Source organism: Mucilaginibacter sp. P1_D10 (assembly GCF_056406215.1).
Genome location: NZ_JBFUAP010000007.1, coordinates 230686 through 346028, shown reverse-complemented (window position 1 = coordinate 346028; position 115343 = coordinate 230686). Strand labels below are relative to the sequence as shown.

The 115343-nt window shown below is 46.6% G+C and carries 102 protein-coding genes and 1 tRNA gene (2 of these 103 only partly in view); 62 read left to right on the top strand and 41 right to left on the bottom strand.

Annotation, left to right across the window (positions count from 1 at the left end):
* Positions 1–728, bottom strand: partial view of a glycogen/starch synthase gene (locus AC1DYT_RS13965; protein ID WP_477457995.1) — the 5' portion only. The gene continues 97 nt to the left of window position 1, outside the view; 728 of the gene's 825 nt are visible here — the first part of the coding sequence; the start codon lies at positions 726–728; its stop codon lies beyond the left edge, outside the window.
* Between the two features lie 154 nt (positions 729–882).
* Here AC1DYT_RS13965 and panC point away from each other — a divergent pair, with 154 nt between their 5' ends.
* From panC to AC1DYT_RS13945, 4 genes are all read left to right on the top strand, one after another.
* The gene (gene panC, locus AC1DYT_RS13960; RefSeq protein ID WP_477470197.1) at positions 883–1713 is read left to right on the top strand and encodes a pantoate--beta-alanine ligase; all 831 of its coding nucleotides are present in this window, start codon (positions 883–885) and stop codon (positions 1711–1713) included.
* 243 nt (positions 1714–1956) lie between these two features.
* Positions 1957–2307: an aspartate 1-decarboxylase gene (gene panD / locus AC1DYT_RS13955; RefSeq protein ID WP_477457993.1), complete on the top strand. Its 351-nt coding sequence runs from the start codon at positions 1957–1959 to the stop codon at positions 2305–2307.
* A gap of 30 nt (positions 2308–2337) precedes the next feature.
* Complete coding sequence (locus AC1DYT_RS13950; RefSeq protein ID WP_477470196.1) at positions 2338–3303, top strand: TonB family protein; 966 nt, start codon at positions 2338–2340, stop codon at positions 3301–3303.
* A gap of 59 nt (positions 3304–3362) precedes the next feature.
* Entirely contained in the window at positions 3363–4337 is a 975-nt protein-coding gene (locus AC1DYT_RS13945) for a TonB family protein (protein WP_477470195.1), read from the top strand.
* A gap of 4 nt (positions 4338–4341) precedes the next feature.
* Here AC1DYT_RS13945 and AC1DYT_RS13940 read toward each other — a convergent pair whose 3' ends face one another.
* On the bottom strand, positions 4342–4866 hold the full coding sequence (locus AC1DYT_RS13940; protein WP_477470194.1) for a hypothetical protein: 525 nt from the start codon (positions 4864–4866) through the stop codon (positions 4342–4344).
* A 255-nt stretch (positions 4867–5121) separates the two neighbouring features.
* On the opposite strand from AC1DYT_RS13940, the gene carB reads away from it, so the two are divergent.
* A complete protein-coding gene (gene carB / locus AC1DYT_RS13935) occupies positions 5122–7938 on the top strand; it encodes a carbamoyl-phosphate synthase large subunit (protein WP_477470193.1) in 2817 nt (938 codons plus the stop codon).
* Between the two features lie 89 nt (positions 7939–8027).
* On the top strand, positions 8028–8726 hold the full coding sequence (locus tag AC1DYT_RS13930; protein ID WP_477470192.1) for a hypothetical protein: 699 nt from the start codon (positions 8028–8030) through the stop codon (positions 8724–8726).
* 116 nt (positions 8727–8842) lie between these two features.
* On the opposite strand, the gene AC1DYT_RS13925 is transcribed toward AC1DYT_RS13930, so the two are convergent.
* Entirely contained in the window at positions 8843–9193 is a 351-nt protein-coding gene (locus AC1DYT_RS13925; protein ID WP_477470191.1) for a DUF4920 domain-containing protein, read from the bottom strand.
* A gap of 207 nt (positions 9194–9400) precedes the next feature.
* Here AC1DYT_RS13925 and AC1DYT_RS13920 point away from each other — a divergent pair, with 207 nt between their 5' ends.
* From AC1DYT_RS13920 to AC1DYT_RS13905, 4 genes are all read left to right on the top strand, one after another.
* Positions 9401–9997 carry a ribonuclease HII gene (locus AC1DYT_RS13920; protein WP_477470190.1) on the top strand — a complete coding sequence of 199 codons (597 nt, stop codon included), beginning with the start codon at positions 9401–9403 and terminating at the stop codon, positions 9995–9997.
* Between the two features lie 62 nt (positions 9998–10059).
* A complete protein-coding gene (locus AC1DYT_RS13915; protein ID WP_477470189.1) occupies positions 10060–11256 on the top strand; it encodes a glycosyltransferase family 4 protein in 1197 nt (398 codons plus the stop codon).
* A gap of 53 nt (positions 11257–11309) precedes the next feature.
* Entirely contained in the window at positions 11310–12389 is a 1080-nt protein-coding gene (gene gcvT / locus AC1DYT_RS13910; protein ID WP_477470188.1) for a glycine cleavage system aminomethyltransferase GcvT, read from the top strand.
* A 125-nt stretch (positions 12390–12514) separates the two neighbouring features.
* Positions 12515–13231: a 2-phosphosulfolactate phosphatase gene (locus AC1DYT_RS13905; protein WP_477470187.1), complete on the top strand. Its 717-nt coding sequence runs from the start codon at positions 12515–12517 to the stop codon at positions 13229–13231.
* On the opposite strand, the gene AC1DYT_RS13900 is transcribed toward AC1DYT_RS13905, so the two are convergent.
* From AC1DYT_RS13900 to rsgA, 5 genes are all read right to left on the bottom strand, one after another.
* Entirely contained in the window at positions 13228–14178 is a 951-nt protein-coding gene (locus tag AC1DYT_RS13900) for a DUF4349 domain-containing protein (protein WP_477470186.1), read from the bottom strand. The two genes, AC1DYT_RS13905 and AC1DYT_RS13900, sit on opposite strands and share 4 nt — an antisense overlap.
* A gap of 121 nt (positions 14179–14299) precedes the next feature.
* A complete protein-coding gene (locus AC1DYT_RS13895; RefSeq protein ID WP_477470185.1) occupies positions 14300–14626 on the bottom strand; it encodes a nucleotide pyrophosphohydrolase in 327 nt (108 codons plus the stop codon).
* A gap of 168 nt (positions 14627–14794) precedes the next feature.
* Entirely contained in the window at positions 14795–15169 is a 375-nt protein-coding gene (locus AC1DYT_RS13890; protein ID WP_477470184.1) for a GxxExxY protein, read from the bottom strand.
* Positions 15170–15303: 134 nt separating this feature from the next.
* Positions 15304–15762 carry a D-aminoacyl-tRNA deacylase gene (gene dtd, locus AC1DYT_RS13885; protein WP_477470183.1) on the bottom strand — a complete coding sequence of 153 codons (459 nt, stop codon included), beginning with the start codon at positions 15760–15762 and terminating at the stop codon, positions 15304–15306.
* Positions 15763–15818: 56 nt separating this feature from the next.
* Positions 15819–16736 carry a ribosome small subunit-dependent GTPase A gene (rsgA, locus tag AC1DYT_RS13880; protein WP_477470182.1) on the bottom strand — a complete coding sequence of 306 codons (918 nt, stop codon included), beginning with the start codon at positions 16734–16736 and terminating at the stop codon, positions 15819–15821.
* 337 nt (positions 16737–17073) lie between these two features.
* Here rsgA and thrA point away from each other — a divergent pair, with 337 nt between their 5' ends.
* From thrA to AC1DYT_RS13860, 4 genes are all read left to right on the top strand, one after another.
* A complete protein-coding gene (gene thrA / locus AC1DYT_RS13875) occupies positions 17074–19524 on the top strand; it encodes a bifunctional aspartate kinase/homoserine dehydrogenase I (RefSeq protein WP_477470181.1) in 2451 nt (816 codons plus the stop codon).
* A gap of 51 nt (positions 19525–19575) precedes the next feature.
* Positions 19576–20562 carry a homoserine kinase gene (locus AC1DYT_RS13870; RefSeq protein WP_477458015.1) on the top strand — a complete coding sequence of 329 codons (987 nt, stop codon included), beginning with the start codon at positions 19576–19578 and terminating at the stop codon, positions 20560–20562.
* A 125-nt stretch (positions 20563–20687) separates the two neighbouring features.
* Positions 20688–21998 carry a threonine synthase gene (thrC, locus tag AC1DYT_RS13865; RefSeq protein WP_477470180.1) on the top strand — a complete coding sequence of 437 codons (1311 nt, stop codon included), beginning with the start codon at positions 20688–20690 and terminating at the stop codon, positions 21996–21998.
* Positions 21999–22000: 2 nt separating this feature from the next.
* The gene (locus AC1DYT_RS13860) at positions 22001–22387 is read left to right on the top strand and encodes a hypothetical protein (protein WP_477470179.1); all 387 of its coding nucleotides are present in this window, start codon (positions 22001–22003) and stop codon (positions 22385–22387) included.
* 1 nt (position 22388) lies between these two features.
* On the opposite strand, the gene AC1DYT_RS13855 is transcribed toward AC1DYT_RS13860, so the two are convergent.
* A complete protein-coding gene (locus AC1DYT_RS13855) occupies positions 22389–22691 on the bottom strand; it encodes a type II toxin-antitoxin system RelE/ParE family toxin (RefSeq protein ID WP_477470178.1) in 303 nt (100 codons plus the stop codon).
* Positions 22679–22861: a hypothetical protein gene (locus AC1DYT_RS13850; protein WP_477470177.1), complete on the bottom strand. Its 183-nt coding sequence runs from the start codon at positions 22859–22861 to the stop codon at positions 22679–22681. Before AC1DYT_RS13850 ends, AC1DYT_RS13855 begins: the two co-directional genes overlap by 13 nt.
* A gap of 70 nt (positions 22862–22931) precedes the next feature.
* Here AC1DYT_RS13850 and AC1DYT_RS13845 point away from each other — a divergent pair, with 70 nt between their 5' ends.
* Entirely contained in the window at positions 22932–23537 is a 606-nt protein-coding gene (locus AC1DYT_RS13845; protein ID WP_477470176.1) for an HAD family hydrolase, read from the top strand.
* Positions 23538–23731: 194 nt separating this feature from the next.
* On the opposite strand, the gene AC1DYT_RS13840 is transcribed toward AC1DYT_RS13845, so the two are convergent.
* The gene (locus tag AC1DYT_RS13840; protein ID WP_477470175.1) at positions 23732–26026 is read right to left on the bottom strand and encodes a TonB-dependent receptor; all 2295 of its coding nucleotides are present in this window, start codon (positions 26024–26026) and stop codon (positions 23732–23734) included.
* Between the two features lie 62 nt (positions 26027–26088).
* Complete coding sequence (locus AC1DYT_RS13835) at positions 26089–26421, bottom strand: hypothetical protein (protein WP_477470174.1); 333 nt, start codon at positions 26419–26421, stop codon at positions 26089–26091.
* A 138-nt stretch (positions 26422–26559) separates the two neighbouring features.
* Between AC1DYT_RS13835 and AC1DYT_RS13830 the strand changes: the two genes are divergently transcribed.
* The 4 genes from AC1DYT_RS13830 (at position 26560) to AC1DYT_RS13815 (ending at position 30450) form a co-directional block, all read left to right on the top strand.
* Positions 26560–26904 carry a hypothetical protein gene (locus AC1DYT_RS13830; RefSeq protein WP_477457969.1) on the top strand — a complete coding sequence of 115 codons (345 nt, stop codon included), beginning with the start codon at positions 26560–26562 and terminating at the stop codon, positions 26902–26904.
* 2 nt (positions 26905–26906) lie between these two features.
* Positions 26907–27614 carry a peptidylprolyl isomerase gene (locus AC1DYT_RS13825; RefSeq protein WP_477470173.1) on the top strand — a complete coding sequence of 236 codons (708 nt, stop codon included), beginning with the start codon at positions 26907–26909 and terminating at the stop codon, positions 27612–27614.
* A gap of 445 nt (positions 27615–28059) precedes the next feature.
* The gene (locus AC1DYT_RS13820; protein WP_477457967.1) at positions 28060–28827 is read left to right on the top strand and encodes an exodeoxyribonuclease III; all 768 of its coding nucleotides are present in this window, start codon (positions 28060–28062) and stop codon (positions 28825–28827) included.
* Between the two features lie 54 nt (positions 28828–28881).
* Positions 28882–30450: a M1 family metallopeptidase gene (locus AC1DYT_RS13815; protein WP_477470172.1), complete on the top strand. Its 1569-nt coding sequence runs from the start codon at positions 28882–28884 to the stop codon at positions 30448–30450.
* Positions 30451–30453: 3 nt separating this feature from the next.
* Here AC1DYT_RS13815 and AC1DYT_RS13810 read toward each other — a convergent pair whose 3' ends face one another.
* Positions 30454–31461: a PD-(D/E)XK nuclease family protein gene (locus AC1DYT_RS13810; protein WP_477470171.1), complete on the bottom strand. Its 1008-nt coding sequence runs from the start codon at positions 31459–31461 to the stop codon at positions 30454–30456.
* Between the two features lie 39 nt (positions 31462–31500).
* A complete protein-coding gene (locus AC1DYT_RS13805) occupies positions 31501–31785 on the bottom strand; it encodes a nucleotidyltransferase family protein (RefSeq protein WP_477470170.1) in 285 nt (94 codons plus the stop codon).
* A 113-nt stretch (positions 31786–31898) separates the two neighbouring features.
* On the opposite strand from AC1DYT_RS13805, the gene AC1DYT_RS13800 reads away from it, so the two are divergent.
* Positions 31899–32807, top strand: coding sequence for an alpha/beta fold hydrolase (locus AC1DYT_RS13800; RefSeq protein ID WP_477470169.1), 909 nt, complete (start codon positions 31899–31901; stop codon positions 32805–32807).
* 57 nt (positions 32808–32864) lie between these two features.
* Here the strand turns inward: AC1DYT_RS13800 and efp are convergent, their stop codons facing one another.
* Positions 32865–33428: an elongation factor P gene (efp, locus tag AC1DYT_RS13795; RefSeq protein WP_477470168.1), complete on the bottom strand. Its 564-nt coding sequence runs from the start codon at positions 33426–33428 to the stop codon at positions 32865–32867.
* Positions 33429–33830: 402 nt separating this feature from the next.
* Between efp and AC1DYT_RS13790 the strand changes: the two genes are divergently transcribed.
* From AC1DYT_RS13790 to pgl, 8 genes are all read left to right on the top strand, one after another.
* Positions 33831–34586, top strand: coding sequence for an ROK family protein (locus tag AC1DYT_RS13790; RefSeq protein ID WP_477470167.1), 756 nt, complete (start codon positions 33831–33833; stop codon positions 34584–34586).
* 24 nt (positions 34587–34610) lie between these two features.
* Positions 34611–36617, top strand: coding sequence for a transketolase (tkt, locus tag AC1DYT_RS13785; protein WP_477470166.1), 2007 nt, complete (start codon positions 34611–34613; stop codon positions 36615–36617).
* An 81-nt stretch (positions 36618–36698) separates the two neighbouring features.
* Positions 36699–37394, top strand: a complete 696-nt coding sequence (gene rpiA / locus AC1DYT_RS13780; RefSeq protein WP_477470165.1) for a ribose 5-phosphate isomerase A — start codon at positions 36699–36701, stop codon at positions 37392–37394.
* A gap of 139 nt (positions 37395–37533) precedes the next feature.
* Positions 37534–38628 (top strand): transaldolase, encoded by a 1095-nt coding sequence (tal, locus tag AC1DYT_RS13775; protein WP_477470164.1) that lies wholly within the window; start codon positions 37534–37536, stop codon positions 38626–38628.
* 163 nt (positions 38629–38791) lie between these two features.
* Positions 38792–39415 carry an HAD family hydrolase gene (locus AC1DYT_RS13770; RefSeq protein ID WP_477470163.1) on the top strand — a complete coding sequence of 208 codons (624 nt, stop codon included), beginning with the start codon at positions 38792–38794 and terminating at the stop codon, positions 39413–39415.
* A gap of 1 nt (position 39416) precedes the next feature.
* On the top strand, positions 39417–40844 hold the full coding sequence (gndA, locus tag AC1DYT_RS13765) for an NADP-dependent phosphogluconate dehydrogenase (protein ID WP_477470162.1): 1428 nt from the start codon (positions 39417–39419) through the stop codon (positions 40842–40844).
* A 121-nt stretch (positions 40845–40965) separates the two neighbouring features.
* Positions 40966–42477, top strand: coding sequence for a glucose-6-phosphate dehydrogenase (zwf, locus tag AC1DYT_RS13760; protein WP_477470161.1), 1512 nt, complete (start codon positions 40966–40968; stop codon positions 42475–42477).
* Positions 42478–42481: 4 nt separating this feature from the next.
* Complete coding sequence (pgl, locus tag AC1DYT_RS13755) at positions 42482–43210, top strand: 6-phosphogluconolactonase (RefSeq protein ID WP_477470160.1); 729 nt, start codon at positions 42482–42484, stop codon at positions 43208–43210.
* Between the two features lie 62 nt (positions 43211–43272).
* Here the strand turns inward: pgl and AC1DYT_RS13750 are convergent, their stop codons facing one another.
* Together AC1DYT_RS13750 and AC1DYT_RS13745 are read right to left on the bottom strand one after the other, a co-directional pair.
* On the bottom strand, positions 43273–43842 hold the full coding sequence (locus AC1DYT_RS13750; protein ID WP_477470159.1) for a DUF4276 family protein: 570 nt from the start codon (positions 43840–43842) through the stop codon (positions 43273–43275).
* Complete coding sequence (locus AC1DYT_RS13745; protein WP_477470158.1) at positions 43836–45035, bottom strand: AAA family ATPase; 1200 nt, start codon at positions 45033–45035, stop codon at positions 43836–43838. The genes AC1DYT_RS13750 and AC1DYT_RS13745 overlap by 7 nt, the downstream gene beginning before the upstream one ends.
* Positions 45036–45193: 158 nt before the next feature.
* Between AC1DYT_RS13745 and parS the strand changes: the two genes are divergently transcribed.
* The 3 genes from parS (at position 45194) to AC1DYT_RS13730 (ending at position 47871) form a co-directional block, all read left to right on the top strand.
* Positions 45194–45655 carry a type II RES/Xre toxin-antitoxin system antitoxin gene (parS, locus tag AC1DYT_RS13740; RefSeq protein ID WP_477470157.1) on the top strand — a complete coding sequence of 154 codons (462 nt, stop codon included), beginning with the start codon at positions 45194–45196 and terminating at the stop codon, positions 45653–45655.
* A gap of 8 nt (positions 45656–45663) precedes the next feature.
* On the top strand, positions 45664–46128 hold the full coding sequence (locus AC1DYT_RS13735; RefSeq protein WP_477470156.1) for an RES family NAD+ phosphorylase: 465 nt from the start codon (positions 45664–45666) through the stop codon (positions 46126–46128).
* A 114-nt stretch (positions 46129–46242) separates the two neighbouring features.
* Positions 46243–47871, top strand: a complete 1629-nt coding sequence (locus AC1DYT_RS13730) for an NADP-dependent glyceraldehyde-3-phosphate dehydrogenase (RefSeq protein WP_477470155.1) — start codon at positions 46243–46245, stop codon at positions 47869–47871.
* A gap of 144 nt (positions 47872–48015) precedes the next feature.
* Here AC1DYT_RS13730 and AC1DYT_RS13725 read toward each other — a convergent pair whose 3' ends face one another.
* Both AC1DYT_RS13725 and AC1DYT_RS13720 read right to left on the bottom strand, forming a co-directional pair.
* The gene (locus AC1DYT_RS13725) at positions 48016–48660 is read right to left on the bottom strand and encodes a DUF2306 domain-containing protein (protein ID WP_477470154.1); all 645 of its coding nucleotides are present in this window, start codon (positions 48658–48660) and stop codon (positions 48016–48018) included.
* Entirely contained in the window at positions 48657–50579 is a 1923-nt protein-coding gene (locus tag AC1DYT_RS13720; protein WP_477470153.1) for a WG repeat-containing protein, read from the bottom strand. Before AC1DYT_RS13720 ends, AC1DYT_RS13725 begins: the two co-directional genes overlap by 4 nt.
* A 183-nt stretch (positions 50580–50762) precedes the next feature.
* Here AC1DYT_RS13720 and AC1DYT_RS13715 point away from each other — a divergent pair, with 183 nt between their 5' ends.
* Both AC1DYT_RS13715 and AC1DYT_RS13710 read left to right on the top strand, forming a co-directional pair.
* Positions 50763–51308, top strand: coding sequence for a peroxiredoxin (locus tag AC1DYT_RS13715; protein WP_133226211.1), 546 nt, complete (start codon positions 50763–50765; stop codon positions 51306–51308).
* 72 nt (positions 51309–51380) lie between these two features.
* Positions 51381–51965 carry a carboxymuconolactone decarboxylase family protein gene (locus tag AC1DYT_RS13710; RefSeq protein ID WP_477470152.1) on the top strand — a complete coding sequence of 195 codons (585 nt, stop codon included), beginning with the start codon at positions 51381–51383 and terminating at the stop codon, positions 51963–51965.
* A gap of 254 nt (positions 51966–52219) precedes the next feature.
* Here the strand turns inward: AC1DYT_RS13710 and AC1DYT_RS13705 are convergent, their stop codons facing one another.
* The 4 genes from AC1DYT_RS13705 to AC1DYT_RS13690 are packed head-to-tail and all read right to left on the bottom strand — an operon-like array spanning position 52220 to position 56846.
* On the bottom strand, positions 52220–53761 hold the full coding sequence (locus tag AC1DYT_RS13705; RefSeq protein ID WP_477470151.1) for a DHA2 family efflux MFS transporter permease subunit: 1542 nt from the start codon (positions 53759–53761) through the stop codon (positions 52220–52222).
* A gap of 4 nt (positions 53762–53765) precedes the next feature.
* Entirely contained in the window at positions 53766–54818 is a 1053-nt protein-coding gene (locus tag AC1DYT_RS13700; protein ID WP_477470150.1) for an HlyD family secretion protein, read from the bottom strand.
* A 17-nt stretch (positions 54819–54835) separates the two neighbouring features.
* Positions 54836–56200 (bottom strand): TolC family protein, encoded by a 1365-nt coding sequence (locus AC1DYT_RS13695; protein ID WP_477470149.1) that lies wholly within the window; start codon positions 56198–56200, stop codon positions 54836–54838.
* Positions 56184–56846 carry a TetR/AcrR family transcriptional regulator gene (locus tag AC1DYT_RS13690; protein WP_477470148.1) on the bottom strand — a complete coding sequence of 221 codons (663 nt, stop codon included), beginning with the start codon at positions 56844–56846 and terminating at the stop codon, positions 56184–56186. Before AC1DYT_RS13690 ends, AC1DYT_RS13695 begins: the two co-directional genes overlap by 17 nt.
* A gap of 284 nt (positions 56847–57130) precedes the next feature.
* On the opposite strand from AC1DYT_RS13690, the gene AC1DYT_RS13685 reads away from it, so the two are divergent.
* Entirely contained in the window at positions 57131–59674 is a 2544-nt protein-coding gene (locus AC1DYT_RS13685) for a PIG-L family deacetylase (RefSeq protein WP_477470147.1), read from the top strand.
* A gap of 49 nt (positions 59675–59723) precedes the next feature.
* Here AC1DYT_RS13685 and pepT read toward each other — a convergent pair whose 3' ends face one another.
* Positions 59724–60986 (bottom strand): peptidase T, encoded by a 1263-nt coding sequence (gene pepT / locus AC1DYT_RS13680; protein ID WP_477470146.1) that lies wholly within the window; start codon positions 60984–60986, stop codon positions 59724–59726.
* A 77-nt stretch (positions 60987–61063) separates the two neighbouring features.
* On the opposite strand from pepT, the gene AC1DYT_RS13675 reads away from it, so the two are divergent.
* Genes AC1DYT_RS13675 through AC1DYT_RS13660 form a run of 4 tightly spaced genes read left to right on the top strand, consistent with a single transcriptional unit; the run spans position 61064 to position 64528 of the window.
* The gene (locus AC1DYT_RS13675; protein WP_477470145.1) at positions 61064–61789 is read left to right on the top strand and encodes a hypothetical protein; all 726 of its coding nucleotides are present in this window, start codon (positions 61064–61066) and stop codon (positions 61787–61789) included.
* Entirely contained in the window at positions 61746–62147 is a 402-nt protein-coding gene (locus AC1DYT_RS13670) for an MmcQ/YjbR family DNA-binding protein (protein ID WP_477470144.1), read from the top strand. The genes AC1DYT_RS13675 and AC1DYT_RS13670 overlap by 44 nt, the downstream gene beginning before the upstream one ends.
* Positions 62148–62180: 33 nt before the next feature.
* Complete coding sequence (locus AC1DYT_RS13665; protein WP_477470143.1) at positions 62181–63926, top strand: M14 family zinc carboxypeptidase; 1746 nt, start codon at positions 62181–62183, stop codon at positions 63924–63926.
* Complete coding sequence (locus AC1DYT_RS13660; RefSeq protein ID WP_477470142.1) at positions 63923–64528, top strand: rhomboid family intramembrane serine protease; 606 nt, start codon at positions 63923–63925, stop codon at positions 64526–64528. The genes AC1DYT_RS13665 and AC1DYT_RS13660 overlap by 4 nt, the downstream gene beginning before the upstream one ends.
* 339 nt (positions 64529–64867) lie before the next feature.
* Here AC1DYT_RS13660 and AC1DYT_RS13655 read toward each other — a convergent pair whose 3' ends face one another.
* Positions 64868–65857, bottom strand: a complete 990-nt coding sequence (locus AC1DYT_RS13655) for a hypothetical protein (protein WP_477470141.1) — start codon at positions 65855–65857, stop codon at positions 64868–64870.
* Positions 65858–65918: 61 nt separating this feature from the next.
* On the opposite strand from AC1DYT_RS13655, the gene AC1DYT_RS13650 reads away from it, so the two are divergent.
* The 5 genes from AC1DYT_RS13650 to AC1DYT_RS13630 all read left to right on the top strand — a co-directional run bounded on the left by AC1DYT_RS13650 (position 65919) and on the right by AC1DYT_RS13630 (position 71260).
* On the top strand, positions 65919–66464 hold the full coding sequence (locus tag AC1DYT_RS13650) for a hypothetical protein (protein ID WP_477470140.1): 546 nt from the start codon (positions 65919–65921) through the stop codon (positions 66462–66464).
* A 5-nt stretch (positions 66465–66469) separates the two neighbouring features.
* Positions 66470–67480, top strand: a complete 1011-nt coding sequence (locus tag AC1DYT_RS13645; protein WP_477470139.1) for a dipeptide epimerase — start codon at positions 66470–66472, stop codon at positions 67478–67480.
* A gap of 235 nt (positions 67481–67715) precedes the next feature.
* Positions 67716–69695 carry a glycoside hydrolase family 97 protein gene (locus tag AC1DYT_RS13640; RefSeq protein WP_477470138.1) on the top strand — a complete coding sequence of 660 codons (1980 nt, stop codon included), beginning with the start codon at positions 67716–67718 and terminating at the stop codon, positions 69693–69695.
* 466 nt (positions 69696–70161) lie between these two features.
* Positions 70162–70731, top strand: a complete 570-nt coding sequence (locus tag AC1DYT_RS13635; RefSeq protein ID WP_477470137.1) for a thiamine diphosphokinase — start codon at positions 70162–70164, stop codon at positions 70729–70731.
* A 70-nt stretch (positions 70732–70801) separates the two neighbouring features.
* Positions 70802–71260, top strand: coding sequence for a hypothetical protein (locus AC1DYT_RS13630; RefSeq protein ID WP_477470136.1), 459 nt, complete (start codon positions 70802–70804; stop codon positions 71258–71260).
* Positions 71261–71304: 44 nt separating this feature from the next.
* Here AC1DYT_RS13630 and AC1DYT_RS13625 read toward each other — a convergent pair whose 3' ends face one another.
* On the bottom strand, positions 71305–71928 hold the full coding sequence (locus AC1DYT_RS13625; protein ID WP_477470135.1) for a hypothetical protein: 624 nt from the start codon (positions 71926–71928) through the stop codon (positions 71305–71307).
* 204 nt (positions 71929–72132) lie between these two features.
* Between AC1DYT_RS13625 and AC1DYT_RS13620 the strand changes: the two genes are divergently transcribed.
* The 6 genes from AC1DYT_RS13620 (at position 72133) to AC1DYT_RS13595 (ending at position 79142) form a co-directional block, all read left to right on the top strand.
* Positions 72133–73287 (top strand): DUF6515 family protein, encoded by a 1155-nt coding sequence (locus AC1DYT_RS13620; RefSeq protein WP_477470134.1) that lies wholly within the window; start codon positions 72133–72135, stop codon positions 73285–73287.
* Positions 73288–73485: 198 nt separating this feature from the next.
* The gene (locus tag AC1DYT_RS13615; protein WP_477470133.1) at positions 73486–74226 is read left to right on the top strand and encodes a hypothetical protein; all 741 of its coding nucleotides are present in this window, start codon (positions 73486–73488) and stop codon (positions 74224–74226) included.
* Positions 74227–75390 carry a hypothetical protein gene (locus tag AC1DYT_RS13610; protein WP_477470132.1) on the top strand — a complete coding sequence of 388 codons (1164 nt, stop codon included), beginning with the start codon at positions 74227–74229 and terminating at the stop codon, positions 75388–75390.
* Complete coding sequence (locus tag AC1DYT_RS13605) at positions 75387–76481, top strand: S1 family peptidase (protein WP_477470131.1); 1095 nt, start codon at positions 75387–75389, stop codon at positions 76479–76481. Before AC1DYT_RS13610 ends, AC1DYT_RS13605 begins: the two co-directional genes overlap by 4 nt.
* A gap of 5 nt (positions 76482–76486) precedes the next feature.
* Entirely contained in the window at positions 76487–77866 is a 1380-nt protein-coding gene (locus AC1DYT_RS13600; RefSeq protein WP_477470130.1) for a hypothetical protein, read from the top strand.
* 88 nt (positions 77867–77954) lie between these two features.
* A complete protein-coding gene (locus tag AC1DYT_RS13595) occupies positions 77955–79142 on the top strand; it encodes a class I SAM-dependent rRNA methyltransferase (protein WP_477470129.1) in 1188 nt (395 codons plus the stop codon).
* A 217-nt stretch (positions 79143–79359) separates the two neighbouring features.
* Here AC1DYT_RS13595 and AC1DYT_RS13590 read toward each other — a convergent pair whose 3' ends face one another.
* A complete protein-coding gene (locus tag AC1DYT_RS13590) occupies positions 79360–79836 on the bottom strand; it encodes an Lrp/AsnC ligand binding domain-containing protein (protein ID WP_067188338.1) in 477 nt (158 codons plus the stop codon).
* A gap of 151 nt (positions 79837–79987) precedes the next feature.
* On the opposite strand from AC1DYT_RS13590, the gene AC1DYT_RS13585 reads away from it, so the two are divergent.
* Positions 79988–80099 (top strand) — tRNA-Asp (locus tag AC1DYT_RS13585).
* A gap of 470 nt (positions 80100–80569) precedes the next feature.
* Here AC1DYT_RS13585 and def read toward each other — a convergent pair.
* Together def and AC1DYT_RS13575 are read right to left on the bottom strand one after the other, a co-directional pair.
* Complete coding sequence (gene def, locus AC1DYT_RS13580) at positions 80570–81142, bottom strand: peptide deformylase (protein WP_477470128.1); 573 nt, start codon at positions 81140–81142, stop codon at positions 80570–80572.
* Positions 81143–81163: 21 nt separating this feature from the next.
* Positions 81164–82393: a M16 family metallopeptidase gene (locus AC1DYT_RS13575; RefSeq protein WP_477470127.1), complete on the bottom strand. Its 1230-nt coding sequence runs from the start codon at positions 82391–82393 to the stop codon at positions 81164–81166.
* Positions 82394–82528: 135 nt separating this feature from the next.
* On the opposite strand from AC1DYT_RS13575, the gene hpt reads away from it, so the two are divergent.
* The 4 genes from hpt to AC1DYT_RS13555 all read left to right on the top strand — a co-directional run bounded on the left by hpt (position 82529) and on the right by AC1DYT_RS13555 (position 85387).
* Positions 82529–83071: a hypoxanthine phosphoribosyltransferase gene (gene hpt / locus AC1DYT_RS13570; protein ID WP_477457926.1), complete on the top strand. Its 543-nt coding sequence runs from the start codon at positions 82529–82531 to the stop codon at positions 83069–83071.
* A gap of 102 nt (positions 83072–83173) precedes the next feature.
* Positions 83174–84112 (top strand): 2-hydroxyacid dehydrogenase, encoded by a 939-nt coding sequence (locus tag AC1DYT_RS13565; RefSeq protein WP_477470126.1) that lies wholly within the window; start codon positions 83174–83176, stop codon positions 84110–84112.
* A gap of 275 nt (positions 84113–84387) precedes the next feature.
* On the top strand, positions 84388–84861 hold the full coding sequence (gene greA, locus AC1DYT_RS13560) for a transcription elongation factor GreA (RefSeq protein WP_477457924.1): 474 nt from the start codon (positions 84388–84390) through the stop codon (positions 84859–84861).
* A gap of 115 nt (positions 84862–84976) precedes the next feature.
* Positions 84977–85387, top strand: coding sequence for an HIT family protein (locus AC1DYT_RS13555; RefSeq protein WP_477470125.1), 411 nt, complete (start codon positions 84977–84979; stop codon positions 85385–85387).
* Positions 85388–85445: 58 nt separating this feature from the next.
* On the opposite strand, the gene AC1DYT_RS13550 is transcribed toward AC1DYT_RS13555, so the two are convergent.
* A complete protein-coding gene (locus tag AC1DYT_RS13550) occupies positions 85446–85598 on the bottom strand; it encodes a hypothetical protein (protein WP_477470124.1) in 153 nt (50 codons plus the stop codon).
* Positions 85599–85619: 21 nt separating this feature from the next.
* On the bottom strand, positions 85620–86186 hold the full coding sequence (locus AC1DYT_RS13545; protein ID WP_477470123.1) for a hypothetical protein: 567 nt from the start codon (positions 86184–86186) through the stop codon (positions 85620–85622).
* A gap of 123 nt (positions 86187–86309) precedes the next feature.
* Here AC1DYT_RS13545 and AC1DYT_RS13540 point away from each other — a divergent pair, with 123 nt between their 5' ends.
* Positions 86310–89477 (top strand): ATP-dependent helicase, encoded by a 3168-nt coding sequence (locus tag AC1DYT_RS13540; protein WP_477470122.1) that lies wholly within the window; start codon positions 86310–86312, stop codon positions 89475–89477.
* A gap of 247 nt (positions 89478–89724) precedes the next feature.
* On the opposite strand, the gene AC1DYT_RS13535 is transcribed toward AC1DYT_RS13540, so the two are convergent.
* The 3 genes from AC1DYT_RS13535 to AC1DYT_RS13525 are packed head-to-tail and all read right to left on the bottom strand — an operon-like array spanning position 89725 to position 93881.
* Positions 89725–91257 carry a carboxylesterase/lipase family protein gene (locus AC1DYT_RS13535; RefSeq protein ID WP_477470121.1) on the bottom strand — a complete coding sequence of 511 codons (1533 nt, stop codon included), beginning with the start codon at positions 91255–91257 and terminating at the stop codon, positions 89725–89727.
* Positions 91258–91273: 16 nt separating this feature from the next.
* Positions 91274–91498 carry a hypothetical protein gene (locus AC1DYT_RS13530; RefSeq protein WP_477470120.1) on the bottom strand — a complete coding sequence of 75 codons (225 nt, stop codon included), beginning with the start codon at positions 91496–91498 and terminating at the stop codon, positions 91274–91276.
* A 52-nt stretch (positions 91499–91550) separates the two neighbouring features.
* Complete coding sequence (locus tag AC1DYT_RS13525; protein ID WP_477470119.1) at positions 91551–93881, bottom strand: glycoside hydrolase family 3 protein; 2331 nt, start codon at positions 93879–93881, stop codon at positions 91551–91553.
* A gap of 450 nt (positions 93882–94331) precedes the next feature.
* On the opposite strand from AC1DYT_RS13525, the gene AC1DYT_RS13520 reads away from it, so the two are divergent.
* Positions 94332–96887, top strand: coding sequence for a DUF3857 domain-containing protein (locus tag AC1DYT_RS13520; protein WP_477470118.1), 2556 nt, complete (start codon positions 94332–94334; stop codon positions 96885–96887).
* Here AC1DYT_RS13520 and AC1DYT_RS13515 read toward each other — a convergent pair.
* A complete protein-coding gene (locus AC1DYT_RS13515; protein WP_477470117.1) occupies positions 96877–97725 on the bottom strand; it encodes a 3-keto-disaccharide hydrolase in 849 nt (282 codons plus the stop codon). The genes AC1DYT_RS13520 and AC1DYT_RS13515 overlap by 11 nt on opposite strands.
* 443 nt (positions 97726–98168) lie before the next feature.
* Here AC1DYT_RS13515 and AC1DYT_RS13510 point away from each other — a divergent pair, with 443 nt between their 5' ends.
* Positions 98169–101456: a PAS domain S-box protein gene (locus AC1DYT_RS13510; RefSeq protein WP_477470116.1), complete on the top strand. Its 3288-nt coding sequence runs from the start codon at positions 98169–98171 to the stop codon at positions 101454–101456.
* 202 nt (positions 101457–101658) lie between these two features.
* Here the strand turns inward: AC1DYT_RS13510 and AC1DYT_RS13505 are convergent, their stop codons facing one another.
* The 3 genes from AC1DYT_RS13505 to porX all read right to left on the bottom strand — a co-directional run bounded on the left by AC1DYT_RS13505 (position 101659) and on the right by porX (position 105038).
* Positions 101659–102885 (bottom strand): alanine dehydrogenase, encoded by a 1227-nt coding sequence (locus tag AC1DYT_RS13505; RefSeq protein WP_477470115.1) that lies wholly within the window; start codon positions 102883–102885, stop codon positions 101659–101661.
* A gap of 51 nt (positions 102886–102936) precedes the next feature.
* Positions 102937–103353: a tRNA (adenosine(37)-N6)-threonylcarbamoyltransferase complex ATPase subunit type 1 TsaE gene (gene tsaE, locus AC1DYT_RS13500; protein ID WP_477470114.1), complete on the bottom strand. Its 417-nt coding sequence runs from the start codon at positions 103351–103353 to the stop codon at positions 102937–102939.
* Between the two features lie 131 nt (positions 103354–103484).
* On the bottom strand, positions 103485–105038 hold the full coding sequence (gene porX / locus AC1DYT_RS13495; RefSeq protein ID WP_477470113.1) for a T9SS response regulator signal transducer PorX: 1554 nt from the start codon (positions 105036–105038) through the stop codon (positions 103485–103487).
* A 139-nt stretch (positions 105039–105177) separates the two neighbouring features.
* On the opposite strand from porX, the gene AC1DYT_RS13490 reads away from it, so the two are divergent.
* The 5 genes from AC1DYT_RS13490 to AC1DYT_RS13470 all read left to right on the top strand — a co-directional run bounded on the left by AC1DYT_RS13490 (position 105178) and on the right by AC1DYT_RS13470 (position 110694).
* Entirely contained in the window at positions 105178–106404 is a 1227-nt protein-coding gene (locus AC1DYT_RS13490) for an HD domain-containing protein (RefSeq protein WP_477470112.1), read from the top strand.
* 157 nt (positions 106405–106561) lie between these two features.
* A complete protein-coding gene (gene lpxD / locus AC1DYT_RS13485) occupies positions 106562–107605 on the top strand; it encodes a UDP-3-O-(3-hydroxymyristoyl)glucosamine N-acyltransferase (protein ID WP_477470111.1) in 1044 nt (347 codons plus the stop codon).
* 117 nt (positions 107606–107722) lie between these two features.
* Complete coding sequence (locus tag AC1DYT_RS13480; protein ID WP_477457907.1) at positions 107723–109120, top strand: bifunctional UDP-3-O-[3-hydroxymyristoyl] N-acetylglucosamine deacetylase/3-hydroxyacyl-ACP dehydratase; 1398 nt, start codon at positions 107723–107725, stop codon at positions 109118–109120.
* Positions 109121–109124: 4 nt separating this feature from the next.
* On the top strand, positions 109125–109910 hold the full coding sequence (lpxA, locus tag AC1DYT_RS13475; protein ID WP_133226287.1) for an acyl-ACP--UDP-N-acetylglucosamine O-acyltransferase: 786 nt from the start codon (positions 109125–109127) through the stop codon (positions 109908–109910).
* A gap of 163 nt (positions 109911–110073) precedes the next feature.
* Positions 110074–110694 (top strand): ABC transporter ATP-binding protein, encoded by a 621-nt coding sequence (locus AC1DYT_RS13470; protein ID WP_477470110.1) that lies wholly within the window; start codon positions 110074–110076, stop codon positions 110692–110694.
* Positions 110695–110857: 163 nt separating this feature from the next.
* Here AC1DYT_RS13470 and AC1DYT_RS13465 read toward each other — a convergent pair whose 3' ends face one another.
* The 3 genes from AC1DYT_RS13465 to AC1DYT_RS13455 all read right to left on the bottom strand — a co-directional run.
* A complete protein-coding gene (locus tag AC1DYT_RS13465; RefSeq protein WP_477470109.1) occupies positions 110858–112168 on the bottom strand; it encodes an ammonium transporter in 1311 nt (436 codons plus the stop codon).
* Positions 112169–112897: 729 nt separating this feature from the next.
* Positions 112898–113995, bottom strand: coding sequence for a DNA polymerase IV (gene dinB, locus AC1DYT_RS13460; protein ID WP_477470108.1), 1098 nt, complete (start codon positions 113993–113995; stop codon positions 112898–112900).
* Between the two features lie 86 nt (positions 113996–114081).
* Positions 114082–115343, bottom strand: the 3' portion of a protein-coding gene (locus AC1DYT_RS13455; RefSeq protein ID WP_477470107.1) for an alpha-L-rhamnosidase-related protein. It continues 1111 nt past the right edge of the window; the window shows 1262 of its 2373 coding nt (coding positions 1112–2373); the start codon falls outside the window, past its right edge; it ends in the stop codon at positions 114082–114084.

Below are 115343 nucleotides of genomic sequence, written 5' to 3'. Positions count from 1 at the left end.
TTGCTGTTTTTAACATTATTTAACACATCCCCGTCTATGTTCTCGCTGGCTAGTACAATGCCATCGCTGTATTGTATAGCACCTGTGTACATGGCGGTGTTAGTGCCTTCTTTGTAAACTTCTGTATGTTCTTCGGTCATATCGCCCATTACCGCTTTGCGCGCAAAATCGGCACTCATTTTCTCGGTAAACTCGTTTTCGTAAATAGAGTAAACTATTTTAGAGTGCTTGAACGTTGGGTCGTCTTTATACGTGGTTTTGAGGTAAGCAGGCACCAGGGCGCTCATCCAGCCATGGCAGTGGATAACATCAGGTGCCCAGCCTAGTTTCTTTACGGTTTCTAATGCACCCTTGCAAAAGAAAATCATGCGCTCGTCGTTATCGGCGTAAAATTTGCCGTCTTTATCGGCGAACACATGCTTGCGCTGAAAGTACTCCTCGTTATCTAAAAAATACACCTGCATGCGTGCCGCAGGGATAGATGCTACTTTGATAATAAGCGGGTTGTCATTATCGTCGATAATGATATTCATGCCTGATAGCCTGATAACTTCATGCAAACGGTTCCTGCGCTCATTGATATTCCCGAAACGCGGCATCAGGATACGAATTTCGTAACCTTTCTCCTGCATAGCTTGTGGCAGCTGGCGTGTTATTTCGGCAATTTTTGTGAGTTCGAGGAAGGGAGACATTTCATGAGTTATGAACAAAAGCTTAGATTTACCCATCACTAATTCAGAATTTAAAATGTAAAGCGGTCAAAAAATTTGAGTCTGCAAATATAAGCATTATAATATCAACTGGCAACCAATAATGCAAGCCTATTTGGTAATTTTTAATCAATTGTACACCTTTGCCAAATTTCCCCAATAAAACCCGGCATTGAAGATATTCACAACCCGAAGCGAAATTCAGCGGTATATTACTGCATCAGGCAATAAAACCATTGGTTTTGTGCCCACTATGGGTGCGCTGCACCAGGGCCACCTATCGCTTATAGCGCAGGCAAAAGCCGGCAATGATGTGGTTGTTTGCAGCATTTTTGTAAACCCCACCCAGTTTACCAATGCTAAGGATCTGGAAGATTACCCACGCCCGATAGCTACCGATATTGAAAAATTAGAGTCCGCCGGCTGCGATATTTTGTTTAACCCGCCGGTAACAGAAATGTATGATGGTAATGAGCATTGGCATTTAAACATAGGGCAACTGGAGTTTTTGCTGGAGGGGGAGTTTCGCCCGGGGCACTACCAGGGGGTAACGCAAGTAGTGTATAAACTGCTGGATATCGTAAAACCAACCAGGCTGTACCTGGGGCAAAAAGATTACCAACAGTTTATGGTAGTAAGCAAAATGGTGGAGCTATTGGGCATCCCTGTACAATTGGTGATGTGCGCCATAGAGCGCGAAGCGGACGGCCTAGCCATGAGCTCGCGCAATATACACCTAAGCCCGACCGACAGGCAGCATGCGCTCATCCTTTCCAAAACACTAAACTGGCTCAAGGCCAACTTCGATATAAAAAACGTTTTCCGGTTGGAGCAGGATGCCATGGCCATGCTGCAGGGCGAACCCGGCGTAGAGCCTGAATACATAGAGATCGCCGATGGCAAAACCCTGCTCCCTGCCGACGAAAACTCTACGAGCATCGTAGCCCTAACCGCAGCCCGCGTTGGCAAAACCCGGCTGATAGATAATGTGGTGATAAGGTAGTTAATAGCCGATGGTTCATAGTTCATGGCGGTCGCTGTAGGATTGTAAACGATAAGGCATGCAATTTTGGCAGGCATGCAACCAGCAGCCGGGAACCATGACCAATTATCGATGAACCTCCTCGCCATGAACCATCTCCCATGAACTATGAACTAAAAAATCTATCTTTGCACGGTCATTTTAAACGCCATTAAGCTTTTATTAAAATTAAGTGGTAGGATTATTGAGAAATGACCATCAATTATGATTATCGAGATTTTAAAATCGAAACTTCACCGCGTTAAGGTAACCCAGGCCGAACTGAACTACGTAGGCAGCATTACCATTGATGAGGACCTTATAGAGGCCGCCAATATTATACCGAACGAAAAGGTGCAGATTGTTAACAATAACAACGGCGCCCGCTTTGAAACCTACGTAATAAAAGGCGAACGCGGCAGCGGCACCGTATGCCTTAACGGCGCAACTGCCAGGCTGGCACAAGTTGGCGACATTATCATTGTAATGAGCTACGCTTACATGGAGGCCGAAGAAGCGCGCAAATACGAACCCATCCTCATTTTCCCCGACGCTAATAACAAATTAATTAAATAAATTAGCGGCTGTTAAAGCCCTTTTTATTTGATGAAATTTTTACTTACCGCAGTAACGCTGTTTTTTGCTACCCTTTGCAACGCACAGCTAATAAGCGTTTTTTACCTTAAAAACAACGGCAAATACGTAGATAAGCTGGATAGCGCCGACTACGTGCGCATGATAAACACGCCCGATTCCGGGTCTGCCCTTTTTAATGTTTTTGAGTATTACAAAAATGGCCAAAACAAAAGCATAGGCAAATCAACCAAAATAAACCCGCCACGCTACGTTGGGCAATATGTTAGCTTTTACCCCAGTGGCAAGCGCGAAAGCAACTACCGGTACCAGGATGGCGCACTTGTGGGCAACGCTTATGATTATTACCCCAACGGCAAAATATACCGCATCATAAAATACCCCGATAGCCTTGTACGCGGCGATAACCATTTCGTAAATAACTATTTGATAACCGCCAACCTCGATTCTGCAGGCAATGCACAGGTAACCGATGGGCAGGGGTATTACAAAGGCTTTAACTCCAAGTTTGCTTACGTAGATGAAGAAGGCCCCGTTAAAGACGGCAAGCGCGATGGTACCTGGAAAGGGCTGGACAAAAACCTTAAACTCACCTTCACCGAAACGTATAAAGATAACCAGCTATTATCGGGCACGGCTACGGATAGCACCGGCACCATCACCACCTACACCGGCAGCCGGATGACTTCACCCAAGTTCAACGGCGGTGATGCAGCGTTCGGCAGATACCTTGGCAGCCATATTATTTATCCGGATGACGCGCGGCGAAATGACATAGAGGGAATTGTGGTGCTGCAATTCGTGATAGAAAAAGACGGCAAAGTAACCAATGTACAAGTGCAAAAATCGGTTAGCAAGAGCCTCGACGAAGAAGCCGAAAGAGTAATCAGGAACTCGCCCAAATGGATACCCGGCACCCGTTTCGGCAAGCCCGTGCGGGTGAGCTACGCCGTGCCTATCAATTTCGCCTTGCGGTAAACAAACAAATTAAACCCAGCAGGAATATATTATATTAGCTTCAGCTTAAACTTTTTTCAATGAAACTGTTTTTTTCCGCTGTCTTAGTTTTCTTCGCATCGCTGTGCTTTGCGCAAAACCAAAACGTATATTATTATAAAAACAATGGCGATACGGTTTCTACCAAAGATAGCGCCGATTTTATCCGCAAGGTTGGCGAACAAGACGCCGCAACCAAGCTCTTTCCTGTTACGGACTATTATCTCGACGGAACACTAAAATTGAAAGGCAAAACAACTACTGCTCTATCCGGCAGGTTTGAAGGCCCCCGCGTGGAATATTTCAAAAACGGCAAACAGCGTTCTGCTGCAAACTACCGTAGGGGTTTTATAATAGGCGATAGCTATACTTATTACCCTAACGGTAAGATATATATGCACGAAAAATATCCAAATATAAAAAGCCAGCAAAAAGAGGAGTATTTTGAGTTTCAATACCTTCGTGAAGTATACGACTCTTTGGGTACAGTGATGTTTAGCAGCGGCAACGGTCATTTCACCAGATATGATGATGATTTTACCGAAAGCATTGAAGATGGTGATATAAAAAACAATAAGCGCACTGGCACCTGGCGCGGAAGTGTCAAGAAAACAAATATAGCTTTTGAAGAACAATACGTAGACGGCATGCTGATATCAGGCATTTTCACCCAAAATGGAAAAACTGGGAGTTATAGTGGGCAACGCGTTGTACAACCCAAATTTCCCGGCGATGATAACGCCTTTAACTGGTATTTGGCTAGAAAGATACACTACCCCGCCGTTGAGCGAGAACGAGGTATACAAGGCAGGGTTAGCATTTCATTTTATGTTAACGCCGATGGAAGTGTAACAGACGTAAAAATGCGCGAAGGGTTAAGTCCCGGAATAGATAGCGAGGCTATCAGAGCTGTACAAGCTTCGCCGCGCTGGATACCCGGTACAGAATTCGGGATACCAGTAAGGATGAACTATGTAGTGCCGTTAGCATTTGCCTTAGATACGAAAAACTATTAGCAGCCTATTTAGACGGGTCGGCACTTATGCCCAATACCACCCTTAGGCTGGCATCTATAGCGCTTTTGTTGCGCAACTGGTAAACCATCCTTATGCGCACGTTTTTCTCGCGCACCAGTTCGTCCAAAAAATGGGTGTTATCTATATCCAACACAATGCTGGGGCCACTATTGGTGCCAATATCCGTGCGCGATGCCACCAATACTTCGCCCTCGCCGTTTGCCTTGGCCATGTAAATTTTGGCGAATACCAGGTTGCCGATATTAAAATCAGAGGGTATAGTGGCCGTCATTTTAGCCGATACGATATGCACATCGCTTACGCGGCTGCCATTATTGCCCTTAACGGCAAAATTCTGGTCGAAACTATTGCCCTGGCTTACGGCCGTCAATGTTGTGCCCGTGGCCGATGATGCCGGTATAACCAGGGTAGCCGTATAGGGGAAACTGGATTTTATGATGGACTGCATGGTGCCGCAGCTTGTAAATACCAGGGCAAATGCGGCTAAAATAAGTAATGGCTTTTTCATGATAACAGGGGATTAGCAAGATGGTTTAAAGCTAGTATAAACAACGCATTTTTACGTTATAAGTTTCGGTAATGTTGGCTTACGGGGGCAAGATTTATTAAATTGAAAAATTAAATTTCAAATACCCGTAAATTGCTATCTTTGCACCCCGACACTGAAGTCGGGATTTTCGCCTTCAGTGCATAGGAAAATTCGTTATCAAACATTGATATACTTTGACTTCTTACTTAGAACTTTTTAATTAAAAAAAGCCCTATGCCCAAAGATACCTCCATCAAATCCATCCTGATCATCGGCTCCGGTCCTATTATTATTGGCCAGGCATGCGAATTTGATTACGCCGGCTCCCAAGCTGCCCTTTCGCTTAAAGACGAAGGCATCACCGTAACCATCATCAACAGCAACCCCGCCACCATCATGACGGATAAGGTTATTGGCGATAATGTTTATCTGCTGCCCCTCACCTGCGAAAGCATCGAGAAAATACTTAACGAGCAAAAAATTGATGCTGTACTGCCTACTATGGGTGGCCAAACCGCACTTAACCTTTGTATTGAGGCAGATGAGCGCGGCATTTGGAAAAAATACGGCGTGAAAATAGTAGGCGTTGATATTGCCGCTATAGAGAAAACCGAGAACCGCGAAGCCTTCCGCCAGTTAATGGTGGATATAGGCGTGGGCGTAGCTACTTCTAAAATTGCCAATTCGTTCCTCGAAGGTAAAGAAGCCGCACAAAGCATTGGTTTTCCGTTGGTAATACGCCCAAGCTATACGCTGGGTGGTAAAGGCGCAGGTTTCGTACACAAAAAAGAAGATTTTGATGCTGCACTAAGCCGCGGCTTGCAGGCATCGCCAACCCACGAGGTATTGGTAGAGCAAGCTGTGTTGGGCTGGAAAGAATACGAACTGGAATTGCTGCGCGATAGTAACGACAACGTAATTATCATCTGCTCTATTGAGAACTTCGACCCGATGGGTATCCACACCGGCGACTCGATAACCGTGGCCCCGGCCATGACCTTGAGCGACCGTTGCTACCAGGAGATGCGCAACCAGGCCATCAAAATGATGCGTGCCATTGGCAATTTCGCTGGCGGCTGTAATGTGCAGTTCTCGGTAAACCCCGCAAACGAAGAGATCATCGCCATAGAGATAAACCCACGCGTATCGCGCTCATCGGCTCTGGCATCAAAAGCAACCGGCTACCCAATTGCCAAAATAGCTGCAAAGCTGGCCATTGGCTACAACCTGGATGAGATAGAGAACCAAATTACCAAAACAACTTCTGCATACTTTGAGCCAACGTTGGATTACGTTATCGTAAAAATCCCCCGCTGGAACTTCGATAAATTCAAAGGCGCTAACCGCGAACTTGGCCTTACCATGAAATCGGTAGGCGAGGTAATGGGTATAGGCCGCAGCTTTATAGAGGCGTTGCAGAAGGCTTGCCAGAGTTTGGAAATTGGCCGCGCCGGCTTAGGTGCCGATGGCCGCCAAAGCCGCAACCTGGAAGAGATTATGCACAGCCTGGAAAAACCAAGCTGGGACAGGCTCTTCCACATCTACGATGCCATGAGCCTGGGCGTACCTGTAGAATCTATTCGCAAAGCCACTAAGATCGATCGCTGGTTCCTGAACCAGATACAGGAAGTGGTGAATATGGAGAACGAGCTTCGCCGCTATTCACTAAACAACATCCCAGAAGACTTCTTCTTCACGCTTAAACAAAAAGGCTTCTCGGATACGCAGATAGCCTACATATTGGGCAACGTTACCGAAGAGGACGTTTACCAACGCCGCCAGGCATTAAACATCCGCCGCGTTTATAAAATGGTAGATACCTGCGCTGCAGAATTTGCCGCCAAAACGCCTTACTACTACTCAACTTACGAGGGAGAGAACGAATCCATCGTATCAGATAAAAAGAAAGTTATTGTATTAGGTTCGGGCCCTAACCGTATTGGCCAGGGTATCGAATTCGACTACAGCTGCGTGCATGGCTTGCTGGCCGCAAAAGAAACCGGCTTCGAAGCCATCATGATCAATTGTAACCCGGAGACGGTTTCTACCGACTTTAACATGGCCGATAAGCTATACTTTGAGCCGGTTTACTGGGAGCATGTGCGCGAGATTATCGAACTGGAGAAACCCGTCGGCGTTATCGTTCAGCTTGGCGGGCAAACCGCATTGAAGATGGCCGAAAAACTGCATCAGCATGGCATTAAGATTATCGGTACATCTTTCGATAATATGGATATTGCCGAAGACCGTGGCCGTTTCTCCGACCTGTTGAAAGAACTAGATATCCCTTACCCTAAATATGGCGTTGCCGAAAGTGCCGAAGAGGCATTGGTTGTAGCGCACGAGGTGGGTTACCCGGTACTGGTTCGCCCAAGTTATGTATTAGGCGGGCAGGGCATGAGCATCGTGATAAACGATGAGGACCTGGAGAAAGCAGTAGTAAATCTGTTGAAAAACCTGCCCGGCAACCGCGTGCTGATCGATCACTTCCTGGATCGCGCTTCCGAAACTGAATCGGACTCTATCCATGATGGCGAAGACGTGCACATCATAGGTATGATGGAACATATCGAGCCTGCCGGCATCCACTCGGGCGATTCTTTTGCTGTATTGCCTCCGTTCGATCTGAGCGACAGCGTAATCAGCCAGATGGAAGAATACACCGCTAAAATAGCACGTGCCTTAAATGTACGCGGCTTGCTTAACATACAATTTGCGGTTAAGAACGATAAAGTTTACGTGATAGAGGCCAACCCGCGTGCATCCCGTACGGTACCTTTCATTGCCAAAGCATATGATGTACCGTACATTAACATAGCCGCCAAAGTGATGCTGGGCGTAAACAAACTGAAGGATTTCACTATAGAACGCAAGCTTTGGGGTTATGCCATCAAAGAGCCTATATTCTCTTTCGATAAATTCCCGGAAGTAAACAAGGAGCTTGGCCCCGAGATGAAGTCTACCGGCGAAGCTATCAGGTTTATTCCTAACCTGCAGGACCCATATTTCAGGCACCTGTACAAAGAAAAATCAATGTACTTAAGTAAATAATTTTACTATCGCTTTGCGAATATGAAAATTATTGGTTTAATTGCGTGCAATTAACGCAATAGAAAAAGGTTTAATTTAGTTATATCGTATTGAAACTGAACATAAAAACCGCCAACCCTTCGGCGTACAATTTAAACAATGTTGATCCTGAGGACATCAGTGATGTATTGGTTAAGGTAGAAAAGTCGTTCGATATTACCTTTGGTGATGACGATTTAAAGGATACAAAAACCTTTGGCGCATTATGCGATGTGGTTGTGGCAAAAGTGAAGCATGCGCAGGCGGATAGCTGTACCACGCAACAGGCATTTTACAAGCTGCGCAATGCCATTAACGCCAGAAACCCGACTGAAAAATACCTGGTGAAACCTCAAACCAAGCTTTGCGAGCTTTTCCCACGGGATAACCGCATCGAAGTAGTTGCGGATATTGAGGCTGAAATGGGCTTCCATATGAACCTGTTGCACCCAAAACCATGGATTACCTGGAGTTTTGGGCTCCTGTTGGTTGCATCGCTGGGCTTATTCTTCTTTAACTCTACCGTAGCGTTTATTGGCCTGGTAATTTCTATAGCAGGCTTAAGGCTTGCCGGCCGTTTTGGTAAAGAATTAAAAGTAAAAACAATCGGTGATCTGGCCGAGAAAATCGCCCGCGAACATTATTTAAAATGCCGCCGCGATGCTTCTACCGTAAACCGTACGGAGATTGTTCAAAAAATAAAAGATCTTTTCGCTCAAGATTTGGACCTTGAGCCTTCGGCTTTAACCAAGGAAGCGAAGTTTGCGTAAGCCAGTTTCTGAACTCGAATTCAACGAATTTTTGGAATTTATCGAATACAAATAGTCGAAATGAATTCTGGAAATTCGTTAATTCCATAAATTCGAGTTCAGACAATCTCCGTCGATCACTCATCCACCACCAATCCCCGCACCTCAAATATCAAGGGCTTTTTCGGTGCCGGCCTGTTGTTCGCTGTTTTTTTATCGTTAGGGCTAGTGGGCTTTTGAGCTACGCCATCAATAATAACTACGCGACCAGCAAGGGCCTTAGGCAAATTGATACCATAATTCTTGAAATGCGCCGCTATTATTTGCCCCTGGCCCGCATCCATCTCAAACCAGCCGCCTTTTGATTTAGTTACGCGGATAACGCGGCCCCTTACCGCAGTGGTTATGCGGGTTTGCCTCTCCATACGTGTTTCCAACTGTGCGGCGCTTACCGGGCCTATGGTATTCGGCTTTAGTCCGTAAACCATGCCGTGTGGCAAAGGCGGCCTTTTTTGCGAAAAGGCTAAGTGCCCGACGCATACCGTCCAAAGAAAGAATATCATGATAACAGCCCGCATATCATAGCAACATTGCTTTGCGCGAACGGTTTTGTTTAAAAAGGATGATGTTTTAATTGTTCTTTCATGTTGCGGCCCAATGCAGTATTTTGGATATTTGCAGCAGGGAAACAAAAAATGTTATTAGCACGGTATCAGCACGATTTATTGGAAGCAGGCTGCGATGAAGCCGGCAGGGGCTGCCTGGCCGGCCCTGTATTTGCCGCTGCGGTAATACTTCCGCACGATTTCGACCATCACTTGCTTAACGATTCTAAACAGCTTAGCGAAGAAGAGCGTTACCAGCTGCGTACAGAAATTGAGCAAACAGCCCTCGCCTACGCCGTTGCCTGGTGCGATAACCACGAGATAGACCGAATAAACATCCTGAATGCATCGTTCTTAGCCATGCACCGCGCTGTAGATAAGCTGCATTTAGCGCCGCAGTTTTTGATTATCGATGGTAACCGTTTCAATAAATACGGCACCACCCCACATGCCTGCATCATTAAAGGCGATGGCAAATACTTCAGCATTGCAGCAGCATCGGTGCTCGCCAAAACCTACCGCGACGATTATATGTGCCAGATTGCTGCCGAGCATCCCGAATACAATTGGCCCAGTAATAAGGGTTACCCAACCATCAGCCACCGCAATGCCGTGCTGGCACTTGGCCATACGCCATATCATCGTAAAACTTTCCGCATTACCGACCCGCAGTTGAGTGTTTTTTAGGCCGCGCATTGCCAAAGCGTGCCGCGTTTGATACCTTTGGCCAAACCCGTTATATACACGCCTTGAGGATACTTATTTTAACACACCGTGTGCCGTTTCCGCAAAACGGAGGCTACCCTATTGTGGTGGGTAACACCATAAAGGGTTTGGTGACGCACGGGCACCAGGTATCGCTCATTTCTATTAACGTAAAAAAACATACCGACAAAATTTCTGAACGGGACGAGCTGCTCAACAAAATAGCCTATACCGAGTATGATATAGATACGCACGTATCGGCAGTAGAATTCGTAAGCAACCTGTTCACCAAAAACCCTTATAATATCGATAAGTATTATAACGTGGGGTTCGAAAAGCTTTTGGTACAGAACCTTAAGGACAACGCGTACGACATCATCCAGCTGGAAGGGCTCTTCGTAGCGCCGTACCTCAGTGCCATCCGCAAAGCAACGAAGGCGAAGGTGATATACCGCGCGCACAATATAGAGCACCAGGTGTGGCGCAGGCTGGCCCAGCAAAAAGGCGATCCCTTCAAAAAATGGTATCTTAACCTGCTTGCCCGCCGCGTAAAAACTTACGAGATGGAACTGCTCAACAAGTTCGATGGCATTGTCGTATTCACAAGTCAGGATAAAACCTCCATGCTATCCTTCGGCACAAAAATACCGCTGCAGGTGTTGCCTATAGGGGTCGATTTAAGTAAGTACCGGCCCGAGCCGGAAAAAACGGAATGCCCGAGCCTGTTTTTCCTGGGCTCGCTGGACTGGTTGCCCAATCGCGAGGGGATAGAATGGTTCCTGGATAATTTTCATAAGGATATCGTAGACGGCGAACTGAAAGTTAAATTTTACGTAGCCGGCAACGCCATCCCCGAAGAATTCGACGAATACGAAGTGCCCGGAAAGGTATTTATACAGGGCGAGGTAGATGATGCGCTGGAATTTGTAAACAGCAAATCTATTATGATCGTCCCCTTATTAAGCGGTGGCGGCATGCGGGTAAAAATAGTTGAAGGCATGGCCATGCAAAAATGCATCATCTCTACCACCATCGGTGCCGAGGGCATTAACTTTGTAGATGGTGAGAGTATATTGATCGCGAACAATGCCGGCGAATTCTATGACGCTATGGCCAAATGCATCCGCGATGAAGAATATTGCCGAATAGTTGGCGAAAATGCCCGCAGGTTGATTGAGCTGCAGCACGACGTAAATAAGATTACTGACGGCTTGGTTCAGTTTTACCAGTCGGTTATCTAAACAGTGGGCATTTAAAGCTATTTTACTACTTTTGCCCCCGATAAACAACAACCATGAAAAATACTGCATTAACCGGGGTACATACCCAGCTCGGCGCTAAAATGGTACCCTTTGCGGGCTACAACATGCCGGTACAATATACAGGCATCAACGCCGAACACGAAACCGTACGCAAAGCCGTTGGCGTATTCGACGTAAGCCACATGGGCGAATTTATCTTGAAAGGCGATGGCGCACTGGCCCTGATACAAAAAGTAACCAGCAACGATGCCTCAAAATTATACGACGGCAAAGTGCAATACTCCTGCCTGCCAAACGAAGACGGCGGCATTGTAGATGACCTGCTGGTTTACCGTATTGATGAAAAGACCTACATGCTGGTGGTAAACGCCTCCAACATCGACAAAGACTGGGACTGGATTTCCAAATACAATACCGATGGCGTGGAGATGAAAAACATCAGCGACCGCACATCGCTGCTGGCCGTGCAAGGCCCCAAGGCTGCCGATGCCTTACAGAGCCTTACGGATATCGACCTGGCATCGATGGAATACTATACCTTTAAAAAAGGCACGTTTGCAGGTATTGATAATGTAGTGGTATCTGCCACGGGCTATACCGGTGCCGGTGGTTTTGAGATATATTTCGATAACGAGCATGCCGAATTTATTTGGGATGCCGTATTCAAGGCCGGCGAACCCTTCGGTATCAAACCGATTGGTTTGGCCGCACGTGATACTCTGCGCCTGGAAATGGGCTTTTGCCTTTACGGTAACGATATCGACGATACCACATCGCCGCTAGAGGCCGGCCTGGGCTGGGTGACTAAATTCAGCAAGGAGTTCACCAACTCCGAAGCTTTGCAGGCGCAAAAACAAGCAGGCGTAAGCCAAAAACTGGTTGGCTTTGAAATGATAGACCGCGGTATCCCCCGCCACGATTACGCCATTGTAGATGCCGAAGGCAACAACATCGGCCGTGTAACCTCGGGCACGCAGTCACCATCGCTACAAAAGGCGATAGGCTTGGGCTATGTGAAGAATGAGTTCGCCAAAGAAGGCTCAGAAATATTCATTAGCATCCGCGATAACAAAGTAAAAGCAAAGGTGGTAAAGCCGCCGTTTTATAAATAGGGGCTTCGCCCGTCATTGAATCATTGGGTCATTGAGTCATTGGTAGATGTCGTGTACCCAATGAGTCGCTATAAGATAATGACTCAATGACCTAATGACCCAATGACAACGAAGTGAATGACCCAATGACACGCAGTTTAGACGTTTGCCTTACCCCGGCGCTTATCCCTTTATACAACGTATCCGATTATATCGTAGTGGTTATCGATATTTTCCGTGCCACATCCTCTATTTGTTACGGCATTGAAAATGGGGCAGAGGCTATCATCCCGGTATCTGAAGTTGAAGAGTGCGCAGCCTACCGCGAAAAAGGATTGGATTACCTATTGGCTGCCGAGCGTGATGGAAAAGTAGTGGACGGTTTTGATTTTGGAAACTCTCCGTTTTCGTACACGCAGGAAAAAGTATCCGGCAAAACCGTTGTCCTTACCACTACCAACGGCACCCATGCGCTACATTTGTCGCGAAGCGCAAAGCGCATTGTTATCGGCTCGTTCCTTAACCTTACCGCTCTTTGCGACTGGCTGATCACCCAAGACGAAAACATCCTGTTGGTTTGCGCGGGCTGGAAGAATAACTTCAACCTGGAAGATACCCTTTTTGCCGGTGCCGTTATAGAGCAACTGAAAAACAAAGGCTATGTGCTGGACGACCCATCCATCGCGGCTAACGACCTGTTCCAACTGGGCAAAAACGACATCCCGCAATACCTCAGCAAAACATCGCACGGCGAACGTCTTAAAAAGCTGGGCATAGAAAAGGATATTGCCTTTTGTCTGCAAGTGGATATTGCTACCGCCATCCCGGTTTTGGATGGCGATAGGTTGGTGAAGCTGGTCTAAGCCGCTTTAGCTGCCAGGCGGCGTTTACGCCACCGTTTAATAAGCAGGTAAAACCCAAACAGCACAAACCAATAAGGCCACAAGGATAATATCCCGAAGAACAAGCTTTGCAGCAATGCATACCCATCGCTAAACGACTCCTTTAACCGGTACCAAAAGCCCACGCTGGTTTCTATTTGTGCAGGCTGCGTGGTATAAAAGGTAATGGATAATGAACTATATGCTACCTGCTTGTTGAGGTAGTTGAACTGCCCTTGCGTAGATTCTATATCCGAGCGGATATCTGCAAGCTTGTTCTCAATCTCCAGCATTTCAGATATTTTAGTCGCCCGTTTCAGCAATTCCAGGTAGCGTGCCTCCAGCAGCTTTTTATTTTCCAAGCGGGTTTTGGTATCGATGAATTCAGTAGTAACATCTTTTATGCTGATGTTCTTGCTGTCTATTTTGGTGGCGGTAGAAGATACCGAACCCAGGAAAGTATCGAAATTTGCGGCAGGAATCTTAACGTTCAGCACAAATTCCTTCCGGCAATCGTTTCCATTATCGGTTTGGTTATCTTCATCAACGTACCCTCCGTTTCTTTTGAGCGAGGCTAAAATCTGCTTGCGCGTAGCTGCTACATCGCTCGTCTCGAAGCTGATATCGCCATCTTTAATTATCTTTTTTTCAATGCTTGCCGCAGGTTTATCCGCTGTAACCTGATGTACGTCGGCATTACCAACTGGTTCATCAATGGCGACGGCGGCGGAACCCGCACCCACCTCGGCAACCAACGGCGGCGGAAATCTGACGGCATCCACTTTAGGCGTAGGCGGCATATCCACGTTAAAGGTTTTCGAGCTCCCGACATTAGCGGCAGAATCTAAGGCAAGTAAATCTGACCGGCGGGGGTTATTACATGCCACAAGGCATATTAATGCGGGTAAAAAGATAAGATAGGTTTTCATAATAATGCGGTTTGATTTAAGCTTAAAACGCAAGATACATTATTATATTATATAATTATTGGATAAAACAAAATATAATTTCGTTAAAGTCCAATTAAAAGAATATTGTATTGGAACGCGACTATTTCAGCTTCTCATTATTCCGGTGCCGGTCCGCATCGCGGATACTTTTTTTGATCATGTTTTTTTCCAGGGCTTCCGTAAGATTAATGCCCGTTTGGTTAGCCAGGCATATCAGCACAAAAAGCACGTCGGCCATTTCATCGGCCAGGTTAACCTCTGTATCCGATTTTTTGAAGGATTGCTCGCCGTACTGCCGGGCCATAATACGGGCCACTTCACCAACCTCCTCCATTAAAATGGCGGTGTTGGTGAGTTCGTTAAAATAACGGATGCCGGTGGTTTTTATCCAGTTATCAACAAGGGTTTGGGCTTCGTCAATAGTCATTGTTTCTTGAGTGAACACGAATTAAAGGAAATTGAGACGAATTTCACTAATTATTGGAGAAGGAATTGAGTGAACACGAATTCGAAGAAAATTGAACCAAATTTCACGAATTGAGTGAACACGAATGGAATCGAATTTAAAACAAATTTCACGAATTTTTAGCATTACTTAGAATACAACGCGCTGATATTCGAATGAAGGTGCACCAAAATTAAGTACAAGCCCTAATCGCAAACCGGACGCTTTAAGATAATTGAGCGTTTGTTTAAGATATGGTTCGCCGATATAATCGGCAGCTTTAACTTCAAGAATGATATTATCTAACACAACAAAATCGGCTGCAAAACAGTGCTTCAGTTTTTGTTCCCGATAGTAAATATCATACAATTTTTCCCTTTGAAAAGAAAACCCAATCCTCGCAAACTCTATTTCTAAGGCATCTTTATAAACAACTTCTTTGAAGCCATGCCCTAAAGCCTTGTGTACTTCAAAGCAGGCCCCAATAATTTTGTAAGATTCTTCCTTAAATAAAATATCGGCCATAGAACAATTCGCGCTTTAAATAATTAGTGCAATTCGTTTTAATTCTTTCCCTAATTCGTGTTCGTTCAAAGTCATTTACATTCCTTTCGTGAAATTCGCCTTAATTTTTTTTAATTCGTGTTCACTCAATAACACTAGTGGTTTTCCCTATCCTTAGTGTCCATCACAATGGTTACCGGCCCATCATTCAATAAACTTATCTTCATATCTGCACCGAAAATCCCGGCCGCAATTTTTTTGCCGGTGAGGGTTTCCAGCGTGCTTATCATCTTTTCGTACATCGGTATTGCTTTATCAGGCCGGGCAGCGCGAATAAACGAAGGCCGATTACCCTTTTTTGTTTGGGCAAACAGCGTGAATTGCGATATCAGCAAAATATCGCCACCAACATCAGCAAGGGCTTTGTTCATCAAGCCGTTCTCATCGCCAAAAACACGCATGCCCATAATTTTTTGCGCCAGCCATTGCAGGTCTTCATCCGTATCGGCATCTTCGATGCCTACCAAAACCAAAAATCCAAGCCCAATTTGCCCGGTAATGTTGCCATCAACCGTGCAGCTTGCCTGTGTAACTCGTTGTATAACCGCTCGCATGTTTTATCGTTTCTCTCTATTCAAAATTCGGCTCCCCCTTCAGGGGGCTGGGGGGCCTACGCCCTCGTATCGTTCCCGTTATAAATGCTTAGATAACTATCGTATCGCGATATAGCGATATCACCTTCTTCTATAGCCTCAAGCACTGCGCAGCCCGGCTCGTTGATGTGGYGGCAATTGTTGAAACGGCATTGGTTCATCAGCTCCCGCATCTCGGGGAAGAAATGGCCAAGTTCCTGTTTTTCTATGTCGATAACGCCCAGTTCGCGAATGCCGGGGGTATCGATGATATAGCCACCCTGTGGCAGTTCGAACATTTCGGCGAAGGTGGTGGTGTGCATGCCCTTATCGCTCCAGTCGGATATCATGTGTGTACGCAGATCTAAATCGGGTAGCAAGCGGTTAATCAGGCTTGATTTTCCAACGCCCGAGTGGCCGGAGAAAAGCGTCACCTTATCTTTCAACAAATCCTGAACAGTATCGATATGCGTCCCCTCCAATGCCGAAACCGAGTAGCATTTATAGCCGATGTTCTCGTAAACGGATTGGTATTCCGCTAATATTTCCAATCCCTCGTCGCTGAAAAGATCGAGTTTATTGAATATCAGGCAGGCGTTTATACCGTAGGCTTCGGCAGTAACTAAAAAACGGTCGATAAAGCCTAAAGAGGTGCGGGGCGATGCCAGCGTTACTACCAAAAGTGCCAAATCCAGGTTGGCAGCGATAATCTGCGCCTGCTTGCTTAGGTTGATAGATTTGCGGATGATGTAATTTTTGCGCTGGTGCAGGTTGGTTACCACGCCGGTTTCCTGCTCGGGCTCCATTTCAAAATCCACCACGTCGCCTACGGCCAATGGGTTGGTGGTGGTAATACCCTTGGTGCGGAATTTTCCTTTAATACGGCAATCTATAGTCTGTTCCCCGGCTTTTACCTGGTACCAGCTTCCGGTTGATTTTGTTACGAGCCCCTGCATACGGCCGCAATTTAGGAAAGATAAACAGGCAATTAAAAATAAAATCGCCCGGGCATTTGTTTATTAGGAAATAATCTACTTACTTTACCGACATTATATATGACAACTAACAACACCACAATTACAACTATTATTACCACCGGGATAAAACTTGGAGGAAGATAATCGTATGGTGTAAAACATAAAGACAAACCAAATGAAAGCCTTCCTCCGCAAAGAGGAAGGCTTTTTTTTGGCCTCACCTAAATCCTCTCCAAGGGAGAGGACTTAAAAGAGATTTTTACCCTCTCCTTTGGAGAGGGTAGGGTGAGGCCAAAGATTTAATTTTATCGCAATAATGAAGGTACTAAAATTCGGGGGAACCTCGGTCGGATCGGTAAGCAGCATCAAAACCCTGCTGGATATTTTAAAAGAAGAGAACAAAAACGGCAGCAAGCCTGTGGTGGTTTTATCGGCCATGAGCGGCATTACCAACCTGCTGGTTTCTATGGCAGAAGGTGCCGCAGCCGGCAAAGAGTTTACGGCAGAACTGGCCGAACTGGAACGCCGCCACTTTGAAGTGGTAAAGGCGCTGCTGGATATTCAAAACCAAAACCCTGCTTATACGCGCCTAAAAATCCACTTTAACCAGTTAGAGGAATTGCTGCAGGGCGTACTTACCCTGCGCGAGCTTACCGCAAAAACCCGTGATACCATCCTCAGCTATGGCGAGCGTTGCTCGGCCATGATGATTGCCAAGATTGCGGCGCAGCATTTCCCCGAAGCCATATTCGTTGATGCATCAGAACTCATCAAAACCGACAGTGCGTTCGGCAATGCCCGCGTTAATTTGGAACTAACCGACCGCCTCATACAAGGCTTTTACGCCGAAAACAGCGATAAGCTGCTGGTTGTAACGGGCTTTATTGCAGGTAACGAAGCCGGGCAAATCACAACCCTCGGCCGTGGCGGCAGCGATTATACTGCGGCTATATTCGGCTCAGCATTGAACGCACAAGAAATACAAATATGGACCGACGTTAACGGCATGATGACCGCCGACCCGCGCATGGTGAAAAAGGCATTCTCGCTGGAAGAGCTCACCTATACCGAAGCGATGGAGCTATCGTACTTTGGCGCCAAGGTAATTTACCCGCCAACCATGATACCGGCCTTTTTGAAGAAGATACCAATCGTTATCAAAAACACCTTCGAGCCGGAGTTTGCGGGTACGGTTATCCGTCACGATTGCAAATCGTCAACCCTGCCCATCAAGGGCATATCCTCTATCAATAACATCAGCATCCTCAGCCTCGAAGGCAGCGGCATGGTGGGCAAATCGGGCTTTAGTGGTCGCTTGTTTTCCTTGCTGGCCCGCGAGCAGATCAATATCATCCTCATTACCCAATCGTCATCAGAGCACAGCATCACCTTCGCGGTACAACCCACAGATGTAGGCAAGGCACAATTACTGATAGAACAGGAATTCGAACTGGAGCTGTTAGCCAATAAGCTGGAGCCGCTTGTAGTAGAAAAAGGCCAGGCCATATTAGCCATCGTAGGCGAAAACATGAAGCAAACGCCCGGCGTGAGCGGCAAGCTGTTCCATGCGCTGGGGCGTAACGGCATCAACGTACGGGCCATTGCGCAGGGCTCGTCGGAGTACAACATCTCGGTGATCATCTCCGCCACGGATCTGGCAAAAGCGCTGAACGCGGTACACGATGCCTTCTTTATCGAGCTAACCAAAACGCTGCATGCATTTTGCCTGGGTACGGGCAACATCGGCAAAACATTGTTTAAGCAACTGGCAGATAACGCCGGATTTTTGCAAAAAAACAACGGAATACAGGTTAAAATAGCGGGAATAAGCAACACCCGAAAAATGGTGTTCAGCAGCGATGGTTTGCCATTGGATAGCTGGGAAGATGACCTGGAACAATCGCACCATGTGGCTGATTTGAAAACCTTCATCCACCACATGAAAGAGATGAACCTGCCCAATTGCGTGTTCATTGATAACACTGCCAGCCCAACCCCGATAGGCTTCTACGAGGAGATTTTTAAATCGAATATCTCCGTAGTTACCTGTAATAAGATAGGCAACTCGGCAAGCTACAGCCAATACAAAACCTTCAGGGATACCGCACGCCGCCACGGGGTTGATTTCTTTTACGAAACCAACGTAGGTGCCGGCCTGCCAATCATCCGTACGTTAAAGGATTTGATGAGCAGCGGCGACAGGGTGCAGCGCATCGAGGCCATCCTTTCGGGAACCATATCATACATATTCAATTACTTTAAGGGCGATGCCAATTTCCACGATGTGGTGAAAGAAGCCCAGGAAAGAGGCTATACCGAACCCGACCCGCGCGATGACCTCAGCGGCAAAGATTTTATGCGCAAGATGCTTATCCTGGCCCGCGATGCCGGCTACGAAATGGAAGCAAGCGATGTGCAGATAGATGCCATACTACCCAAAGCTTGCCTGGAAGCACAAACCGTGGACGATTTTTATGCTGCTTTAAAAGCAGAAGATGCTTTCTTTGCAAACTTAAAAGACACTGCCGAAAAGGATAAAAAAGTGTTACGTTACATCGGCAAACTGGAAAACGGCAAAGCATCTATCACCCTGCAAATGGTTGATGAGGCCCACCCGTTCTATATGATGAGCGGCAGCGATAACATCATCTCTTTTATAACCGACAGGTACAAAGAACGCCCGCTGGTAGTAAAAGGCCCCGGTGCTGGTGCCGAAGTTACCGCCGCAGGTGTATTTGCAGATTTGATAAACATTGGGGCTAATTAGAGGCAAGAGTTTTAGAATCAAGAGACAAGAAAAATGGCGAAAGCCTTAGTTATGAGTAACGATATACAAGATTTAAAAGAACCGGCTGTGGCACATACAAAAGGGTTAGATAGCATTCACGTTTTCGCGCCGGCTACCGTTGCCAATGTGGTTTGCGGTTTTGATGTGCTGGGCTTCGCCGTAAACGAGCCAGGCGACGAGGTAATTATGCGACGGACCAATAAACCCGGCATAACCATTAGTAAAATTACCGGCGATGACGGTCGCCTGCCGCTTAACCCGGCCAAAAATACCGTAAGCGTAAGCGTGCAGCATTACCTGCAAAGCGTTGGACGTACAGATATCGGTTTAGATATCGAGCTGCATAAAAAAATGCCTATCGGCAGCGGGCTGGGTTCAAGCTCGGCCAGTACGGTTGCGGGCTTGTTTGCCATTAAAACCCTTTTGGGCGACGAAACAGATGCAGCTACCTTATTGCCGTTCGCTATGAAGGGCGAGGAAATGGCATGCGGCCACGGCCATGCCGATAACGTTGCACCGGCCTTGTTAGGCGGCTTCGTGCTTATCCGCAGCTACGAACCGTTGGATGTGGTCCGCTTGCCACACCCGGCAGGCTTATGGTGCGCCATCGTGTTCCCCGATGTGGATGTGCCTACCCGAGAAGCCAGGCAAATCATCCGCAATAAAATCTTCATGAAAGATGCCGTTACCCAATGGGGTAACATTGCCGGCTTGGTGAGCGGCCTGTTTATGCAGGATATAGACCTCATTGGCCGCAGCATGAAGGATGTTTTAGTTGAACCGGTGCGCAGCATGCTGATCCCTGATTTTTATATCATGCGCGAAATAGCGATGGAAATGGGCGCAGTAAGCTTCGGCATTTCCGGCTCGGGGCCATCAGTATTTGCTTTTACACGGGATGAGGAAACCGCCAAACGCATCACACAGAAATTACAACAGCACTTAACCGGTATTAAAATAGGCTCCAATGGTTATGTATCAACCATAAATGATGCGGGGCCAAGGGTGATAGGGTAGGCCTCTCCACTACGTCATTGCGAGGAACGAAGCAATCCTCGGCAAGCAGGGCGTATATGCAAAGCTTAGAGATTGCTTCGTTCCTCGCAATGACGCGGGGTTTATTACAATTCTGATTCAGACAAATGAAATTCTACAGTACCAATAATACAGAACTAAGGGTTGGCTTCAAAGAGGCCGTTTTTAACAGCATGCCGCAGGATAAAGGGCTTTATATGCCCGTGGAGATACCGCATCTGGGCGATAAATTCATTCACAACCTGGATCAATACACCCTGCCCGAGATTGCTTACCATGTGGCGCAAACCCTGTTGGGCGACGATATCCCCGCTGCAGACCTTAAAGCATTGATCAAAGAAGCCATCAACTTTTACGCCCCGGTAGTAAAGCTGGAAGATAACGTGAACGTGCTGGAGCTTTTCCACGGCCCATCGTTGGCTTTTAAAGATTTCGGCGCGCGCTTTATGAGCCGCGTGATGAGCTACTTTTTAGAAGATGGCGAAAAGCAACTGGATGTGCTGGTAGCCACATCGGGCGATACCGGCGGTGCCGTTGCCCTCGGCTTTTTGGGCGTGCCCAATACCCGCGTTACCATCCTTTACCCTAAAGGGAAAGTGAGCGATATACAGGAATTACAACTCACCACCAATGGCCAAAACATACGTGCGTTGGAAATCGACGGCACCTTCGACGATTGCCAGGCTCTGGTGAAACAAGCCTTTACCGATGCGGAGCTGAACGCGAAATTCCGCCTTACCTCGGCCAATTCTATCAATATCGCAAGGCTCATCCCCCAAACATTCTATTACTTTAATGCTTATGCGCAGTTGTTGAAACGTGGCACCAGCAAAGTAGTGTTTGCGGTACCTAGTGGTAATTTCGGTAACATCGGCGCGGGCTTGCTGGCCTGGAAGATGGGCCTGCCGGTAGAGCGATTCATAGCGGCAACAAATGCCAACGATACCGTGCCCGAGTTTTTAAAAACCGGCGTGTACCAGCCAAAGCCATCGGTGGCAACGCTATCCAACGCCATGGACGTGGGCAACCCAAGCAACTGGGTGCGCATTGCCGATTTGTTTAAAGAAGCCCCCGAGGCCTTGAATGCGCTCATTGCCGGTTACACCTATAGCGATGAGGACACATTGGCCGCCATACAGGAGATATTCGACAGCTATAAATACGTGGCCTGCCCGCATACCGCCATCGCGTGGAAGGCGCTCAAAGCTTATCAACAGGAAAACAAGGCGGACGACACCGCTGGTGTATTTTTATCTACCGCACACCCCTGCAAATTCCCGGATGTGTTTACCGAACAGATAGCCGGCGAAATTGCTGTGCCCGAGCAGGTAAAAGAACTGGAAGAAAAAGACAGCAAGGCCGTAAGTTTAGGTACGGGGTTTGACGAATTTAAAAGATATTTGCTGGAAAATAATTAAGCATGAGCAAGATTGGCCTTAAACAGGCTTTGATAATATTAACCCTGCTTGTTTTTGGGTTGAGCAGTTGTAAAAAGAAAATGCCTTTTACCCGCGATGGTTGGAACGACGGCGACGGCCTCGACTTCCCCAACCGGTATATGATGGTGGAGGATTTGATGGCAACGCACAAGCTTAAAGGCATGACTTATAAGCAAGTGGTGCGTTTGCTGCATTCGCCGCAACGCCACAGCCATACTGATAAAAGTTTTTATTATGATATCACCCTCGAAATGAAAGGCATCGATACAGCTTATTTCAAAGGCTTGCTGTTTAAACTAAATGCCGATTCGGTAGTGACTGATGTACAGGTATTTGAAAAGACGGCTAAGAAGAAGGAAAAGAAATAAGTTATCTCAAGTGTGGATTGTTTGATAGCAGTCGCTTGATATGATGGACTGTCAAAATATCTATTTTCGTTTCAGAAACAATGCGGTATATTATTCTATAACTCCCTTGTATGATTTCCCGAAGAGACTCATCGTTCTTTTCGGGAACAATCTTTCCTGAATAAGGGTGAATTTCTAAAACTTTAACTGCTTCAAAAAAACGACCTACTTGTATTTCAGCGTAGTGTTCAGAATCATTGGCTATAAACTCGGCTATACCATCAACATCTTTGATTGCTCGTTTCGACCATTTTACTTTAGCCATTTGGATAATTGCGCTTTTGCCTCATCTGTTGACACGGTTTCGCCGTTGTACGATTGCAATAACCCTTCATCTATTTTTTCAAGCAGGATAAGCCTATCCATTATTTCGTCTAAGCTAAACTGCTTAGGCAAATCATCAATAGTTTTTAAAACATCTTCTCTTGTAAGCATATCCCTAAATTTATTTAAATATACTAAACGCTCATTATAATTAAAAGTGTTTATTTAGCCTAAAATTATCATGATCAACACCATCATATTCGACCTCGGTGCAGTACTTATCGACTGGAATCCCGATTATATGTACCGCACTATTTTTACCGATGAACAGGAAATGCGCCATTTCTTAACTAACGTTACCACATCCGATTGGAACGAGGAGCAGGATGCCGGTCGCTCCTTACAGGAAGGTACCGAATGGCTCATAGCCAAACACCCACAGCACGAAGAAAACATCCGCGCCTTTTACGGCCGCTGGATAGAGATGCTGGGTGATGCTTTTGAGGGCACGGTGGAGATATTCAAAGAATTAAGAGAAAGCGGCAAGTACAAGATATACGCCCTTACCAACTGGTCGGCCGAAACTTTCCCGCTGGCGCAGGAACGGTTTGATTTTCTAAATTGGTTCGATGGCGTGGTGGTATCCGGTGCTGAAAAAATGCGCAAGCCCGCGCCTGAGTTTTACCAGATATTGTTAGATAGATACAACGTAAACCCGGCGGAATCTTTATTTATAGATGATAATTACCGCAACATACTGGCAGCAGAGAAAATGGGGATTAATTGTATCCATTTTACATCGCCGGAGAAATTGCGGGAGGAACTACAGATTATCAATATCTTATAATTACTGCCGAATGATTTAACCACAAAGAACACAAAGAGAAATACACAAAGAGCACAAAGTTTTTTTTCTTTGTGCTCTTTGTGTTAAGTGGTTTGCAAATCCTTTGCGCTCTTTGTGGTTGCCTCGCCACTAACAGCAAAGCCCCGCGGATATTACTCTACGGGGCTTTTGCTTATGATTAATTGTTGTTTTGGCTATTTGGTACCAAAGGGCAGGTAAAAACCGAAGGTGATATTACGCCCCGGGTTATACACGCCAAAGGTAGGGTCTTCCTGGCTGTAACGGCCCGGCCTCAGTCGGCTAAGCGCATCGTAGTAACGCTTGTTGGTTAAGTTATTGCCCGATACATACACCTTCAAAGGCTGCGCGCCAAGTTTAAAGGTTGCGCCAATGCCTGCGTTCAGCAAGGTATAGGCATCTGCAGGGGTTTCAAAGGTGGCATCGATACGGGTTTGCTTAAAGAAGTTATCGATGCCGGCAGACAGGTAGAAATCTGACAGGCCTTTTATTTTCGGCTCAAAACGCAGGGTGTTATGCAACACGCCTGCTGGTATCAGCGGCAAAGGCCTGTCGAAACTTTGGTTTTGCGCGCGGGTGTAGCTAAACGTATTCTCGAAATGCAGGAAGGATACCGGGTGCAGCGTCAGGTTTCCTTCAAAGCCATATAGGTTAGCGTTTACCTGGCCATAGCGGTAGGCATCGTAACTGCGCGGCAAGCCGGTGGCTTCGTCGGTAACGGTTATTTGCTCGTTATTGGTGTTTGATGCGTAGATGTAGTTGTGAATATAGTTCTCGTAAATACCAAAACTACCCGTTACGAAACCCGATCCATACTCCAGCGTGGCATCGGCCTGGTAGCTGCGCTCGGGTGCCAGGCTGCCGTTGCCAATCTCGTAGCGGTTGGTGCCCTCGTGAACACCGTTCGAGCCAAGTTCGGCAGGGTTTGGCGCGCGGAAGGCGGTACCTGCGTTTGCCTTAAAGTTGAGCACATCGCTAAAGGTATGGGTATAGCCAACGGCACCGCTCAGGTTGCCGAATTTATTATCGAAGCCCGTGAAAACTTCCTCGCCATCCACAAACTGCTGCTTGCCTTTGTTCTGAATATAATCAACCCGCAGCCCTGCGCTGAAGGTATTCTTGTCCCACACCTTTTTGATATAGCCGAATGCGCCGGTGCTATATTCGTCGTACGCAGGCACCAACAGCTCCACGCCTTTGTTTACGCTGTGGCCCAGGCTGGCGCTAAGGCCTATAACGGGGTGCCAGCCATCAAACTCGCGCATGTAATACTTGGCATCCAACGAATAGGTGTTCAGGTCGAAAAATAAAACCGGGGTTGGATTATCCTCCAGCTCGCGGCGTTGGTTTTTCTGGAAACCGAGGTCGAGCTTGAGCGAGTTGCTGCCGAATATGAAGTTGTTGTTTAACGCTAATTTATAATGGCGGATATCCTGTTTCGGGTAATCAAGCGTGCGGCTGGTGTTGTTGCTGTACAGGTCGTCGCCGGGTTCGGCATCAAAAAAGCCGATATTGGTTTTAAAGTATGAGAAGTTAAGATGCGAGTATCCCCAGGCCTTGTTTACGCCCAGCATACCGTTAACATCGGTTTGGTTAAAGCCGCTGTTTTGGAAATAGCCTGCGGGCGTATTGTAAGAGTGCGCATTTTGGTAAGTGCCGCGCCCGCGCCAAACAAAGCCATTTTCATTACCGGTTAGCATCAACGAGGTATTAATAAGGCCGCTATTGGTAGAGTAATTGCTCAGCACTTCGCCTTTAACAGTTCCCTCTGCCGGAGATGGCGGGTCAATGATATTGATAACACCGCCAAGCGCATCTGAGCCGTACATCAACGATGCCGCGCCGCGCAGTACCTCCACCCTTTCGGCCTGGAACTGGTCTATTTCGATGCCATGCTCATCGCCAAACTGCTGGCCCTGCTGTTTAACGCCATCGCTTAGCGTAACCACGCGGTTATAACTTAAACCGCGTATAACGGGTTTAGAGATAGCCTGGCTGGTGGTTATCTGGCTAAGGCCGGGCACCTGCCGGGCAAGGGCATCGATCAAATTGGTTGATGCACCCTGCAACTGTTCCTTACCAACCACGGTGGCCGATGTGCTGTTGCTGCGGCTGCCGGCGGTAATAGGCGTGCCGGTTATCACCACTTCGTGCGCCTCTACTATGCTGGTCTGCATGGCAAAAAGCAAAGGCGTAGTAGAAGCAAAATCTACGGTTTGGGTAATAGTTTTGTAGCTTACATATTGTACCTGTACTACATATTTGCCGGTGGATGGCACCGAGCGGAAAACGAATTCTCCGTTGGCATCGGTTGCTACTGAAACGTGCAGGTCGGGGATGCTGACCACGGCACCTACGAGCGTTTCGTTGGTTTTGGCATCAACCACTTTACCTTTAATAATATTAACATCGGCAAAGGCCGCAATTTGTATAAACAGGAGAAAAAGGGAACTAATGAATTTCAGTTTCATAATGATAAATTGAAAAATCCGTGATGGTGCCACACAGGGCGGCTTAATTAAGAATTTGTTGATTATGAAACAACAGGAGGAGCACGCCCGGCAGCTAAAATGAGGGCTATGCTGGTAAATTCGTAAACGGGAGATTTAAAGGTATGCGTTGTGGTTATCAGGGTATGCGTATAAGCCACATGGCCCGATAGTTCCATTGCTACATGATGCATGCTGTCGCAAACTTCGCACTTCTCTTTTACGAAGGTATGGGTCGAAGTTTTACAATCGTGACAGGATGTGGCATGCACATTTTTTACCTGGTTGTGCTGGTGAGCATAAACCATATACTGGCCTGTTGCAAAGCAAAGCAGTAATGCCCAGGCGTAAAAAATATGGAGCGTGCTCTTTTTCACAATAGATGATGTGCTTTTGGCAATTTTATGCAAAGCTAATTAATAATATGCCAACGCGATGTTTGCATGGTAACAATATTGTTAATTGCGCGAAATCATTACAATTTTAAACAGCGTCGGCTGCGTATATTTGCCTGCATGAAACCTGCCGAAATTAACCAGAAGTTTGCCCAATTACAGGACCGCATCGCCGCCGACTTTGATAACGAAAAGCCGGATATTAAAGTACTGCTGTTTTTAATTGGCGTGCAGGAATTGGGCCAGGGCCCCCGCAAATTCAATAAAAGGCAAAAGGAAGAGCTGATGCACATAGCCAATTGCAAGCTGTTTAGCCAGATGGGCTTTTACGAACTGGAAGGCCAGGACCAGGACGGTTGGCCACATTGGAAGTTGGTGAAAACGATTCCCAATTATGCTATTTTAGAGCAGGAATTACTCATTAAATCGCTTATTGTTACTTATTTCGAGGAAAACGGATATTGAACATGAAAAAACTCTTTACCCTCAGCTTACTGCTGCTTACAGCGAGCATTGCCTTTGCAAAGCCACCGAAGAACCAATACGTGCGCATACGCACCAGCTATGGCGATTGCATCATACGCCTGTATAACGAAACGCCGCTGCACCGCGATAATTTTATTAAGCTGGCGAAACAGGGCTTCTATAATGGAACGCTATTCCACCGGGTGATACAAAATTTTATGATACAGGGCGGCGACCCCGATTCGCGCGATACCAGCAAAGCAAAGTCAGGCGCCGAACTGGGCAACGGCGATGTGAAGTACACCATCCCCGCCGAATTCCGCGATAGCCTTTTCCACAAACGTGGCGTTTTAGCTGCCGCGCGGGATGATAACCCCAAAAAAGCATCCAGCGGTTGCCAGTTTTATATTGTGGAGGGTAAGCGCTTCACCCCTGGCCGGCTAGATACGCTGGAGAACACCCGCCTTAAGGGCCGCAAGATACCCGCCTGGCAGCGCGATATCTATACCACGGTAGGCGGCTCGCCCCATCTCGACCAAAACTACACCGTTTACGGCGAGGTAGTAACCGGCATAGATATGGTAGACCTGATAGCTGCCGTTAAAAAAGACGCCCGCGACAGGCCAATCGTAAACATACCGATGACTGTGGAGGTGCTGAAAAAGAGCGAGTGCAAGGCTTTGGATAAATTGCTTAACCCGGGCCGGTGAAGCCCCCTGGCCCCTAAAGAGGAACCTTTTGATTGGCAATAGGGCTGGAATTTCCTGGAAATCTACAGCTAAACCGGTTCAATTTATTGGAAAAAGCTGGAAATTTTTTTGCGGCCCGAACACCGGCTTTTAGGCAAAAACAGCCATTCCATGCAAATTTCGCCCTTTTTAAGTTTTCAAAGAAAAATCCATAAAAAGCACTAAAAACACCGAAAAAGCTCCGAAAAACTCGGATTTTTTACGGTGTTTGGCAAATTTACGCTGGTGGCTGAGGCGATTTGACGGCATGTATGCTCTTCCTTCGCATGGCCCAATTCCACCAAATTTCCCCAACATTTCTATAAAATAAAATTGGACAAGCAAACACGCCAAAACCCGTGTTACCCTTCGGCAGTTTTTTTACTACTTTTACTTCGGCCCCTTTAGTGGGCTGGGACTCTTCATCATGAAAATAATCACTTACAACGTTAACGGCATCCGCTCTGCCATCAATAAAAACTGGCTGGCCTGGCTGCAGGCTACCGATGCAGATGTAGTTTGCCTGCAGGAAATAAAAGCTACGCCCGATGTACTCACCGACCTGGGCCTGATAGATGCGCTTGGCTACCAGCACTTCTGGTTCCCTGCGGAGAAGAAGGGCTATAGCGGCACCGCAATTTTCAGCAAGATATTACCCAACCATGTAGAATATGGCTGCGGCATTCCTGATTTCGACCGCGAGGGCCGCTGCATCAGGGTAGATTTCGATGAGGTATCAGTAATGAGCGTTTATTTCCCATCCGGTTCCAGCGGCGATGAACGGCAAATATTCAAATACCGTTTCCTGGATGAATTTGGCAAATACCTAACCCTGCTAAAGGTAGAGCACCCTAAACTGGTAGTTTGCGGCGATTACAATATCTGCCACCGTGCTATCGATATCCATAACCCGAAATCGAATGCCAATTCATCAGGCTTTTTGCCCGAAGAGCGCGAATGGATGGAGAACTTTATTGAATCGGGTTTTGTAGATACGTTCCGCCATCTAAACAAGGAGCCGCACAATTATACCTGGTGGAGTTTCCGTTCCGGTGCCCGGGGTAAGAATCTTGGTTGGCGGATAGATTATGCGATGGCGAGTAAAGAACTCGAGGGGAATATCAAACGAGCCGCTATTTTGCCCGAAGCAAAGCATTCGGACCACTGCCCGGTGTTGCTGGAATTGGAGTTTTAGCCCCCTATCCCCCTGAAGGGGGAATCGAAATTGTATATCATAAAAACTATTGCCATGCGTAAATATTACCTGTTTTTATTTAGCCTGATACTTAGCTTATCCGCAAAGGCCCAACAACCAGGCGCACCAATCGATGTGCAGCATTATAAGTTTGCCCTGCAACTGAACGATGCCGATAACAACATAAAAGGGCAAGCGACTGTGCAGGTTAAATTCCTTAAAACGGTTAGTGCCTTCAGCCTGGATCTGATTAAAAAGAAGGCCAATGGCAAAGGCATGCTGGTATCATCGATAACAGAAGGAGGCAAGGCGCTAAGGTTTAAACAGGATAGCACTTCCCTGGTTATCACAGCAAAGGCTAACACAAGTAGCGCCCATACCTATACCATTAAATACAGCGGCGTACCTGCCGATGGATTGATTATCTCTACAAACAATTACAAGCACCGAACCTTTTTTGGGGATAACTGGCCAAACCGCGCCGAAAACTGGCTGCCTTGCGCCGATCATCCTTCAGATAAAGCCTCTGTGGAATTTGTCGTGACCGCCCCCGCTCACTACAACGTAGTAGCCAATGGTCTCAAACTGAAAGAGCAAACCCTGCCCGGCAACCGAAAGCTGACGCACTGGAGCGAAACGGCGCCAATCTCTACTAAAATTATGGTAATTGGTGTCGCCGACTTTGCTATCGACCACACCGGCGATGTAAATGGCATCCCCGTTTACGCCTATGTATTCCCGGAAGATAAAGAGGCTGGATTTAAAAGCTACGCCTACGCTACCGAGATACTGCCCTTTTTTATTAAGAACGTTGGCCCGTACGCGTATAAAAAACTGGCCAATGTACAGTCTAAAACAATCTTCGGCGGCATGGAGAATGCGGGTTGTATCTTCTATTATGAAGAATCGGTGAAAACCCCCACTATCGAAGAACTGATGGCACACGAGATAGCCCACCAATGGTTCGGCGATGCCGCCAGCGAAAAAACATGGCCTAACCTGTGGCTGAGTGAAGGTTTCGCTACCTATATGACTAACCTATACCTCGAAAGCAAATACGGCACAGAAAAACTTAAGCAACGCCTGGCGGCAGATAAGGGAACAATATTCGCTCTGGAGAAAACACATTTCGCTGCTGTTGTTGATACCACTATAACCGGCAACTATATGCAACTGTTGAATGCCAACAGCTACCAAAAAGGCGGCTGGGTGCTGCACATGCTGCGCCGCAAGCTGGGTGATGATTTATTTTGGAAAGGCATTAGCAGTTACTATGCGCAATACAAAGACAAAAACGCCAATACCGACGACCTATGCACAGTAATGGAGCAAGCCAGCGGCGTGGACCTGAAACAATTCTTCAAACAATGGCTGTACACCGCAGGGCATCCGGCGTTGATGATTGAGAAATCGTACGATAAAGCATCAAAAACTTTAACGTTGCACATAATCCAGAAGCAGGACACCGTTTATGAATTCCCTTTAGAATTTACGATTGACGGAAAAGCCGGCATCATCCGGGTAACAGAAAAGGAAATGACCATGAAATTTACTGCCGATTCGGGTGACATCGTATTCGACCCGAATGTTAACTTATTGGCAACGATAAAGGTGAGCAATTAATGGTTATCTCGTATGCCAATCAAGCTCTTTAGTTTGAGACGAAAAATCCTTTATTAAATTGAATGCTAATATAAACCACTGCTCAATAGCTACGTCCATATTTTCCGAGCTAATAAAGTCACTAAGTGGTTTGTGAAGGCCTATCCACGAATTTTCACTATTTGCAAACAATGCATCAGAACCGTAGGTGTTAATTGCATTCTGAAACTCCTTTCGCTTATTATTTCCCCCCGAGCACCATATCCATACCGTCAGGCTCGGAACATCTGTAAGTCTGAAGCCAAAACCGAGTTCTGAATATCCTGTTCCAAAAGGAGTGTCCATTAATAGGATATATCTTGAATGCTCCTTTATTTGTTTCAAGAGCGCCAAATCTTTTAAACGAGGCCCGATAATTTTATTAAATGAGGGCCTAATCTTATCTAGATAATTGTCTAACTTTTTAAGAACCGGATTGATTTGTTGCAGTGCAATCAGGTCGTTAAAATTGAAAGTCATGTTGTCGCTCATGTTATGATTGTTTAAAAACTCTAAGTATTCTTTAATAATAGACAGGGATTGCCATGTCTTCAAAAATTTATAAATATCGGCCCAACGAAATTGTGCGAAATTGTGTTCTACAAAATCTTTGGGGTCATTATATTTTGTACAGTATCTTAAGTGTGTTATCTGATTGTTTTTGTATTTATTCAACGCCTTTCCATATCTTTCCAATTGAATATATCCCTCTTTTGATTCCACTTTGTTTTCAATAAAGCAAAGGACACTTGGCGACTTAACAACTAAATCTACGCGACAATCTGGGCAAAAATCATCATTTAACAAATAGATGTCCTGTGTGCTTATGGAAAATCCATCGCCCTCAATGTTCAATATATGATTTACAAATGATGTGAGTATTTCTTTGTTCCCGTCTAAGATACCAGCTAATATCTCGGTAGTAAAATCCTCAAGCGGAGTCTTTATTGCATTGGTACGGTAAAGTTTTAATAATCGGCTGTATATATTCATCGCCGGATTATAAATAACAGCATTTTAAAATGCCTCTGCTCATAAAATGGCAATTGCAGACTGAAGGACTTCCTGCCTGATAGACGGTTTGATGGCGCTGTATTCAACGAGGTCTACTTTGCGGTGGGTCAGTTCGGCTATTTCCTCCTCAAGCGAGAGCAGTTTAAATATAGTAAACCCAGTATCTCCCTCAATTAAAAGGTCGATATCGCTGTCGGCATTATAATTCCCTTTGGCTATGGAACCAAAAATGGCGGCGCGTTTAATGAAGTAGCGCCTTAGCACAGGTAAAATAAGCTGCTTGTATTTCTCTATTTCCTGCATAATCAAATGTAAAACATTAACACCGAACAAAAAAGCCTCCAAAAAGGACGTCACTTGCCTCTCATGTGCTTTAATGATACATTTGCCGCAACCTAATTGCCATCGTAATCGCAATGCAAATAAAACATACTTCGTCTTTTAAAAACCCGGAGCAAGATACCGCCTGGTTTAAGAACTGGGTTGCCCAACTGGAACAGGCCAACAAGAAAACCTACGAACGCATCTCCGTTAAAACATCGTTAGGCCATACGCAGGTATGGGGTGTAAATACGCAGCTTAAGGAAGCCGAAACGTTGGTGATATTTCCCGGCGCGCGTACCACTTCGCTGTTTTGGGATTTAGATAACGGGCTGGTCAACCTGGGCACGCCGTTGAGAATATATCTGGCAGAAACCAACGGACTGCCCAACTTAAGCGATGGCAGCACGCCTGATATTAAATCGGAAGGGTATGGTGAATGGGCGGCAGAAGTATTGGATATGCTGAATATCGGCAAGGCTTATATCGCCGGTGCTTCTTTCGGTGGGCTAATAGCTATGAAGCTTTGTATCTCGCACCCGCAAAAAGTGCAGGCTGCATTTTTACTTAATCCGGGCTGTTTGCAGTCCTTTTCGCTCACTCTAAAAAACCTGTACTACAATTTGCTCCCCATCATTTCTCCCAGTGAAAAAAACGTACGGAAGTTTTTGGGTAAGGCAATCCTTTGCAAGCCAACACATCAAATTTCCCCGGCAGCCGAACAGTTGCTGATCGATTATGAAGTATTTGCAATAAGCCGTTATAAGGATAACACCCAAAAACCTTACGACATGAACAAGGAACTATTAAAGATAAATACGCCCACCTACCTGCTGGAAGGCACTGCCGATATATTATTCCCTTACCAGAAATCAGTTGAGGCAGCCAAAGCTAAAATCCGCAGTTTAAAAGATGTTAAAGTGTTTAATAATGTGGGCCACGGCATTGAGACCTACGCGCCGACAATGGCCTATATCGGTAGGGTAATAGAAAGCTTAAAATAAAAAAGCCTCCCAAAGAGGCTTGAAATTTCTTACTCCCCTTTCGGAGACTGGGCAGACTTACCCTTTCACCCGCTCAACATAGGTGCCGGTAGCGGTGTCAACCTTTACTTTGTCGCCTATATTGATGAATAAGGGTACGCGTATCTCTGCACCGGTTTCAACGGTTGCATTTTTTTGCGCACCTGTCGAGGTATCGCCTTTTACGGCTGGTTCGGTGTAGGTTATCTCCAATTCGGCAGAGCCTGGGATAGAACCCATTATCGGTTCGTCGCTTTCAAAAGCTACGATTACGTTAGTGCCTTCCTTCAAAAATTTAACCGCAGCGCCGAATAATGACTTGGGCACGTTGTGCTGGTCGTAAGTGGCGTTATCCATCACCACCAGCGCATCTCCGTCTTCGTACAGGTATTGGTAATCGCCGGTCTCTACGCGGCGTATATCTACCTCTTCATCGGTACGGAAACGGTATTCGACCAGCTTACCCGACCGCACGTTACGCATACGTGCCTGGTAAAATGCGCGCAGGTTGCCCGGCGTGCGGTGTAAAAACTCTTCTACCTGTACCAACTCCCCATTGAACTTAAGGATGTTGCCGTTTTTTATATCAGATGCCTTTGCCATATTAAGTTTAAGATTGAGGGGTAAAATTAATTATCTGAGCGTAAATGTGCAAATGAGGAAGATTTGATTTCAAGTGTGCGGATTACAGATGGGCAAATAAGAGAAATAACCCTGTTATGCTTTTTTTCATCTGCACATTTGAAATTTGCACATCTGCACATCGTTTCCTCAATGTCAAAAAAGTCGTTTTTTGCAATAGTTGACCAACCTTTTTAAAATAAAGGGCTTAATTAGCCAAAGTTAGGCCATATGGTAACGGTTTCGTGGCTTGTAAGCATAAATATAGTGTTAAGATTAAATAAAGTATAGTGTTTTAATATACATTTTATACGTATTTATTATTAAAAATGTGATATTTACAAACTCTAAAAATCAAGCAAGTGTATACAAAATCACCGGTTAATGAAAACTACGCCAAGCCAGATAAAAATCCTTTCTATTGATATCGGTGGTTCCAGCATTAAGGCCACAATTTTGGATAGCAAAGGCACGCTGAAGATGGACTACAAGAAAGTGGTAACGCCAAAACCGGCTAACCCCGAAAACGTGATCAAATCCATCAAAACGCTGGTGAAGGATTATCCGCCATACGATAAGGTATCGGTTGGCTTCCCCGGTTACGTGCGGAACGGCGTTGTAAAAACAGCTCCAAACCTGGGTAACGATTTTTGGAAGGATGTAAATTTCCGCCAAAAGCTGGAGGATGCTTTGGGCAAAGATGCACAGGTAGTGAACGATGCCGACATGCAGGGCCTCGGCGTAGTAAGCGGCAAAGGCCTCGAAATGGTGATTACCCTGGGTACTGGTTTTGGTACAGCATTATTAATGGATGGGCACCTGCTGCCGCATTTAGAGGTAGCGCATCACCCGGTATCAAAAGGCCGCGATTATGACGAATACATCGGCGATATAGCCCTTGATAAAGAAGGCGTAAAAAAATGGAACAGCCGTATTAAAAAGGTTTTCAAAATTCTGAAAACTGTGTTTAATTACGACTACCTATATATAGGCGGAGGCAACTCCGATAAGCTTACTTTTAAGCTTGATAAAAACATGAAGATAGTAACCAATGCGGATGGCATAAAGGGCGGGGCGAGATTATGGGCAGAAGATAAACACCCGGTTACCCATACAGCAATGGCAACCCCAACAAAATAAATACCCCTCTTTTTTAATACAATAATGGAAAAACCAAATCAAGCACTCGAAACATTAGCGATAGATACCGTAAGGATCCTTTCTGCGGATGCAGTACAAAAAGCAAACTCGGGCCACCCGGGCACCGCAATGGCACTGGCACCAATGGGCCACGTATTGTGGACCAAATTTTTGAATTACAACCCCAAGAACCCCGATTTCGCGAACCGCGACAGGTTTATCCTTTCGGCAGGCCACGCTTGTATATTGCAATATAATTTCCTGTACTTAACAGGTTACGATTTGAGTTTAGACGATATCAAGGCATTCCGCCAGATGAACAGTAAAACCGCCGGTCACCCCGAATACGGTTTGGCTCCCGGCGTAGATGTTACTACCGGCCCATTAGGCCAGGGTTTCGCCAACGGCGTAGGCTTTGCCATCGCGCAAAAACACCTGGCAGCGCGTTACAACAAACCAGGCTTCGACCTTTTCAACTATAACGTTTATGCTATCGTAAGCGATGGCGATATGATGGAAGGCGTAACATCAGAAGCAGCTTCTTTAGCTGGCCATTTACAGTTAGGCAACCTGATCTACTTATACGATGATAACCATATCTCGATAGAAGGCAGTACCGATATCGCCTTCAACGAGGATGTAAGCGCGCGCTTCCGCTCTTACGGCTGGCATGTGCAGGAAATTGCTGATGTGAACGATACCCATGCTTTAGAGCTGGCTTTGATCAATGCAAAATCCGAATCGCAGAAACCATCGCTTATCCGCGTACGTTCGCTGATCGCCTACGGCAGTCCTAACAAATCGGGTACAGCAGGCTCGCACGGTTCGCCGCTGGGTGCCGATGAGATAAAACTGGTAAAAGAATTCTTCGGTTTCGATCCGGAAAAATCATTCAACGTGCCTGCCGAGGTTTTAGAATACTACCATGCCAAAGGCGCACGCGGCGAAAAAACCGAAGCCAAATGGAACGAACTGTTTGCTAAATACAAAGCGAAATTCCCGGAATTAGCTGCTGAATACGAAACCGCAGCATCAGGCGAACTGCCTGCAGGCTGGGCCGATAAACTGCCTGTTTTTAAAGGAAGCGACCCTAAAATGGCAACCCGCCAGGCATCGGGCAAAGTGCTTAACGCAATCGCTGCAGGCCTGCCAAACTTAATTGGTGGTGCAGCAGATCTGGCCCCATCTACCGAAACCAACCTGAAAGAATACGATTCATTCACCTCAGAGAACCGCGCGGGCCGCAACTTCCACTTCGGTATCCGCGAGCATGCCATGGGTTCGGCATTGAACGGTATGTCGCTTACAAAAGGCGTGCTGCCCTTTGGCGCCACCTTCCTGCAATTTGCCGATTATATGCGCCCGCCGATACGTTTGGCAGCCATTATGAAGATCAGCCCGATATTCGTTTATACGCACGATAGTATCGGCCTTGGCGAGGATGGAACAACGCATCAGCCAATAGAGCATTTAGCCACATTGCGCGCTATCCCGAACGTTACTGTTATCCGTCCGGCAGATGCCAACGAAAGTTCATTTGCCTGGAAGGTAGCCATAGAGAAGAAAGGTGGGCCAACCGTATTGATATTCACCCGCCAGGGATTACCTATTCTCGATCAGGATAAATACGGCAAAGCATCAGGTGTAGAAAAAGGCGCTTATGTATTATCAGAAGCCAGCAAAGGCATTGACCTGATACTACTGGCAACCGGTTCTGAAGTAGCGTTGATTATGGATGCGCAGGCCAAACTGGAAGCAGAAGGTATCTCAACCCGCGTGGTGAGCATGCCATCATGGGAGTTATTCGAAGCGCAGGATGCAGCTTACAAAGAATCGGTATTGCCTAAAGCAAGTCGCAAACGTTTAGCTGTAGAAATGGCATCGCCTATGGGCTGGCACAAATACACAACAGACGAGGGCGACACGCTTTGCATGACCACCTTCGGCGAATCGGCCCCGGCAGAAGACCTATACAAACACTTCGGCTTTACAGTTGATAACGTAGTTAAAAAAGCGAAAGCGCTTTTATAGATGTGAGATATTAGATTTGAGATTTGAGATAAAAGAGGCTTCGGTCTCATATCTCAAGTCTCACTTCTCAAATCTAAAACAATGAGTTTAATAAGCGAGCTTAAATGGTCCTCCGAGATCATCAACCCAATTGGTAAGCAAAAAGTAGCGCAGCAAATTGCCGCAATGGTGAAGGACGGCGATATACTGGGCGTGGGTTCGGGTTCTACGGTTTATATGGCGCTATTGGCCATTGCCGAACGCATCAAAGCCGAAAAACTGAATGTGCTGGCCATACCCACATCGATAGAAATATCCATGTTTTTGAGCAAGCTGGGCATACCCATGACTACTTTGTACGAGCATACGCCCGATTGGCTTTTTGATGGCGCCGATGAGGTTGACCCAAAAAACAGCCTGATAAAAGGCCGCGGCGGGGCCATGTTCAAAGAGAAACTTTTGATAGCCAGCAGCAAGCGCAGCTATATTATTGTAGACGATAGTAAGATAGTAGACAAGATAAATACCAACTTCCCTATCCCCATAGAGGTGTTCCCGCAGGCATTGCTGCATGTGGAAGCCGAGCTAAAAAAACTGGGGGCCAACAGTATTATACTCAGGCCCGCAAAAGGCAAGGATGGCCCGGTAATTACCGAGAACAATAATTTGATACTCGATTGTTATTTCGACAATGTGCCCGACACAATGGAACGCGATATAAAGGCCATCACAGGTGTAATAGAAAGTGGGCTTTTTATAGGTTTTGAGCTGGAGATTTTGGTAGCAGCCAATAACTGATGCTTTTTTACGCTGGCATAGCACAATAAGGAGATTTGCTTAACAAAAGATAGCTGATTAATTAAGAACTTTACATAAACAACAAGAGGCTATTGGCCTCAGCAACAACACAAAACGAACAATTTTAATATTCCTGAATATGGCAAACAACGTTAAACAAATACATGATTTCGGCCAGAGCATTTGGCTTGATTTTATCGACCGCGAGATTATCTCTTCGGGCAAACTGCAAAAACTGATAGATGAAGACGGCGTAAGAGGCGTTACCTCTAACCCCGCTATTTTCGAGAAAGCCATCACCGGCAGCTCGGATTATAATGAAGACATCAAAACCCTTGGTGCCGAAGCAAAAACTACCGAAGAATTATTTTTTGGTTTAGCAGTAAAAGATATACAGGCAGCCTGTGCTTTGTTCGAAGGTGTTTATAACGAAGAGCCTAAAAGCGAAGACGGTTACGTTAGCCTAGAGGTATCGCCGTTTTTGGCGCTTGATGCCGAAGGTACTGCTGCACAGGCGGAACTGCTTTGGAAACAGGTTGACCGTAAGAACGTGATGATCAAAATTCCGGGCACCAAACCGGGCCTGGTAGCCATACAGCAATCTATCGCCAAAGGCATTAACATCAACGTTACCTTGCTTTTTGGTTTAGAGCGTTACGAGGAAGTAGCCAATGCCTACATCGCAGGTTTGGAAGAGCATTTAGCCGCCGGCCACAAAATTGCGCATATCTCATCGGTAGCAAGTTTCTTCTTAAGCCGCATCGACGTGGCTGTAGATCCATTGCTGGAAGCAAAAGGCGCTAAAGAATTGGTTGGCGAGGTTGCTATCGCGTCAGCAAAAAAAGCATACGAAATTTACAAACGCGTATTCAGCGGCGAACGTTGGGAGAAATTGGCAGCCGAAGGCGCGCAGCCGCAGCGTTTGCTTTGGGCAAGTACCGGCAGCAAAAACCCTGCATTTAAAGACACTAAATACGTAGAGGCCCTTATCGGCCCCGCTACTGTGGATACCGTTCCATTGGAGACCGTTGATGCGTTCCGCGACCATGGTATCGCTGCCAACACCCTGGAATTGGGTTTAGGCGAAGCAACCGCGACTTTGGCCAAACTAAAAGATTTAGGTATCGACCTTGATGCCATCACCCAACAACTGGAAGATGAAGGTATTGAGAAGTTTAACAAGCCTTTCGAAAAATTACTGAAAGCGATAGAAGAACAAAAAGAAAAGGTTTAAGCCTTTTAGCTTTAAAAAAGCGAGGGCATTGTGCGACTCCCCTCTTGAGAGAGGGGGCAGGGGTGTGTTAATCCGCGTGGTTAACACACCCCGCCACCGCGCTGAGCCCGGCACACGCCCCTCTCTAGAGGGGATTTAAGAGCAAAACTCACATCTCCGATAAATGAAATACACCGATCTGAAGATCCTTTTTTTTGACGTAGGCGGCATCTTGCTGACTAACGGCTGGGGCCATGAATCGCGTAAGGAAGCAGCGAAGAAATTCGGGCTGGATTACGAGGAAGTGAACGCCCTGCATAACTTCATCTTCAATGTGTACGAGATTGGCAGCATCACGCTGGATCAGTACCTCGATACGGTGATATTTAACCATCCCCGCGAATTTGTTCGCGAAGATTTTAAGGAATTCATGTACGCGCAATCGAAAGAATTGCCGGATATGCTGAAGTATTTAAAAGAGTGGAAAAAGAACTGCGGTTTCCGCGTCATTTCCATCAATAATGAAGGCAAGGAACTGAACGATTACCGCGTAAAGAAATTTAAACTGCACGAGGCATTTGACACCTTTATCTCGTCGTGCGAGGTAAAAATGCGCAAGCCCGATCCGGGCATCTGGCAATTAGCTATGGGTATTGCCCAGGCCTCGCCAGAACAATGCGTGTATTTCGACGACCGCATTATGTTTGTAAAAACAGCCGAAAAGCTGGGCATCCGCGCCTTTCAGCATACCGACTTCGAAACAACTAAAAAAATATTAAACGACCTTAAAGACGAAAACCTCAAATAACATGAGCGCAACAACAGATAAATATGCCTTTGGCATGATAGGCCTGGGTGTTATGGGCCGCAGCTTACTGCTCAACATGGCCGATCACGGCTTCGCGGTAGCAGGGCATGATAAAGATGCCGGCAAGGTATCTTCCTTAAACGAAGAAGCAGGCGACCGCAAAGCAAAGGGCTTTGGCGATGTAAAAGAATTTATAGCAAGCCTTACTACCCCGCGTGCCATTATGATGCTGGTACCTGCCGGTAAAATTGTTGATGCCGTAATTGAGGAGCTAACTCCCTTGTTGGAAAAAGGCGATATTTTAATCGACGGTGGTAACTCGCACTTTACCGACACCAACCGCCGTGTAGAACAACTGGAAGCTATCGGCTTGCACTTCTTCGGCATGGGTGTATCCGGTGGTGAAGAAGGCGCGCGCAAAGGCCCAAGCATGATGCCGGGCGGCGATAAGCAAGCTTACAATGTAATGAAGCCCATATTTGAGGCCATTGCCGCTAAAGTGGACGGCGTGCCTTGCGTAACCTATATCGGTCCGGGTGCATCGGGTCACTTTGTGAAGATGGTACACAACGGCATCGAGTATGGTATTATGCAATTGCTTGCCGAGACCTACGAGATAATGAAAAAAGGTTTGAAGCTGGATAACGATACCATCGGTAAAATTTTTGCCGAGTGGAACGAAGGTCGCCTGCAGTCTTTCCTGTTAGATATCACCAAAGATATTTTCAAATATAAAGCACCGGGTACCGACCATTTACTATTAGACGACATTAAAGATGAGGCCCGTGCCAAAGGCACCGGTAAATGGACCTCGCAAAGCGCCATGGATCTGCAGGCACCTATCCCAACGGTAGATACCGCAGTATCGATGCGCGATATGTCTAAATACAAAGCTTTGCGCACAGAAGCAGCCGGCATCTATAGTACCGAAGACCACCAGGCTATAGAGGGCAATACCGAAGAACTGGTTGCTGCCCTTGAGCAGGCCTTCTACTTTACCATGATTATCAGCTACGCGCAGGGTATGCACATGCTATCCAATGCGTCGACCGAGTACAAATACGAACTGAAGCTGGACGAGATTGCCAAGATATGGCGCGGCGGCTGTATCATCCGCTCTAAATTCCTCGAGAATATTTATGGCGCATACGGTAAAGACCAATCGCTGGCCCACCTGCTGCTCGATGCAGATGTAGCCGCATTGGTACAAGGCACACTGCCGGGCATTCGCAAAATTGTGTCATCGGCAGTGTCGGCAGGCATTGCCACGCCGGCTTTTGCTGCTTCCTTAAGTTATTTCGATGCTTTCCGGAGCGAACGCATGCCATCTAACTTAACCCAGGCACAGCGCGATTATTTTGGTGCACACACTTACGAGTTGATAGGCAAAGAGGGTACCTTCCACACGCAATGGGTACCTAAAAGCTAAAAACTAAACCAGAATCAAGAACCAAGAGTCAAGAATTAAGACAGGAAGCTGGCTGAATTTATTTCGTYATCTTGGTTCTTGATTCTTATCTCTTGATTCTTCACTCAAAAAAATTACGACAATGAGTAATGTAAAATCCGAGCCTACCATATTTATCATTTTCGGCGGCACGGGCGACCTTAACTCCCGCAAGATTGCCCCGGCCCTTTACAATCTTTTTTTAGATGGCTGGATGCCGAAGCAGTTCTCCATCATCGGCACGGGCCGTACCAAGCTTACCGATGAGCAGTTTAGGGACAATTTGCATAAGGATATAGACCAATTCTCGCGCAGCGGCAAAACCGACGCTAAGAAGTGGGCCGAATTCGTAAAGAACATCTATTACCAGGTATCAGACGCTACCGATTTTGAGACCTATAAAGAATTTGGCAAGCGCATAGACGCGCATAACGAAGAATGGAAAGCCACGGCCAATGTGTTGTTTTACCTCGCCGTTGCACCAAATTTCTTCCCGATAATTGCTTCTAACATCCATAAAGCCAAACTGGCCGAGGATAAGAACAGAGTGCGTATCATCATCGAAAAACCGTTTGGCCACGATCTGGAAACCGCCAAGGAACTGAACGAATTGCTGAAAGGCATTTTTGATGAGTGCCAGATATACCGTATCGACCATTACCTTGGCAAAGAGACCGTGCAGAACATCATGGCCTTCCGCTTTGCTAACTCCATTATGGAACCGCTGTGGAACCGCAACTATATCGAACACGTACAGATCTCGGTAACGGAGCAATTAGGCGTGGAGGACCGCGGCGATTATTACGATGGCTCGGGCGCCATGCGCGATATGATACAAAACCACTTGCTGCAATTGCTTTGCCATGTAGCCATGGAGCCACCGGTTAGTTTTGTTGCTGATGAGGTGCGCGACCGCAAGGTGGATGTATTGAAGGCCATGCGCCGTTTTACACCCGCGGATATTCGCAATTCTGCCGTGCGTGGCCAGTATGGTAGCGGATGGATGAAAGGCAAAGAAGTTCCCGGCTACCGCGAAGAAGCCAAAGTTGATCCCAATTCGAACACCGAAACGTTTGCAGCCTTTAAATTTTTTGTAGATAACTGGCGCTGGCAGGGTGTGCCATTTTACGTGCGTACCGGCAAGAGGATGCATCAGTCGTCATCTGTTATTTCCATACAATTTAAGGATGTTCCGCATTTGATATTCCCAACCGAAGCGGCCGAAAGCTGGCAGCAAAACAGGCTCATCATTAGCATACAGCCCGAGATGAGCATCCGTTTGCAGGTACAGGCTAAACGCCCCGGTATTGATATGGTACTTAATGTGGTGGATATGGTGTTTGATTATAAAGGCACCTACACCAACCAGGCACCCGAGGCTTACGAAACCCTGATACTGGATACCATGCATGGCGACCAAACCTTGTTTATGCGTGGCGACCAGGTAGAAGCAGCATGGGAGCTGGTAATGCCGATATTGAACACCTGGCACAATAAAAAGAGCCTGAATTTCCCTAATTATTCTGCCGACTCGTGGGGGCCGGAATCTGCTGAGGCATTAATTGCCCGCGATGGTTTCAACTGGTTCACCCTGCCTGTAAACGGTAAAAAATAAGTTTATGAAACTGAACGTATTTAAAACTGCCGATGAAGTACTGGCCAGCCTGGCGGAATTCTTCGCCAACACAGCAGCAGCGGCTATAGAAAAGAACGGCCGATTCAGCGTTGCTTTAAGCGGCGGCAGTTCTCCAAAAAAGCTTCACGAGCTGCTGGTAAGCGATTACCGCGATAAGATAGAATGGGAAAAGGTATGGTTCTTTTTTGGCGATGAGCGCGATGTACCTTTGAGCGATTCGCAGAGCAATTACCTGATGGCGAAGAACACCTTGTTCGACCCGCTGGGGATTAATCCCGCCCACGTATTCCCGGTGCAAACCGAACTGGGTGCCGAAGAAGCCGCCAAGCAATACACTCGCAAGCTAATCGAATTCTTCGACGGGCATAACGCCAGTTTCGACCTCGTTATCCTTGGCCTGGGCGATAACTCGCATACCGCATCACTGTTCCCGCACACTTCGGTACTGCAGGATGAAAGCGCGTCGGTACAGGCCCTATACATCGACGAGGTAAAAATGAACCGCATTACCTTTACCGCTCCGCTCATCAACAACGCGCATCACATTGCGTTCCTGGTGTACGGCGAAGGCAAAGCAGAAGCAGTAAAGCACATTTTAGAAGACGAACAAAATATCGAGCTATACCCTGCCCAACTAATCGTTGAAACCAGCAATGGCGATTTGCAATGGTTTATGGATGAGGGAGCGGCCAGCAAACTGGAGAAAAAATAGTAAAATCTTTAGAACTTAAATGAAGCCAATAGCAGCAATGTTATTGGCTTTTTCTTTAGAGCCTAATTTAGCTTTGCTTCTAATTCTTTAATGAACTCTTTAAAGCAACTGCACTTTTGCTCTATCTTGTCGATACTTAATTTTTTGAAGAGATCGGGACAATGAGATTCCCTGTAGGGATTTTGTGTGTGTCGGGTAATTTGTTTGAGCCGTTCTTTAGGCCTTTCAACAAATGTAGGATCCTTTTTAAACGCATACTTAATTCCATGTACTTTGTTAAATGTCTCCATATCGCCGAATATCAATGCCTCCAATTCCCATATGTTTAAAAGAAGCACACCTCTGTTTTTGGCAATGGCGTCTAACTCTTTAAACCATAGCAGCCTTTCTTTTAATTTATCTTCTTGTGACCTAAAAGCATCTAAATCCCTAATAAATACGACGACTTGGTGTTTTTGGGGATCAAATTCTACTTTTAACGTGTTTTTTATTTTATCAGAACCCAACTGATGCCCCTTAACTCCTTTAACAATAGGAAGAAAGACGGCTTTCCCCCGATAGCGTTGCTCTAACAAATTTTTTATTGAAGAAGTATCATTCGGGTCTTCGCCCACAAGCCCAACTTTTACCATTGTTCCAAATCCGACATAAGCCAGTAATCGCTAAAAAAGCCAACTTCTTTTATGTATTCTTTTGCCTTATCGGTCTCCTCATCTGTAAGGTGGCGAATTTGGGTGCCTTTTCCTAAATCATACTCGGCGATTAATATATTCCCTAATTCGTTTTCATTCAAATGGTCCAACGCTTTAGGCGAGTGCGTAGAAAGTATAATTTGTTTGTCTTCGGATTGCTCTTTTAAGAAATTCAGCAATAAGTGAAATTGATGAGGGTGGATGCCGAGTTCGGGTTCTTCAATCAACACAAAACCAGTTGCATATATTACTTCAGAGACAATAAAGAAAAGACGTCTCGTGCCGTCGGATAATTGAGACCAAGGCAACCAGTTTCCGTTTATTAAGAACTCCAGTTTGATGTTTTCAATAGTAACGCTTTTTTCATCCTTGTAAACATTTAGATTGGTATTAAACTTTACATCTTCAATTGGAGTAAATTTCTTTAAAGATGTGACTATGTCTTGGTTGAAAATTAAATGTTCGTTTATAGCAGGCACTGAAATTTTGCTAATTGTATCTATATCATCCACATCATATGAAGACTCAACTTTCCAAAAAATCTCGCTGATAAATGGCAATGTATCGGGATATATCCAGTAATAAAATTCGTTTTCTAAGCCAATGCGGAGCGTACCAGGAATATCTATACAAGTGAGTTTATTGGGGAGATTAAATTTAATATACAACGGATATATATTTTGATACCCTAAATTGATAAATAATCTTGTTAGTTTCCTATAAAAGATTTTCCTCCCATAGTACAAGAATGCAGTGCGGGAATCTGATTCATTAGTCGTATCAAGCAACGTTTGATTATCAATAATCAAACGTTCGAATACATTTATGGCATCTGGAATACTTTCTTTGTCAATTCTGTTATAAGTGGCTTTTTCTAATTCAAGCACAAACGTATGGTTGTCTTCAGATAAGAATCTAAGGTTAGCATACTTGAATAAAATTTTAGAATTTGCGTCTGTGTGCACCGCCTGATGAATAAAATCCAAAAAATTAGACTTCCCCGACCCGTTCTTCCCTATCAAAATATTCAACCCCTTTTGAAAATCTATAGTTAAATCTTCAATGGACTTAAATCCTTTTAGGTGAACTTTATCAAGATAAACTCGTGGGCGCTCGTCAACTTCAGTAGGCATAATTATAAACCAATGTATTTAATACAAATGTATTCGTTTTTAAATATAAACAGAAGTTGTCGCTTTTGAGACACAATTAAATCGGGCTTCTTGCTTCAATTTTTACTTCCACAAACAATCAACGACAATTTATCCTTATATTTGGTAAAAATGTCGCTATGGCTGTATTGGAAAAACAAGCAAAATCGGGTGGGTTGAGCATGATGCATTTATTGGGCGGTGCAAAATTGGTAGATGCCCAAATAAATTCAGAGTTCGATTTGATAGCCCTAAGTAATAAGGGCTTAAAAAAAGCATCTTTAGATGCGCTGATAGGGCATTTAGGCATATCCAAAAAGGCCTTTGCCGAAAACATCCTGCATCTTTCCGTAAAAACATTCGAAAGGAAAAAAGACGAGGATTTGCTGGATAGCCGTACATCTTCATACCTCATCGAAATTGCTAAAGTTGTTGAACATGCCTTTGATGTTTTTGGCGATGAAACCAAGGCACAACGCTGGCTTAATAGCGAAATACGTGCGCTAAACTTTATGAAGCCCATCGACCTTTTTCACATTCCAACAGGCTTAGCCATGGTAGATAATATTTTAGGCCGGATTGAATACGGTGTTTATTCCTGATAAGGCCGATGACCATTTACCGTATAGCCAAATCAAAGAAACACGCCCGGGACATTTCGGGCTTTGGCTCTTTTAAATTTGGCGGCAGATGGAATAGCGCTGGTACCTATATGTTATATACCAGCGAGAATAGTTCGCTCGCTTTCCTGGAAAACCTCGCGCACTTCGACCCGGACAATATACCTCCCGAGCTTTATATCATCCGGCTGGAGCTATCGGTTGGCGACGAATTGATATATACGCTGCCCGATAAGCACTACCCAAAAGAATGGATGCTGGCAGATAACATAGCTAATCAAATTATTGGCGATAAATTGATGGACGAGAAGAAATACCTCGTCGTTAAAGTGCGGTCGGCCATTAACAAGTTCGAATATAATTATCTGTTGAACCCATTATTTCCCGGTTATCACGATATCGTAACGATTGAAAAAGTAAGCGCGCTGGCTATTGATAGCAGGCTAATCCGATAATGTTTGTAATCCCGCTACTACCACCCTGTCGTCATTTTTCCAAAAACCTTTCGCTTTGTATCTTGCTTTCCCCTTCAAACAATCGTATTTTAGCATACATCAAAAGCCCTATCTATGCAAGATTATCAGCAACAACTCTTAAGCATGTTTGTGCCGGAGGAGGAAATTCCCGAGCAGCACCGTATAGAAGAAATACACCAGCGCGAATATTTAGTTAACGGCGAAATGCGCCAATGGGATGGCGATGTAAGCGAGGTTTACTCGCCCGTAATGTTGCCCGATGCAGATGGCGTACTGAAACGTAAGCTAATTGGCACCTATCCCGTTTGCGGAGAGTACGAAGCCATGGAAGCCATGGAAGCGGCCCTGAAAGCCTACGATAACGGCCGCGGCGAATGGCCAACCATGAGCATTGTAGACCGCATTAAATGCATGGACCAGTTCGTGTATAAGATGATAGAGCAGCGCACGCTCATCGTTAAGCTAATTATGTGGGAGATAGGCAAATCATACGCCGACTCTGCCAAGGAGTTCGACCGCACGGTGGAATACATCAATGCCACCATCGACGGCCTTAAAGACATCGACAGGCAATCTTCCCGTTTCGAGATTGCCGAGGGCCTGGTTGCGCAGATACGCCGCTCGCCACTGGGCGTGGTGCTTTGCATGGGGCCCTTCAATTATCCGCTGAACGAAACTTTTACCACACTCATTCCCGCCCTCATCATGGGCAACACCATACTATTTAAACCACCTAAGCACGGCACCTTGTTGCACTACCCGCTGCTGGAGGCATTTAAAGATGCTTTCCCGAAAGGGGTGGTGAATACGGTTTATGGCCGAGGCGCGGTGGTTACGCCCGGGCTGATGGCTACCGGCAAGATCAACGTGCTAGCCTTTATCGGTAGCAGCAAGGTGGCCAACGACCTGAAGAAACGCCACCCAAAGGTTAACCGGCTGCGTGCGGTGCTGAGCCTCGATGCCAAAAATGCCGCCATCGTTACCAAAAATGCCGACTTGAAGCTCGCGGTAAGCGAGTGCATACTGGGCTCACTTTCGTTCAACGGGCAACGCTGTACGGCTATCAAGATCATCTTTGTACACAAAGAAGTTGCCAACGAGTTTTTAAAACTATTGAGCGAAGCCGTAAGTGCACTAAAGCCCGGCCTGCCCTGGACGGACGGCGTAAAGCTCACTCCGCTTCCCGAGCCGCATAAACCCGATTATCTAAAAGAATGCATAGACGACGCCATTGCCAACGGGGCAAAAGTAATGAACGAACATGGCGGCGTAACGGCCGAATCATTCGTGTTCCCGGCGGTGGTTTACCCGGTTAACGAGAAAATGAAGCTTTATCGCGAGGAGCAGTTTGGCCCGATAATCCCCGTAATTCCGTTTGAGGTTTTGGAAGAAACCATCGAATACCAGATCGATTCGCCGCATGGCATGCAGGTAAGTATCTTCAGCAACGATGCCAAAGAGATCTCGGCACTGATAGACCCCTTCGTGAACCTGGTGAGCCGCGTAAACATTAATAGCCAGTGCCAGCGCGGGCCGGATGTGTTCCCCTTCACCGGGCGAAAGGATAGTGCGGAGGGCACGCTTTCGGTACACGATGCGCTACGGTCGTTCTCTATCCGTTCGCTGGTAGCCACAAAACTCAACGAAAGCAATAAGCAACTCCTCAACGAAATCGTAAACGATAACGATTCCAACTTTTTAAGTACGAAGTATATTCTTTAAGAAATACTTTCACCACCATGTCATCTCGAACCGAGGTACGAGGGAGAGAACTTGTTAATGATGCAAAGTTTGCCACATTGCAAATCCGCTCTGCATATCCAACAAGATATCTCGTCGCTTCGCTCCCTCGTATGACATGGTGGCTTATTCTCCGGCTGATAAGGGCAGTTTAGTCTTCTCTTCATACCAATTGTTGACTTCCGCCACCAGTAAATTCGGCACCCAACTGGCGAATGCGATGATGAGGTAATTATGCTCAAAGTTTACGCCATGCCCAAACGTGCTGAATAGCCAGATATAAAACCTGAGCGTTACCGCACCGAAAGCCAGCGCATAACTACGGCGCATCATCTTTTTATGGTCGCCTATGCGGCCTTTCATTACCAATAGCCAGGCGGCTAAGGTGCAGGCTACCCAAAGGGTGTTCTGTATTAAAAATGACGCGAAAACGCCGGGGCCCCGGTTTACGAAAAGCGTCATCACGTACGCCCCCGGCGCTGCGATAAACAGGATGCCGAACACATAAATCTTCCCCAGCATTTTATGCAGCGGCCTGTTGTTGTAAACATTTTTGGAGAACTGGAAAAAGCCAATGATAAGGATAACACTACTCGCAAAAATGTGGCAGTAAAAGGCCGGCAGGTACCAGCCGGTTTCTACTGCTTGATGCTTGATGCGCAAAAAAAAGCTGTCGTGCTTAAAATCGAGGTATTGTATAAAGGTACCGGCGCTTAGCACCAGTACCCAAAAAAATGCGAAATACCATAACACCCGTGCTATAATCCTCATCTAAACGCAACCACGGCAGGCTTTTTTATCTGTAGTTTACGATTTAAAAAATCGATGTTATACTTATCAATAACGGTTAGCGAATCGTCTACATTAACATTCAAACCGCTTTCCCCGCTATTATTTGTAGCCTGGTAATTAAAAATCTCATTCCATCGTTTATTTTTAAATTTATAGTTATATGAAGCATAAATTTCGTTCTTCATCAACTGCAAAATTTCGTCGGTTGCATAATTTGTCCTTTTATCTTTTCCTTTGTCGTTTACGGGGGCTATAAGATAACAACCCTGCAGGTAAGAGTCATCCAGCTTTACGAATTGAGTTGGGAACCTTCGGTTGCTTTTTAACGCAACCAGTTTGTCCTTTTTTATTTGGAGATAATGGTACGATGGGCCCTCGCGTAAAAACCTTGTTGAATCTAATAAATCCTGATAAAGCACAGCCGTTGTTTTATATTCAAACAACGAATCGTTGATGGCTTTTAAGTGATTGTCTTTACATTCGCCACTTCTCCCTACACCTCCAATTTCATCACCAAGATACTTCGGGTCGAACCCCATCACCCGATTCTGTTTCTTATCCACAACAAGCACTTTCTTGCTTTCATATAAATCGCCCCTGCCGTTCAGGTAATTTTCTAATACCGAATAGAATGTACTTTGGAACCAATTGTTATCATCTTTTTCTTCGCCATCGTAAGTGATGGCAACGGTCTCGCTATTATCACCCCCTTCTTCGCCGTCTGCTACCATTAACTTGCGCAGCGGGTTAGTAAAATCAAGGAATTTATCGAGAAATTGCCATTCCACAAGATAAGAAGGCGATACAACAAGCGCGGTAGCGTCGTCTCTCGAATTATACTCCATAATGTTTTGGTTGCTGTTTTCATCCCAGGTAAACGAACTAGCGTAATGTTTTACTTTAGAAAGCACATCCGCAATTCTAAAATCAATCAGTTTATCGGTAATAGTGGTATCCTTTTTAAGATAAAAGTAATCGTTGCCGGCTTTCAATAAAGCTAAATTCTCACCATCCGTTAAGGGCAATAGCTGATCGTAGTCTACGGGCACAACTAGTTTGCCCGCCATGTTATACAGGCCTTTTTTGCCTTCCTTTTCCACTTCTATCAAACCGTCTACCGTTCCGCCTATATTATGTACTAAATCGTACTCCACAGGTATAACTTCTTTCAAATCAGGGTTAACCAAGCCCATTTTAAGGTCTGATACTTCAATATCCTTAATGTTGGCCACAACCTGTTCATTCATATAAAAACTGGGGGCAATCTTACCCTTAATTACATAAAACCAGGTTTTTTTATTGATGTGCTGAAACCATAGTACACTATCATAACGCGTTTTCAGTCGTTCGGCTGTTTTAAAAGCAGCAAGCGTTTCCGGGCTGTAAATATCTGTTTCGGGTACGGTGGCGTTGATTACTTTATTTTGATACAGGGCGTAGTCTGAAGCAAAATCGTCAACCTTGGCGGCTACTATTTTATATTGTTTGCCGTCTACCTTGTGCAGGGTAAAGTTGATGTGCGATGCAGCACCCGGAACGCTATCATGCTTAAATTTTGCAGGGACAACAGCCACAATTGCCTGCGGATTTGTAAAATCGATACCGGCGGCATCTACGTCGAGCCCCACTTTAAACAGGGGCTTGCCTTTGCCGCCGAGGGTGCTTTTGCCGGCAAGTACTTTGATAAGGGTTTTGTTGGCGGCGGTATTGGGGCCATCCTCAAAAAAGGCCAGGGCCGATTTGGTGTGGCCGGCTTTTACATGCGTGTTAAAGTCTTTCAAAAAGGCGACAATGGCGGTCTTCTCGGTAGTTTTTGCGGTTTTGCAGGCTGCTATAAAAATACCACAGGCGACTGCAAAGGCCAACGCAGCGACAATAAGGATAGGTTTGGTTTTCATGCAATAATGATACACAAATAAAATTATTTATGAAATGAATAATTCTGCCGTAGAGACGCAAAACATTGCGTCTCTACTCCTTACCCACCTATAGACATCCTCTATAAGCCATAGATATTTCAGATAAAAGCCTCGGCTTTAAAAGCGTATATTTGTTGCATAAATTTTAATAAAACATCCATTATGTTAACAATAGGACAACAATTTCCAAAGTTTTCTAAAATAGCCGTAACAAGCCTCGAAAAAGGCAAAGAGTTTGAAACCATCACTTCAGACTTTTTAGTGAATGACGATAACGTTTGGACCGTAATGTTCTGGTGGCCAAAAGATTTTACTTTTGTGTGCCCGACAGAAATTGCCGAGTTCAACAAAAACTACGGCGAGTTCCGCGATCGTGAAACCCGCTTGATCGGTGCCTCTACCGATTCTGAATTTGTACACGCTGCCTGGAGAAGAGATCACGACGACCTGCGCGACCTGAAATTCCCAATGCTGGCCGATACTTCGAAATCATTGGCAGAAGACCTGGGTATTTTAGAGCCTAACGAGAAAATTGCTTACCGCGCTACTTTTATTGTTGACCCTACGGGCATCATCCGTTGGGTATCGGTAAACGACCTGAGCGTTGGCCGTAACGTAAAAGAAGTTTTACGCGTGCTGGATGGTTTGCAAACAGATGAGCTTTGCCCATGCAACTGGGAAAAAGGCCAGGAAACCCTTACCGTTTAATATTAATACCCCTCTATATATAGCCCTTGCACCCATTGGGAGCAGGGCTTTTTTATACCATAACATATTACCATGAACGAAAGTACCGAACTGATACAAGAGATATTGCAAAGCCTTGGCCTGGATGTGGCCTACCGCACCGCCAGCCTTACGTTGCTTGAAAAAGGCGAATCGCGCTACCTGCGCGATTTTAAGCTGAATTTTACCAGCACCCTTACTTCGGCCCACCTTAGCGAAAAAGAATGCGCCCTGCTGGCACTGAGCACTGCTGTAAACAATAATAACCTGCCGCTTACCAATTATTACACCCAATATGCCGAGGCGCAGGGTGCCGCTGCAGCCGATGTTGCCGAAGCCGCAGGCTGCGCATCGTTGCTGGCATCAAACAATATCTTCTACCGTTTCCGTCATTTTACGCAGAAAGAGAAATACACCCAGATACCGGCGCGCATCCGTATGCAGCTGATGATGAAACCGGTTACCGGTAAAGAGTTTTTTGAATTAATGAGTTTGGCTATTTCTGCCGTAAACGGCTGCGAAATGTGCGTAAATGCGCACGAAGATTCGCTGATAAAGCTAGGCACTACCGAGGAGCGTATTTTTGATGCCGTGCGCATAGCCTCGCTGGTAACCGCAACAGGCAAAATTATTTTCTGATAACGATTAGAAACAAAAAAGGGGCAATTATACATGCCCCTTTTTGCTAATACTGTTAAGATGAAAATAATATGAAATTAAATTTGGGTTTGTTAATTAAAAACAACTAATTTTATAGCATAAGATTATAACACCTCTCCTATTCATAATTTTTATTAACTACAACTTTGTGAACCCGGGAGAGGGATTACAAATTTAATTGTTGATTTTTTTGGAGAAACCGTTCAGCTGATAAAGCTGAACGGTTTTGTTTTTTAGTGCGAGTCTGCTATTGCTTTTAGCTTCTTAAAAGGCTGCAGGTATAGCAGTGGTATTGAAAACAGCATCACCAGGCCCGATATCCAGTAGGCATCATCGTAAGTAAGCAGCATGGTTTGGCGCGTTACGGTGCCTTCTATCGCCGCATAAGCCATATGCAAGGCATCAGACACCGATTTGCCTTTGGCCATAAACGCGTGTTGATACATGTTTAGCCGCTCGGTAAACGCCGGGTTGTAAGGGTTGATGTAGGTAATCAAATCGCTGCGGTGCTTGCCCATGCGTATGTGTATAATGGTAGTCAACGTTGCGATACCAAAAGAACCGCCAAGCTGCCTCATCATGTTATTCAAGCCCGAACCTTGCCCAATTTCGGGGCCTTTCAAATCGGCCATGGCAAGGGTAGTAAGCGGTACAAACAACAGCGCCATACCCACGCCGCGTATCAACAAGGGTACCAGCACGTCACTTTGCCCTGTTTGCAGGGTAGAGTTGCTCAGCATCCAGGTGAATACGAAGAACAGGAACATACCTGCAGTAGCCATAAACTGGGCCGGAATGCCTTTGTTGAGCATCTTACCGATAAAAGGCATCATAAATATGGTACACAAGCCGCCGGGGAACAGTAATTCGCCCGTTTGCTGAGCATTGAAACCGAGCAAATTCTGACAGAACACCGGGAACACGAATACTGAACCGTAAAGCCCAAACCCCAGGATAAAGGACGTAAACATCCCCACCGAAAAACTTCGGTGCCGCATGATGCTAAAGTTTACTATCGGGTGGTCGGTACTCAGCTCGCGCCATATAAACACTATGGTGCCTAATATGGCCGTCACAGTTAAAACAGTGATATAGGTAGTTGCAAACCAGTCCTCCGACTCCCCTTTTTCAAGGATTGTTTGTAAGCTGCCGACCGCTACTGCCAGCAAGGCAATGCCCCACCAATCGATGGGCTTCTTCTCCTGCTTGGGCGTTTCGTTGATAAAGGTGTATGTAAGGAAGATAGCCAAGGCCCCCACCGGGATGTTTACGTAGAATATCCACTGCCAGGTATAGTGCTCGGTAATCCAGCCACCTATGGTTGGGCCCACGGTAGGGCCTACCACTGCACCTAAACCAAATAGCGCAGTAGCCGTACCGATCTGTTCGCGCGGCCAGGTCTCTATCAATATAGTTTGCCCGGTAGATATTAAACCACCACCGGCAAGGCCCTGTAATATCCGGAAAGCTATAAGCTCGTTTAGCGATTCTGCGTTACCGCAAAGGAACGAGGCAATGGTAAATACGATGATGGACGCCAGAAAGTACTGTTTGCGGCCAAAACGCCCGCCCAACCAGCCCGACATAGGCAGGATGATAACGTTTGCCACCGCGTAACCGGTTACCACCCAGGCAATATCCTCCAGCGTAGCGCCCAAATAACCTTGTATTTTTGGGATGGCTACGTTTACGATGGTGGTATCTATCAGCTCCAGGAGCGATGCCATAATTACCGTAATGGTAATTATCCATTTTTTAAAGCCAGTTTCAGCCATTGTATTAGTTGTTTGTAATCACCGAAACATCTACGCTCATGCCCGGGCGCAGTTTCGCTAAATCTTCTTTGCTTCCGCTCAGTTTAATTTTTACAGGGATGCGCTGCACAACTTTTACAAAGTTACCTGTAGCGTTATCCGGTGGCAGCAAGGAGAATTTGGCACCTGTAGCAGGCGAAAAGTTATACACTTCGCCCTCAACTTTTAAGCCTGGGTAAGCGTCCACCTTAACATCAACTTTTTGACCGTTGCGTATTTTATCCAGCTGGGTTTCCTTAAAGTTTGCGGTGATGTACAGGCTGTTATCGTTCACTACCGAGAACAGGGTTTGCCCGGCTTGCACCAACTGGCCCACCTGTACGTTCTTTTTAGCTGCAAGGCCGGTAGCCGGCGATTTTACCTGGGTATAAGTAAGCTGCAGTTTTGCATAATCAATATCAACCTGCTTCTGGGTTACGCCGGTATTGGTAACCGTTAACTGGCTGCGGCTGGTAGCAACTTGTTGCAAGGCCGCTTTGTATTTGTCTTTTGCAGCATCGTAGTTGGCCTGTGCAACCTCAAGATCGGCTTTGGCCTGATCGAACTGCTGGCGGGTTACCGAACCATCCTGCACCAGGTTGGCATAACGGGCGTAGTCTTTTTTCATTTTATCTAAGCGCGCGCCTGCAGATGTAACCTCCGCTTTGGCACTTGATGAATTGGCAGCAGTAGTTGATATCTGCGATTCGCCCACGCCAATATTTGCGCTTGCGCCAACCTGTGCGGCTTGTGCCTGCTCTAATTTTACGCGGTAGTCGCGGTCATCTATCTTCACCAGCAGCTGGCCTTTGGCTACATGCGTGTTTTCTTCAAACATAATGCTATCCACATAGCCACCTACGCGGGCTACTACCGGGCTTATGTCGCCATCTATCTGGGCATCGTCGGTATCAACATGCTTGCTGAAATATATATATTCTTTTACACCGAAAATGATACCACCGATAAGTATTACCCCTAGTATGATAGGAAGTACTTTATTAGGTTTCTGTTTGGTTTCTGTTTCTGGAGTTGCCATCGTATTTTGATTTAGTATTATTTGTTAAGAGTTCCGGTTGATTTTAATAAAGTGTAGTAAGCAAGGCCTGCATCTGCTTTGGCCAGTTCCAGGTTTATTTCGGCCTGGTAAAGTAAGGTTTGCGCATCGGCACGGTCTGTAGCCGACGATATATTGCTCTTGTATTTCGATTCCAGTATCCTGTTATTTTCTGTAGCCTGGTTTATAGAAGTTTGCAGCAGGGTTATCTTATCCAGCGCCGTTTTGTAGTTCTGGTAGCTTTGGTTCACCTCGTTTTTGATACGGTCGCCTGTGATGCCTTTATCTATAATGGTTTCCTGTTGCTGCAGGCGCGCCTCGGTAAGCTTGTTTTTATTGGTCCAAAGGCTGCCGAAGTTCCAGCCGAGGGTGAGCCCTACTGATATCGGCGTAATAAATTTGCCGCTTTTTGGTATAGGGTTGCCCGAAAGGCCAACGTAGTAAGCGCTGCCTGATGCCGAAAGCGTAGGCGAGGTATTAGCCTTTACGCTCTTGATGTTTACATCAGCTACCTGGGTGCGCAGGTCCATCTGCTTCAATTCGGCACGGTGTGCAAAGGCGCTATCGATGTAAGTAGTAAGCGGCGCGGCAGTATTAGCAGCATCCGTTATCTGCGCTATAGTCAGCTCGGTAGTTTCGGGCAAGCCCAGCAGCACATCCATATTGTAATTGATGATGCGGCGGTTGTTTTCCAAATCAATCCCGTTCAGCTCGATGTTAGAACGTTGCAATTGGAAACGCAGCACATCGTTTTTGGTAACCAAGCCCTGGTCGAAGAAACGTTGGGCCTGTTTTATCTGCGCATCTATCGTAGCCAGATTCTGTGTCACTACCTTTTTTGCCTGCAATACCTTATAAAGGTTATAGTAGGCGCTGATAACGTTGTAGGCGATCTCGTCACGGTCGTTCACGGCATCAAGTCGGGCCACCTGGGTAAGCAGGTTCGTGCTTTCGCGGGCGTACTTCAATTTGTTGCCGGCCCATATCACCTGGTTGAGCGATAGCGTACCTAAGTAAGCATCTGCGTTCGAGGGCAGATTTACTTTGTCTTCGCCAAGGGTAAGGCTGTTGGCGGGTATTTCGGCGTGGTTATAGCCAAAGCTTGCCTTGCCGGTTGGCAGTGCCTGGTCTTTAGCCTGCTCAAACTGCGATACCGCACGGTCGATTTTCGATTGCGATAGTTTCAGCGTTTTACTGTTGTCCAATCCCAGCTTAACGGCTTCGTCAAGCGTGATGGTCCTGTCTTGTGCCGCTGCCGGGTTGGTAATAAGCAATGCCGTAAACATTACGGCGATGCTACCCGCGGCCTTAACAGCTCTTTTCAATAGGTGAGGTTTCAAGGGACTATTATTTATGGTTGTCATGTGAGTTTTGCAAATAAGCTTTCAAAAGGTTCTTCAGGTATTTTTTAAGCCGGGGTTTCAGCTTGTCTTCCTGCACTGCTCCGTCTAACACATCGTAGCCTAATACTACTGATGAGATATGCGGCGTGTTGATGATATAGTTTTTTGTACCGAATAATGTGGCTACCAATAGTTCCTGGTCGGTATCCGGGTTAAACTCCCCGCTTTTTACGCCACCGGCAATAATGCTCTGAAAAACCTTTACGTTTCTCAGCACAATAGCGGTTATCCTATCGGTAAGATCTGATTTCTTTGTTTTGGATATTTCGCGGTGCAGCATAATGTGAAAACAATTGTTGTTCACCACTTTCTCTACATAGCTTTCTATGTACTTATCCAGCTTTTCCCAGGCCGATATGCTGGTGTCGTTACCAATTTCGGCCAGCACCTGTTGAAACATGGCTATACGGCGTTCAAAAATTGCCAGGAACACGCCTTCTTTAGAGCCGAAGTAATAATTAAGCATAGCCATGTTTACGCCGGCCTCGCCGGAGATTGCCCGGGTTGATGCACCGTCATAACCAAATTCTGCAAAGATCTTTTCAGCGACATCAAGGATATGATCCTTTTTATCTGTTTTATCTTTTTCCATTTCTTTTGTTTTCACGATGCAAAATTAATCAAACGATTGATTAATGAAAATTTGTTGTGTCAGTTTTGTGTAAGACATTTATAATCGTGCCAATATTTAATCGATTGATTAGTTTTTATTTGTCTGAACTCGAATTTTATGTAATTTCTAGAATGGGCAGAATGATGTTGTTACTGAAGACCAAAATTCTATTAATTCGTTAATTCCATAAAATTCGAGTTCAGACAACTTTTATCACCCTCATATAATATTATCGCTACACTACACGCCCTATACCTGTTTATAATATATTTGTTCTTATGAAGCGTATTTTGCTGTTTACCATCGCCTTATTTATTGTCAATCAAAGCCTTAAAGCCCAAACCGCGCCGCCAAGCGATATCGGCACCATACAACAAAATTTCAAAAAACTGAATGTTTTGGGCAGCGTACTATACATAGCCGCCCACCCCGACGATGAGAACACCCGCCTGCTGGCCTACCTGGCGCAGGAGAAGCATTACCGCACGGGTTATCTTTCGCTTACCCGTGGCGATGGGGGGCAAAACCTGATCGGCACAGAACAGGGTGAACTACTGGGACTTATACGCACACAAGAATTGCTGGCCGCCCGCAGGATGGATGGCGCTGAGCAATTCTTTAGCCGCGCTACCGATTTCGGTTTTTCTAAAAATCCGGAGGAAACCCTGAAATTTTGGGATAAGGAAAAGATACTGGGCGATATGGTTTGGGTGATACGCAAATTCAGACCGGATGTGATGATATGCCGCTTCCCGACAACGGGCGAGGGTGGCCATGGCAACCACACGGCTTCGGCAATATTGGCGCAGGAAGCATTCAGCGTAGCGGCCGACCCCAAACGCTACCCCGAACAACTGAAACACGGCGTTACCCCATGGCAGGCCAAGCGTTTGCTTTGGAACACCTTCAACTTCGGCAATACCAACACTACATCTGAGGACCAGTTTAAGCTGAATGTTGGCGGTTACAACCCGATACTGGGCCAAAGCTATGGCGAGATTGCTGCCGAAAGCCGAAGCAACCACAAAACGCAGGGCTTCGGCTCTGCCAGGCAGCGCGGCGATGTGTTCGAATATTTCAAGACTATTTTAGGTGATGCCCCAAAAACCGACCTGATGGACGGCGTAACTACTACCTGGGGAAGGATTGTTGGCGGCACGCAGATAGGTGAAGACCTCGCCAACATACGCAAGGCGTTTAATGACGATTCGCCACAAGCATCAGTGCCCGCGTTGGTGAAGTTGCTGGATAAGGTGGATATGGATTTGGTTAATTATCGATCCACCCACTACGTGATGGTAAAAGCCGGAGCGGCAGAAGATTATACCTACTGGCATCAGCAAAAAACAAAGGAACTGAAGGATTTGATTGCCGCTTGCGCGGGGTTGTGGTTTGAGGCGTACGCGCCAGAACCGTCTTATGCCGTTGGGGACAAATTAACAATCAATGCTCAAATTTTTACGCCTTATAAGTTACCTATAACTAAAGTTGAAATAAATTCCGGCGGCGAGATTAGCAATGCATTTGGGAGTATTCACGGCTTTGCTTTAGATGCAAATCAACTTTTTACAAAGCAATTAACACCAATCGTTTTAATAAAAACATCTCAGCCATATTGGCTTGAGGCTCCGCACGGAATTGGAAGCTACGTATTAGCCTATGATACACTCGCGGGCTCGCCTGAAAATACAGACGCGCCAACGGTAAAATTTGAGTTTACCATTGATGGCAAAGAACTTGTTTACTATCGTAAGGTGATGTACAAATACGTAGACCCCGCCCGCGGCGAGATTTACCAGCCTTTGGAAATTGCCCCGCCGGTTACCGCAAACATTACCGAGAAGGTTTATGTTTTCAATGGCCCGCTACCGCAAACCGTGCAGGTAAAACTCAAAAGCTTTACCAATGCCGATGGCAGCGTAAGCATAAAGCCGATTGCTGGCTGGAAGATAAGCCCCGAAAAAATAGATTTTACGGGCAAGAAAAAAGGCGACGAATGGACCGTAGCATTTACTGTTGTGCCAACGGATGGTAAATCAAACACCGCCAACCTGGATGTAATTACCACAGCAAACGGCAAAGCATTCAGTCAGGGCTTGCTCAATATTAAATACAACCACGTGCCGGCCATAACCATCTTCCCGCCGGCGCAGGCCAAACTGGTGAATATCGATTTGAAGATAGCGGGCAAGCGCATCGGATACATTGGCGGTGCGGGCGATCTGGTGCCCGATGCCCTGCGCGAAGTAGGCTACGAAGTGCATCAACTTACCGAAAGCGAAATACTCAACAGCGACCTCAGCATCTACGATGCTATAGTAACCGGCGTGCGCGCCTACAACGTAAACCCACGCCTGGCCTACGAGCAGCCAAAACTGATGGAGTACGTAAAGAACGGCGGCAACCTGGTGGTGCAGTACAATAACAACAATGGTTTGGTTACCAAAGAAATCGGCCCGTACCCATTCAAGATCGTAAATGAACGCGTAACCGACGAAACCGCGCCGGTAACCATACTCGATAAAAACAACGCCATCCTGAATTACCCTAACCAGATAAGCCAGGAGGATTTTAAAGGCTGGATACAGGAACGCAGCATTTACATGCTCAACAATATCGACCCGAAATATAAAACCCCACTGCAAATGGGAGACCCCGGCGAGGGCCAAAGCAACGGCGCAGTGGCCGTTACAGAATATGGTGACGGTAGGTTCGTGTACACCTCGCTGGCGTTCTTCCGCCAGCTGCCTGCCGGCGTTCCGGGAGCGTACAGGTTGTTTATTAATTTGCTAAGCAAGCCAAAGAATACGGTGGGGCAATAGCGTTTCAGTATTTGCGCCTAGAGTTTACTCTCTGTCGTCACTTGGGGGGCTAAAGCGCGGTGCTTCGCTCCTCCCAAATACTGCATAAATGCAAAATGGTATCCACTGCCTTCTGCATATCCTGTATGCTCACCCATTCCTGCTTGCCGTGGAAAGCGTGTTCCCCGGCAAAAATATTGGGCGTAGGCAGCCCCATGAATGATAAGCGCGAACCATCGGTACCGCCGCGTATGCTGCAAAGTTTGGGCTCCATGCCTGCGCGGCGTATAGCATCCAGTCCGTTTGCTACAATCTGCGGATGTTGCGCCAGCACGTTTTTCATGTTGCGGTACTGTGGTTTTACCTCCAGCGTATAGCTTGCGTTGGGGAAGCTTTTCAAAACGTTAGCTGTAATCTGCCTGATAACATTAGCATGGTTGGCCAACAAATCCTCCTCAAAATCGCGAATGATGAAATCTATAGTGGCGGTTTCTACATGGCCAGCTATATCTACCGGGTGTACGAAGCCCTGCATGCCCTCTGTTCCTTCGGGCGATAAATCATAAGGCAACGCGGCGATGATCAGTCCGGCAATCTTAATAGCACTTTCCATTTTCCCTTTGGCAAAACCCGGGTGCGAGCTTACACCGTTGATAGTAAGCCTGGCCCCATCTGCCGAAAAAGTTTCGTTCTCGAGGTTGCCCGCGCTCTCGCCATCCATGGTATAGCAGGCAAAAGCACCTATCTTCTCTACATTGGCTTTATCCACACCACGGCCAATCTCTTCGTCGGGCGTAAAAAGGACTTTTATGGTGCCATGCTTTATCTCGGGGTGATTTATCAACTGGTAGCAGGCATCCATTATCTCGGCAACGCCGGCTTTGTTATCGGCACCCAACAGCGTAATGCCCGATGCAGTAATAATATCGTTGCCCAGTTGGTTCTTCAAATCAGGGTGTTCGGCCATCCGCAGCACCTGAGTGGCATCATCGGGCAGTACTATATCGGCTCCGCTATAATTATAATGCACCAATGGTTTTACGCCGGTGCCGCTGCAATCGGGCGCGGTATCCATATGCGAGCAAAAGCAAATCGTCGGCACATCAGGCTTATCGGTATTGGCGGGGATGGTGGCGTAAACATAGCCATGCTCATCCAGGTGCGCATCGGCAAGGCCTATCTCCAGCAACTCGGCAACCAGCAGTCGACCCAGGTCTTTCTGCTTTTCTGTAGAAGGGCCGGTTGGCGATGCGGGGTCTGATTGGGTATCGATAGCAACGTAGCGTAAAAATCTTTCGGCCGCTGTATAACTTAGTGCTGTGTTAAAATCCATAGAAAGCCTATATTAGTAAAAATTTATTGTGCCTGCGCCAGGCTGCGCAATTTGTGAATAATCTTAACTCAATTAATTTGAAAAAGTATATTTTATTAGTTGCTGTCGTATTTACTTTTGGCAAGGTTTGGGCCCAGTCCGGCTACAATTATAATAGCTTCGGCATAGGTGCCGGTGCCGGCCTGGTACACCCCCTGGCCGATCTGAAAAAAGGGTTTAGCAACCAGGCTTACCATGGCGATTTTACCTATTACTACAACCCATATATGCCTATCGTGCTGGAATTCCAGGTGGGCAAACTCAGGGGTGGCGGCAATACCGTGGCCGAGGACAAAGATACCCGCAAATTCGAGAACAAATATAAGGCGCTAATGCTGCACCTCAACTACCAGTTGGGCGATGCCATCGATTACTACCGCAGCGATTTCCTGAACATCGTCAAGAATTTTTATGCAGGCATAGGCGTGGGCGTCATTTTCAATAATGTAGCCACTAACCGTTATAGTTTACTCCAAACCGACCCTCCTTACCGTTTCCCCGGCAGCGACAAAACTACAAACATTATAGTGCCGGTGCGCTTTGGCTACGAGTTTAAGATATACGATTATTACGGCGTGCCCAAGTTTGCCATAGACCTGGGCTACCAGCACAACGTTACCTTTGGCGAGGGCTTGGATGGGTACGATGACCCCACCTCAAAATTCAAGAATAACGCGCTGGATCAGTACCGCCAGATTAGCATAGGCATTAAATACAATTTTGGCCACCAAGCCAGTTACGATAAATCTATCGGGGGGAATTGAGTTGAATATTGAAGAGCTGCGCGATTATTGCCTTGCTTTGCCTGCGGTTGAAGAAGGATTCCCCTTTGGAGAAGATACGCTGGTGTTTAAAGTTGCGGGCAAGATGTTCTTGCTGATAGGCCTCGCCGATGGGCAGCACTTCAACGCCAAATGCGACCCGGAGCGTGCGATAGAGCTTAGGGAACAATACACCGAAGTACAGCCCGGCTACCACATGAGCAAAGTGCATTGGAATACCGTTTTTATGGGCGGCTCGCTTACGCACAAGCAGCTTTTAGAGTTGATAGATCATTCGTACGATCTGGTGCTGAAAAGCCTCCCCAAAAAGTTACAGGTCGAAATAGCCGCTAACCAATAATTGCCGTAACATGCGCCTTATATTTGCCGCAACATGACGAAGAAAATACCGGCCCTGCTGCTTTGCCTCTTTCTTTTTACGCAGGCAAACGCCCAGCTCACCCCTTTTGAACTAAGCAAGGATAAAAACTACTCGGCTACGCATGCCGAAGCTATTGCTTATTACCAAAAACTGGCGAAGCTATACCCGCAGATGCGGATGATTGATTACGGGATGACGGATGTGGGCAAGCCATTGACTTTGATAGTGCTATCGAAGGATAAGGTATTCGACCCTGCACTCATCAAAAAACAGGATAAGCGCGTGCTACTGATCAACAACGGCATCCACCCCGGCGAACCCGAAGGCATTGATGCCAGCATGATGCTTACGCGCGATTTGCTTAAAGGCAACAAGTTGCCGAAAGACGTGGTGATTTGCATCATAGCCGTGTACAATATAGATGGCAACATGAACCGCGGGCACTCGCGCGCCAATCAGAATGGGCCCGATGCTTATGGCTTCCGTGGCAACTACCGTAACCTGGACCTGAACCGCGATTTCATCAAAGCCGATAGCCGCAACGCTCTCGCCTTTACACAGATACTCAACACATGGCAGCCCGAAGTACTGCTGGATAACCACGTAAGCGATGGTGCCGACTACCAGTACGTAATGACGCTGATAGAAACCCAAAAAGACAAGCAAAACCCTTTACTAGCCGATTATACCGCCAAGGTAATGACAGCCGACCTGTATAAGGGCATGAAGAAAAGCGGCTTTGAGATGATCCCTTATGGCGCAGGCGAGAGCGGCCTGCCGGATAGCGGCATTGTAAGTTTTATGGAAACGCCAAGGTTTTCGACCGGTTTTGCCGCTCAGCACAACATGATCAGCTATATGACGGAGACGCATATGCTGAAACCCTTCGACAAGCGTTTATACGCCACCTACAATTTTATGGAGCAACTGATAGCCATTTGCCAGCGCGATGCCAAAACCATAGGCCAGCTGCGCAAAAAGGTTGATGCCCAGGTAAGCAAGCAAAAATCGTTCGACCTAGCCTGGGCGCTTGACCAAAGCAAAGTAGATACCATTACCTTTAAAGGCTACCAGGCCGCATACAAACCCAGCGAGGTGAGTGGCCTGCCCCGTTTGTATTACGAACGCAACAAGCCCTACACCAAAACCATCAAATTCTTCAACACATACAAGGCTACCGTTACGATAGATAAACCCGTTGCCTACGTTATACCGCAGGCCTGGGGTAAGGTAATAGACCTGTTTAAATTGAACGGGGTGGCGATGAAGCGACTGACGCACGATACCACGCTGAACTTGCAGATGTATTACATTGCCGATTACAAAACCGGCACACGGCCTTACGAGGGGCATTATATCCATACCGGCGTAAAGCTTACTCCGGTGGATAGCAAAATTAAATTTTACGCAGGCGATTACGTGGTATATGCAAACCAACCCATTAACCGTTACATCGTTGAAACTTTGGAGCCGCAGGGCGTAGATTCGTTCTTCGCCTGGAACTTCTTCGATTCGGTGTTGGGGCAAAAGGAATATTTCTCTGATTATGTTTTTGAGGATATTGCCGCCGCGCTGTTAAAAGCCGACCCTGAATTGCGCAAAAAGCTGGATGAGGAAAAAGCAAAAGATCCTAAACTGGCCGGCAGCGCCGATGCGCAGCTTAATTTCGTTTACCGCAATTCGCCCTATTTCGAAAAAACTTACCTGCGCTACCCCGTAGGCAGGTTACTAACTGATACTAAACTCGACCTGAAATGATGGAATACCTTACGATAGCCCCCGTGGCATCGGTAATTTTTGTAATAACGCTGGCCACATCGCTATGGGCTTTTTCTGACCCTAATATCTACGCCAAATTTATCCTAAACCCCTACGAAGTATCGCGCGGGCACCGGGTTTTTACCATCATCACCAGCGGGCTTATACACGCCGACTGGAACCACCTGCTCTTCAACATGTTGTCCTTCTACTTCTTCGCTTTTCAGCTGGAATCGATGCTGGGGCACTGGCAGTTTGGAGTGCTGTATTTCGTGAGCATGATCCTGGCCGATTTGCCATCCATCCAAAAACATAAAGACGACTCATGGTATAACAGCCTGGGTGCTTCGGGTGCTATCAGCGCGGCGCTTTTCAGCTTTATTTTGTTCCATCCAAAAGCCGATTTGAATTTGCTTTTTATCCCAATCCCGATAAAGGCATACATTTTTGGTGCTTTATACCTGGTTTATTGCCATTTTGCAGCTAAGCACGCCCGCGATAACATCAATCACGATGCACACTTATTTGGCGCGCTGAGCGGTATTCTGATCACCATCATCCTTCACCATACCATCATTAGCGAATTCGTTAACCAGTTTTAGGGCGGTTATTTTTTCCAGTTTTTGTTTTATAGAAAATTGAAAAAATGTTTAGGGTTGCGCCGACATCCAGGAGCGTCGACATCCCATGTTTTTGTTTTTGAATCCCCTTAAATTTTACAAAAAACCTTAAAAAATCTGTGTTTTTCGGAGCTTTTTCGGTGCTTTTCGGAGTTTTTTCGGCTAAACTCAAAAACGGTCTTATTTGCGTGGAATGGCTGTTTTAGCTAAATGAGACGCCTGCGGGCTGAAAAAAATTTCCAGCTTTTTCCAATAAATCATACCGTTTTCCGCATGGTTTTCCAGAAAATTCCAGCTTTGTAAATGGCACGGGCCTCTGCTTTAAGGGTGCAGCGTAATGTCCGAGGCCGGGATACGGTTACCATCAGCATCGAACAAAAAGCTGATGGGCTGGTTGGGGTTCTTGATGATTTCTAAAAGCAGGAAGCCCCAGTTCTTCCAGAAGCTTTCCAGCACCTGCCCGTAGGTTTTGTTGGTCCAGTCGTCGAACAGTGGTTTGCTGCTGATGCCGCGCAGGGGCATAGCCTCCACGAAAATATCTTCGCCAACCGGCATTACCTCATATTCGGGCAGGCGGTTGAACAGGTAATTAGAATAAAACACCCTCGCCGAAAACTCCTCGAACTGGATGGGGTGCAGCGTATCGTTTTTCAATTGCTCATAAAGCTCGCGGTGGTAGCTGCCGTTGGCGCCATTATCCTGCAGGCACATCACCAGCCCAAAATCGCCTACGCGCAGGGCAAAGGTTTGGGTGTTTATCTCATCGCGGTAGCCAAACTCTTCGGCATGATTATCCACCTTAAACAAAAACAGGCTGTAGGGCTTAAAACCATCAAAAGTTATGGGCAGGTTGATGCTCTGCAGCATCAGGTGCAGGTGGCTGAATTTATGGATGATGGATTGCGATATGTTGAACTCCTCGCCCTGGGCGTGCTGCAGCTTTATGCCGGCCTGCAATTCGTTAAAAACAATACCGTACAAAAGTTTGCATACCCATTGGAAAAGTTTCAGTTCGTCCAGGGCTTTTACCCCCTCGTAGCCCAGGGCAAACGCGGCGGCAATCTCCGCTTCTAAAGGCTCCAAATGATGCTCATTTACGGCGGCAGAGCAGGGAATCTTCAGGTCTTTATAGGTGGCAATGCTCTCGTCGAGCAGCTTAAAGGGCTTATCTTCCAGACTGTAGCGGCTCATCAGCCATTGCGGAAACACCTGTATCTTTTCTTCGGCGCTGCTTAAGGTATCCCCCGTTAAAAAACATTTGGTGTTGCTGAAATTGAAGGTGCTGAAGGGGTGGTAAATTTGTGCCGCCATGGCCGCAAAGATAAGCGGGTTTCAGACTTATTATTTTAGCTTTGGGTTTTATGTAGTAAAAATGACTTTATCCCTCTTAAGCCTCTCGCAAAACGAGCACGAGATTTACAAGCGGACACAATATCGTTTAAATGGCAATTCATCCACCAAAGATGAATGGCAGGACGATATGTTGATATTGGATAATTATAAGGCCATCCATCGCGAATACCTCCGCATTTTTCAGGAGGCAGAGGATGAGGCCACAAGGCTTGAAGCAATCAAAAGGCTGATTTATCTCAATTGGGAATCGATAGTAGAACCTGACTGGCTCACCGGGATAGACGATTTGGACGAAGACGTGATCTTTGAATCGTACAAAATTGTGAACGACTATATGAAAAAGGGCAAGTTCGATGCAGAGTTTGCCTGGATGCTGAGCCATTACGCCGTTTGGGATTACGCCATCCTGCAATTCGTTGAACATAAACTGCCCGAGTTGACGCAATTCGTACAAACTATAGATATTTCTAAAAAAAAGTTCCCCACCGTGCAACCCGCAGGCACATTCGATAACCGTGGCCAAATGGGCATTTACTGGGAACTGATGATAAAACCCGACGCTTAACCATCATGAAGCTTACTTACCAGTCCTTCGAGCTACAGCTAAAACACACTTTTACCATTGCCAAATTCTCGCGCACGTCTACGCCCGTTATGCTGCTGCAGGTGGCGCACGAGGGCTACACCGGTTACGGCGAGGCCTCTATGGTGCCCTACATGGGCGAAAGCTACGAAACCGCCAACGCGTTTTTGGCCAAGGTAGATGCCGCAGAATTTAAATATCCGTTCGATTATAGCGCGATTACCGCTTACCTGGATAGCCTTGCACCCGGCAACCCTGCTATAAAAGCGGGGATTGATATTGCCCTGCACGATCTGGATGGAAAGCTGCAAGGTAAGGCCTGCTGGGAGCTGCTGGGTACCGATCCGGCAAAGATGCCCATCACCAGTTTTACCATCGGGATAGATACCAAAGAGGTCATAATCCAAAAACTGAAAGAGGCGGCCGATTTCAAGATCATCAAGGTAAAGCTGGGGCGCGATAACGATAAGGAGATCATCCAAACCATCCGCTCGGTAACCAATGTGCCGTTGTTTGTAGATGCCAACCAGGGCTGGACCGACCGCAAGCAAAGCCTCGACCTGGTGTACTGGCTAAAAGAACAAGGCGTGGTTTTGATAGAGCAGCCTATGCTGAAAACCGACGTGGACAGCAATGCCTGGCTTACCGAGCATAGTCCGCTCCCGCTTATCGGCGATGAGGCCGTACAGCGTTTGCCCGATGTAGAGAAAGCCAATGGTGTGTATCACGGCATCAACATTAAACTAATGAAATCTGCCGGGATGCACGAGGCCAAGCTGATGCTGAATAAGGCCCGCGAACTCGGCCTGAAGGTAATGATAGGCTGCATGACCGAAACCAGCTGCGCCACCCTCGCCGCCGCCGCCCTTGCCCCGCAATGCGATTTCGCAGATTTGGATGGGCCGTTCCTCACGAGTAATAATCCATATAAATTACCGGAGTTTATTGATGGGAAGTGGGTGTTGAGCGATATGCCGGGTTTGGGGATAGAGGTGTAGCTATTTCTTATTTTACCACAAAGCGCACAAAGGGAGTTACACAAAGCGCACAAAGATTTTATTTGCCCCCAAGAGCTTATTATCGAATCAGCAAGACTTTGTGTTCTTTGTGCCTGCCGATATGCTGATTCTTTGCGTTCTTTGTGGTAAAAAACAGACTACAAATCGTTAAATATTAATTGTAGCAAATACAATAAAACCCTTAATTTCATCGCAACATTTTTATCGTTCGCCCATGAAATCACGAATCTTATTGCTGCTGGCTGCAATACCCTTTTTTGCAAACGCCCAAACACAAACCAAAACTTACCACATCAAGTCTCCGGATGGTAAAATAGATATGACCGTTAACGCCGGCGCCACCATCAACTGGGCGGTAAAATATGGGGATGCGGACGTAATCACGCCATCTACCATATCGCTGGTTTTGGGTAATGGCTCGGTATTGGGCCTCAACGCCGTGGTAAAAAGCGACAAGACAAGCAGCAAGGACGAATACTTCAACACCCCTATCTACAAAAGGGAGAAGGTACACGATAATTATAACCAGCTTATCCTGAAATTTAACGGCGATTACGGGCTCATCTTCCGCGCATATAACGATGGCGTTGCTTACCGTTTCACCACCGAGTTTAAGGAAACCATTACCTTGAAGGATGAGGAGGTGAACTTCAATTTCGCTGCCGATAACCAGGCCTTGCTGCCCTTTGTGAACGATTTCCGCGCCAAGGATAAATGGAACACCTCGTACGAGGCACACTATGATACCGTAAATGTATCTGCAGTAAAAAAAGACACGCTGGCATTTTTACCGGTGCTGGTAAAAATAAACGATAACATTAAAGCCGCAATTTTAGAGGCCGATATTGAAGATTACCCCGGCATGTACCTTACCAATGGCAAGGGCAATAGCCTGCACGGCACCTTTGCGCCTTTCCCGCTCGACCAAACAGCAGGCGGTTATGCCAACATGAACTACATTGTAACGCGCCGCGCCGAATACATGGCCAAAACCGATGGCACACGCTCGTACCCATGGCGCGCGGTGGTGATCAGTACCGAAGATAAACAGCTTGCCGATAACGACATGGTGCAGAAGCTGGCCTCCCCTTCGCGCGTGGCCGACCAAACCTGGATTAAGCCAGGCAAGGTAGCCTGGGACTGGTGGAACGACTGGAACATCACCGGCGTGGATTTTAAAGCGGGCATCAACGTACCTACCTACAAGTACTACATCGATTTTGCTGCGGCCAATAAGCTGGAATATATCATCATAGACGAAGGCTGGTCGAAGGATACCGACCTTAACCAGATATCGCCGGATATCAATATAGAAGAGCTGGTTGCGTACGGCAAAGAGCGCAACGTGGGCATCATCCTTTGGGCAAGCTGGTTTGCTACCATGCAGCAAACCGATGCCGTTTTCGATAAATATGAAAAAATGGGCGTGAAGGGTTTCAAGATAGATTTTATAGACCGCGACGACCAGTTTGCCGTAAGCTCTTTGTACGATATTGCCCAAAAGGCGGCCAACCATCACTTATTGGTAGATTATCATGGCATGTACAAGCCATCGGGCTTGCAACGCACATTCCCCAATATCCTCAACTTTGAGGGCGTAAAGGGCCTCGAAAACATGAAATGGGGCGTAAATAATCAACCGGGCTATGATGTAAGCATTCCGTTTATCCGCATGCTGGCCGGCCCCTTAGATTACACCCCCGGCGGTATGCGCAACGCCAACAAGGGGGCCTTCCGCCCTGTAAACAGCAACCCCATGACGCAGGGCACCCGCGCTCACCAACTGGCCATGTACACCATATTTGAAGCACCCTTGCAGATGCTGGCCGATAACCCAACCACCTATAAAAAAGAGCAGGAAAGCACGGATTACATCGCATCGGTACCCACCACATTTGATGAAACGGTTTCGCTTGATGGCAAAGTGGGCGAGTTCGTGAGTATTGCCCGCCGTAAAGGCACTACCTGGTACTTAGGCGCCATGACCAATTGGGATGATAGGGAAATAACTATCGATCTGTCTTTCCTGGGCGAAGGAAGCTACAAAGCCGTCATCTTTAGCGATGGCGTAAACGCCGACCGCAACGGTACCGATTATGTGCGCAAGGAAGTAACGCTGACTTCAAAAGATAAGTTAACGGTAAAGCTGGCATCCGGCGGTGGTTGGGCAGCGAGGTTTGAGAAAGTGAATTAAGGGGCGATTTTTTCTTGAAATAACCCCCGTCGTCATGCCGAATTTATTTCGGTACCCCACACGGCAAGTGGGCGGCACGCATAGCGGTTAAGCATAGTGGTTACTTTTATGATGGGGTGCTGAAAAGATTTCAGCATGATGGCTATTGTTGTTTCGAACACTCCCGGTTTCCTCGCCCTTGTGATGCAGGGAAATCGCGTTTAAACAAGTCGATGATTAGGAGGCCCCTACGGAGCCTTCTCGCTTTTCTTCTTTTGCTATAAACAGGATACTCCTCCGGAGTGTTTAGCCTGAATCGAGTTTTGCGCTCCGTTAGGTGCGTCCTGTTTATAGAAATACGCAAACAATTGTGCGGGCTCCGTAGGTGCCTCCTCTTTAAAAGCGATTTCCCGCCCAGGTGATGTAGCCGCAAACGTTAAGCTATTTTTTTGGATTACCTTTGCCATTTAACATCTATCTGATTAAAATGTCGTCGCACCACATCGTACGCGAAAAGCAGGAACCCGCCTTACTGGCCCTCGGGCTAGACACCTTCGACCCCGAACTATTGGGCCAGCTGCTGGAGTGGAGCCCAACCGTTATCTGCACGCCAGCCACGGCCGAGCAGATAAACGCTTATGGCATTAAGATAGACATCGTAATAGCCGATGAGCCGGAGACCGGCATGCAATCTGATGTAAAATTAATCCCCACCGGAAACGGCGATATCATCAAAGCCGCTTTAGATTACCTCATCGCTTCGGGTTATGGTGCCGTAAATATCATCACCGATGAGTTTGTACTGGGTGATTTTGAAGCTTATGCGGATAAAATCAATCTGGTGATATTTTGCGGGGATAAAAAGATCTTCCCGGTTACGAGCGGTTTTAAGAAATGGAAACCGGCAGGGGAAATGGTCGAATTGTTTTCTCCCTCAATTGGGGTAAAAACGGATGGGCTGAACACGGTAAGCGACGGGATTTATCAAACTGCCAGCGATGGGTTTTATACGCTGCAATTTAGCCAGGCTTTCCTTTTCATAGCAGAGCAGCTTTAACACTAGTTGAACCAGCTGTAATGGCGTAACAAATAACAGCGACAATCATCTAAATTTAAAATAACACTCCATGAAAAAATTGCTACTCCTTGCAGCCATCTTAATCGTTTTTGCATCCTGTACCGAAAACTACTCTAATGGCGAACGCATTGGCGTAATTACGCAGGTGTCTAACACAGGTGTTTTCTGGAAATCATACGAGGGGCACCTTAACGTAACCCAAACCGGCATGAACAGCAGCGTGCCGTTTGATTTTTCGATAGATAACGACCACGAGGACCCTAAAGTAGTAAAGACGCTTTTGGATGCTGCGCAAAACGGTTGGAAGGTAAAACTGCTCTATCACGAATCCCGGGGCAAAAACTGGTTCGACAATCGTGGCGAAACCAACCATTTTATTGAAAAAGTGGAAGTGCTTGATAAAAACATGGCATCGCTGTTCAATAATAAATCCCAGCCGGAGCGCCAGGGCCATATCATCGATACAATTTATGTTGTAATTGATAAATCGCAATTGAAGAAGAAGTAAAAGCTTCCGGGTGATACGGCAATGGCAGACCGGCGGCAATGCAGCTATTGCCCCATTTCGGCCTGTAGCTGTTTATACAGGTTATTCAGGTCGGTTTTAGCATTGCTAAGTTGCAAAGTTTTTGCCACATCCATTAAAAGCGAGCTGTTCGTTTCTGCCGTTTCGCCCGGGGTAACCGGATTGTTTAAGTTTAAGATATGGGCAAAACAAAGGGTGCTTAAGTTTATCTGTTGTAAAACCGATTTATTGTCTGCCGGCATATCATAGGTCCAAAACAAAAACAGCTTACCGTTGATAGTAAACCATTTTTGGGTAATGTTAGAAATATTGAGTTTTACATCGTTTTTAACATAGTTAGTCTCGTATTGTACATAACCAAGTAGTTCTGCCTTCTGCCTTTCTAATGTGGTATCGGTTGTGCTTAACGCGCTGTTGGGTAATAAAACAAGCTGAAGCGGTTTACTATCTACATTTACCACGTTTGCCGCTGCGGTAGGCTCTATTTTTTTGGATACGATGTCTAAAATAACCGAATGGCTATCGCTGGTATAAACCATTTTGGCACCGACCTTGGTTTGCATAAGCGCGGCAGTGAATTTTTCGGAGCTTTGGGCAAATAGCTTGCTGCTGCCTAAAAGCATTAATAATAAAAGAGTTCGGGTAAGCATCGTGACAAGATTTTAAAGCAAGATACTAAAAAATGCATGAAGTGCAGATAGCGTACCCGCAAAAACTGATCGCTTTAATTGATGCTTTAGATCCGATTATCTTTCTTAAAAAAAATAATTTAACACCAATTAAACCGTTGATAATTATCTTAGTCTGTAATTATATCCGCGTAAAAACGGGCAACAACAATCATTCAAAATAAAATGACATATAAAAAATTCCTTTCGATAGCCTTCGGCGGCCTTTTGCTGGCCTCATTGGCTTTACCGGCAGCTGCACAGCGCAGAGGCGGCGGTGGTGGTGGTGGCGGCTTTAGTCGCGGTGGTGGTGGTTCGTCGGGCGGTGGGTTTAGCCGTGGCGGCGGAGGTGGCGGTTTTAGTCGCCCATCTGGCGGAGGTGGCAGTTTTAGCCGCCCATCTAACGGTGGTGGCGGCAGCTTTAATCGCCCGTCGGGCGGTGGTGGCTTCAACAGGCCAAACAGCGTAGGCGTGGCTCCACAGCGTGGCGGCTATTCGCAAGGCGGCGGGTTTAACCGCAGCCCACGCGTAAACGGTGGCGGTTTCCAATACAACAGGCCAAACGGCGGCGGCGTTAACAGGCCCAATAGCGGCTTTAACAGGCCGGGCGGCAATTACGCTTACCGTGGCGGCAATTATGGCCGTGGTTCTTTCGGCAATCGCGGCGGTAACTATGGCCGTGGCGCTTATGCTTACCGTGGCGGCACTTATCGCGGCGGGGTGTACCGTGGCGGTACATGGGGCCGTGCATACTACGGCCCGCGTTACTTTAACCGTGGCTACTATAACTACCGTGGTTACTATAACTCTTACTATTTCCCACGCATCGGGTTCAGCATAGGCGTGTTGCCATTTGGCTACTACCCTTTCTATTGGGGCGATAACCAATATTATTACAGCGACGGCCTTTACTATCGCCAGTATAACAACCAATATACCGTTGTGGAGCCGCCAGTGGGCGCACAGGTTAACTCTTTGCCATCAGGCGCAGAAGCCATCACTATCAACGGTGAGCAGTACTACGAAGCCAATGGCGTGTACTACCGCGCAGTAACTAAAGACGACGGCACCCAGGTGTATGAAGTTGCCGGCAAAGACGGCGAGTTGAACACCGCCGACGGCCAGGACGATCAATCATACCAAGGCAACGATGCCCCGCTTAAAATTGGCGACGTAGTTGACCAATTGCCGCAGGATTGCCGCAAAATAAAGGTAAACGGCGAAAAACTTTACGTTGCCCCGGATGGTACTTACTTCCAGGAAGCATTGGACGAGGACAACAACACTGTTTACAAAGTAGTTGGCCTGCCGTCAGACGATGACGCTGTAAGCGGACAATAATAGGTTATTACATAATAAAGAAAGGGTGCTCCGGATTGCGGGGTGCCCTTTTTTTGTTGGGCTGGAGGGTTTTGAAGGTTTAGTTTGAGTTTAATAGGCCAGTCACAAACCGGCTAAACCGAAATGGAATAATATTTTTCTATAAAAATATTAACATACTCGTTGGATTATATTATTTTAGCTTAAATCTAAAACCTTATGCGGCTACTATTACTGGTTTTTGCTACCTGTTATATCACCAATACTTTCGGTCAAAACTGCCCCGCGCTTACAGGCGGCACAGAACCAGTTAACGGCTTGCTCGGTTATCAAAGCCGAAACGGGCATCATTGCGAGGGTTTGGTTACCCTTACAAATTCCGCCGGGGTAGACATAGATATTATTTCCTTTACCAAAGGAGGGCTGAATTATCTGGCAGACCCGCGCGAAAAACTAACTATTGAAAACTTGCTACCCGTAAACGTACCCTTATCTATCAGGGGCAGAAACTTCAACATGTATGCTCATTATCGCCTAGATATGGATATACGGGGGCGAGATTCCGTTGTTATTCCGGCGGCAACAGTTATTGCTAAAGCACATATTGCAAAAGATAATATGGGCATTTATGCCTACGGAAAACTGGGTCAAAAAACAATTTACAGTCCGGTAAGAATCGTCTCCGAAATAGCCGGGCGCTCAGCAGACAGCCTTTACACACTTTGCTTATTGAAAAATGTAACCTTTAAAGCGATGGAATATCGTTATGCGCGGTGCAAAAACAATGACCCCGGTAAATACAGTGCTCCCATTATCGTAACAGAAAAGCAAATAACCGGAGATAAGGTAAAACTTGTTCTGCCGCCTGATATGAAAAACGGAACTTTTTTGATTACCGTGTACTATACACTAAGTAGCAATTATCCAAGTAAAGCAGACTTTTATCTAAGAATCCCATAGATGGCAACCCCTAAATCTTTGAAATCACTATCGAATTTGTTTAAATTGATATGGCGCTTTTTGGGAGGGTATCCAAAATTATTTAAAGCAAGGCTAAGGTATCAACTAAAATATTCTGAACTATTAAGAAGTGAAATTTCCAGCAAAGAACACTCTGAAATTGATGTTAGGCAATTGGAGAATCTTAACCTTCTGTTGGTCATCATTAAAGATAAGATGTGGCTATACCATGTGATAGTGGTAACCATAATTGTTTTTAGCTGTTGTTTTATTTGCTTTAGCAGGGTAAAAACAACCAGCATATCGGCAGATTTATATGTATCTGCGGTACAAATGACGGTTGCAAACCCACTAATTAGCCGGGAGCAAGACAATAGTTTAAATGGCCGTTTAGAGTTGACAGAAAGTACCGCAGAAGGCCTTGACAGGTTGCCCTCAAAGTATCAAATGAATCCTTTTGAAAAATCTAATTTAAAATTAACTGAAATTAATTTCCCCGCACATACCAGGCTTATTATAGAGCAACCAATTTATCGCACATTAAAAATTAGCGCAAGCATGACAGATTCGTCAAAGGCAAGTGAAGGTAGATTGACCGTGTTTACGAACGCCGGGAAATTGAAGACGGAAGACGGCGCTTTTGATACGGTTTTAAGCCTGGGTGCAAATATTAGTTCCGGGGCGCAAACCTTTGTGAGAAAACTGAGCGAGGCTGACCAGTTTATCATAAGTATGGATCAGGTCAATAATTTTCAATTAAAGAACTTCAGAGTAACGGATGTGCTTTTTCAAGAGTTTTCATCTAATCAAGACGACACTCCGCCCAGTATCATAAAAGCCGTAATAAAGTTTAATGATGCAAAAAGAGACAGCATTGTTCTTGATGAAGGCGACTTTTTAGACATGCACTTTACTGATACCATTGGCATGAAAATAAATTCAAAAAAAGAAGGCCTGCATGTATTGATCAACGGCGAGGTAGATAAATTATTTGCGGGCGCCTACAACGGAGGTATAAACAACAAAACCATGGAAGCGAAATACAATAAGTTGCCGCGGCTAATTAGCACTTTGTTTTTTGATTCGGCATTGTTCTTAAGCCTTTTGGGTGCGTTTATTACGGCTTTGTTGCCAACCATGTTCAGGCAAAGGAGACAGATATGAAACGGCACTATTTTTACACTGTTTTATTAGCTTTAGTTGGTATGCACCTGCCAGCGACAGCCCAACAAATCGCCGACGAGACGCTTGCACAATACAACAAAAATATTGCCTCGGTGCATAATAGCCACAACCAGTCTGGAACTGCTTTTGTAATAGGGGCAGATAAAGGCTTGCTTTATTTGCTTACGGCAGCGCACGTGGTGGCTAAAGACGAAAAAGTTGATATTGCTTTTACCGATGCAAAGCTCAATGGCCGCGCCGATGTGAAAATTAACAACGCTTACTATGATTTTGCGGTGTTAGCGCTGCCAAATAAAGGCTGGACAGAGCCCTTCTTGCCTTGTGTTACCAACGCAATGGTTGGTGATAATGTATTTGCCATAAGCCTGCGTATAAACAGGAAAACGCTGCCATTTAACAAAGAGGCGCAGGTACTTGAGATAGACCAAGCAGATGTAAACTGCGACGTGGGCATAGACGAAGGAGATTCGGGCACGCCGTTGCTTTGCAATGCGGGGCTGGTAGGCATGTTATGCCGCTATCCGGGCAAGGGGCGTTCTGCACTTTTATTAAAGCAAATGGTACAAGAAGCGGGGATGCCCTGGCAGTTGCCCGATGTAATTATTAACCGGCAACTAACTGCCGACGCGTTGCCGGATGCTTCAAACGAAGAGAATTTGACTATACAGTTTTTTTGGGATGAAGAAGCTATGGAACATGCACCGGCCCTGGCTGATCAAAACCCTGAATCGGGGTACACTTTTAGTACCGCAGGATGGCATCGGTTAACCATTCAAATGCCTGATGACCGTACCTTTAATAAGATACGGATATTGTGCCCTTATGGCAAATACGTAGATTTTAATTCGGGATACATCTTTTTACCCGGCAGCAAAAAGAAGTTCAATTTTACCAGTTACAAGCTACCGGTGATGGAACGCAGCAGCATGGGCAATTGGATTATATATGATCTTAGGCGTTATTATCACGAAGATAGGGTGACCTTGGTTTTCAAGGTTGACAAGGATACCAAAGATAAGCCAGACCCGGTTACCTTATACGAAATACAAATTCGCGGACCTAAACAATAATCATAATGAAGCAAAAACTTTTATCGCTCGCCTTCTCAATTTTAGTAAGTACAACCATATTTGCGCAAAACAATCGACATCAAACTTACCTTTCCAACATAGTTGGTATTGGTAGTCAGGATTTTGGCTTTATTGTTGGCGCTTCGCCGGGACACATTTTCTTTATAACTGCCGATAAAGAGGATAACGCACCAGGTGCCGGGCGGTATGTGCGTTTCTATGGGGAAAAAGGAGAGCATATGTCTCAGTATATGACCTCTTTTAATTTTAAAGATATACATGTGCGGATGTATGACGTGCCTATAACCGCTAAAATTAACTGGGTGTCTAATTCATATAACACAAACAGCGCCAAGCTGGCTCCCTTTCGCTCTTTCCTGGCAGATGCGGATGACCGTAAATTGAACAATTGGTTTGCCAGCAGTGCAATGTTTCAAATTAACGGCGAAAGTGGGCCTGCTGTTGAGATGCGGTCAAACCAAGGCAACTCCTTTTTTAGAGGCATGCCAATAATAGACGGCAATAACGCGGTAATTGGGTTGATTGCCGATAAACAATCTTACAATACTGATGCAGCCGTGTTTACTATTATAAGTATGGAGGCCATAGCTAACAAAATTTACGCATCAACGGGATGTAAAAATTTTCAGTTGATTGAATACGGCCAATTAAACACTCGCTGTGATATTAAGACAGCAGCAGATAAGAAAAGCCAGGATTTGATAAAAAAGGCTAAAAACGATAATTCGTTACATGCCTTTGCCATCGGCCCGGCTTTTTCCGTAGGTTTTGCTACGCTAACAACCCAGGGAGAAAACGGAAACGCAGGAGGGGGCACTTATGCTTTGGGCTTTAACCTGGAAACGTGGCCAGATCAGGGTGACTTTCGTGTAGTATTAAAGCCGCGTATCAATTGGGTAAATTTCAACATAAAAGGAGTTACGCCTAAAACTGCTATTGGCTTTGAAACTACAAAAATCAATCTTACAAACTTTGAAGTGCCCATAATGTTCGAATTCTTATTTAGCCGGAGTATCGGAGGCAACAATTACTGGGGTTTGGGGTATATACCCGGCTATCAAACCAAAATTGGTTATAGCTACAAAACAACCGCAAAACCTGATGGGCAAAAAGCCACGGTTGCAGGTACTAGCCTGTTAACGCACAAAGTTACAGCTACCATAGGAACAGAAATTCGGCATACCCGCCTTGAATTATTTGCAAGTTACCAATTATCTGACTGGCATAGGCCAACAACCTATACTATAGATAACTATCAAGGCAATCCGTTTTATGGGATTAGTAATAAGTATTTTATAATTGGGTTAGATTTATCTTTTCGGATTGGAAGCCCATGGGGGCTAAAATCAGTAGATGCTAAATAAAATATTTGCACCAGGTGGCCCCGCTTGCGCATTCCCCCCCCCCATTTTTATTCTCCCCACCCTATATTATGTTTCTTAACTTTGGCCTATGATTGATGTGGTATTAAAAAAGGGGAAAGAGAAAGCGGTGCTGCACCGCCATCCCTGGGTGTTTTCGGGCGCGATAGAAAAGGTGAAAGGCAAACCGGCCAATGGCGAGATCATACGCCTGCTGAGCAGCCAGGATGCCTTTTTGGCTTATGGGTTTTACAATAGCCAATCGCGCGTGGCCGTGCGCCTGTTAGAATGGGATGAAAGTGTGGCCGTGGATGATGCCTGGTTCCGCGAAAAAGTGCGTACCGCTGTTGCCGGGCGCGCCCATATCCTGGCCGATGGCAGCACCGATACCTGCCGCCTCATCTTCAGCGAGTCTGATTACCTGCCGGGCCTCATCGTAGATAAATATGCGGACCACCTGGCTGTACAGGTGCTTACCAGCGGCATGCAGGATGCCATGCCCGTTATTATAGATGAACTGAACGCCCTGCTTAACCCGCTGAGCATATTCGATAAAAGCGATGCCACATCGCGCGCGCACGAAGGGCTGGAAACCACCAACGCGCTGCTTGCCGGCAGCCAACCGCCCGAACTGGTGATGGTAAAAGAAAACGGCATTGCCTACGGCATCAACATCGCCGAAGGGCAAAAATCGGGCTTTTACTGCGATCAGCGGTACAACCGCAAGCTGCTGGCTAGCTACGCCAAAGGCCTGAAGGTATTGGATTGCTTTAGCTATACCGGCGGCTTTACGCTGAACGCCCTGCGCGATGGCGCGGCATCGGTTACCAGCGTAGATAGTTCGGCCCTGGCTATTGAAACTTTAACCGAAAATATCCGCCTGAATGGCTTTGGAGAATCGGCGCATAACGCCATAAAATCAGATGTAAACGCGCAGTTGCGCAAATTCAGGGATGAGGGAGAGAAATTCGATATCATTGTGCTGGATCCGCCTAAGTATGCGCCATCGCGCTCGGCATTGGATAGGGCTTCGCGGGCTTATAAAGATTTGAACCGCCTGGGCATGCAGCTATTGAATAGCGGTGGCCTGCTGGCCACTTTCTCCTGCTCGGGCGCTATGGATATGGAAACTTTTAAGCAGGTACTGGCCTGGGCCGCGCTGGATGCCGGCAAGCAGGTGCAGTTCATCTACCAGTTCCATCAGCCCGAAGATCACCCTGTGCGGTCATCCTTTCCCGAAGGAGAATATTTGAAGGGTTTGCTTTGCAGAGTTTGGTAAATAGCCCCCTCGTCCTTGCGAGCGATAGCGTGGCAATCCTAGGCAGGCAAAGCGAACCTGCAAATCCGACCTGCCTGCCGAGGATTGCTTCGTGCCTCGCAATGACGCTCCGTTAGGGCAAAAAAATATCGAGCAGCGAAGTTTCAACTTCATTGTTCGATATTTTCAAAATTTTAGGGCAGAGGGGCGCTGCCAACCGAATAAACTTAAGTAAACGTTATTCCAAAGTAATCTGCCTTTTGATGCTTTCTTCCAGTGAAATAAAGGTCTCGGTACGCTGTATGCCTTTTACGCTTTGTATCTGCTCGTTCAATACCTCACGCAGGTGGTTGGTATCGTGGCAAACAATTTTGGCGAAGATACTCCAGCTACCTGTGGTGTAGTGCAGCTCCACAATCTCGGGCACCATTTTCAGCTGTTTTACCGCCTCGTTGTACTGCGAGCCCTTTTCCAAAAAGATACCTAAAAACGCAGTAACGTCATACCCAAGCTTCTGCGGGTTCACTTCAAGGCTCGCGCCCTTTATCACGCCCAATTCTTCAAGCTTTTTCATCCTAACGTGGATGGTTCCGCCAGAAACAATCAACTCTTTTGCAATCTCCGTATATGGTGTTGTTGCATTTTTCATCAAAATCGACAGAATTTGTATATCCAGATTGTCAATTTCTAAATTTTGGGGTTTTCTGTGAGGCATATATTTTAATATCTATATTCAAATACAAGTTTAATTAAAATTAAAGTAAAAATAAAAATATTTTGTTGAAATATTTGCAAGGAATGGTAAAGTCCTTTAGATTTGTATCAAGCAAATGAGAATTGCTGATTGTTCTTTAAAAAAAATAAATTGTTGGGTGGTGAAATTTTTGGCAGACACACCTCCTTGTCGCGGTGGCGGAGATAATGGAAAACCCGAAGCGGGCTAACCACTCTGTGAAGGTTCGAACCCTTCCCCAACAGCAAGCTAAACGCAAGGTTTAGTTTATATCCTGTAGGATGGTGAAATTTTTGGCAGACACACCTCCTTGTCGCGGTGGCGGAGATATTGGGAAACTCTTAGCAATAAGAATAACCACTCTGTGAAGGTTCGACCCCTTCTCCTACAGCTCTTCTCATAATTTAGGTTTATAATTGGTTAGTAAAGGCCCCTGCCCATCAGGGGCTTTGCTGTTTTATAAGGTTTTTGTTTTCACTGATTTTTCAATATTTTTTCTGAACCCTGATTTTTCGCGTATCATTTATTATCGGTGCTCAAGGGGGTTCCGCCGTTCGTAGGATTTAAGGATGACCTGATTTACACGCTAACGAGCGTGCAGGGGGGGATGGCCGAAGGTTTAGGCAAAAGTATTGTACAGAAATGCAGGCAGCATATTTCGCTGCCTGGGCTTAACGTCGTAAATTAATCGGCAGCTGCCGCAATCTGTTTTCGCTTACCGCCCCTTTTTGGCATCGGGGAATTTCATGCGGTAATCAACATCAACGGCACCTTTAGAGATATCGTTCAGCTTTTTTTCAATCAGGCGTTTACGCAGTGGGCTTAGCTTATCGGTAAAAAGCTTACCTTCTATATGGTCGTACTCGTGCTGTATAACGCGGGCCGCCATACCTTTAAAGGTAACTTCATGGTGTTTCCAGTCCTCGTCGTAGTAACTCATTCGGATAACCGGCTTGCGCGATACATCCTCGCGTATATCAGGTATGCTGAGGCATCCCTCGTTGAACGACCACTCGGTGCCCGTTTCTTCCAGTATCTCGGCATTGATGAATGCCTTTTTAAAGCCCGCCAGCTCAGGCTCTTCGTCATCGAAGGGGGAAACATCCACCACGAATAAACGCATGCTCATGCCTATTTGCGGGGCAGCCAGACCAACGCCGCGCGCGCCGTACATGGTATCGTACATATTGCTAACCAGTTCTTTTATATGTGGGTACTCATCAGGCTCAATAGCCGGGGCCTTACGCCTCAAAACCGGGTCGCCGTATGCTACGATAGGATATTTCATCCCGCAAAAATAAGCGATTTATTACTTAGGCTCAAATAATAAGGTTATCATACGGTCATTATCAAAAATTTCATTGCTAATTTCAAGCAGGCTTTCGGCTGTAACGGCGTTTATTTTATAGAAAATATCCTCCAGCGAATCGATGCGGTTAAAATCGAGCAGGCTTTTGGCCATGCTGATAATGAGGCTCATGCGGCTCTCTTCAGCCAGGGCTATTTGCCCTATGAATTTCTCCTTGGCTTGCTTCAGTTGCACAGTGCCTATCTTGTTATCGCGCAGTTTTTTCAGCTCTTTGTGTACCAGCCTAAGGGCTTTATCGGCTTTGCCTGCATCCGTGCCGAAATAAATGGAGAAGATGCCCGTATCGGTAAGCGAGGTGTAATTACTCTCGATAGTGTAGGCTATGCCGTGTTTCTCGCGTATCTCCAGGTTTAGGCGGTTGCTCATGCCCATGCCGCCAAGCAGGTTATTCAGCAACAGCAGGCCGTATTTGTTTGGATGTGCCGATGGATAAGCCCGGCCGCCCAAAATGCAATGTGTTTGCGATATGGGCTTCTGCACCACATGGTATCCACCCGGTGTGGTTGGCGGCGTTATGCGGTTTTTCTGATGGGTGTTCCCGGGCACCAGCCCAAAGTATTTCTCGCAAAGCTTTATCAGTTTGCCAAACTCATAATCGCCGTAAACCGCAAACACCATTTGGTGGGTGTTGTTATTGGCTTGCATAAATGCTGCGATATGCTCCCGGTTGATGGCAGCTACAGATTCTGGCGTGCCCAGTATATTCTGGCCAATAGGGTGCCCGGCGAAAAGGTACTCCTCAAAATCATCTTGTATCGCTTCTTCGGGCTGGTCGAGGTAGCTGGAAATTTCGTCCAGTATTACGCCGCGTTCTTTTTCCAGCTCATCCTCGGGGAACGTGGAGTGGAACAGGATATCCTCGAACAGGTCTACCGCGCGCTCCAGGTGTTGTTTCAACAGCGAAGCGTGAATGCAGGTGTATTCTTTGGTGGTGTAGGCATTAAGGTCGGCACCAACCAGCTCCAGCCGGTTAAGTATCTGGGGGGTGTTGCGGCGCTCGGTTTCTTTAAAAAGCATGTGCTCTATAAAATGCGCAAGGCCCTCCTGTTGGGGCAGTTCATCGCGCGAGCCGGCATTTACAATAAAGCAGCAATGCGTTATGGGTGATGGCGAATATTTGAATAATATGCGGATGCCGTTGGGCAGGGTGTGGACGTAATGGTCTGTCATTCGGCCACAAAGATAATGTTTAAATCAATTGCTGCGCGCCATACAGGCCTAACAGGCTGTTTCACAATATTGTTTTTTAACTTGGGTGATGATAATTTTACATGCATTTAAACATATTTATTTTATTTTAGTACGATGAAACTACAGATAGCCGACCTGGAATTTGAGCCGCTGATATCATACGAGGAGATACAACAACGCATTAGTGAATTAGCGCAGCAGCTAAACGAAGACTTTGCAGGCAAGGAGCCCATATTTGTAGGCATATTGAACGGCAGTTTTATGTTTATTGCCGATTTGGTGAAAGAGATAACGCTGCCCAGCCAGGTTACCTTTACAAAGCTGGCCTCGTACTTCGGCGGCGTATCGAGCACGCAAACCATCCGCGATGATTTTGACCTTACCGGCAACATAGAAGGGCGCGATATTATCCTGATAGAAGACATTATAGATACCGGCAACACCATACGCTACCTTATAGAAAAACTAATGGTTCGCAAACCCGCTTCCATCACCGTAGTATCGCTGCTTTTTAAGCCCGATGCCGTTATTTATAGCGTAGAGGAATTGAAATATGTAGCCTTCCAGGTGCCGAATGATTTTGTGATTGGCTACGGGCTTGACTACCGCGAAATGGGCCGCAACTTAAAAGGCATATACCGCAAAGTGGGCAAATAGCCTCGAAGCTTTCACTTTCCGTCATCCCATAAACACATCTTTGGCCTGCGCTGAATAATACCTGCGTATTTCATAAATTTGCCTTCCTCAAAAATTAAGGCATTGAAAAACAACATCCTCATCGTTGATGATATACACTCGGCTTTTATACAACGTGTAGAAGCAGCTGGTTACGCCTGCGATTATCAACCCACCATCACAACCGGCGAAGCCATAGCCATATTGAACCGTTACGATGGTTTGGTTATCCGCTCCAAATTCCGGGTGGATAAGGCAATAATAGATAGCGCGCCCAACTTGCGCTTTATTTGCCGCGCCGGGGCAGGCATGGATAATATCGACGAAGCATATGCCATCCAACAAAACATCACCCTCATCAACGCCCCCGAGGGCAATTCTGATGCAGTGGGCGAGCATGCCATAGGCCTGCTGCTATCGCTAATGAACAACATCAACATAGCCGATGCGCAGATACGCGCGGGCAGCTGGCAGCGCGAAGCCAACCGCGGCCACGAGCTGAAAGGAAAAACGGTTGGTATTATTGGCTACGGCCACATGGGCCAAAGCTTTGCGCGCAAGCTATCGGGCTTCCAGGTGGGGGTGTTGGCTTATGACAAATATAAAACCGGCTTTAGCGATAAATACGCCCGCGAGGTAAGCATGGAAGAAATCGTAAGATACAGCGATGTGCTTAGCTTCCACATCCCGCTCACCGCGGAAACCAACGGATTGGTAGACGATGAGTACCTGTTCCATTTCAAGAAGCCTATTTTTCTCATCAATACCTCGCGCGGCAAGGTGGTGAAAACAAGCGCGGTATTAAACGCCATCAGGCAAGGTAAAATCATTGGAGCCGGACTGGATGTGCTGGAGGTTGAGAAGTTCCCGGCCCTGAGCGAACAAGCCTGGTTCGACGAGCTGCGCCAATCCGGCAAAGTTATCCTGAGCCCCCACGTAGCCGGCTGGACCTTTGACAGCTACCGCAAAATAAGCGAGGTAATGGCGGAGAAGCTGGTTGCTGCGCAGTTGATTAGTGAATAGAGATTGGTTGTCAATCGATGGAACCATTCTTAATCATCTTTAATCGGTGACAATAAAATCAGTGTAATCTATCTAATCGGTGGAATCGGTGACAATAAAATTTGGATATTAAAACTTAATTACCTTATCTTCGTTTTACACTAAACAAGACTATGCAGGCCCGGCCGACGTAGTCTTGTTTGTTTTTAAGGCCATCACGCTCTTCTATTTTGCTATAAATAGTAGGGCGGTTTTTTTTGGCACATAACGTAAATAAAATTTAATAATACTGTACAATGGCAGAGGTTTCTTACTACACCAAAGAAGGTTTAGAAAAATTAAAAGAAGAATTACAAAGGTTAAAAACCACCGGCAGATCTGATATATCCAAACAAATTGCAGAGGCCCGCGATAAAGGCGATCTTTCTGAAAATGCAGAATACGATGCCGCTAAAGAAGCGCAGGGTTTACATGAAGCTAAAATAGCCCAAATGTCGGAAACGTTGGCGAATGCACGCTTGCTTGATGAATCAAAACTCGATGTATCAAAGGTTTTGGCTTTATCGATTGTAAAAATAAAGAATTTAAAAAACGGCGCTACCATGAGTTACCAGTTGGTATCTGAAAGCGAAGCTGATATGAAAACCGGCAAGATTTCGGTTGCATCTCCAATCGCTAAAGGCCTTTTAGGCAAAAAAGTAGGCGAGACCATTGAGATAACAGTACCCGCTGGTAAAATAGAATTCGAGATACTGGAAGTGTCGAGATAATTAGTGAACGAGTGATTTAGTGAATGAGCGATTATGAGCAGTTCAGTAAATCATCGATTCGTATCACTATCCTTCATTCACTAAATCACTCATTCGCTCATTCAACAATCTACCCATGACTATCTTCTCAAAAATAATTGCAGGCGAGATACCCGCCCATAAAGTTGCCGAAACCGACGATTTTTTGGCATTTTTAGATATTAGTCCGCTGGCCGAGGGCCATGTATTGGTTATACCTAAAAAGGAAGTAGATTACATCTTCGACCTGGACGATATCACCTACAACGAACTGCAGATCTTCACCAAAATCGTAGCTATTGGCGTTAAAAAAGCCATCCCATGCAAAAAAGTGGGTGTAGCGGTGATAGGGCTGGAAGTGCCGCATGCGCACATACACCTTATCCCTATGAACCGGGTTGATGATATGAACTTTGCCCGCCCAAAACTAAGCCCGAGCCAGGAAGAGTTGGCTGCAACGGCCGAGAAGATAAAAGAAGCTTTGAAAGTGGTTACGCACGAGGGCTAATAAGCGAGGATAAAACATTCGGAAAAAGAGCGATGGGGTTAACCTATCGCTCTTTTTGTTATATGGACAACCCTTTCAACCATACCAAATCTGCTTCATCTATTTCATCTTGTGAAATAAGCCTTCCATGTTCAATGTCGGCATCGCTTAAATTAAGCATAAGCACCTGCTCTTCGGTTAATTGAATCATGTCGTTATCAATAGCGGGCATAGCTTTGTTTAAATTCGTCCGTTAAAAATTTTTATCTGTCAATAACCGCTTCTTTTTCAATATCTCAATGATATAACGGGCTTCGGCTTCATCCAGGTCGTTGCCGAATTTTACGGTTTTTAAGCCGTAATCAAACCTAATGGTACCCGAATCGAGATTGTAAAACCCACCCCGCCTACGCTGCCTGTTCTGGAAGCCGCTGTACATCGAAAATTCTTCCTCGGCGCGAATGTGCTTAACCTCATTAAGATCGAATATCTTAGGCGATTTAAGGAAGAGGGCCTTGTTGCGTATAGAAATGATACCCAGCCCTACTTTAACGATTTCTTTGCCCAATAACATGAAAAGGAGAGTCCTTGCAGCAAATATGCCGCCCACCGTCCACCCGGCCAGCCATACCATCAAAAACAAATCGGAGGCACCATTTTTCCCCAGGGTAGCCAGCACGCTCGTTTCGCCAAAGAACCAGCCCGCCATCCACACGCAGAGAAATAATAAGATACCGTAATTCTTCTTGCCGGGGATGATAATCTCTGTCCGGTCGAAATCGTCATTGATTATTGCGCGGCCGCCGTAGGGGGTTTCCATTAGTGATATGTGTTAGGGTTAATTGCGGATAAAAGTAGCGTTACCGCCGGTAAAAGCAAATGTTTGCAACATTATTTTTAGCCGCCCTTTCACGCTATTATTTTTAGTAATTTTACATTAATCATGATACAGCCTACCGTCAATAAATATAACGCCAAATTCCGCGAAGCGCTGGCCGGACTAAACCCCGAGCAGCTGGCCGCCGTAAATAAAATGGATGGCCCGGTGCTGGTAGTGGCCGGGCCGGGCACGGGCAAAACCCAGATACTGGCTGCCCGTATAGGCAAGATTTTGACCGATACCGATGCCCAGCCCAACGAGATACTGTGCCTTACTTATACAGATGCGGGCGCGGTTGCTATGCGCAAGCGCCTGTTCGAATTCATCGGGCCGGATGCTTATCGCATCAACATATATACCTTCCATGCTTTTTGTAACGAGATTATACAGGAGAACCTGGAGTATTTCGGCAAGTTGAATTTGGAATCCTTATCGGATTTAGAGTCTGCCATGCTGTTCCGCGAGTTGGTGGATGAGTTTAGCAAGGACCATTTGCTGAAACGCTTTACCGGCGATATTTATTACGATGCCCCGCGCCTGAAAACATTGTTCTCTACCATGAAACGCGAGAACTGGAGCAGGGACATGATTGAGCAAGCTGTGCAGGAATATTTGGATGATTTGCCTAATCGCGAAGAATTCATTTACAAACGGGCAAACGCCAAGGCCGGCATCAAAATTGGCGACCCGAAACAAAAGGATATCGACAAAGCCAAGGAAACCATGGCCAAGCTGCTAGCCGCCGTTGCCGAGTACGACAATTACGCTGGTAAAATGAAAGCCCGCGGGCGGTACGACTACGACGACATGATCATCTGGGTACTAAAGGCTTTCCGCGAAAACGAAGAAATTTTGCGCAAATACCAGGAGCGCTACCAGTATATTTTAGTGGACGAGTTCCAGGATACCAGCGGCTCACAGAACGATTTGCTGAAGTTTTTGCTAAACTATTGGGAAACGCCCAACGTATTCGTTGTGGGCGATGACGACCAATCCATCTTCAAGTTCCAGGGAGCCAATATGAAAAACATCCTGGATTTTGCGGGGGATTACGTAAGCGCCCTGCACACCGTGGTGCTTAAGCACAATTACCGTTCTAACCAGCAAATACTGGATATATCCAAAGCGCTTATCAACAACAACCGCGAGCGGCTAACCGCCCAGCTGCGGCTCGATAAAAACCTGAAGGCATCGCATCCCCGTTTCGATACCCTGGCTGTTGAGCCGGTAATACAGGAATACGAAAACCCGGCGCAGGAACTGGTGAACGTGGCCCTGCAGATAAAAGACCTGGTAGATAGCGGCACCGCGCCGGGCGAAATAGCCGTGATTTACCGCAACCATAGCCAGGTTGAGGAATTGCTTACCTACCTGGAGGCCCAAAAGATAGCCGTAAACACCAAACGCAAGATTGATGTACTTACCGTACCCTTCGGCGAGAAGATAGTGAATATACTGCGTTACCTGGCGATGGAGCTCGATTCACCATATAGCGGGGATGAGTTGCTGTTCGAGATATTGCATTACGATTTGTTCGACATACCGCCTATTGAAATTGCAAAAGCAAGCGTAGCTGTTTTTAAAGAGAACTTTGCCACCGCCCGCAACAACGAACCGGTAACCAGCCTGCGCCGCCACATCCACGAGATGCGCATCAGCCAGCAAGGCAGCCTGTTTGGCCAGCAACCCAACCAGGCCATGAAATTCCTGGTAAGCGATATTGATGAGTTGCTAAAATCGGCTGTAAGCGTTACGCTACAACAGTTTTTTCAGGATGTTGTGACCAAAATGGGCATCCTTAAGTACATTATGCAGCAGCAGGATAAGGGCACGCACATGCAGGTGCTTACCAGCTTTTTCGACTTCCTGAAAGATGAGAGCCGCAAGGACCCTGAACTAAAACTATCCGGCCTGATTGCTACTATAGAACTGATGAAGAAGAACAACATCCGGTTGGAGTTGAACAAAGTTATCTTCTCTGATAATGGCATCAACTTTTTAACTGCCCATGGCTCCAAGGGCCTCGAGTTCGAACATGTATTCTTCATCGGCTGCGATAAAAAAACCTGGGATGGTAAGGGTCGCAATTATGGTTTCAGTTACCCCGATACGCTTACCAGTTCGGCATCTGACGATATTGCCCAAAAAGAAGAGGCGCGCCGCTTATTCTACGTGGCTATTACGCGCGCCAAGCAACACCTGCATATATCTTACGCGGGTAAGGATGCTAAGGGTAAGGACCAGGAACCCTCGCAGTTTATCGGCGAGATACTGGCCGATACCGATTTGCAATTAAGCTTCCCCAAGGTTAGCGATACGGATATGCTGGGCTTTTATGCCACGCAATTCAGCGAAGCAGATAAGCCTGTGGTTGAACTGCTGGATAGAAACTACATCAACCAATTACTACAAAACTATACCCTATCGGTTACGCACTTGAGTAACTACCTCGATTGCCCGCTTCGTTTCTACTTCCAATGCCTCATACGCGTGCCATCGGGCAAAAGCCCATCGGCCACATTTGGGCAGGCCGTGCACTGGGCGCTCAATAAAGCCTACCGCAAACTGCCCGATTACGACAACCAGTTTATGCCCACGGCAGATTTTGTGCAGGAGTTTAAATGGTATATGTACCGCAACCGCGATTCGTTCACCAAAACAGATTTTAAGCTGAGGGTTGATTACGGCGAAAAGATATTGCCGCCCTACTACGAACTTAACGCGCCCACCTGGAACAAGATAGCGCAAACCGAGCGTAGCATCAAAAACATAGAAGTTGGCGGCGTGCCGATAAAAGGTAACCTGGATAAGATGGAGTTTGATGGCAAAAACGTTACCGTGGTTGATTATAAAACCGGCCGCGTACGCAATGCCAAAGAGAAGCTATTGCGCCCTACCGACGAGAACCCCAACGGCGGCGATTACTGGCGGCAGGCGGTTTTCTACAAAATATTGGTAGATAACGACCGCACCAACGATTGGGAAGTAATAAACACCGTGTTCGATTTTATAGAGCCTGTAAGCGACGAATATTTCAAAGAAAAGATAGTCATCAGTCCGCAGGATATTGAACAGGTTACGGAACAGATAACAACGGTTTATCAAAAAATAATGAACCATGAGTTCAGTACGGGTTGCGGCAGAAAGGAATGTGACTGGTGCCACTTCGTAAAAAGCAACTTTAAGCAGCCGGGCGGTATCCTGGAGGTTGCCGATGGCGAGGAGGCCTAATAACCAGAAATAGCGTTCACAGCGTTCATGTGTGCGCCGTGAACACCGTGAACACTTTACAATTCGCAGGAAATCAGCATGTTAAAAATTTCAGGCAGGTGTCAAAATCGTGTCACCGCCACTGTTGTTCCAATCTGTTATTTTTGCGCAAAAAAAGCTGCTTTGTTATAGAAGATTCCTACCATAAAGCAGCTACAAAGAAAGAAGTGCGGAGGCTGCAAAGGCTTTGTTTTTGAATGCTATTCCGTTATTTCCTCATATCATTTACCATAAATTCAAGCGCGGCTTTATCGGGCAGTGAAACGGCGGCGGGCTTATCGCCCAGTATCATGGTTTGGTTACCATTGCTGTTATAGGCCGGCCATGCAGGCAAGCCGGGGCCGTTAGGGTTACCACTTTCGGCAAAGTTTACCCAGTAGGAGGATATTACGTCGGCCAGTTGCTGGTCTACCGGCTCAAAGGGACGGTTTAAAAACTTGAGATTATTGAATACGTAACCTACCTCGCCTGTATGGAACGCACCATATTTCTTAAAGTCCTCTGTAGCCGGCATGCGGCGGGTAAAACGGTATAGATAAACTTTGGCCCTGTTCTTCGCGCTTTGCGTATTGGCCCAGGTAAAATTCTGCACGCCGAACATGCCATCGCGCGACATATTTATCTGCGACCGTTGGGCCTCCGCATCGGTATTGCCGGGATAAAGTTTCAGGAATTCGGCAGCCTTGTCTCCAAAGCGCTTTTGTATGCCGGCGGTGTAATCTGCTGCATTTTTTAGGGTACCGATAAAGGCATCGTCCTCATTCCAGCCGGTGAGGAGCGGAACCTGGTTCTCTTTATTGGCCGCGAAAATATCAGCCGGTACCTGCGGCAAAAAATAACCGTCTACTATCGGCCGGAAATTGTTTTGCTTTAATAGTTCCTCGGCGGGCAATTTCCGTAAATCAGCCAGGCTGCCGGCGTGCAGTGCTTCTGCAGTTTTCAAGCCGCTTTGTTCTGCCTGCGCTAATGATATACCACTGCCAGGGCCAGGCACCATGTGTGCGCCACTTTCGGCAATGGCTCCTTTAAACAGGCCCTTTGCCAATGGCGATGCCACCAGGTAGTTTACGCCATAAGACCCTGCCGACTGCCCCGCAATGGTAACATTACCCGGGTCGCCGCCAAAAGCTGCTATATTCTTCTTCACCCATTTAAGTGCCGCAAGCTGGTCCATCAGTCCGTAATTGCCCGAAGTATGGTTAGGCGATTCTTTAGTTAATTCAGGGTGCGCAAAAAAGCCGAAGATACCCACGCGGTAGTTGATGCTTACCAGTATAACGCCCTTTTTCGCCAGAGCTTCACCATCGTAAATGGGCACGTTGGTACCGCCGCTTACAAAGCCGCCGCCGTAAATCCATACAATTACCGGGCGTTTCTCCGATGGCGTTTTTGCGCCGCTCCACACGTTAAGGTACAGGCAATCCTCGTTCAGTGGTTCGTCTTTTATCAGGAACTCTCGGGTGTAAACGCCAAATTCGTTGGGCTTGCCCTGCATCGGCATCTTAGAAAAATCGGTGCAGGCTTTTATGCCGCTCCAATGAGCAACAGGCTGCGGCGCTTTCCAGCGCAGGTTGCCGACAGGTGGCGCGGCAAAGGGAATGCCTTTGAATATGTGTACGCTTGCATCGCTGTTATCGGTGCCTGATATTTGCCCGGCATCGATTTTAACAGTGCTGAAAGGGTTTTGTGCCGAGGCAATGGCGCACAACAGGATAAGCGGCAGGAGGAGGAAGCGTTTCATTTATAGTGAGGATTGTTTAATGTTCTATTTCACAATTTAGTCCAAGAAAATCTGCTCGCTTTAAAAACTCGTTTGCCAAAGACAAATCATCGATTTGAAAGATAACCTCTTTCCCATCAAGCACATCAAGCTTATTTTTTTGTGCGTTCTTTAACGAAATTATCAGCAATTCTCGTTGCAGTAGGGTAAAGGCGACCTTTTGCATTCCTTTCCTCCAACTTTTAACAATTACTTTAGGCATATTTAAAGATTTGACAACTCTTGAAGAGTTGTCAAATCTAAGTTAGGCTAATTTATGGCTTTGCGCCACCCTTCACATATTTTGCTGTCCGCGCATCTTTTATCACACCTTTCCAGTTCAAGCCGTAACCGAAATCGTAGGCGTGGCCTTCGCTGTCTACATATACTTTCATATCGTGCGGTACATCTTCAAACTGGGCCTCTACCGTTTTCATATCCAAAGGCATCTGCAAAGGCAATAAGGCCGATGGCTCTGCCTTGCCGGTAAGGATATCCAGGCTGGCCTGGCCCTGCACGCCAAAATCGGCAATGATGGCACTGGCCTGTTTCTCCAGTTCGGTAAATACCATCGGGTTGTTGACGTTTATCGATACGATAACCGGCTTGCCCTTCATCTTGGCATAGGTATCGGTAACCATGGCCAAATCTGTTACGTTGGTTGATGTTTCCGATTTGTTTTTATAGCTGCGGTTGGTGAAGGTCTCCAGCGGGTCGCCGCCGGCAATGCTGGTATCGCGTGCAGTTGTGGCGGTATAGGTGCCGTATTGTAAGGACACGGGCAGATAGCCGTTGCCACCGGCTTTAACATCATCGGCGTTGTAGCCGCCATGGCCAATCGGGCTGGCAATAAACACCAGGGCATAGTCGGCAGAATCAGGATTGTCGGTCACCTTAAAATATTTCTTTACCGTTTCCATATTTACCGGGTATTCGGTTTTTTCGGGATAAGGCATACCCAGGAAGTTCTTACCTGCCGGGGTGAATTTTTTGGGCACATAAACAGTTTTGCCGGTTTGCAGGGGCAATATGCCGCCCTTGTTCTTCAGCATCACGATAGATTTTAGCTGTGCCTGGTAACCGGCCGCCATAAATTCAGGGTTCCCTACCGTCTTTTTGGTAATATCTACATCCAGGTACGGGTTTTCGAACAATCCGGTGCGGAAAATGCCTCTTAACAAACGCACTGCCGATTGCTCGAAACGGGCGCGCATAAAAGCCTCGCCATGTTCTTTAACGCCCATTTGGTAGGCATCTATTACGGGCACCATATCGTTGTTGCCGCCAAACTGGTCTACGCCTGCCATCAGTATCTTGTAGTGGCGCTGGGCAACGGTCGCTTTTTCCATCCCCCATGATTTACCTGACAGGAAGCTGTTGATAACGGTTTCATCGCCGGTTACCAGCCAATCGGTACATACCACGCCATCGTATTTGTATTTGTTGCGTAACAGGTCGGTAATAATGTATTTGTTGTAGTTATTGGCTACGTCCTCGTGGTTTTTGGTATCCTGTTTCCAGCTGATGGTGTAATAAGGCATCACCGCTGCCGCCATACCTGTTTTGCCGTTTAGCTTAAACGCGCCCTGGGTAAAAGGAATCAAATGCTGCTGGAAGTTATTGCCCGGGTACACGGCATACTTGCCGAAACCGTAGTGCGCATCGCGGCCACCTTCGCCTGCGCCGCCGCCGGGCCAGTGTTTAACCATGGCGTTCACGCTGTTAAAGCCCCAGCCATTTTTAATTTCGTTATCGCCTGTTGAGGTTTGGAAACCATCGATATAAGCCCTTGCCATATCGGCGGCCAGTGCAGGATCTTCGCCGAAGGTTCCGCTAAAGCGGTTCCAGCGTGGGTCGGTAGCAATATCCACCTGCGGCGATAGCGCGGTGGCAATGCCCAGCGCACGGTATTCCTGCGCGGCAATGTGCCCGAAGCCCTGAGTAACCGATGGATCGAATGTAGCAGCCATACCCAACGAGCCCGGCCACATAGAAATATTGCCGCCTGCGCCGGCGTTGAATTCGGCGTTGGCTACCGTGCCGTGGCGCGGGTCGGAACTATTATTGTTAGGGATGCCCAGCCCAATGCCTTCTACTAATGCTTGTGCATTATTATTCCACCTCGCGGCAACCTCGGGGCTTTGCACCGAAGTGATGAGCACATGGCGCACGTTATCGTTAGTTAAGAACTTCTTTTGCTGGTCTGATAAATCCCAGGCGTCAAGGCCGCTTTCGGCCAAATTTTTGCCATTATACGTGCCCGCGAAGGGCCCTACCGGTATAGAGGGTATCATCTGGTGGCGACTGTAAAGCATAAGCCCGGCAATTTGCTCTACGCTCATTTTGCCGGCGAGGTCCTTAGCGCGTACATCCACGGGTAGGCGCCAATCTTCGTATTTATCAAGCTTGCCGTTTTTGTTGAGGTCTTTAAACGCCAGGCCGTCAACCGTCAGTATTTTTACGCCCGATGTTGCCGAGTAGCCCAGCTTTTGCCCGGCGGTGTTGGTAACGGTAACTACGTCGCCGTTTTTACTTTCGGTGTATTTTGTTTGTGCCGATGCAATGGCCGGTAGCAGGCTCATCAGCAGGAGGTATTTTCTTTTCATATATTGAGTTAATTGGTAATCATTTGTTTTTAACCACAAAGTGCGCAAAGAGGAAAACGCAAAGCGCACAAAGAATTTGCAGGCGGTTAAGTATTACCAAAAGACAAAACAACATTCATCCGAATAATTGTCGCTTTTTAGGCTTAGTGGCCTTTGTGAAAACCTCTGTGACCTTTGTGGTAAACTCTCCACCCCGTGAAATTTCTATTTATTATTGGTTTATTTAATCGACACAAAAAAGACTATGTGTCAACATTACACAATGGTATAAATTTAATTTTTAAATAGCAAGGACTTAGCGCATTATGCCATCATTATTTTTTTGGCGGGCGTTTGTTGCCAGCATTATATAACAATCATTTAATTTTTAAACTATTGGTAAATAATTTAAGATTTGTTATTTTCAGGGCTGGTATGCGTAAACTATTTGTCCCCTTATTAATTGCCGCCATGAGCGGTTTACTGCTTATTTTGGGCCCGCCCGCTGCGCGTGCAGGTGCTCCTGTCGTGCATATTTCGGCGAGGCCTGCCTGGCTCAATACCTTCAAGCTTTCTGATAAAAAACTCCCGGCACGGCAAGTAACCAATGGTTTCTTCTACCAGCTTTTTGAGGAACAGATACAGGTAGAGAAGCAGGCCGACTATAAGCATGTGATACGCGAGATTGTATCCGAAGCGGGCATACAAAACGGATCGGAAATTTCCATCTCTTTTGACCCATCGTACGAACGGCTGGACGTTCACGACATCACCGTTTGGCGAAACGGAAAAGCCGAAAGTCGCCTCGGCGCAAAATCGTTTAAGGTGATTGCCGATGAAAAAGACTTATCAAAATTTATTTACCAGGGCAGCTTTTCGGCGCTTTGTATTTTAGACGATATCCGCAAAGGCGACCGTATAGAATACGCCTATACCATCACCGGCCGCAACCCTATATTCGGCCATAAATACACCGATCAGCTTTACATGCAGGGTATGCAGCCCTACGCACAGCTTTACAAGGCCCTGCTGGTATCGCCCAACCGTAAATTAAATTTCAAGGCGTTCAACAATGCGGCTCTTGCCGACCCGACAGACAAGAACGGCCTAAAGTGCTACGAATGGAATCTTTTGCAGGCGATGCCTCCACCCGATGCCAGCGGCACGCCCAGCTGGTTCAATAACTATAGCTATATACAGATAAGCGATTATAGCAGCTGGCAGGAAGTGATAGATTGGGCCCTCAAAGTAAATCCCGTATCAACAGGCCTAAAGGGTAACCTGGCGGCCCGGGTAGCTAAACTAAAAGCCGATGCTGCTGGCGATAAGGAGAAATACTTCCGCAGCGCGGTGCAGATGGTGCAGGATGAGATACGCTATATGGGTATAGAGCTGGGCGAATATTCGCACAGGGCCAATACCCCCGAAAAGGTGTACAATCAGCGCTACGGCGATTGCAAGGATAAGGCCCTGCTGCTGGCTTCGGTTTTGATGGCCAACGGCATTGATGCACACATGGTATTGATTAACACTGATGCAGAAGCGAAGGTTGATACGTTTATCCCCTCGCCAACCGTTTTCGATCATGCGGTTTGTGTGGCTACCCTCAACAATAAGCCGGTTTATATAGATGCTACCATTGCCTACCAACGCGGCAGTGGTACCAACCTCTATTTCCCAAATTATGGCAAAGGCCTGGTGTTAATGGCCGGCAATACTTCATTGACAGCCATTACGCCAACTAATGCAGGCAAGATGAAGGTTATAGAAACCTACAAAGTGCCTGCGGGCGAGAAAGAGAGCACTTTGCTGGAGGTGACAACTACCTATACGCTTGCCGAAGCCGACCGCATGCGCGACAGGCTGGCAAGCGGCAGCATAGCCGAAACAGAAAAAAACTACCTGGATTATTACGCCAAAAGCTACCCCAAAATAGAATTTGCGGCAGACTCAATTACCGTTAAGGATGATGCAATAAAAAATGAGCTTATTACAATAGAGTATTACCGCATCCCCGGCTTTTTTAAGGCCGACAAAGAACCCGGCAGGTACACGGCTTCTTTTTATGCGGGTGCTATAAACGATCAGCTTCCCGCCATTAGCGGCAAGGTGCAAATGCCTGCGGCTATTGGTTACCCTGTGAATATTGAGCACTTAGTACATGTAATAATGAAAAGCGGCTGGGATATAGCCGAAAGCAGCAGCAGCATACAACGCGATGCCTATGGCTTCAATTCGCGCATCTGGGTGCAGGGCGATACGCTTACGCTCGATTATAATTTCCGTACGCTGAAAGATTTCATAGCGCCTGATAAGCTTGATGAGGCACGTACCGATGTAAAACAAATAGCAGATAATGAACTGGGGTACAGCTTCACCTATACGCCCGATATTAGCCGGGTACCATTCCGACCCAATTATAGCCTGATGATATTTGTGCTGGCGCTGGCCGCAACCCTTGTGTGGCTGGCCATAAAGCTTTACCGTACCGAAACCCGCGCTGTGGTTTTTGAAACAGGCGCAAACTTTATACCGGTAGGCGGCTGGCTTATTCTTATTGCTATCGGGCTGGCTATTACGCCATTCGCTGTAGCCTACACCATGGCCGAAAGTGGATCCCTCGATTTAAGCAAATGGAACGCCCACCCCAGCAACTCCAGCGACGTTGCTTTTAAAGCTTTGTTCTTGTTTGAGGTTGCCGGTAATGTAATTTTGATAGCGTTTGCTGCATTTTGCTTTGTTTTGCTGGTAAATCGACGCGATGTGTTGCCCCGTTATATTATCGGGTTTTATGCATTTTTGGCGTTATTTGCAGTAAGCGACTATTTCCTGGTGATAATTGTAACCGGAAGTGTGTTGGATAGCACGGCCTTGTCCATGATCAGAAAAATTATCTATTCCGGTATCTGGATAGCCTATTTCAAATCATCTGAACGGGTTGAACAGACTTTCGTAGTACCCTACCCCGCCCACAATTATAGCTATGAAGAAACCGAAGAAGAAAAGAAAGCCAACCTTATTGCTTAACCAGCTCTACCGGCAGTTGGGTAATGGGCTGTATCTGTATTTCTTTATAAAACACCTCGGCCCCTTCAGATTGTATTTGCAATTTGCCTTTGGTAAGCGGCTGCGGTTGCCCGTTCTCCATCTGCCTGCTATGGTAAAGTACCATCATCACTTTATCGTTTATCACGTGGATGCTGGTATCGCCGTTGCAATATAAATCAAGCGTGTTCCATTCGCCTTTGGGGTTTTCGGCATCGCCGCCTTTAATGCAATGCCTGCCCTGCGGGCTGCCTTCGCTAAAGTTGTTCATAATGCCGCCAACATTATAAATATAATCCTTCTGGTAACGGCGTATAACGGGTATATCGGCCATGCCGCCTGCTACGCCCCAGTAATCGCCGCAATTACCCTGCTCTATCTGAAACTCCTGCGATCGCATCCAGGCGCCGTAATCGGCACCATATTTCCCAACCGAATGATACAAAAGGCCGCTATCCATCTTCTGCCCTTTTTTTTGCCCCCAGGTAAGCGCGCCCCATTTAAATTGCAGCTGCAGGTGGTAATTGGCATACTCCTTTTTTGTGCTGATGGCGCCCCAATTCTCGCCCGATACGCGTATAACCCTATCACCATCCTGTTTTATTATTGTGAATACTTGTTTGGGGTCGCTGTTTAAGCCTATAGGAGTGCGGGTAATAAAATTACCTTTATCATCCAGGTCGGGGCCGATGAAGGTGTCCCATCCGCTGAGGTCCTTGCCATTGAATAACACCTCCCATTTATCAGATTTCAGCGATGCGGTGGTGCCAAAAATAAGGGCACATACCAGTAGCGTGGATAGTGGTTTAGCGGGTTTCATAACAGGGGTTATTGAAGTACCTAATATAATCATATTACCGCATAAACATGCAATATGTAACAGCGCTGTATTAATATTTATAATCGATGTGCATTTGAAAACATAAGTGCTTACTACATTGTGCACCACAACTTAGCCGACTACAAAACAATGGCCGGCGAAAGCCATAAAGCAATAAAAGCCATTAATAAATACCCCTTTAGCGAATAATTTAGATAACTTTCCATCAGCCACTACGTACAACATCCAGAACCCGTAGTTTTTATCCGTCGCGCCCTGCCGCAATCGCAAGTGATTTTTGGCTTGGTTTTAACTTTAAAGTACGCGATGCCCTAAAACCGGAACCCTAAATTAACTTTACTAAATTTCGAAACGTATTATAGACCACTAAGCCCCGGGGGTAGGTTATATTAATTTTTTGCCGATACCCACCGAACTACCGCATGATAAACCAAAAGCTGTTAGGGATTGATACCCGCATAGAAAAACTATTGGAAAATAGTTACTTCGGGCTCATGCTGCTGGATGAGTTGCTTGTGGTGACCTATGGTAGCTGTTCCGCGCGAAAAATCAATGGTTGGGGCGATACCGATTTACCCGATAGACCAATCGTAGATCTGATACACCCAGACGACAAGGCATACGTTTATATTTTAATACATAGCGTTTCAGATAGCGGAACCCCTCAAAACTGCAGTTTCCGGTTAAAGCATGCCCTTGGCCATTACGTTTGGCTGCAATGCACCTTTACCAACATGTTTAACGAACCCGGCATTGAGGCAATAGTTTGCAATTTTGCCGACATCACCGCACAAAAAAAAATCGAATCTGAATTCAGGCAACAAACCGATCAAATAAGCGGGCTGCTGGAAACCATGAGAGACGGTTTTATCGCCTTAGACGAAAGCTTGTGCTATACTTATGTGAATAAACAGGTGTTGAAAATGATGGGCCGAAACCTGGAATCGCTTATTGGGAAACACATTTGGGATGTTTATCCGGAGGCCATTGGCACGGCAACATATGATGCCATACAAACCGCCTTTACCAAAAAAATATATGTTTGCCATGAGGATTTTTTCCCAGTCTCGCAACGCTGGCTGGAAAACCGGGTTTACCCCTCTGCGGGGGGCATATCCATGTTTATACGGGATATTACCAAACAAAAAAAGGAAGAGCAGCACCTAAAGCTCTTAGAGTCTGTCATCACCAACACCAGCGAGGCTGTTTTGATTACAGAAGCCGAGCCTGCCGATGACTCCGGCGCGCTTATTTTATATGCAAACGAGGCGTTTACCAGCATGACCGGCTACACCGCCGACGAGGTGATAGGCAAAACGACCCGCATTTTACAAGGCGCCAAAACGAACAAGGCCGAAATTACCCGCCTGAGCGAGGCCATGCGCCTATGGCAACCCTGCGAAGCCACGCTGTTGAATTATAAAAAGAACGGCGAAGAGTTTTGGGTTAACTTCACCCTAACCCCTGTTGCCGACGAAAAGGGATTATACACGCATTGGATATCCGTACAGCGCGATGTTACAAAACGCCGCAACCAGGAATTACAGGCTGCGCTGCTGACCAGCGTCAGCATGTTGTTTAACGAGGCTACCGCGTTGCAGCCCTTGCTTGAGAAATTACTGCAGCACCTGGTAGACTACGGCCATTTTAAACTCGCCGAGGTATGGCTCATTGGAGCCGATAAAAATAAGATAAGCCTGGCATCGCACCTGGAACCAACGCCGGAGATGGCTGCATTTTATCATGACACCCGGCACATCAAAAGTTTCGTAAAGGGCGAGGGCCTGCCTGGGGCGACATGGAAAACTACCCAGATACAGTTTTGGGACGGGCTGGACGAGCGCGAGGATTTCCTGCGGCACGATGCCGCTAAAGAAGCCAGGCTGAAGAAAGCTTATGCGATACCCTTAATTTCAGGCAAAGAAACTATAGGCGCATTGCTTTTGGGCCTGTGTGCCGGCGAAAAAGCCGACGCTAATCTCATTACCGTGTTCTCGGCGTTCAGCACGCATTTTGGCGCCGAAATAAAACGTAAGCAGTTGGAGCAAGAGTTAAACCAGGTATTTATCTCTGCCCCGGATATCCTCTGCATCATTGGCACCGATTACCATTTTAAAAGGGTAAACCCGGCCATGAGCACGCTGCTGGAATATACCGAAGAAGAGATACTTTCTAAAACGCTTGGCGATTTCCTGCACCCCGACGAGTTGGAAGCCAGCAGGGCGCGGATGCAGAGCTTTATTGGCCAGAAACAAACACTGTACTTCGAAAACCGGTTCGTAACCCGATCAGGCAGGGTGATATGGCTATCCTGGACGGCCAGCAACTCCGCCGAGGAAGGGCTGATATTTGCCGTTGGCAAAGATATTACCGATAAAAAAAGGCTTAAAACCTTGCTTGATAAAGTTACCAGCCTGGCCCAGGTTGGCGGTTGGGAAATAGATGTAACGAAAGGCACGATGTATTGGTCGAAAATAACGCGGCGCATACATGAGGTTGCCCCTGATTATGAACCCAACACACAAACCGGCATCAGTTTTTACCGCGAGGGGCATGACAGGGAAACCATCGTACGCTCGATAGATGCCGCTATAAACGAGGGTGCCGCCATAGATATTGAACTACAAATTGTTACCGCCAAAGGCAACACCCGCTGGGTACGTGTAGTGGGCGAGCCTGAATTTGTTGATGGTAAATGCCAGAGGGTTTACGGGAGTTTCCAGGATATTGATGCAAGGGTGAGGGCAGAAATAATTGCCAAAACAGCACTGGAAGAACGTAACATTATACTGGAGAGTATAGGTGATGCTTTCTTCGCGGTCGACAAAAACTGGGTGGTGAATTACTGGAACAATATGGCCGAGAAGGTATTGGGCAAGCCCAAAAGCGAAATGCTTAACCAAAACCTTTGGCAAGTTTTTGCCGATTCCATCGATTCGGCATCCTATCAGCAATATCATAAAGCAATTGACACAGGATGCGCCGTACATTTTGAAGACTACTACCCCCCATTAAAAAAATGGTACGAAATAAGTGCATATCCATCAATCAACGGGCTTTCGGTATATTTTAAGGATATAACCACCCGTAAGATAACGGATTCCCTTTTAATGGATTCAGAAAAGCGATACAGCGAGCTGTTTCAGTTAAGCCCCCTGCCAAAATGGGTATTCGACCTCGACACCCTTAAGTTTTTAGATGTAAACAATGAGGCCATACAACATTATGGCTACTCGTACGAGGAGTTTTTATCCATGACCATAAAAGATATCAGGCCGCCGGAAGATATACCCGCGCTGGATGTAATTTTAGACGAATATAACAACACCGCGCAGTTTAATGCAGCGGGCAGCATACGGCACAAAAAGAAAAACGGCGAAATTATTCTGGTAGATATAAAAAGCAGCGACATTAATTACAAAGGGAGAAATGCCCGGATGATAGTTGCCAATGATATAACCGACAGGCTGCATTACATAGAAGCTATAGAGCAACAGAACGAAAAACTGAAGGAGATATCCTGGCTGCAATCGCATGTGATAAGGGCGCCGCTTGCCCGTATTATGGGCCTTTTGCCGCTGCTTGATGATGCCCGGGACAGCGAGGAAGCCCGGACGGAAATATTAAATTACCTCAAACTATCTGCCGACGAACTGGATAACGTGATACGCGACATAACCAATAAAACCGGCGTAGTGCCTTATAAATAACGCAGAGCCTACCGCTCTCAAGCTAAAGAAGCCTGCCTGTTGCCACAAAACACCCTGGTATTTAGTGCAAACCTTTCGGGTTTTCAACCCGCCGACTTCAGTTGATTGTCCAATAATTTCGCGAATCGTGTAACCCTTCGTAAGCTTTTTTGTGCTGCTTTTAAAACGTTTTCTTAGGGCGATGAAAACCCAACCGTATAAATTAGTGGTTTGCGGCAACAAGCAAATCCAAATCTTTACAGGGGATACCGAAGCGTTCGCCCATATGCTTGTTGGTGAGGTGGCCCTGGTAAATATACACCGCATTGCGTATGCCCGACTTTTTCCAGATTACATTCTTGAGGCCACCCTGCTCGCCTATATCCAATAATATAGGCGCAAAAATATTAGTAAGCGCATAGGTAGCCGTGCGCGCCACTCGCGAGGCGATATTTGGTACACAGTAGTGTATAACGTCGTATTTCCTGAACACCGGGTTGGTGTGGTTGGTCACTTCCGATGTTTCGAAGCAGCCTCCCTGATCTATGCTTACATCTATGATAACCGAGTTGGGTTTCATTTTGCTCACCGTAGCTTCAGATACCAGGCAAGGGCTACGGCCATCGTCGGCACGCATGGCGCCAATAACTACATCACATCCGGTAACAGCTTTCTCTAATACAATTGGCTGTATCACCGAAGTAAAAATGCGGCTGCCTATGTTGTTCTGCAAACGACGCAGTTTGTAGATAGATGGATCGAAAACTTTTACCTCGGCACCCAGCGAAATGGCCGTGCGCGCGGCATATTCGCCAACGGTGCCCGCGCCTAAAATCACAATCTCGGTTGGTGGTACGCCGGTTATGCCACCCAACATTAGCCCTTTGCCGCCGAAGATATTGCTCAGGTATTCGGCCGCTATCAGGATGGATGTAGCGCCTACGATCTCGCTCATGGCGCGTACTACGGTAAGCGTGCCGCCCTCGTCTTCGATATTCTCGAAACAAATGGCGGTTACTTTTTTAGCCAGTAACGCTTGCAGGCACTCGGGCTGCAGTGTAGAAACCTGTAAAGCAGAGATTAATAATTGCCCCGGCCTCATCATGGCAATTTCTTCCATGGTTGGCGGCGCTATCTTGATGATGATATCGGCTTCGTAAACGCGTTTGGTATCGTACACGATCTGGGCGCCCTGTTCGCTGTAGTTATTATCAGAAAAGTTGGCTGCCTGGCCGGCATTACTCTCTAAAAGCACATCGTGGCCGTTGTTTACCAGCAACGCTACCGAAAGCGGGGTAAGCGGAATGCGGTTCTCCTGGAACGAAACTTCCTTGGGGATGCCGATGTACAGTTTGTTCTTTTTGCTTTTAACCTCCAGCATCGATTCCTGGGGCTGTAGCAGTGCCTGGCGGGCAACATCAGAAAAGCCGCTATATTTTCCTGAACTCATTTTATCTTATTTTCCGGATGATGAAGATAAGAAAAACAACGGGTTAAAGCATCAAATGTTTTCCACAGTTATCTGCCGCGCGCCTTCTTCGGTAACGGCTATGCGGATGCCGGTATATTGGTCGGGTATCAGCCCGGCAATCTTCTCGGGCCATTCTATAAAGCAATAGTTATCGGAGAAAAAATACTCCTCGTAGCCCATATCCAGGGCCTCGCCCTGTTCTTTCAGGCGGTAAAAATCGAAATGGTAAACGGGGCCGTCGGTGCCGGCATACTCGTTTACGATAGAAAAGGTGGGGCTGGTAACCTCATCGCTTACGCCCAGCGCGGCGCAAAGCGATTTGATGAGCGTGGTTTTGCCCGCACCCATATCGCCGTAAAACAAAAAGATCCTGTTGTCGCCGGCGTATTTTAGTATCTCTGGCGCAGCGCCAGCCAGTTCTTCGAGGGTGTTGATGTTGATATCCATGGGGAATTAATTTCAAAAAACGTCATTGCGAGCGATAGCGTGGCAACCATCGGTAAGGAGAGCCGATTTGCCAGGGCGATTTGCTCGCCGAGGATTGCTTCGTTCCTCGCAATGACGTAGTTAAAAAAAGGCTATTTCGGCCCGTAGGTTACTATCGGGATAATCATTTCTTCTAAAGAGATACCCCCATGCTGGAACGTTTCGTTATAAAAATTCACGAAATGGTTGTAATTGTTGGGGTACACAAAGTAGCTATCGCCTTTGGCAAACACAAAGCTGCTGCTTACATGCAGCTTAGGCAGCATGGCATCGTGCGGGTTGCGTATGTGGAAAACCTCCTTGGCATTATAGTTAAGATTTTTGCCTTGCTTATAACGTAGGTTAGTATTAGTGTTACGGTCGCCGATGATCTTGCTCGGGTTCTTCACCTTTATCGTACCATGATCCGTAGTGATGATAACCCTCACTTGTTTAGATGCCAAAAACTTCAGCAAATCGAACAATGGCGAATGCTCGAACCATGATAGCGTCAACGAGCGATAAGCTGCATCGTCGCTGGCCAGTTCGCGTATCATCTGCATATCGGTGCGGGCGTGGCTCAGCATATCCACAAAGTTGTAAACCACCACATTCAAATCGTTCTGCATCAGGTTGCTTACAGATTCGTTCAGCGCGCGGCCCTCATCTATATTCAAAATCTTATGGTACGAGTGCTTTATATCGCGGCGCAGGGTGCGTTTCAATTGATCGGCAATAAAATCCGCCTCGAACAGGTTCTTGCCGCCTTCGTCCTCGTCGTTCTGCCACATCTGCGGGTAGCGTTTCTCCATATCCAAAGGCATCAGGCCCGAAAATATGGCATTACGTGCGTACTGCGTGGCCGTTGGTAAAATACTGTAGTAAGTATCCTCTTCTTCCAACCTGAAGTACTCTGATATGATAGGGTTGATGATCTTGAACTGATCATAGCGCAGGTTATCAATCAATATAAAGAAAACCGGCCCGTTGCCATCAAGCTTAGGGAATACTTTCTTTTTGAACAACTGTGGCGACGAGGTTGGTGCGGTATCGGGGTTTTTTATCCAATCGAGGTAGTTGCGCTCTACGAATTTGCAGAACTGCACATTGGCCTCGGCTTTTTGCAGGGTTAGTATCTCGTGCATCCCGGCATCCTCCAGGGTTTCCAGCTCCAGCTCCCAGTATATAAGTTTCTTGTACACATCTACCCATTCCTGGTGGCTCAGGTTATCGTTCAGCGTCATACCCAGCGTGCGGAAATCCATCTGGTAGGCCATGGTGGTTTTCTCGGTTACCAGGCGCTTGTTCTCGGTGAGCTTTTTGATGGTCAGCTGTATCTGCTTGGGGTGCACCGGCTTAATGAGGTAATCGTCGATCTTAGAACCAATGGCATCCTCCATCAGGTACTCTTCCTCATTCTTGGTTATCAAAACAATAGGCACATCGCTGCGGATATTCTTTATTTGCTGTAAGGTTTCCAGCCCGGTTAGGCCGGGCATGTTTTCATCCAGGAAAACCAGGTCGAAGTATTGTTTTTTGAATTCGTCTAAAGCGTCGTGGCCATTGGTTACGGTGGTAACCTTGTAGCCCTTTTCGGTCAAGAACATGATATGTGGCTTCAACAAGTCAATCTCGTCGTCGGCCCACAATATGGAGGTATCTTGCATAATATATCTAATTTTACCCCTCTATAACCCCGGGGTAGTGTAATTTGTTGTAAAATTATACAAAGGTTTAACATATATTAACACTAGCATGGTGCTTGTTTTGTCATAATTAGGCACTTTTGCATACTATAACGCCGCATTGAACAAAAAGAAGATTATAAACGACCCTGTATACGGGTTCATCAGCATACCGAGCGACCTGGTTTTCGACCTAATCGAACACCCTTACTTCCAGCGGCTACGGTATATCAAGCAACTGGGCATGACGCATTTGGTGTACCCCGGCGCATTGCATACCCGTTTCCATCACGCTATTGGGGCCATGCACCTGATGGGTACCGCTATAGAAACCCTTTGCAATAAAGGCTGCACCATCACCGCCGAAGAAAAAGAAGGCCTGCTGATTGCTATACTGTTGCACGATATCGGCCACGGCCCTTTCTCGCATGCGCTGGAGCAAACCATCATAGAGGGCATCGACCACGAACATATCTCTATTTTGCTGATGGATAAGCTGAACCGGCAGTTCGACGGGCAGCTTTCGCTGGCTATAGAGATATTCAAGGGCACTTATCATAAAAAATTCATGCATCAGTTGGTATCCAGCCAACTTGATATGGATAGGATGGATTACCTTAACCGCGACAGTTTTTTTACCGGCGTATCTGAAGGGGTTATCAGTTCAGACCGTATCATCAAGATGCTGAACGTGAAAGACGACAATGTTACCGTGGAGGAAAAAGGCATTTATTCGATAGAAAAATTCCTGATAGCGCGCCGCCTGATGTACTGGCAGGTGTACCTGCACAAAACCGTTATAGCGGCCGAGCAACTGCTCTGCAAGATATTTAACCGCAGCCGCGAGTTGGCACTAATGGGCCAAAAGTTCAACATTACCCCGGCGCTTAGCCACTTTTTAGATAACATTATCCCCCGCGAGGCCTTTGCAGACGAAAGCATACACCTGGATATTTTTGCGAAACTAGACGATACCGATGTAATGGCTGCCGTAAAGGTGTGGGCCGATAGCAGCGATTTGGTGCTGAGCACCCTGTGCAATAACTTTATTCAGCGCAAGCTTTTCCATGTGGATATGGCATCTACCCCGCCCGATGAGGAGTTTGTGGCCGGGCTAAGGCGCAAGGCTGCTGCGAAATATAATATTACCGAGGAGGAAGCCGGGTATTTTGTTTTTACCGACGTAATACGCAACAACGCCTACAACAACGGCGACGGCAACATACAGATCTTGATGAAGAACGGCGAAATAAAGGACATTGCACAGGCAAGCGATAACAGCAACCTGGAGGCACTGACCAAAACCGTAAAAAAATACATACTTTGCTATAGTAAGGGGCTTGTCTAAACTGGAATCAAACGAATTTAAGGAATGGGCAGAATTAAAAATGCCAATCCAAAAGCAATTCTGTTAATTCGCTTAATTCCTTAAAATTCGAGTTCAGAAAAAATGGGTAATGTTAATAGGGCATAAACAAAACGTAAAATAAACATAAATTTGCAGGATGCAATTTACCGCTAAGGACATAGCCTTTATGCTAAACGGAACTGTTGAAGGCGACCCGCTTGCGGCCGTTAGCCAGCTCGCTAAAATAGAAGAGGCGCAACAGGGTTCGTTATCGTTTTTGGCAAATCCAAAATATGAGCAGTATTTGTACACTACAAATGCATCTATTGTTATCATTAATAACAGCCAGCAAATAACCGGGCCGGTAAGGGCATCGCTAATACGGGTGGAGAATGCCTACAGCGCTTTTACCCTGCTGCTGGAACAATACAACACGCTTAAATTAAATAAAAAAGGCATCGAGCAGCCCTCGTTCATCCACCCCTCGGCACAAATTGGCCAGGATGCGTACGTAGGTGCTTTCGCCTATATCAGCCAAAATGTAAAATTGGGAAATAACTGTAAAGTGTACCCAAATTGCTACATTGCAGATAATGTAACCCTTGGCGATAATGTTACTTTATTCCCTGGTGTTACGGTTTATTTTGATTGTGTTATAGGCAACAATGTTATTATCCACTCGGGCTCAGTAATCGGCAGCGATGGTTTCGGTTTTGCGCCAAAACCGGATGGTACCTACAACAAAATACCGCAGATAGGTAATGTAATTATTGAGGATGATGTGGAGATAGGCTCTAATACCACTATCGATAGGGCCACCATGGGCTCTACCATTATACATAAGGGTACCAAGCTGGATAACCTGGTACAGATAGCCCACAATGTAGAGATTGGGGAAAACACGGTGATTGCCGCCCAAACCGGCATTGCCGGCAGCACCAAATTGGAGGCAAATGTGATGCTTGGCGGGCAAGTGGGTATTGTAGGCCATATCAGCATCGCCAAAGGCACGCAGGTGCAGGCGCAATCGGGGGTAAGCCGCCCGATAAAACAGGAGGGCCAAAAATGGGCGGGTTCGCCGGCATTATTATACGGCAACAACATGCGGTCGAATGTTGTGGTGAGTCGCCTGCCCGAATTAGAAAAGAGAGTTTTAGAATTAGAAAAGATAATTACGGAATTAAGGAAGAACGTTCATTAGTTTTTCTGGTTCATTAGTTCACTGGATCATTAGTTCATTAGTGCCAATGTGGCAACCGGACTATCGACCAAAACAACCAATGAACTAATGAACTAATGAACCAATGAACTACATAAGATGAATGTAAAACAAAGAACTATTAAAGAGCCTGTTTCTGTTTCGGGCACAGGGCTGCACACCGGCGAGTTTGTTACGCTTACCTTTAACCCCGCGCCGGAAAAACACGGTTACAAATTCCGCAGGGTAGATTTACCCGGGCAACCCATCATTGATGCCGATTGCGACAACGTAACCGATACCTCGCGCGGCACCACGCTTACCCAAAACGGCGCAAGCGTAAGTACGGTAGAGCACGTGCTGGCGGCAATGGTTGGTTTGGAGATAGATAACGTGCTGATAGATATTAGCGGCCCCGAAATGCCGATAATGGACGGTAGTTCGATACAATTCATAGATGCCATAGAGGCCACAGGCTTTACCGAGCAGGAGGCCGACCGCGAGTATTACCACATACCTTACAATATACACTACACCGAACCCGACCGCAAGGTAGAAATGGTGGCTATGCCTTTAGATACCGATTATAGGTTTACTTGTATGGTTGATTATAACTCGCAGGTTTTAGGTAGCCAGCATGCTACTATATCGGCTATCAGCGAGTTTAAAAAGGAAATAGCATCCAGCCGCACTTTCTGCTTTTTGCACGAATTAGAGGCTTTGCTAAAGCACGACCTGATAAAAGGCGGAGACCTGAACAACGCCATTGTGGTTGTTGATAAAGATGTAGACGAAGAAGAGCTTGCCCACCTGGCCAAGCTGTTCAACCGCAAGGATATCAGCGTAGCGCCACAAGGTATACTGAACAATATCGAACTGCGCCACCAGAACGAGCCCGCACGCCACAAGCTGCTTGATATGATAGGCGATTTGGCACTGGTTGGTGTTCCGTTGAAAGGGCATATTATGGCCGCAAGGCCGGGCCACGCCGCAAACGTTGCCTTTGCTAAAAAGATAAAAACGCTTATTAAAAAAGAGCGCAGCCGCAAACATGTAAAGGTGTACGATCCAAACATGACACCCGTTTACGATACGGTGCAGATAATGAATATACTGCCTCACCGCCCGCCATTGTTGTTGATAGATAAGATATTAGAGCTATCAAAGACGCATGTGGTAGGTTTAAAAGCCGTTACCATGAACGAGCCGTTTTTTGTTGGTCATTTCCCGGGAGCGCCCGTAATGCCGGGGGTTTTGCAGATAGAGGCCATGGCACAAACAGGCGGTATTTTGGTGCTGAACACCGTACCCGACCCGGAGAACTGGCTTACGCTGTTCCTGAAGATAGAAAACGCCAGGTTTAAAGACAAGGTTTTGCCTGGTAGTACGTTAATATTCCGTTGCGACCTGGTTGCGCCCATACGCCGCGGTATTGCGCAGATGAAAGGCATAGGCATGGTTGGCGAAAAGATTGTGGTAGAGGCCGAGCTAATGGCACAAATAGTAAAATATAAATAGAAGCATGATACAGCCCTTAGCATATATACACCCTCAGGCCAAAATTGCCGATAACGTAGTAATTGAACCATTCGTTACCATCCATAAAGATGTAGAAATTGGCGAAGGTACCTGGGTGGGTTCCAACTCGGTTATTATGGATGGCGCGCGCATAGGCAAAAACTGCCGTATTTTCCCGGGCGCGGTTGTATCTGCCCCACCACAGGATCTGAAATACAAAGGCGAGCCAAGCACCGTTACCGTTGGCGATAACACCGTTATCCGCGAATGCGTAACCCTTAACCGCGGCACCGCCTTAGATAAAAACACCACCACCATAGGCAGCAACTGCCTGCTAATGGCCTACGTGCACGTAGCGCATGATTGCGTTATAGGCGATAATGTAATCATCGCCAATGCCGTGCAGCTGGCCGGACACATCAACGTGTATGATTACGCCTTCATCGGCGGAACCTCTGCCGTTCACCAGTTCGTAGAGATTGGTGCGCACAGCATGATATCGGGCGGATCGCTGGTACGTAAAGACGTGCCGCCTTTCACCAAAGCAGGCCGCGAGCCATTATCCTATATCGGCATCAACTCGGTGGGTTTACGCCGCAGGGGATTTTCGGCAGCAACCATCAACGAGATACAGGAGATCTACCGCATCATCTTCCTCAAGAAATACAACATGACCAAGGCCCTCGATATTATCGAAGCCGAGTTTAACCCAACCGTGGAGCGCGACGAGATAATCAACTTCGTACAAAACTCGCAACGCGGCATCATGAAGGGTTTTGGGAGTATATAAATTGTCGGAATCAGAATTTACAGAATTTTAGAATGGGCAGAATTGAAACTACGCAAAACGCCGCATAAGGAATTCTGTAAATTCTTTAATTCCATAAACGGCGCAGCCCTCTTGAGCGCCTCAAACAAACACCCGCGAAAAATTCGAGTTCAGACAAAAGACCATGAACATCTCCCTCAAAAATATAGGCCGCAGGTTTAACCGCGAATGGATATTCGGGGGGATAGATTATACTTTTGCCGATAGGGAGAGTTACGCCATCCTGGGCGCTAATGGTTCGGGGAAATCAACCTTGCTGCAGGTATTGAATGGGAGTTTGGCACCGTCTGCCGGAGATTTGGCCTACACGTACGATGGCAAGCCCGTGGAGGCAGAAAATGTATTCACTTACCTTAGCCTTGCCGCACCCTACCTGGAGTTGATAGAAGATTTCAGCCTAAGCGAAATCATCGATTTCCATTTCAAATTCAAAAACTACAAACCGGGGCTTGATAAACAGGCGGTTGCTGATACGCTGGGCCTGACGGGTAGCCGCAACAAACTTGTCAAATATTTTTCATCGGGCATGAAACAGCGGCTTAAACTGGCCCTTGCATTCTGCTCGGATACCCCCATGCTGATGCTTGACGAACCCACTTCAAACCTCGATACCCAGGGCATCGATTGGTACCTGGGCCTTATAGAACAATACAGCACTGGCCGCCTCACCATCATTTGCTCTAACCAGGAGCACGAATACAGCTTCTGCAAAAACAAGCTCAGCATTGCCGATTATAAGGCGTAAGGTCCAAACCCAACTGCCACCGATTATCTCTAATAAATAGCTTTGTGCGCTTGGTGCCCACGAAATCGCAAATCTTTGCGCGCTTTGCGGTTAAATCCAGAACGCTATAAACAAAAAAGGGGCGCAATAGCGCCCCCTTTTTATAAACACGTTCGATGTATGGTTATAGCTCTTCGTCGTGCTGGCTCATATCCAGACCAGCTAGTTCGTCGGCTTCAGATACACGCAACTTGCTTATCATATCGGTTACCTTCAATAACAGAAGAGACCCGAAGAAAGCAAATGCCGATACCGATACTAAAGCCACCACATGTTTAACAAATAAGGCGGTTTCGCCGTAGGCCAGGCCTTCTGCACCAAGGCTGTTAACGCTTTTGGTTGCGAAGATACCGGTCATCAACATACCTACCATACCACCAACACCATGGCAAGGGAAAACATCCAGCGTATCATCGATGTTTGTTTTAGAGCGCCATATAACTACTAAATTACTTACCACAGCAGCAACAATACCTACTATTAATGAGCTTGATACGGTGATGAAGCCGGCAGCAGGGGTTACAGCAACCAAACCTACTACGGCACCAATACAAGCACCCATTGCAGAAGGCTTTTTGCCTCTCAAAATATCAAAAAATATCCATGACATGGCCGCAGCAGCCGAAGCTGTTGTAGTAGTTGCCAAAGCTGTAGCAGCCAGTTCGCCCGAGCCTAATGCAGAACCTGCATTGAAACCGAACCAACCGAACCAAAGCAAACCTGTACCCAATATTACGTAGCTGATACGCGCAGGAGTGTGCGCATCTTCTACTTTATTACGTTTTTTCAGGTAAAGGGCTGAAGCCAAAGCTGCCCAACCAGCGCTCATGTGTACCACGGTACCGCCGGCAAAGTCTAACACGCCGTATTTAAAGAAAATACCATCCGGGTGCCAGGTTGCGTGCGCAAGCGGGATGTAGATAATAACGATGAAAAGCGTAATGAAGATAAGGTAAGAGTTGAAGCGGATACGTTCTGCAAATGCACCGGTAATTAACGCAGGTGTAATAACCGCGAATTTTAACTGGAACATGGCGAACAGGATAACCGGGATGCCGGGTGCTGCTGCCCATGCCACGCCAAGCGTGTTTTGCATCATGAAGAATGATTTAGGGTCGCCAATGATACCCCATCCCTTAACATCATCGCCGAAAGCCATGCTGAAACCGAATACTACCCAGATGATAGTGATAAGGCCCATACAAACAAAGCTTTGCAGCATAGTAGAAATTACGTTTTTCTTGCGCACCATGCCGCCGTAAAAGAAGGCAAGGCCTGGTGTCATTAATAATACAAGCGCGGTAGAGATAAGCAACCAGGCAATATCGGCACCAACGTAGGTTGTTGCGGGTTTAGCGGCAGCTACGTTGCCCGGGAACATAAAGGCCAGGATAACTACGATTACGAGTATGCCGAATGGTACAATTTTTTTCATTTTGTTGTCGTGATAAGTGATTAAATTAAAATAGTCGGGGCGCCCTGGTAGTGGGCGTTAAACAAGAGTGGAAACAATAACGGCATGCCATTCCTTCGTACTTCCTTTCGGGCCCTTTCATATACGAAGGGGTTATCGGTAAATATCAATCAGGAATAGCGGCAGTTTTTTGCTCCAAATTCAACCTTACCAAAAGGAGTGGTACGGGAACAGCATTAGCTTGGTTAGCCGCTCAATAGCTAAATCATGCCAATGGTAATCGCTTTTCAGGTATAAGAAACCTGAACTTAAAATGGTAATCGCGTCGCCGGATAAAGACTGGAAACGGATTTTGTTGGTTTGGAAACTCCTTACACGGCTTTTAAGGTAAAAAGCTGCGCTGATACTTCGCCTCTCTTGGTTTTGCCTGTAATTTGTAAGAGAATCTATAGAAGATGTTTCCTTTTGTTCGAAAAAAGGAAGAGAAAGCAGAAAAAATGCCTCGAATAGCAAGAAAAAAGTTAAAATATGTCTATATTTCCTTAGAGGCATAATCTAAAAGTAGAATAATAAAATGAAAATGACAAAAAAAATGACAATTTTTTATTATTTCTTTTTAAAAAGCATCATTCGTTACCATTTTTACTAAAAGAACTACGCAAACCGTAGGATATATTGACAAAAGCGCATTATATATGCCCGTTTTATCAAAAAATAACAGATGGAAAGATCTTAGAACAAAAATGCGCTTTAAAATAATTCGAGTTGGCCGGAGGGGCCCTTTTCTCTTATTTCCGGGGTGGAAAAGTTAGAAACCGTTATACCCAGCAATCGCACGGCGCTATCATCCACATCCGTGGCGCGCAAAAGGCTTTTGGCAGTAGTAGCAATGGTGTGCAAATCATCCAGCCCATCCGGGTATGATTGGCTGCGCGTTATCTGCCTGAAATCGCTGTATTTTACTTTCAGGGTTATGGTGCGGCCTTTCAGTTCGTACTTTACAAGCCGCTGATGTACCAGCAGGGCTATCTTGTCCAGCTCTGCTTCCATTTCATCTAATGCGCTAAGGTCGTACAGGAAAGTGTCTTCGGCGCTAACAGATTTGGTTTCGCGGTGAGGCTGCACTTCGCGCTCATCAATGCCTCTTACTATATTATAATAAAAGGCCCCAGCCTTGCCAAAGTGACGGATTATATGCTCCAGGGTAAGCTGCTTAAGGTCGGCCCCGGTAAACAGGCCCAGTTTTTTCATCTTATCGGCCGTTACCTTGCCCACACCCCAGAATTTCTCGACCGGTAATTTTTCTATGAACGATGCCAGCGACGAGGGGCCGATGAACGTAAGGCCATCCGGCTTTTGCATATCAGAGGCTATTTTGGCCACGAATTTATTTACCGATACGCCCGCTGAAGCAGTGAGGCCAAGCTCATCTTTTATGGCTTGTTTTATGGCTTTGGCAATATCTATAGCCGAGCCTATGCCAAGTTTATCTTCGGTGACATCCAGGTAGGCCTCATCCAGGGAAAGCGGCTCTATCAAATCGGTGTACCGGCTAAATATCTCACGGATATGCTGCGATACCTCTTTATACGCCGCAAACCTCGGCCTTACGAAGATGGCATGCGGGCAAAGCTGCAAAGCCCTTCTGCTCGACATGGCCGAACGCACACCGAACTTACGCGCCTCGTAACTTGCCGTAGCCACTACGCCGCGAGCATCGGGCGAGCCACCAACCACCAGGGGCTTGCCGCGGTATTCGGGATTGTCGCGCTGCTCTACCGACGCGTAAAAGGCATCCATATCTATATGGATAATCTTACGTCGGGGCTGCGCTTGTTTTTCTTCCACCTGTAATGCCGGGTAAACGAATTAAATCTGTGTTCTTTGGCGTAAAATTAAAACACAAATACCGCAAAGATTCCATAACGGGGATATTAAATACTAAAGCTATTCTTGCCGCCCTTCAGCGGATAGCTTTTACCTTTCCATATCAATAAGCCATCTGTACGCATCGGTAAATTTATCGTAATGGCCCATTTACTGCCCTTTTTGACGTAATCAACAGCAACCACGCCGTTGGGGTGCGGTATCTCTCCGCTGGCATTCACCATTTTACCCAGGTGCGGCACTATCTTTATTTTGCTGAAGCCCGGCGCATCGCTGTCTATTCCCAGCACGGTTCGGAAGAACTCGATATTGGGACTGGCTCCCCAGGCGTGGCAATCGCTGCGGTTATGCTCCAGGTCGGATATTTCCGCCCAGGTAGTCAGGCCCATCTTGATGTTGTCGCGCCAAACATCCAGCCAATCCATGTAATCATTCCCCAGACCGCCTTTTACCAATGCCTGGTGTAGGTAGTATTTAAAGTAGATGGTGCATTTCACCAGGTTGCTGTCGGTCGCCATTTTTTTGGCGAGGGGTGCGATATTTGCGCCCGCCACGCCGCTTAGGATAGCCAGAGCATTGGTATGTTGCGAGTAAGTGAGCTTGTCGCCTGCATCGGCATAAAAACCTTTGGTGGCATCCCAATACTTGCGTTGGATCGTTGCCTTTAATTTAGCGGCGGCGGCGCGGTATTGTTGCGCATACACCGGCATGCCTATTTTGGCCTCCATTTCGGCTGCCTGCTGGTAGGTCCATAGCAGTTGCATATCCAGCATAGCCGAGTTGCCTTTGGCATCTTTTGGCGGCTGGCCAAAATCCCAGCCTTTGGTGCCCACCCAATCTACAAAGCGCCAATAGGGCGGGTTTTTTAGCGAGCCATCTGCCTGTTGATACCGGGCGAAGAAAGCCAGCACCTGCCGGGTGCCATCGAGCTTTTCTCTTACGAAGGCCTCATCGTTGCGGTACATCCAATAATCGTGTAGCATGCTGACGTACCAGAGCGAGAAGGTAGATATAATTTGCGGACTGAACGATGGGTGCCTGCTCAGCGTAATTCCCTCCGCCAGGCGCGAGTGGTCCATTTGGTTGAGGGCGTTGCGGGCCAGCCGATCATCGCCGGTATTGTAATAGGAAACGAGGGCCTGTATGCGCCCGTCGCCTATGTACTGCAGCTGCTCGTAATAGGGGCAATCGAAGTAGGTTTCCATGGCGCAGGAGCGGGCCGTGCGGAAACCGATATCCAGCATTTGCTGCAGTTCTGGATTGCCGGCGTTCAATTTGGCCTTGAATTTAAAGGGATAGCCGGTAAAGG

Excerpts from the sequence above, each read along its gene's own strand:
- panD (WP_477457993.1), top strand. The coding sequence starts at position 1,957 with ATGATTATCGAGATTTTAAAATCGAAACTTCACCGCGTTAAGGTAACC.
- AC1DYT_RS13950 (WP_477470196.1), top strand. The coding sequence starts at position 2,338 with ATGAAATTTTTACTTACCGCAGTAACGCTGTTTTTTGCTACCCTTTGC.
- AC1DYT_RS13945 (WP_477470195.1), top strand. The coding sequence starts at position 3,363 with ATGAAACTGTTTTTTTCCGCTGTCTTAGTTTTCTTCGCATCGCTGTGC.
- AC1DYT_RS13940 (WP_477470194.1), bottom strand. The coding sequence starts at position 4,866 with ATGAAAAAGCCATTACTTATTTTAGCCGCATTTGCCCTGGTATTTACA.
- carB (WP_477470193.1), top strand. The coding sequence starts at position 5,122 with ATGCCCAAAGATACCTCCATCAAATCCATCCTGATCATCGGCTCCGGT.
- AC1DYT_RS13925 (WP_477470191.1), bottom strand. The coding sequence starts at position 9,193 with ATGGTTTACGGACTAAAGCCGAATACCATAGGCCCGGTAAGCGCCGCA.
- AC1DYT_RS13920 (WP_477470190.1), top strand. The coding sequence starts at position 9,401 with ATGTTATTAGCACGGTATCAGCACGATTTATTGGAAGCAGGCTGCGAT.
- gcvT (WP_477470188.1), top strand. The coding sequence starts at position 11,310 with ATGAAAAATACTGCATTAACCGGGGTACATACCCAGCTCGGCGCTAAA.
- AC1DYT_RS13905 (WP_477470187.1), top strand. The coding sequence starts at position 12,515 with ATGACACGCAGTTTAGACGTTTGCCTTACCCCGGCGCTTATCCCTTTA.
- AC1DYT_RS13900 (WP_477470186.1), bottom strand. The coding sequence starts at position 14,178 with ATGAAAACCTATCTTATCTTTTTACCCGCATTAATATGCCTTGTGGCA.
- AC1DYT_RS13895 (WP_477470185.1), bottom strand. The coding sequence starts at position 14,626 with ATGACTATTGACGAAGCCCAAACCCTTGTTGATAACTGGATAAAAACC.
- AC1DYT_RS13890 (WP_477470184.1), bottom strand. The coding sequence starts at position 15,169 with ATGGCCGATATTTTATTTAAGGAAGAATCTTACAAAATTATTGGGGCC.
- dtd (WP_477470183.1), bottom strand. The coding sequence starts at position 15,762 with ATGCGAGCGGTTATACAACGAGTTACACAGGCAAGCTGCACGGTTGAT.
- thrA (WP_477470181.1), top strand. The coding sequence starts at position 17,074 with ATGAAGGTACTAAAATTCGGGGGAACCTCGGTCGGATCGGTAAGCAGC.
- AC1DYT_RS13870 (WP_477458015.1), top strand. The coding sequence starts at position 19,576 with ATGAGTAACGATATACAAGATTTAAAAGAACCGGCTGTGGCACATACA.
- thrC (WP_477470180.1), top strand. The coding sequence starts at position 20,688 with ATGAAATTCTACAGTACCAATAATACAGAACTAAGGGTTGGCTTCAAA.
- AC1DYT_RS13860 (WP_477470179.1), top strand. The coding sequence starts at position 22,001 with ATGAGCAAGATTGGCCTTAAACAGGCTTTGATAATATTAACCCTGCTT.
- AC1DYT_RS13855 (WP_477470178.1), bottom strand. The coding sequence starts at position 22,691 with ATGGCTAAAGTAAAATGGTCGAAACGAGCAATCAAAGATGTTGATGGT.
- AC1DYT_RS13850 (WP_477470177.1), bottom strand. The coding sequence starts at position 22,861 with ATGCTTACAAGAGAAGATGTTTTAAAAACTATTGATGATTTGCCTAAG.
- AC1DYT_RS13845 (WP_477470176.1), top strand. The coding sequence starts at position 22,932 with ATGATCAACACCATCATATTCGACCTCGGTGCAGTACTTATCGACTGG.
- AC1DYT_RS13840 (WP_477470175.1), bottom strand. The coding sequence starts at position 26,026 with ATGAAACTGAAATTCATTAGTTCCCTTTTTCTCCTGTTTATACAAATT.
- AC1DYT_RS13830 (WP_477457969.1), top strand. The coding sequence starts at position 26,560 with ATGAAACCTGCCGAAATTAACCAGAAGTTTGCCCAATTACAGGACCGC.
- AC1DYT_RS13825 (WP_477470173.1), top strand. The coding sequence starts at position 26,907 with ATGAAAAAACTCTTTACCCTCAGCTTACTGCTGCTTACAGCGAGCATT.
- AC1DYT_RS13820 (WP_477457967.1), top strand. The coding sequence starts at position 28,060 with ATGAAAATAATCACTTACAACGTTAACGGCATCCGCTCTGCCATCAAT.
- AC1DYT_RS13815 (WP_477470172.1), top strand. The coding sequence starts at position 28,882 with ATGCGTAAATATTACCTGTTTTTATTTAGCCTGATACTTAGCTTATCC.
- AC1DYT_RS13810 (WP_477470171.1), bottom strand. The coding sequence starts at position 31,461 with ATGAATATATACAGCCGATTATTAAAACTTTACCGTACCAATGCAATA.
- AC1DYT_RS13805 (WP_477470170.1), bottom strand. The coding sequence starts at position 31,785 with ATGCAGGAAATAGAGAAATACAAGCAGCTTATTTTACCTGTGCTAAGG.
- AC1DYT_RS13800 (WP_477470169.1), top strand. The coding sequence starts at position 31,899 with ATGCAAATAAAACATACTTCGTCTTTTAAAAACCCGGAGCAAGATACC.
- efp (WP_477470168.1), bottom strand. The coding sequence starts at position 33,428 with ATGGCAAAGGCATCTGATATAAAAAACGGCAACATCCTTAAGTTCAAT.
- AC1DYT_RS13790 (WP_477470167.1), top strand. The coding sequence starts at position 33,831 with ATGAAAACTACGCCAAGCCAGATAAAAATCCTTTCTATTGATATCGGT.
- tkt (WP_477470166.1), top strand. The coding sequence starts at position 34,611 with ATGGAAAAACCAAATCAAGCACTCGAAACATTAGCGATAGATACCGTA.
- rpiA (WP_477470165.1), top strand. The coding sequence starts at position 36,699 with ATGAGTTTAATAAGCGAGCTTAAATGGTCCTCCGAGATCATCAACCCA.
- tal (WP_477470164.1), top strand. The coding sequence starts at position 37,534 with ATGGCAAACAACGTTAAACAAATACATGATTTCGGCCAGAGCATTTGG.
- AC1DYT_RS13770 (WP_477470163.1), top strand. The coding sequence starts at position 38,792 with ATGAAATACACCGATCTGAAGATCCTTTTTTTTGACGTAGGCGGCATC.
- gndA (WP_477470162.1), top strand. The coding sequence starts at position 39,417 with ATGAGCGCAACAACAGATAAATATGCCTTTGGCATGATAGGCCTGGGT.
- zwf (WP_477470161.1), top strand. The coding sequence starts at position 40,966 with ATGAGTAATGTAAAATCCGAGCCTACCATATTTATCATTTTCGGCGGC.
- pgl (WP_477470160.1), top strand. The coding sequence starts at position 42,482 with ATGAAACTGAACGTATTTAAAACTGCCGATGAAGTACTGGCCAGCCTG.
- AC1DYT_RS13750 (WP_477470159.1), bottom strand. The coding sequence starts at position 43,842 with ATGGTAAAAGTTGGGCTTGTGGGCGAAGACCCGAATGATACTTCTTCA.
- AC1DYT_RS13745 (WP_477470158.1), bottom strand. The coding sequence starts at position 45,035 with ATGCCTACTGAAGTTGACGAGCGCCCACGAGTTTATCTTGATAAAGTT.
- parS (WP_477470157.1), top strand. The coding sequence starts at position 45,194 with ATGGCTGTATTGGAAAAACAAGCAAAATCGGGTGGGTTGAGCATGATG.
- AC1DYT_RS13735 (WP_477470156.1), top strand. The coding sequence starts at position 45,664 with ATGACCATTTACCGTATAGCCAAATCAAAGAAACACGCCCGGGACATT.
- AC1DYT_RS13730 (WP_477470155.1), top strand. The coding sequence starts at position 46,243 with ATGCAAGATTATCAGCAACAACTCTTAAGCATGTTTGTGCCGGAGGAG.
- AC1DYT_RS13725 (WP_477470154.1), bottom strand. The coding sequence starts at position 48,660 with ATGAGGATTATAGCACGGGTGTTATGGTATTTCGCATTTTTTTGGGTA.
- AC1DYT_RS13720 (WP_477470153.1), bottom strand. The coding sequence starts at position 50,579 with ATGAAAACCAAACCTATCCTTATTGTCGCTGCGTTGGCCTTTGCAGTC.
- AC1DYT_RS13715 (WP_133226211.1), top strand. The coding sequence starts at position 50,763 with ATGTTAACAATAGGACAACAATTTCCAAAGTTTTCTAAAATAGCCGTA.
- AC1DYT_RS13710 (WP_477470152.1), top strand. The coding sequence starts at position 51,381 with ATGAACGAAAGTACCGAACTGATACAAGAGATATTGCAAAGCCTTGGC.
- AC1DYT_RS13705 (WP_477470151.1), bottom strand. The coding sequence starts at position 53,761 with ATGGCTGAAACTGGCTTTAAAAAATGGATAATTACCATTACGGTAATT.
- AC1DYT_RS13700 (WP_477470150.1), bottom strand. The coding sequence starts at position 54,818 with ATGGCAACTCCAGAAACAGAAACCAAACAGAAACCTAATAAAGTACTT.
- AC1DYT_RS13695 (WP_477470149.1), bottom strand. The coding sequence starts at position 56,200 with ATGACAACCATAAATAATAGTCCCTTGAAACCTCACCTATTGAAAAGA.
- AC1DYT_RS13685 (WP_477470147.1), top strand. The coding sequence starts at position 57,131 with ATGAAGCGTATTTTGCTGTTTACCATCGCCTTATTTATTGTCAATCAA.
- pepT (WP_477470146.1), bottom strand. The coding sequence starts at position 60,986 with ATGGATTTTAACACAGCACTAAGTTATACAGCGGCCGAAAGATTTTTA.
- AC1DYT_RS13665 (WP_477470143.1), top strand. The coding sequence starts at position 62,181 with ATGACGAAGAAAATACCGGCCCTGCTGCTTTGCCTCTTTCTTTTTACG.
- AC1DYT_RS13660 (WP_477470142.1), top strand. The coding sequence starts at position 63,923 with ATGATGGAATACCTTACGATAGCCCCCGTGGCATCGGTAATTTTTGTA.
- AC1DYT_RS13655 (WP_477470141.1), bottom strand. The coding sequence starts at position 65,857 with ATGGCGGCACAAATTTACCACCCCTTCAGCACCTTCAATTTCAGCAAC.
- AC1DYT_RS13650 (WP_477470140.1), top strand. The coding sequence starts at position 65,919 with ATGACTTTATCCCTCTTAAGCCTCTCGCAAAACGAGCACGAGATTTAC.
- AC1DYT_RS13645 (WP_477470139.1), top strand. The coding sequence starts at position 66,470 with ATGAAGCTTACTTACCAGTCCTTCGAGCTACAGCTAAAACACACTTTT.
- AC1DYT_RS13640 (WP_477470138.1), top strand. The coding sequence starts at position 67,716 with ATGAAATCACGAATCTTATTGCTGCTGGCTGCAATACCCTTTTTTGCA.
- AC1DYT_RS13635 (WP_477470137.1), top strand. The coding sequence starts at position 70,162 with ATGTCGTCGCACCACATCGTACGCGAAAAGCAGGAACCCGCCTTACTG.
- AC1DYT_RS13630 (WP_477470136.1), top strand. The coding sequence starts at position 70,802 with ATGAAAAAATTGCTACTCCTTGCAGCCATCTTAATCGTTTTTGCATCC.
- AC1DYT_RS13625 (WP_477470135.1), bottom strand. The coding sequence starts at position 71,928 with ATGCTTACCCGAACTCTTTTATTATTAATGCTTTTAGGCAGCAGCAAG.
- AC1DYT_RS13620 (WP_477470134.1), top strand. The coding sequence starts at position 72,133 with ATGACATATAAAAAATTCCTTTCGATAGCCTTCGGCGGCCTTTTGCTG.
- AC1DYT_RS13615 (WP_477470133.1), top strand. The coding sequence starts at position 73,486 with ATGCGGCTACTATTACTGGTTTTTGCTACCTGTTATATCACCAATACT.
- AC1DYT_RS13610 (WP_477470132.1), top strand. The coding sequence starts at position 74,227 with ATGGCAACCCCTAAATCTTTGAAATCACTATCGAATTTGTTTAAATTG.
- AC1DYT_RS13605 (WP_477470131.1), top strand. The coding sequence starts at position 75,387 with ATGAAACGGCACTATTTTTACACTGTTTTATTAGCTTTAGTTGGTATG.
- AC1DYT_RS13600 (WP_477470130.1), top strand. The coding sequence starts at position 76,487 with ATGAAGCAAAAACTTTTATCGCTCGCCTTCTCAATTTTAGTAAGTACA.
- AC1DYT_RS13595 (WP_477470129.1), top strand. The coding sequence starts at position 77,955 with ATGATTGATGTGGTATTAAAAAAGGGGAAAGAGAAAGCGGTGCTGCAC.
- AC1DYT_RS13590 (WP_067188338.1), bottom strand. The coding sequence starts at position 79,836 with ATGCCTCACAGAAAACCCCAAAATTTAGAAATTGACAATCTGGATATA.
- def (WP_477470128.1), bottom strand. The coding sequence starts at position 81,142 with ATGAAATATCCTATCGTAGCATACGGCGACCCGGTTTTGAGGCGTAAG.
- AC1DYT_RS13575 (WP_477470127.1), bottom strand. The coding sequence starts at position 82,393 with ATGACAGACCATTACGTCCACACCCTGCCCAACGGCATCCGCATATTA.
- hpt (WP_477457926.1), top strand. The coding sequence starts at position 82,529 with ATGAAACTACAGATAGCCGACCTGGAATTTGAGCCGCTGATATCATAC.
- greA (WP_477457924.1), top strand. The coding sequence starts at position 84,388 with ATGGCAGAGGTTTCTTACTACACCAAAGAAGGTTTAGAAAAATTAAAA.
- AC1DYT_RS13555 (WP_477470125.1), top strand. The coding sequence starts at position 84,977 with ATGACTATCTTCTCAAAAATAATTGCAGGCGAGATACCCGCCCATAAA.
- AC1DYT_RS13550 (WP_477470124.1), bottom strand. The coding sequence starts at position 85,598 with ATGCCCGCTATTGATAACGACATGATTCAATTAACCGAAGAGCAGGTG.
- AC1DYT_RS13545 (WP_477470123.1), bottom strand. The coding sequence starts at position 86,186 with ATGGAAACCCCCTACGGCGGCCGCGCAATAATCAATGACGATTTCGAC.
- AC1DYT_RS13540 (WP_477470122.1), top strand. The coding sequence starts at position 86,310 with ATGATACAGCCTACCGTCAATAAATATAACGCCAAATTCCGCGAAGCG.
- AC1DYT_RS13535 (WP_477470121.1), bottom strand. The coding sequence starts at position 91,257 with ATGAAACGCTTCCTCCTCCTGCCGCTTATCCTGTTGTGCGCCATTGCC.
- AC1DYT_RS13530 (WP_477470120.1), bottom strand. The coding sequence starts at position 91,498 with ATGCCTAAAGTAATTGTTAAAAGTTGGAGGAAAGGAATGCAAAAGGTC.
- AC1DYT_RS13525 (WP_477470119.1), bottom strand. The coding sequence starts at position 93,881 with ATGAAAAGAAAATACCTCCTGCTGATGAGCCTGCTACCGGCCATTGCA.
- AC1DYT_RS13520 (WP_477470118.1), top strand. The coding sequence starts at position 94,332 with ATGAGCGGTTTACTGCTTATTTTGGGCCCGCCCGCTGCGCGTGCAGGT.
- AC1DYT_RS13515 (WP_477470117.1), bottom strand. The coding sequence starts at position 97,725 with ATGAAACCCGCTAAACCACTATCCACGCTACTGGTATGTGCCCTTATT.
- AC1DYT_RS13510 (WP_477470116.1), top strand. The coding sequence starts at position 98,169 with ATGATAAACCAAAAGCTGTTAGGGATTGATACCCGCATAGAAAAACTA.
- AC1DYT_RS13505 (WP_477470115.1), bottom strand. The coding sequence starts at position 102,885 with ATGAGTTCAGGAAAATATAGCGGCTTTTCTGATGTTGCCCGCCAGGCA.
- tsaE (WP_477470114.1), bottom strand. The coding sequence starts at position 103,353 with ATGGATATCAACATCAACACCCTCGAAGAACTGGCTGGCGCTGCGCCA.
- porX (WP_477470113.1), bottom strand. The coding sequence starts at position 105,038 with ATGCAAGATACCTCCATATTGTGGGCCGACGACGAGATTGACTTGTTG.
- lpxD (WP_477470111.1), top strand. The coding sequence starts at position 106,562 with ATGCAATTTACCGCTAAGGACATAGCCTTTATGCTAAACGGAACTGTT.
- AC1DYT_RS13480 (WP_477457907.1), top strand. The coding sequence starts at position 107,723 with ATGAATGTAAAACAAAGAACTATTAAAGAGCCTGTTTCTGTTTCGGGC.
- lpxA (WP_133226287.1), top strand. The coding sequence starts at position 109,125 with ATGATACAGCCCTTAGCATATATACACCCTCAGGCCAAAATTGCCGAT.
- AC1DYT_RS13470 (WP_477470110.1), top strand. The coding sequence starts at position 110,074 with ATGAACATCTCCCTCAAAAATATAGGCCGCAGGTTTAACCGCGAATGG.
- AC1DYT_RS13465 (WP_477470109.1), bottom strand. The coding sequence starts at position 112,168 with ATGAAAAAAATTGTACCATTCGGCATACTCGTAATCGTAGTTATCCTG.